Annotated in this window: 83 protein-coding genes and 2 tRNA genes; 35 read left to right on the forward strand and 50 right to left on the reverse strand. The window is 42.7% G+C overall.

The window, feature by feature from the left end:
* Nucleotides 1-487: 487 nt before the first annotated feature.
* Nucleotides 488-766: a peptidylprolyl isomerase PpiC gene (gene ppiC / locus ACS8FD_RS06520; RefSeq protein WP_439275033.1), complete on the reverse strand. Its 279-nt coding sequence runs from the start codon at nt 764-766 to the stop codon at nt 488-490.
* A gap of 562 nt (nt 767-1328) precedes the next feature.
* Here ppiC and ACS8FD_RS06525 point away from each other — a divergent pair.
* Nucleotides 1329-1856: a peroxiredoxin gene (locus ACS8FD_RS06525; RefSeq protein ID WP_439275034.1), complete on the forward strand. Its 528-nt coding sequence runs from the start codon at nt 1329-1331 to the stop codon at nt 1854-1856.
* A 148-nt stretch (nt 1857-2004) separates the two neighbouring features.
* On the opposite strand, the gene rluF is transcribed toward ACS8FD_RS06525, so the two are convergent.
* The 6 genes from rluF to ACS8FD_RS06555 form a co-directional block, all read right to left on the reverse strand.
* Complete coding sequence (gene rluF, locus ACS8FD_RS06530; RefSeq protein ID WP_439275035.1) at nt 2005-2994, reverse strand: 23S rRNA pseudouridine(2604) synthase RluF; 990 nt, start codon at nt 2992-2994, stop codon at nt 2005-2007.
* Between the two features lie 241 nt (nt 2995-3235).
* Nucleotides 3236-3949 (reverse strand): DarT1-associated NADAR antitoxin family protein, encoded by a 714-nt coding sequence (locus ACS8FD_RS06535; RefSeq protein WP_439275036.1) that lies wholly within the window; start codon nt 3947-3949, stop codon nt 3236-3238.
* A 190-nt stretch (nt 3950-4139) separates the two neighbouring features.
* Entirely contained in the window at nt 4140-4901 is a 762-nt protein-coding gene (locus ACS8FD_RS06540; protein WP_201559224.1) for an SDR family oxidoreductase, read from the reverse strand.
* A gap of 33 nt (nt 4902-4934) precedes the next feature.
* Nucleotides 4935-5738, reverse strand: a complete 804-nt coding sequence (locus ACS8FD_RS06545) for an SDR family NAD(P)-dependent oxidoreductase (protein WP_439275037.1) — start codon at nt 5736-5738, stop codon at nt 4935-4937.
* 3 nt (nt 5739-5741) lie between these two features.
* Nucleotides 5742-6764, reverse strand: a complete 1023-nt coding sequence (locus ACS8FD_RS06550; protein WP_439275038.1) for an NADP-dependent oxidoreductase — start codon at nt 6762-6764, stop codon at nt 5742-5744.
* A 43-nt stretch (nt 6765-6807) separates the two neighbouring features.
* Nucleotides 6808-8613, reverse strand: a complete 1806-nt coding sequence (locus ACS8FD_RS06555; RefSeq protein ID WP_439275039.1) for an acyl-CoA dehydrogenase — start codon at nt 8611-8613, stop codon at nt 6808-6810.
* A 168-nt stretch (nt 8614-8781) separates the two neighbouring features.
* On the opposite strand from ACS8FD_RS06555, the gene ACS8FD_RS06560 reads away from it, so the two are divergent.
* On the forward strand, nt 8782-9780 hold the full coding sequence (locus ACS8FD_RS06560) for a GlxA family transcriptional regulator (RefSeq protein WP_439275040.1): 999 nt from the start codon (nt 8782-8784) through the stop codon (nt 9778-9780).
* A 112-nt stretch (nt 9781-9892) separates the two neighbouring features.
* Here the strand turns inward: ACS8FD_RS06560 and ACS8FD_RS06565 are convergent, their stop codons facing one another.
* The 7 genes from ACS8FD_RS06565 to cobT all read right to left on the reverse strand — a co-directional run bounded on the left by ACS8FD_RS06565 (nt 9893) and on the right by cobT (nt 15829).
* Nucleotides 9893-10750, reverse strand: a complete 858-nt coding sequence (locus tag ACS8FD_RS06565; RefSeq protein WP_439275041.1) for a universal stress protein — start codon at nt 10748-10750, stop codon at nt 9893-9895.
* Between the two features lie 118 nt (nt 10751-10868).
* Entirely contained in the window at nt 10869-11441 is a 573-nt protein-coding gene (locus ACS8FD_RS06570; protein WP_439275042.1) for a GNAT family N-acetyltransferase, read from the reverse strand.
* Nucleotides 11442-11473: 32 nt separating this feature from the next.
* A complete protein-coding gene (locus ACS8FD_RS06575; protein ID WP_439275043.1) occupies nt 11474-11860 on the reverse strand; it encodes a tautomerase family protein in 387 nt (128 codons plus the stop codon).
* A 118-nt stretch (nt 11861-11978) separates the two neighbouring features.
* Complete coding sequence (locus ACS8FD_RS06580; protein WP_439275044.1) at nt 11979-13130, reverse strand: acyl-CoA dehydrogenase family protein; 1152 nt, start codon at nt 13128-13130, stop codon at nt 11979-11981.
* 179 nt (nt 13131-13309) lie between these two features.
* Nucleotides 13310-13858, reverse strand: a complete 549-nt coding sequence (locus ACS8FD_RS06585) for a histidine phosphatase family protein (protein ID WP_439275104.1) — start codon at nt 13856-13858, stop codon at nt 13310-13312.
* 43 nt (nt 13859-13901) lie between these two features.
* A complete protein-coding gene (gene cobS / locus ACS8FD_RS06590; protein WP_439275045.1) occupies nt 13902-14768 on the reverse strand; it encodes an adenosylcobinamide-GDP ribazoletransferase in 867 nt (288 codons plus the stop codon).
* Nucleotides 14768-15829 (reverse strand): nicotinate-nucleotide--dimethylbenzimidazole phosphoribosyltransferase, encoded by a 1062-nt coding sequence (gene cobT, locus ACS8FD_RS06595; RefSeq protein ID WP_439275046.1) that lies wholly within the window; start codon nt 15827-15829, stop codon nt 14768-14770. The genes cobS and cobT overlap by 1 nt, the downstream gene beginning before the upstream one ends.
* Before the next feature lie 114 nt (nt 15830-15943).
* Between cobT and ACS8FD_RS06600 the strand changes: the two genes are divergently transcribed.
* Entirely contained in the window at nt 15944-17134 is a 1191-nt protein-coding gene (locus ACS8FD_RS06600; RefSeq protein WP_439275047.1) for a glycerate kinase, read from the forward strand.
* Nucleotides 17135-17249: 115 nt separating this feature from the next.
* Here ACS8FD_RS06600 and ACS8FD_RS06605 read toward each other — a convergent pair whose 3' ends face one another.
* From ACS8FD_RS06605 to surE, 7 genes are all read right to left on the reverse strand, one after another.
* The gene (locus ACS8FD_RS06605; protein ID WP_439275048.1) at nt 17250-18782 is read right to left on the reverse strand and encodes an acetyl-CoA hydrolase/transferase family protein; all 1533 of its coding nucleotides are present in this window, start codon (nt 18780-18782) and stop codon (nt 17250-17252) included.
* Nucleotides 18783-18902: 120 nt separating this feature from the next.
* Nucleotides 18903-19343 carry a tetratricopeptide repeat protein gene (locus ACS8FD_RS06610; RefSeq protein WP_439275049.1) on the reverse strand — a complete coding sequence of 147 codons (441 nt, stop codon included), beginning with the start codon at nt 19341-19343 and terminating at the stop codon, nt 18903-18905.
* 151 nt (nt 19344-19494) lie between these two features.
* Complete coding sequence (locus tag ACS8FD_RS06615; RefSeq protein ID WP_439275105.1) at nt 19495-19833, reverse strand: RidA family protein; 339 nt, start codon at nt 19831-19833, stop codon at nt 19495-19497.
* Between the two features lie 81 nt (nt 19834-19914).
* A complete protein-coding gene (locus ACS8FD_RS06620; protein ID WP_439275050.1) occupies nt 19915-21177 on the reverse strand; it encodes an NAD(P)/FAD-dependent oxidoreductase in 1263 nt (420 codons plus the stop codon).
* Nucleotides 21178-21487: 310 nt separating this feature from the next.
* Nucleotides 21488-23677 (reverse strand): ATP-dependent helicase, encoded by a 2190-nt coding sequence (locus ACS8FD_RS06625; protein ID WP_439275051.1) that lies wholly within the window; start codon nt 23675-23677, stop codon nt 21488-21490.
* A 185-nt stretch (nt 23678-23862) separates the two neighbouring features.
* Nucleotides 23863-24663 carry a peptidoglycan DD-metalloendopeptidase family protein gene (locus ACS8FD_RS06630; RefSeq protein ID WP_439275052.1) on the reverse strand — a complete coding sequence of 267 codons (801 nt, stop codon included), beginning with the start codon at nt 24661-24663 and terminating at the stop codon, nt 23863-23865.
* 159 nt (nt 24664-24822) lie between these two features.
* Nucleotides 24823-25707, reverse strand: a complete 885-nt coding sequence (gene surE, locus ACS8FD_RS06635; protein ID WP_439275053.1) for a 5'/3'-nucleotidase SurE — start codon at nt 25705-25707, stop codon at nt 24823-24825.
* 479 nt (nt 25708-26186) lie between these two features.
* On the opposite strand from surE, the gene ACS8FD_RS06640 reads away from it, so the two are divergent.
* A complete protein-coding gene (locus ACS8FD_RS06640; protein WP_439275054.1) occupies nt 26187-26621 on the forward strand; it encodes an MCR_0457 family protein in 435 nt (144 codons plus the stop codon).
* 596 nt (nt 26622-27217) lie between these two features.
* Complete coding sequence (locus ACS8FD_RS06645) at nt 27218-28384, forward strand: D-alanyl-D-alanine carboxypeptidase family protein (protein WP_439275055.1); 1167 nt, start codon at nt 27218-27220, stop codon at nt 28382-28384.
* A gap of 96 nt (nt 28385-28480) precedes the next feature.
* Here the strand turns inward: ACS8FD_RS06645 and ACS8FD_RS06650 are convergent, their stop codons facing one another.
* The 12 genes from ACS8FD_RS06650 to ACS8FD_RS06705 all read right to left on the reverse strand — a co-directional run bounded on the left by ACS8FD_RS06650 (nt 28481) and on the right by ACS8FD_RS06705 (nt 44459).
* On the reverse strand, nt 28481-30439 hold the full coding sequence (locus ACS8FD_RS06650; RefSeq protein WP_439275056.1) for a sensor histidine kinase: 1959 nt from the start codon (nt 30437-30439) through the stop codon (nt 28481-28483).
* 170 nt (nt 30440-30609) lie between these two features.
* Complete coding sequence (gene der, locus ACS8FD_RS06655) at nt 30610-32052, reverse strand: ribosome biogenesis GTPase Der (RefSeq protein WP_439275057.1); 1443 nt, start codon at nt 32050-32052, stop codon at nt 30610-30612.
* Nucleotides 32053-32384: 332 nt separating this feature from the next.
* On the reverse strand, nt 32385-33590 hold the full coding sequence (bamB, locus tag ACS8FD_RS06660) for an outer membrane protein assembly factor BamB (RefSeq protein ID WP_439275058.1): 1206 nt from the start codon (nt 33588-33590) through the stop codon (nt 32385-32387).
* A gap of 152 nt (nt 33591-33742) precedes the next feature.
* Nucleotides 33743-34591 (reverse strand): YfgM family protein, encoded by an 849-nt coding sequence (locus tag ACS8FD_RS06665; protein ID WP_439275059.1) that lies wholly within the window; start codon nt 34589-34591, stop codon nt 33743-33745.
* Between the two features lie 71 nt (nt 34592-34662).
* On the reverse strand, nt 34663-35964 hold the full coding sequence (gene hisS / locus ACS8FD_RS06670; protein WP_439275060.1) for a histidine--tRNA ligase: 1302 nt from the start codon (nt 35962-35964) through the stop codon (nt 34663-34665).
* 107 nt (nt 35965-36071) lie between these two features.
* Nucleotides 36072-37187 (reverse strand): flavodoxin-dependent (E)-4-hydroxy-3-methylbut-2-enyl-diphosphate synthase, encoded by a 1116-nt coding sequence (gene ispG / locus ACS8FD_RS06675; protein WP_439275061.1) that lies wholly within the window; start codon nt 37185-37187, stop codon nt 36072-36074.
* A gap of 58 nt (nt 37188-37245) precedes the next feature.
* The gene (locus tag ACS8FD_RS06680) at nt 37246-38064 is read right to left on the reverse strand and encodes a helix-turn-helix domain-containing protein (RefSeq protein ID WP_439275062.1); all 819 of its coding nucleotides are present in this window, start codon (nt 38062-38064) and stop codon (nt 37246-37248) included.
* Entirely contained in the window at nt 38055-39014 is a 960-nt protein-coding gene (gene pilW / locus ACS8FD_RS06685) for a type IV pilus biogenesis/stability protein PilW (protein ID WP_439275063.1), read from the reverse strand. Before pilW ends, ACS8FD_RS06680 begins: the two co-directional genes overlap by 10 nt.
* Before the next feature lie 234 nt (nt 39015-39248).
* Nucleotides 39249-40487 (reverse strand): dual-specificity RNA methyltransferase RlmN, encoded by a 1239-nt coding sequence (gene rlmN / locus ACS8FD_RS06690; RefSeq protein ID WP_439275064.1) that lies wholly within the window; start codon nt 40485-40487, stop codon nt 39249-39251.
* Nucleotides 40488-40930: 443 nt separating this feature from the next.
* Nucleotides 40931-41362: a nucleoside-diphosphate kinase gene (gene ndk, locus ACS8FD_RS06695; RefSeq protein ID WP_439243951.1), complete on the reverse strand. Its 432-nt coding sequence runs from the start codon at nt 41360-41362 to the stop codon at nt 40931-40933.
* Between the two features lie 354 nt (nt 41363-41716).
* Nucleotides 41717-43006, reverse strand: coding sequence for an adenylosuccinate synthase (locus ACS8FD_RS06700; RefSeq protein ID WP_439275065.1), 1290 nt, complete (start codon nt 43004-43006; stop codon nt 41717-41719).
* Between the two features lie 145 nt (nt 43007-43151).
* Nucleotides 43152-44459: an ATP phosphoribosyltransferase regulatory subunit gene (locus ACS8FD_RS06705; RefSeq protein WP_439275066.1), complete on the reverse strand. Its 1308-nt coding sequence runs from the start codon at nt 44457-44459 to the stop codon at nt 43152-43154.
* 579 nt (nt 44460-45038) lie between these two features.
* Here ACS8FD_RS06705 and ACS8FD_RS06710 point away from each other — a divergent pair.
* The gene (locus tag ACS8FD_RS06710; RefSeq protein ID WP_439275067.1) at nt 45039-45428 is read left to right on the forward strand and encodes a DUF2237 family protein; all 390 of its coding nucleotides are present in this window, start codon (nt 45039-45041) and stop codon (nt 45426-45428) included.
* 154 nt (nt 45429-45582) lie between these two features.
* Nucleotides 45583-46794, forward strand: a complete 1212-nt coding sequence (gene corA / locus ACS8FD_RS06715; protein WP_439275068.1) for a magnesium/cobalt transporter CorA — start codon at nt 45583-45585, stop codon at nt 46792-46794.
* Nucleotides 46795-46946: 152 nt separating this feature from the next.
* Here the strand turns inward: corA and ACS8FD_RS06720 are convergent, their stop codons facing one another.
* Nucleotides 46947-47447, reverse strand: coding sequence for a phosphate-starvation-inducible PsiE family protein (locus ACS8FD_RS06720; protein WP_439275106.1), 501 nt, complete (start codon nt 47445-47447; stop codon nt 46947-46949).
* Between the two features lie 143 nt (nt 47448-47590).
* Nucleotides 47591-48517, reverse strand: coding sequence for a bifunctional methylenetetrahydrofolate dehydrogenase/methenyltetrahydrofolate cyclohydrolase FolD (gene folD / locus ACS8FD_RS06725; protein ID WP_439275069.1), 927 nt, complete (start codon nt 48515-48517; stop codon nt 47591-47593).
* A 430-nt stretch (nt 48518-48947) separates the two neighbouring features.
* Between folD and ACS8FD_RS06730 the strand changes: the two genes are divergently transcribed.
* The 5 genes from ACS8FD_RS06730 (at nt 48948) to ACS8FD_RS06750 (ending at nt 52850) form a co-directional block, all read left to right on the forward strand.
* Nucleotides 48948-50597, forward strand: a complete 1650-nt coding sequence (locus ACS8FD_RS06730; RefSeq protein WP_439275107.1) for a sodium:solute symporter family protein — start codon at nt 48948-48950, stop codon at nt 50595-50597.
* 134 nt (nt 50598-50731) lie between these two features.
* Entirely contained in the window at nt 50732-50866 is a 135-nt protein-coding gene (locus ACS8FD_RS06735) for a putative transporter small subunit (RefSeq protein ID WP_213017893.1), read from the forward strand.
* A gap of 137 nt (nt 50867-51003) precedes the next feature.
* Nucleotides 51004-51077, forward strand: a tRNA-Cys gene (locus ACS8FD_RS06740).
* A gap of 161 nt (nt 51078-51238) precedes the next feature.
* Nucleotides 51239-51325 (forward strand) — tRNA-Leu (locus ACS8FD_RS06745).
* A gap of 163 nt (nt 51326-51488) precedes the next feature.
* Entirely contained in the window at nt 51489-52850 is a 1362-nt protein-coding gene (locus tag ACS8FD_RS06750) for a tyrosine-type recombinase/integrase (protein ID WP_439275070.1), read from the forward strand.
* Nucleotides 52851-53052: 202 nt separating this feature from the next.
* Here ACS8FD_RS06750 and ACS8FD_RS06755 read toward each other — a convergent pair whose 3' ends face one another.
* The 6 genes from ACS8FD_RS06755 to ACS8FD_RS06780 form a co-directional block, all read right to left on the reverse strand.
* A complete protein-coding gene (locus ACS8FD_RS06755) occupies nt 53053-56250 on the reverse strand; it encodes a type III restriction-modification system endonuclease (RefSeq protein WP_439275071.1) in 3198 nt (1065 codons plus the stop codon).
* Between the two features lie 10 nt (nt 56251-56260).
* Nucleotides 56261-58222: a site-specific DNA-methyltransferase gene (locus ACS8FD_RS06760; protein WP_439275072.1), complete on the reverse strand. Its 1962-nt coding sequence runs from the start codon at nt 58220-58222 to the stop codon at nt 56261-56263.
* A gap of 8 nt (nt 58223-58230) precedes the next feature.
* Nucleotides 58231-60093 carry a site-specific DNA-methyltransferase gene (locus tag ACS8FD_RS06765; RefSeq protein WP_439275073.1) on the reverse strand — a complete coding sequence of 621 codons (1863 nt, stop codon included), beginning with the start codon at nt 60091-60093 and terminating at the stop codon, nt 58231-58233.
* A 105-nt stretch (nt 60094-60198) separates the two neighbouring features.
* Nucleotides 60199-61113, reverse strand: coding sequence for a DUF4391 domain-containing protein (locus ACS8FD_RS06770; RefSeq protein WP_439275074.1), 915 nt, complete (start codon nt 61111-61113; stop codon nt 60199-60201).
* Nucleotides 61113-64409 (reverse strand): helicase-related protein, encoded by a 3297-nt coding sequence (locus ACS8FD_RS06775; protein ID WP_439275075.1) that lies wholly within the window; start codon nt 64407-64409, stop codon nt 61113-61115. The genes ACS8FD_RS06770 and ACS8FD_RS06775 overlap by 1 nt, the downstream gene beginning before the upstream one ends.
* A gap of 101 nt (nt 64410-64510) precedes the next feature.
* A complete protein-coding gene (locus ACS8FD_RS06780; RefSeq protein WP_439275076.1) occupies nt 64511-65590 on the reverse strand; it encodes a hypothetical protein in 1080 nt (359 codons plus the stop codon).
* A gap of 111 nt (nt 65591-65701) precedes the next feature.
* On the opposite strand from ACS8FD_RS06780, the gene ACS8FD_RS06785 reads away from it, so the two are divergent.
* The 5 genes from ACS8FD_RS06785 (at nt 65702) to ACS8FD_RS06805 (ending at nt 70369) form a co-directional block, all read left to right on the forward strand.
* On the forward strand, nt 65702-66589 hold the full coding sequence (locus ACS8FD_RS06785; protein WP_439275077.1) for a competence protein CoiA family protein: 888 nt from the start codon (nt 65702-65704) through the stop codon (nt 66587-66589).
* 45 nt (nt 66590-66634) lie between these two features.
* Nucleotides 66635-67165: a Holliday junction resolvase-like protein gene (locus ACS8FD_RS06790; protein ID WP_439275078.1), complete on the forward strand. Its 531-nt coding sequence runs from the start codon at nt 66635-66637 to the stop codon at nt 67163-67165.
* Between the two features lie 71 nt (nt 67166-67236).
* Nucleotides 67237-68439, forward strand: coding sequence for an AAA family ATPase (locus ACS8FD_RS06795; RefSeq protein ID WP_439275079.1), 1203 nt, complete (start codon nt 67237-67239; stop codon nt 68437-68439).
* A gap of 11 nt (nt 68440-68450) precedes the next feature.
* Nucleotides 68451-68972 carry a hypothetical protein gene (locus ACS8FD_RS06800; protein WP_439275080.1) on the forward strand — a complete coding sequence of 174 codons (522 nt, stop codon included), beginning with the start codon at nt 68451-68453 and terminating at the stop codon, nt 68970-68972.
* 179 nt (nt 68973-69151) lie between these two features.
* Nucleotides 69152-70369, forward strand: a complete 1218-nt coding sequence (locus tag ACS8FD_RS06805) for a hypothetical protein (protein WP_439275081.1) — start codon at nt 69152-69154, stop codon at nt 70367-70369.
* Between the two features lie 88 nt (nt 70370-70457).
* Here the strand turns inward: ACS8FD_RS06805 and ACS8FD_RS06810 are convergent, their stop codons facing one another.
* From ACS8FD_RS06810 to ACS8FD_RS06830, 5 genes are all read right to left on the reverse strand, one after another.
* Complete coding sequence (locus ACS8FD_RS06810; protein ID WP_439275082.1) at nt 70458-70706, reverse strand: helix-turn-helix transcriptional regulator; 249 nt, start codon at nt 70704-70706, stop codon at nt 70458-70460.
* A 152-nt stretch (nt 70707-70858) separates the two neighbouring features.
* Nucleotides 70859-71770, reverse strand: coding sequence for a recombination directionality factor (locus ACS8FD_RS06815; protein ID WP_439275083.1), 912 nt, complete (start codon nt 71768-71770; stop codon nt 70859-70861).
* A gap of 127 nt (nt 71771-71897) precedes the next feature.
* Nucleotides 71898-73010, reverse strand: coding sequence for a YqaJ viral recombinase family nuclease (locus tag ACS8FD_RS06820; RefSeq protein ID WP_439275084.1), 1113 nt, complete (start codon nt 73008-73010; stop codon nt 71898-71900).
* A 96-nt stretch (nt 73011-73106) separates the two neighbouring features.
* Complete coding sequence (locus ACS8FD_RS06825) at nt 73107-74099, reverse strand: DUF932 domain-containing protein (RefSeq protein WP_439275085.1); 993 nt, start codon at nt 74097-74099, stop codon at nt 73107-73109.
* A 270-nt stretch (nt 74100-74369) separates the two neighbouring features.
* Nucleotides 74370-75284 carry a YagK/YfjJ domain-containing protein gene (locus tag ACS8FD_RS06830; RefSeq protein ID WP_439275086.1) on the reverse strand — a complete coding sequence of 305 codons (915 nt, stop codon included), beginning with the start codon at nt 75282-75284 and terminating at the stop codon, nt 74370-74372.
* A gap of 702 nt (nt 75285-75986) precedes the next feature.
* Here ACS8FD_RS06830 and ACS8FD_RS06835 point away from each other — a divergent pair.
* The 7 genes from ACS8FD_RS06835 to ACS8FD_RS06865 all read left to right on the forward strand — a co-directional run bounded on the left by ACS8FD_RS06835 (nt 75987) and on the right by ACS8FD_RS06865 (nt 83988).
* Nucleotides 75987-77381 carry a hypothetical protein gene (locus tag ACS8FD_RS06835; protein ID WP_439275087.1) on the forward strand — a complete coding sequence of 465 codons (1395 nt, stop codon included), beginning with the start codon at nt 75987-75989 and terminating at the stop codon, nt 77379-77381.
* 703 nt (nt 77382-78084) lie between these two features.
* On the forward strand, nt 78085-79026 hold the full coding sequence (gene otsB, locus ACS8FD_RS06840; protein WP_439275088.1) for a trehalose-phosphatase: 942 nt from the start codon (nt 78085-78087) through the stop codon (nt 79024-79026).
* A 1-nt stretch (nt 79027) separates the two neighbouring features.
* On the forward strand, nt 79028-80659 hold the full coding sequence (locus ACS8FD_RS06845; RefSeq protein WP_439275089.1) for an alpha,alpha-trehalose-phosphate synthase (UDP-forming): 1632 nt from the start codon (nt 79028-79030) through the stop codon (nt 80657-80659).
* A 16-nt stretch (nt 80660-80675) separates the two neighbouring features.
* Nucleotides 80676-81776 (forward strand): acyl-CoA dehydrogenase, encoded by a 1101-nt coding sequence (locus tag ACS8FD_RS06850; RefSeq protein WP_439275090.1) that lies wholly within the window; start codon nt 80676-80678, stop codon nt 81774-81776.
* Complete coding sequence (locus tag ACS8FD_RS06855) at nt 81773-82600, forward strand: PIG-L deacetylase family protein (protein WP_439275108.1); 828 nt, start codon at nt 81773-81775, stop codon at nt 82598-82600. The genes ACS8FD_RS06850 and ACS8FD_RS06855 overlap by 4 nt, the downstream gene beginning before the upstream one ends.
* Nucleotides 82593-83270, forward strand: a complete 678-nt coding sequence (locus ACS8FD_RS06860; protein WP_439275109.1) for a class I SAM-dependent DNA methyltransferase — start codon at nt 82593-82595, stop codon at nt 83268-83270. The genes ACS8FD_RS06855 and ACS8FD_RS06860 overlap by 8 nt, the downstream gene beginning before the upstream one ends.
* Nucleotides 83271-83313: 43 nt before the next feature.
* Entirely contained in the window at nt 83314-83988 is a 675-nt protein-coding gene (locus tag ACS8FD_RS06865; protein ID WP_439275110.1) for a glycosyltransferase family 2 protein, read from the forward strand.
* Between the two features lie 181 nt (nt 83989-84169).
* Here ACS8FD_RS06865 and ACS8FD_RS06870 read toward each other — a convergent pair whose 3' ends face one another.
* Complete coding sequence (locus ACS8FD_RS06870; RefSeq protein WP_439275091.1) at nt 84170-84517, reverse strand: hypothetical protein; 348 nt, start codon at nt 84515-84517, stop codon at nt 84170-84172.
* 264 nt (nt 84518-84781) lie between these two features.
* Nucleotides 84782-86005 carry an LD-carboxypeptidase gene (locus tag ACS8FD_RS06875; protein WP_439275092.1) on the reverse strand — a complete coding sequence of 408 codons (1224 nt, stop codon included), beginning with the start codon at nt 86003-86005 and terminating at the stop codon, nt 84782-84784.
* A 163-nt stretch (nt 86006-86168) separates the two neighbouring features.
* Here ACS8FD_RS06875 and ACS8FD_RS06880 point away from each other — a divergent pair, with 163 nt between their 5' ends.
* Nucleotides 86169-86657 (forward strand): YkvA family protein, encoded by a 489-nt coding sequence (locus ACS8FD_RS06880; protein WP_439275093.1) that lies wholly within the window; start codon nt 86169-86171, stop codon nt 86655-86657.
* A 119-nt stretch (nt 86658-86776) separates the two neighbouring features.
* On the opposite strand, the gene ACS8FD_RS06885 is transcribed toward ACS8FD_RS06880, so the two are convergent.
* Nucleotides 86777-87079, reverse strand: a complete 303-nt coding sequence (locus ACS8FD_RS06885) for a hypothetical protein (RefSeq protein ID WP_439275094.1) — start codon at nt 87077-87079, stop codon at nt 86777-86779.
* A gap of 86 nt (nt 87080-87165) precedes the next feature.
* Nucleotides 87166-87723 carry a hypothetical protein gene (locus ACS8FD_RS06890; protein ID WP_439275111.1) on the reverse strand — a complete coding sequence of 186 codons (558 nt, stop codon included), beginning with the start codon at nt 87721-87723 and terminating at the stop codon, nt 87166-87168.
* A 201-nt stretch (nt 87724-87924) separates the two neighbouring features.
* Here ACS8FD_RS06890 and dnaQ point away from each other — a divergent pair, with 201 nt between their 5' ends.
* From dnaQ to ACS8FD_RS06940, 10 genes are all read left to right on the forward strand, one after another.
* On the forward strand, nt 87925-89646 hold the full coding sequence (gene dnaQ, locus ACS8FD_RS06895; RefSeq protein ID WP_439275095.1) for a DNA polymerase III subunit epsilon: 1722 nt from the start codon (nt 87925-87927) through the stop codon (nt 89644-89646).
* An 85-nt stretch (nt 89647-89731) separates the two neighbouring features.
* Nucleotides 89732-91414 (forward strand): hypothetical protein, encoded by a 1683-nt coding sequence (locus tag ACS8FD_RS06900; RefSeq protein WP_439275096.1) that lies wholly within the window; start codon nt 89732-89734, stop codon nt 91412-91414.
* A 45-nt stretch (nt 91415-91459) separates the two neighbouring features.
* A complete protein-coding gene (nudC, locus tag ACS8FD_RS06905; RefSeq protein ID WP_439275097.1) occupies nt 91460-92482 on the forward strand; it encodes an NAD(+) diphosphatase in 1023 nt (340 codons plus the stop codon).
* 68 nt (nt 92483-92550) lie between these two features.
* Nucleotides 92551-93423 (forward strand): RnfABCDGE type electron transport complex subunit B, encoded by an 873-nt coding sequence (locus tag ACS8FD_RS06910; RefSeq protein ID WP_439275098.1) that lies wholly within the window; start codon nt 92551-92553, stop codon nt 93421-93423.
* A 42-nt stretch (nt 93424-93465) separates the two neighbouring features.
* The gene (gene nth / locus ACS8FD_RS06915; protein ID WP_439275099.1) at nt 93466-94161 is read left to right on the forward strand and encodes an endonuclease III; all 696 of its coding nucleotides are present in this window, start codon (nt 93466-93468) and stop codon (nt 94159-94161) included.
* Nucleotides 94162-94408: 247 nt separating this feature from the next.
* Complete coding sequence (gene metK, locus ACS8FD_RS06920) at nt 94409-95575, forward strand: methionine adenosyltransferase (RefSeq protein WP_439275100.1); 1167 nt, start codon at nt 94409-94411, stop codon at nt 95573-95575.
* A gap of 94 nt (nt 95576-95669) precedes the next feature.
* On the forward strand, nt 95670-96041 hold the full coding sequence (locus tag ACS8FD_RS06925; protein WP_439275101.1) for a DUF3144 domain-containing protein: 372 nt from the start codon (nt 95670-95672) through the stop codon (nt 96039-96041).
* A 283-nt stretch (nt 96042-96324) separates the two neighbouring features.
* Nucleotides 96325-96660: a hypothetical protein gene (locus ACS8FD_RS06930; RefSeq protein WP_439275102.1), complete on the forward strand. Its 336-nt coding sequence runs from the start codon at nt 96325-96327 to the stop codon at nt 96658-96660.
* Nucleotides 96661-96755: 95 nt separating this feature from the next.
* Complete coding sequence (locus ACS8FD_RS06935; RefSeq protein WP_439275103.1) at nt 96756-97277, forward strand: helix-turn-helix domain-containing protein; 522 nt, start codon at nt 96756-96758, stop codon at nt 97275-97277.
* 41 nt (nt 97278-97318) lie between these two features.
* A partial coding sequence (locus tag ACS8FD_RS06940) for an IS3 family transposase (protein ID WP_439275112.1) occupies nt 97319-97477 on the forward strand: 159 nt, incomplete at its 3' end.

The raw sequence follows: 97477 nt of genomic DNA on the forward strand, positions 1-97477 counted from the left end.
AGCTCGTAATTTTAAGTCAATGCTTTATCTGGCGTGTACTATCGTTCATTGTAAGATGAATTGAAGACACGCCCTAGAAAGTTATTTTCTTGAAATGGAGATCGAAAGAGCTCTAGCGACTACTATATTGATCAAGATACCGTTTTTTTGAACAACTACATGTTGGTATTTTTCTGTAAGAAATACTACAGCATGATATAGATAAGCAAGTACACTGTATCTGTGTTAATAATAACGAATCTCCTAAACTTAAGGTCGAAAGTTCAAACCTCTTATCCCGCTCCAAATATGGCTCGATCAGAGCAAAAAGCCTCACTTCCCATATAAAGAGTAGTGAGGCTTTTTTTTGTCCAATTTTCAAGGGTTGTTTGCTAGGACTGTAGCGATTATATTCGAATGAAAGCCAGACAAATTAATTGTCTGACTTTTTTGTTGGCATCATCTTTTAAAAAAATTAAAGAGTCTATGCGGCTATAAACTCTAACGCTTACGTTCTGTAAAGCACTTTAACCACATGCCAGCCAAATTTAGTTTTCACCAAATGCGGGGTAAAGAGTTCACTGTTGAAACAGATTTTATCAAAAGCTGGTACCATTTGACCTTGTTTAAACTCACCTAAGCTACCGCCCTTTTTGCCTGATGGGCAGGTTGAATGTTTCTTAGCCAACACATCAAACTGAGCACCTTTTTTAAGTTTGGCGATAAGATCCTCCGCCAGCTCTTTGTCTTTTACTAAAATGTGTAATGCACTAGCGGTACGAGCCATAATGTAAACCTTTTATAAAGTGAGCTATGCTGAAGAAACCGTAGAGATAAACTTTTTAAACTAAGCATATTAATCACAGTTTACCATGACTAAGAAATAAAACAGCTCAAGCGACAACTTAGAGTGGCTGAAGAGGATTACGAGATCCTAAATGAGGAGAGATAAAGCGAAGCACTGCTTCCCCCGACGCAAGAGGAGAGCTATGCTCGAGTGAGGCGACGGCGTACTTTGCTAAGCATAGTTAAAAGTATCAAAGAAGAGTATGGTATTAAATGCCATCGCCACTACATCTAAACAAATGAATGTTGGCTGTACTTGGTAGGCTGCGTAATTAAAATCTCTCAATTTAGGTCTACAGGATTGGTGGCAGGGGTCAGTAACTAGATACTATCTGTGGATCGCCGCCTCTAATATCGATATCAGGGGCTTGGTAATGCTCCTTTAAACAGTGGTATCTTATACAAGATAGGCTTAAAGATTTGCTTATGGGTTGCTATAACTATTATCATATCAATGCTTAATTTTGAAAACAAAAACACAATAACCTAAATCGGAGTAAATAATGATTACCCATGTACCTGATGTGACTTTCAAAACTCGTGTTCGTGATGAAGCTATTGGCGGAGACAACCCATTCATCTGGTATAACCTAACCACAGATGAGTTATTTGCTAATAAAAAAGTGGTTGTGTTCTCACTCCCTGGTGCTTTTACGCCAACTTGTTCTACCAGCCACCTCCCTCGTTATGAAGAGCTATATAATGAGTTTAAAGCGTTAGGCGTAGATGAAATCGTTTGCGTTTCTGTCAACGACGCCTTCGTCATGTACCAATGGGGTCTCAAGCAAAACCGTGAAAACGTTTTCTTGCTGCCTGATGGCAATGGTGAGTTCACCCGTAAAATGGGCATGCTGGTTGATAAGAGTAATCTTGGCTTTGGTATGCGCTCATGGCGTTATTCGATGTATGTCGACAATAAAGCCATCAAAAAGGTATTTAAAGAACCTGATTTTGGCGACAACTGCCCAATAGACCCCTTTGAAGTCTCAGATGCCGACACTATGTTAGAGTATTTGCAAAATAATGCTTAACCGTATTGACTCTTGACTGCTATCACTAAGCATTGATAGCTGCTCAAATACTTAAAAAGCCTCACTACTCATTTACGAGTGGTGAGGCTTTTTTTGGATATTTACTTAAATCCTTTATTTCTAAATGAGCTGAATATCATGCAACACCCTATCGTTTAGAGGAACGCTTAGACCCTCTACCCTTTGCAGGGTGCTTACCATTCGCAGTAGGCTTGCCATTACCACCAGAGCTCTTACCACGTCCGGAAGGACGTCCACCTTTAGTACCCGCTGGGTTTTTAGCGCCATTCTTGGAGTGTTTATTATTCCCTTTTGCGCCCTGAGATTTTGAAGACGCTTTTGACTTTGAGGAAGTATTATTGCCAGATTTCTTTCGGCGATTATTAGTAGACTTCTTGGGTGCATTACTATCTTGCGAAGAAGAGTCTTCTATGGACTTAAGCAAAACGGACATCTCTTTTTGAGTCAAGTCTCGCCAGTCTCCAATGGCAAGACCCTTAAGGTTCACATTCATAATCCGTGTACGCTCAAGCTTGACGACTTCATAGCCAAAATGCTCACACATACGGCGAATTTGACGATTCAGACCTTGCACTAAGGTAATGTTAAATACGGTGGGCGCCACCTTAGTCACTGGGCATTTTTTGGTCATTTGCCCCAAAATAGGCACACCACCTGCCATACCCTCAATAAAACTTTCGGTTATCGGCTTATTCACCGTCACTAAATACTCTTTCTCATGGTTATTGCCGGCACGTAATACCTTATTGACCAAGTCGCCATTACTGGTCAAAAAAATCAAACCTTGAGAATCTTTATCCAAACGGCCAATCGGAAAAATACGTACGCTATGTCTCACAAAATCGACAATGTTACTTTTCTCAGATTTTTCTGTTGTACTTACAATACCGACTGGCTTATTGAGTACAATAAATACAAAATCATCAGCGTCTTGCGGCTCAATGAGCTGTCCGTTAACCTTTACCGTATCTCCAGCAACCACTTGATCACCGACTTGCGCACGCCTGCCATTGACGTATACGTTTCCTTGTTCGATAAAGCGGTCAGCGTCGCGCCGAGAGCAGATACCACTTTCTCTAATGTATTTATTTAACCGAGTCGAGGACGCATTGTACATAAAGCACCGTTTTAGCTAATTAAACGCCCTTTCTTACTAGAAAAGAGCTTAAATTGAATGGATTAGTAGTGATGAGATGACTGACATTATATAGGAAATTCAGTATCGATTTTAAGAGAGATGGTCAGGAACAAGCGTATTCAAAACACTATTAATCGAGATGATGTCGAAGAGCTTCTCAATAAGGTTCAAAGCTCAAAACTTATACCAATTGCCAGTAGATATAGCGTTAATTCAACTATTAGAACCAACCCTCTTCTAACAGTTGCTCCGTATTACTCACTTTAAACCCATCACATAAATCATAAAACGCTATTGGGTCTTCCACATTATCGAGTAAATCTCGTTTATTTAGTGCCATAAATAATGCTAGCGCATAAGCTGAGCTGTGAATAGATTTTTTAGGATTAAAGGTAATATCGGTGACCGCTTGATACTGCATCACCTCGCTATGTAGCTGAGTGTTTTGCTTGAGGGCATTGATGTATAGCCAATCATAAAACATGGTCAACGGCTCTAAATTCCACTCCATACCAAAATCATTGTAACCTATAAGCTTGCCTGAGCGGTGCAAGCGCTCGTCTTTTTTAGCTTGTCTTGGTGGCGCATCGAGTAAGTCAGTAAAGGGGCCGCCCTGCTCAAAAACTTTACTCGCCTGAAAGATATTCTCTACACTATATTGGCCGCCACTATGCTCATCAGTGAGCTGTAAACTGAGTGGGCTAAGTAAAAAACTGAGCTTATTGCCCGATTTACTTGATAGCTCAAGCACCTGATTAAAACCGTACTTTTTACGGATGACTTGATGCAGATCGTTGATAGATTTTTTCTTTTGTCTACTAGCAAATCCCACATGCCGCTCAAAACGAACCATATCCGTCTTTACTAAGTTGTCACTATTGACTCTCGGCATGAACACGGGTCTTTGCTCTACAGCGTTTTGATTTTGTTCCATAGTGTATAGTCTTCAGTTCATCATAATGATGAACATTATACCAAGAGTTGAGGAATTGAAAGCCGTTTTAGTTTAAATACAATTGTGAATGATAAAATGTGAGCAATAAAAAAGGACAAAATATTGATTATTCTGTCCTTTTCTTTGATAACTAATCTACTTGAAACTTTAAAGTATAAAAAGCATAAAGTTAAGTCAGCATACCACCATCGACAAGTACGCAAGCGCCAGTGGTATAGCTTGAAGCGTCTGATACTAGATACAGTACGGTACCTGCCATCTCATCAGGGTCGGCGACGCGGCCTAGCGGAATCGCATGTAGTGCCATGTTTAATACTTTATCATTTGACGTCAGTGCTGAGGCAAACTTAGTATCAGTGAGACCTGGTAATAAAGCGTTCACACGGATATTGAGCGGACCGCATTCTTTAGCAAAAGATTTAGTCATGCTAATCACCGCCGCTTTAGTGATGGAATAAATTCCTTGTTTGTCACCAGCGACAATACCGTTGACCGAAGCGGTATTCAAAATAACGCCACCACCCTGCTCTTTCATCATCTTACCGGCAGCAATAGACATAAAGAAATAACCGCGAATATTGACATCGACAGTCTTTTCAAAAGCGCCTAAATCAGTATCTAAGATATGACCGTAATAAGGGTTGGCGGCCGCGTTATTGACTAAGATATCGATTTGACCAAATTCGCTTTTGATGTGTTCAAAAATAGCGTCGATCTGATCCATCTCGCCGACGTGACAGGCATAAGCGCTGGCTTTGTCACCGTTCTCTACAATACTGTCAGCAACTGCTTGGCAAGCATCAATCTTACGGCTTGACACGATAACGTGCGCTCCGCGTGACGCCAGCAAGCGTGCAATAGATTCACCAATGCCGCGACTAGCGCCGGTGACTAAGGCAATCTTCCCTGTTAAATCAAATAAATCTTTCATTATGTTTCCTTTATATTATTAAATATCTAATGATTAAGCTAACATACCACCATCTAAAGTAAAGGCGTGACCATTCATAAAGCTGCTCTCATCGCTAGCAAGCCAAGCAATAGCGCCTGATACTTCTTCCACTTTACCTAGGCGGCGCAGCGGACTGGCTTTGATGGTTGCTTGCTGAGCACGCTCGTCCATTTTTGCCATGGTGTTCTGTACCATAGGCGTATCGATAAAGCTTGGACAGACGGCATTGAAGCGAATATTGACCCGGGCATACTCGTGAGCGGCTGACTTAGTGAGTCCCATAACGCCATGCTTAGCAGCGCTATAAGCAGATAGTAACGGTGCAGAGCGCAAACCTGCAATAGAAGCCACATTAATGACATGACCGCCGCCATTAGGCGCTAGGCAAGTCACTGCCGCTCGCATACAGTGCCAAACGCCCTTGAGATTGACCGCGATATTTTTATCAAAATCGTCATCGCTCAGCTCATGCATCGGTTTGGGCGCATGGTCGATACCGGCATTATTAATGACCACATCAAGGCCGCCAAGCTCTGCCATCGCGAACTTAAATAGCGCGCGAACATCATCGCCATCGGTGACATCGACTCGTCTAAAAGTAATGCTATGATTGGCCTCTAGCGCTTCTTTGTAGACACTATTGCCAAGCTCTTCGTTCCTATCGCCAATGACCACTTTTGCGCCGCGACTGGCTAACAACTTAGCACTAGCCGCGCCAATACCTGAGGCGCCGCCGGTGATAAGAATGCGTTTGCCCTCGACATTAGAGGCAGGTAAGTTGCTTAGCGTGTTTGCTGCAAGTCCGTTTGTCGTCATGAGTTATTCCTTTACTTGTAGTATAAGTTTGCCAAAGTTTTCACCTTTAAACAGCATCATTAAAGTCTCAGGGAAAGTTTCGATACCTTTGACGATATGATCTTTTACCGTGATATCTCCTGCTTGTATCCAGCCGGCGATATCCTTCATCGCTACTGGATACTCTTTGATATTATCAAAAACCACGATGCCTTCCATCCGCGCGCGATTGACTAATAGCGATAGATAGTTAGCAGGGCCTTTGACCGCCGTTGTATTGTTATACTGACTAATCGCACCGCAAATCACAATACGCGCATGGACATTAATCTGAGTTAAGACATCATCTAAAATCTCACCGCCGACATTGTCAAAGTAAACATCGACGCCGTCTGGACAAGCTTGCTTAAGCGCTTTTTTGACGTTCTCGTTTTTGTAATCGACTGCCGCATCGAAGCCTAACTCGTCAATCAAAAATTGACATTTCTCAGGGCCACCCGCGATGCCAACGACGCGGCAGCCTTTGATTTTGGCGATTTGACCGACTAGACCGCCGACTGCACCTGCCGCTCCTGAGACTACAACGGTCTCGCCGGCTTTAGGCTCGCCAGTCTTTAGCAGACCAAAATAACCCGTCATCCCTGGCATACCGAGTACGCCAAGATAATAAGGCAGCGGCGCTAGATTTGGATCGACTTGATACAGACCTTTGCCATCGCTGACTGCATAGGACTGTACACCGTTATGACCACAGACAAAGTCGCCAACCTTGAACTTGTCATGCTTACTCTCGATGACTTCACCGACCGTCCCAGCGCGCATCACATCGCCGACTTGCACCGGTTCGATGTAGGATTTAGCATCATTGAGCCAGCCGCGCATCGCTGGATCGATAGAGATATAATTAATTCTGATCAAAATCTCGCCATCGCTAATGCTAGGTACTTCGGTCTCGGTATAGTCCCAAGTATCGCGGCTAGGTTTGCCTGTCGGTCGCTCTTTGAGTCGCCACTGCTTATTGGTCTGTTTATTTTCAGCTGTCATCATTTATTCCTTTAAATTAATTTTGGGTGAAAGGTATTCAGCGAGTCTAAAACCACTCGGCCTGCATATCGGTACAGACTGAGTTGTCGTTATTTAATAATTGAATATCGCGCTGGATAGTGGGTAGTTCCCAGTCGATAAAGTATTTGGCCGCTTGAATTTTGCCCTGATAAAAGTTTTGCTTATCGCTCGCTTGTTCCTGAGCCAGTAGCTGCTCGGCTGTGCTTGCTTGGCGAATCCACATCCAGCTGACCACGATTGAGGCAAAAATATTCATTAAGGCTTGCGCATTGCCAGTCAAAATCAGCGCTTTTTGGGTCGGTAATATCTTGCTCAAATGCACGAGCACTTCATGTAGATGCTCAGTGTAAGGCATCAGCTTACCGGCAAGCGTGGCGGATTCAGGCGTGGTGATACTTTGTAAGTCGCTAGTAATCTCGCGCTTTAGAATTTGCATGCCTAAGCCTTTATTTTGCCAAATCTTACGAAATGACAAATCGAGCGCCTGTACGCCATTTGTGCCTTCGTGAATAGGGTTAAGACGATTGTCACGCCAAAACTGCTCGGCATGATACTCGCGCGTATAACCCGCGCCGCCTAACACTTGAATACCTAAATCATTAGCCTTCGGACCATACTCTGAAGGCCAAGCTTTGATCACTGGCGTTAATAAATCTAATAATTCTGATAGCTCGTTCTGTAACGTGTCATCATCACTCGTATTAATACGGTCGATTAGGTTAGAACCGTATAAACACAAAGCCATAGCACCTTCGGTATAAGCTTTTTGCGCGAGCAGCATACGCTTGACATCGCCATGATTAATAATAGCAGTAGCATCATGCTCAGGCTTATTATTCGGGGCAATGCGGCCTTGGAGTCTGTCTTTAGCATAATCAAGCGAGTACTGATAGCCGCGATAACCGATCATCGCCGCGCCAAAGCCCACACCGATACGCGCCTCGTTCATCATCTTAAACATATAACGCAGGCCGAAATGCGGCTCGCCCACTAAATAGCCGTAACACTCGCCTTTATCACCGAAGCTCAGTGCGGTAGACGTAGTACCGCGATAGCCAAGCTTGTGCAGCAATCCTGTCAAATGCACATCGTTACGCTCGCCTATTGAGCCGTCCTCTTTTAGACGATACTTTGGCACGACAAATAGCGAGATACCTTTAACGCCGCCGGGTCCTCCCGGAATCTTGGCGAGTACTAAATGCACAATATTATCAGACAGCTCATGATCACCGCCTGAGATGTAGATTTTGCTACCTTTAATGCGATATGAGCCGTCTTCTTGCTCGGTCGCAGTTGTTTTAATATCCGCTAATGATGAGCCGGCGTGCGGTTCAGTCAGTGCCATAGTACCGGTGAATTCGCCCGTCAGCATACGCGGCATAAAGGCGTCTTTGACTTCCTCACTCGCGAAATGCGAGATGACATTGATGGCTGCTGTCGTCAAAAAAGGATAAGCCGTGGTTGAAGGATTAGCCGCCATAAAATAGCCAGCTACTGCGGTCATTACCGTCTCAGGCAGCTGCATGCCGCCATCTTCAAAGGAGTAACGACCGGCAATAAAGCCAGAGTCTCGAAAAGCATCAAAGGCGACTTTGACATCGTCAATCATGCTGACGGTTTTGCCATCGAACTGCGGCTCATCTTTATCCGCTAGGTGGTTATGCGGTAAAAACAAATCTGTCGCTATCTTGTCTGCAGTGTCTAGCACTGCATCAAAGGTTTCGCGGTTGTGCTCAGAAAACTTAGTATGTTCAGTTAAACGCTCAACATCTAAGACATCGTAGAGCTGAAAAGGTAGTTCGTATTCGTTAATCAAAGTATCTGCCGCCATAATATTCCCTCTTTACTAAAGCTTATAAATGAGTATTAGAGTAATCATAAGCTAAATTTTAGCTTTACCGTATTGTCATTTATGACATAATTAAGGTGAAAAACGACACTGCTATTAATAGTGCATTAAGAGAACACGAAGAATAATAGTCTTTAAGGAGAGTCGCCCATGTCACAAAAACAGCCCTATGAAGTGATTATTCTCGGATTTGATGGGGTGCTCGGTAGCGTGCTTTCAGGAGCGCTGGACTTATTTTCTTTTACTGGCGTCAGTTGGCAGCGTTTTTTGGATTTAGAAGTAAAGCCAAGGTTTAAGGTGCAAATTGCGAGCCTTGGCGGCGTCGATATCACCGCCAGCAATCGGCTGGTCATTCAAGCGCATTGCGACATTAGTACAGTAAGCGAGTGTGATTTACTACTCATCCCAACCATTGGCGATTCGATAGATAAGGTGCTTAAACAAAACTCAAAGCTGCTACCGCATTTACAGCGTTTGGCCGCAACCGAGGCCGATATCGCAAGCAACTGTAGCGGCGCTTTTTTTCTAGCTGAGGCAGGACTACTTAATGGCAAAACCGCGACTACACATTGGGGCTACGCCGATAAATTTAAAAGTGATTACCCTTTAGTTGATCTGCAAGACAATCAGTTCGTCACCCAATCAGGGAATATATTTTGTGCAGCAGGTGGCAGCGCTTTTTATGATTTAGCGCTACTGCTTATTGAGCGTTACTGCGGACGCGAGGTCTCAACGCAAGTGGCAAAGACCCAGATTATCGATAGTAAAAGGGGCAGTCAAAACAGCTATACCAATGTAACCCTGCATAAACCGCATGGCGATACCTTAGTCAAACAAGTGCAAGAGTATATCGAAAACAACTTCGATCAACCGCTGCAAGTCAGTGACTTGGCCACTATTGTCAATGTGACACCGCGTACGCTAAATAGACGCTTTCAAACCAGTATCGACATGCGCCCCATTGAGTATATCCAAGCGGTGAGAATTGAGCAGGCCAAAAGGCTGCTTGAATCGCAGACAGTTACTATCAAGTCGCTTGCTTATCAGGTCGGCTATAGTGACCTCTCTTCGTTTACTCGCTTGTTTAAGCGAGCGACTGAACTGACGCCAAAGGAATATCGCGATAAATTTTCGCGGCTAGCGATTTGACTGCAAAGCTGTGCAGTAGCTTAGCTAAAGTAAATCTTCACTGAACACAACCTGTTATAGCCTGGGTTAAAAACTCAGCCTACGCTTCAAGCACCCTTAAAATTACTCAATATTAACGCACCAAAATCACTGGTGAGACCGTGCTCGCTAAAATCTCAGTCGTCGTACTACCTAGAAACATCTGCTGCCATTTTGAGTGACCATAAGCACCAATCACCATAATATCGATATGATTTTCTAGCTGAAAATTAAGGAGGCCATTGACCGCATCCCCTTGCGGTAGATGGTGGCAGTCAATATTATAGCCTGCATTTAGTAAGTCTGCGGCTGCCGCGGATAAACTATTTTTGGAAGTGCTATCATGATTACCCACCATCACTAAGTGGCCTTGTAGCTTTTTTAGTACTTCGCTTTTAGCGATGCGTTTGATGACTTTGATAGCGGTTTTACTCGCATCAAAAGCAATCATATAAGAAGTGGGATCCTGAAACGGCTCTGAGCAAATCAGAATGGGTACGCTGGAGGCGCGAGCGACGGTTTCGATTTGACTACCGATATTGATGCGGCTGTTTTTGTGGTCTTCACCGCGACGTCCCATCACGATAGCGCGGTTCATATCGCTGAAATGCTCGATAGCAGGCAATAACTTGCTATGACGCTGATAGATGTCAACGGCGACATCGAAGTGGCTATTGATATAGCTTTTTGCGTCCTGTACTAATGCGTCGCTATAATTATTAGCAACCTTGGCTCGGCGTTCATCTATCTCCGATAACTCTTGTAATAGAATCTGACGACTGTCTACGCCAATGGTTCCTGAGAGATCACGCCTGACTGAGGCAGGCACTTCGATCGTATTCAGTAAAGCAACCGGCAGGCTCAGCCGATTGGCATACCATGCCGCATAACCACAGATGGACTCGGTCACTGTCGATCCATCGATACAAGCTAAAATATGTTGAGTCGCCATAATTCATCCTTAAATGCGCTAGACGCAATATTGTAGTATCGGTACTCATATTTATAGCAGATTATTGGCCCGCATTGACAGTTTTTATAAAGTTTATTGCAAATTTTTATCGACTACTCTATGGCTGTTGCCAGTCTTTTTTGCTCATTTTATAGAGTACGTGCGTGGCAAACGGATGATTGGCATTTAACATAGGGTGGTCAAAGTCTTTATTGATATTACTCATACCCAAACGTTGCATCAGACGTTGTGAAGGTTTGTTACTTACTGCGGTAAAAGCCACCACTTCCTTAAGCTGCAAAACTTCAAAAGCGAATTTAAGTGCTGCCTGTGCTGCCTCTAGTGCATAGCCGTTACGCCAGTAGTCTTTATGCAAGCGCCAACCAATCTCAACATTAGGGGCAAACGGCATATCCTGATGTACTTGGTTTAGACCCACCATACCAATAAAATTATCATCAGCATCCTCTTTAAGACTGACTGCCCAAAAGCCCCAACCGTTATCCTCAATCAGCTGCTGACATTTATTAGCAATGATATCGCTTGTGTGTTTAGAGAGTACCTTAGGAAAATACTGCATGACTTCAGGATCAGCATTCATCTCCGCAAAAATGGAAAAATCACTAGGCTGCCATTGTCTTAATATTAGACGCTTGGTTTCTAATTTAGAGAGAGCAGGATGTCTTATCATGATTTAAATAGCTTTTAGAATGTAAAACAGCATCAAACGTTAATCCTATAACTCAAATCACCCGCCTCATCGCCAGTTATTCCGCGAAAGCCCCAACAATGCGCAGGCTGCTCTTTGATAGTGATTTCGATATCTATAGGTTTAATACCAATCTTAGCGTCAATTTGTTGAAATAAGGTTTTAATTAACGCTTTTTGCGTCGCCATCGTCCGCCCTGCCATCATATTAATTTCTATAACTGTATAAGCCGCTGACCTATCGCTAGGATAATAAAAATCCTCAGCATTCAAAGGAATAAAGCGCTGTACTTTTTTGCCCTCTGGTAATCCTAATACCGACTGCATACAGCTATGAATCACCTCGGAGAGCTGAGCTTTGATAGGGTTGAGGTTTTCATTGATACCATATATAACGATCATAATATATTTTACTCACTATAAAACTTGAGTGTAGCAAAAAACCTTTGTCAAAACGAAAAAAGACTCCCATAAGTGAAGTCTTTTTTCGTACCGATTTTTATAGTAAAAATATACTCATCTACATAAAACGCGAAGCCAGCTCTTTCATAATCTCATTGGTACCGCCGTAGATTTTTTGCACGCGCGCATCAGCATAGAGTCTAGCGATAGGATACTCCATCATATAGCCATAACCGCCAAATAGCTGCACGCACTCATCCATCACGATACATTGCTTTTCGGTGACCCAATATTTGATTAAAGCGGCATGCTGAACCGTAAGCTCTTTTTTTAGCAGTGCCTCGATTGCAGCATCGCATAATGCGCTTGAGGCAATATAATGCGTGTTACATTCAGCAAGTTTAAAGCGAGTATTTTGGAAGCTCCAAACCGGCTTACCAAAAGCGGTACGCTCTTTGGTGTAGTCAATGGTCAAATCTAGCGCTAGCTTCATCGCGCCGACGCCAGCTAAAGCGACAATCAGCCGCTCTTGCGGCAACTCTTGCATCAGCTGCATAAAGCCCATACCCTCAACTGTACCCAAAAGATTAGCTTGCGGCACGCGCATATTATTGAAAAACAGCTCTGAGGTATCCTGTGACGCCATGCCAAGTTTTTTGAGTTTTTTACCGCGTTCAAACCCCGGCGCATTATCGGTTTCGACCACGATTAACGACACACCTTTTGCGCCTTGCTCTCTATCGGTCTTACAAGCGACAATAATCAAATTACCTAATTGACCATTAGTAATAAAGGTTTTAGAACCATTGATAACATAATCATCGCCGTCTTTTACCGCATAGGTTTTGATGTTTTGCAGATCTGAGCCAGTGCCCGGCTCGGTCATGGCGATGGCACCAATCATCTCACCGCTTGCCATCTTAGGTAGCCAATTTTGCTTTTGCTCTTCGGTGCCGTGGTGCAAGATATAAGGCGCGACAATACCAGAATGCAAAAAGCCGCCAAAGCCAGCTTGATTGGCCTCGGACTGCGCATAGATAAGCGCTGCTTCATGACGGAAGTCGCCACCTGCCCCGCCATACTCTTCTGGCATAGAAGCACATAAAAACCCCATCTCGCCGGCCTCTAACCAAGCTTCTCGATCGAGCATACCATCATCACGCCACTTCTCATCATGCTGCTCCCAATTTCTAAAAAGCTTATAGGCGCTCTCATAGAGCATATCGATTTCTTCATTCATCCAGGTGGGTTTAAAGCTGGGGATTGTCATTGATTCATCCTTGATAGTGGTTTGCTAACGGTTTAAGAGGGAGTGCGTTCAGTTTATCACCCGCTCTTTACTTAAAAATAGCTTCTTTGGTTCGGCTAAAAATAAAGCAGACAAATATAGTTGCAAAAATAGCTTTGTTAAGCAACGCCTATCTATATAACCTCAAGGTCACATTAATTTCAATGAAACTCTAGAATACTAAGCTCATTATAATCAACGGGCGCTGCCCAGTCACTTGCCAACTTAGGTACAGGTTGGTGGTCGGCTAGCATCTTAACCGCATTAATCCAGCCTGCATGACCAATAGCCAAGACAACTTTTTCTTGATTCACTTGCAACTGCAACCACTCTTCTACTCGAACAAATAACTGGGTTAAGCTTTCGCCTGTCTCAAAGTTGTACTCAGCAAAATTATTGCACCAGTCGTCAATCTTTGCTTTGCCAATGTGCGGCCAAGCTTGCCCATCCCATTTGCCAAAATCTAGCTCAGATAGTTTATCAGACTGACGTATCTCAAAGCCTCGCTGCGCTAATATTTCGCCTACTTTTAGCGAACGCTGAAGCGTGCTGACCCAAATCACTTTAGCCAGCTTGTGTTTACGGGCAAAACCCTGAATCTGATTAGCCAGACGTTTGAGCTTACGCGGATCAACGGCGATATCAGTCTGCCCCAAACAAATGCCATCGGCGGCAATAGGTTTAGGATGACGCCATATGTAGAGTGTCATCAAAAAAAGAGTTCCATTGTTATAAATTTAACAAATTAACGCATCAAAAAGGGAGAGTCGCTGCGAGTCCTGCATAAATTGCCACTTCGCTTAGTTGCTGAGTCGCGCCAAGCCCATCACCGGTATAGCCTTGGAGGCGACGACGCAATAATCGGCGCATATAGTCGGTCGCTATGAATGCTAGCGCCAATGCCAACACTCCTTGTCCAATACTAATTTGACTCATCGCATTTGGAAATATTACCCACACTATAGCGAGTGCTAAAAACACCCAACCGCTCGCAAATAGCGCTTGCATCAGAGTCAACTGCTGCGCCATCGGTTTGGCCTTAGCATGTTCGATCTCGCCGCCGTAAGGAAGTAAAGCTATTAAGCTGATACAGAGCAAACGTGAAGCACTATGCGCGATAATCAAAGCTGTGATGGCGACAGCGATAGGCATGGAAGCCAGTAAGGTAATTTTGATTAACAGCGCTGAAACTAAGCCTAAAACGCCATAAGTACCTAAACGTGAGTCCTTCATAATGGTCAAAGTGCGCTCGCGAGTCAGGCCGCCACCGAGTCCATCACAAGTATCGGCAAGCCCATCTTCGTGAAACGCGCCCGTCAGCCGAATGCCAAAAACGCTGCTGATAACCGCGCCAACTAATGGGTTAAAAACGAGACTAACTAGCCAAAACACTAACGCGCATAACAGCCCTACCAGTAGGCCCACCGCCGGAAAATGACGACTGCTTTGGTGCAGCCACTCAGGTTGATACTGTTTAAATGTCGGCACTGGCAAGCGCGTTAAAAACTGAATCGCGACTAAAAGTAGTGTCCATTCATGATTGATACGCTGCCAAACGGATACCTTTTTATTGATAGTTTCTGGCATTTTAGTAGCCTTTGCTAGTTTAGATTCGGACATTAGAGACTCTTTTCACTGCTGTTTTTTTCACTAATCCCAGCATCGCTAAAGCTTGCCATCTCATCAATAATAGCGCAGGCCGATTGCAGTATAGGATAAGCGAGTGCCGCCCCGCTACCCTCGCCTAAGCGCATTTGCATATCGAGCAGTGGCTCGGCATTGAGCAGCTTTAAAAGTTGTGCGTGACCTGGTTCGACCGAATGATGGGCGAATACGGCGTATTGAACCACCCCGGGTGCTAAACGCTCTGCGACCAGTAAAGCTACACTCGCAATAAAGCCATCAATTAATAATATTCGTCTATCGCTAGCCGCTTGTATCAAAGCCCCTGCCATCATCGCAATCTCTAATCCGCCAAGTGCCGCGAGCGCTGCAAAAGGTGACTTAGCCGCGCTATGAAACAGCAAAGCTTGGCTGAGTATCTTTTCTTTATGCCCAAGACCTGCATCATCAAGTCCTGTACCGCGTCCGATACAATCCGCTATCGGCAAATCACCTAGACGCGCGAGCAATAAACTGGCCGCCGAAGTATTGCCGATGCCCATCTCGCCTACAATCAATAGATTACCTGTTAATGCTCTAGCTACCGCCATACCATTATTGAGAGCGAGCAAACACTCCTCTTCAGTCATCGCAGGCTCAGTCAACGCATCACGACTGCCTTGACGGACTTTATATTGGCTCAATAGCTCCGGGTGCGACTCAAAATCAGTTGCTACGCCGGCATCAACGACTTTTAGCTCGATATCGTGCTGACGCGCTAAGACATTAATCGCCGCGCCACCAGTTAAAAAGTTATGCACCATTTGCGCAGTCACCGCACTAGGAAACGCAGAGGTTCCATGCTTAGTTAGACCATGATCGGCCGCGAACACTCGAATCTGCGGCTGCTTGATTTTCGGCTGAGTACTGCTGTGTATCAGACCTAGTTGCAAGCCAAGCGACTCTAAGCGACCAAGTGCACCTATTGGCTTAGTCTTAAGATCAATGATTTGTTGCAGCTGTTGCTGTAAGTCATTATTTTTTATACTGGGTATAGTTGGCGCGATAAAAGAAGTCAAAATAGTGTCCTGCAACTGAGAAAACTTTAAAAAAAGTAGGGTAAGTTAACTAAACCGCTATGGTAGCAGATACACTATTATTAATGTCTTAAATCACCCGCTTAGAGGTCAGTTATGAATATCTTAATTGCGCCCGACTCTTTTAAACAAAGTCTTGATGCTATAGAGGTTTGCCGCGCTATTGAATCTGGGTTTAGGCAAGTATTCACAGATGCCACTTATACCCTACTGCCTATGGCCGACGGCGGCGAAGGTACTGCTGCAGCTCTGTCCTGCGCACTCGAGGGGCGCTGGATAACGGCAAACGTTCACGATCCGTTAATGCGACCTATTACCGCTAAATATCTACTGCTAGCGGATAACACTGCGGTGATAGAAATCGCGCAAGCTTGCGGTTTAGCCTTGTTAACGAGTACAGAGCAAAACCCTTTGATGACGAGTAGCTATGGCGTAGGCGAGCTTATCTTAGATGCCTTGGATAACGGTGCAGAGCGTTTTATTATTGGTTTAGGCGGTAGCGCAACCAATGACGCTGGGCTTGGTATGCTCATGGCTTTAGGCATAACTTTCTACGATAAAAACAATGAACTATTGACTCAAGGCGGCGCGCAATTAGCCAATCTGCAGCGTATAGATACCTCCACCTTGCATGCAAAAATTAAAGAAATACTGCCGCGAGTGAAAACCCCTTTTGCAGTCGCCTGTGATGTCACCAACCCTCTGTGCGGCATCAATGGCGCTAGTGCCGTCTTCGGTCCACAAAAAGGAGCGACTAGCGCGCAAGTCGATATATTAGATAAAGCATTAGCGCATTTTGCTCATATTTATGCTCAGCAACACAGGCAAGACGATAATAAGGACTATCAAAAAGTAGCAGGTGCAGGCGCAGCAGGTGGACTAGGATTTGCATTTTTGGCTTTTCTTGATGCCAATTTGCAATCCGGCTTTGATATTGTTGCTGAGGCTACGCGTTTATCAGCGCATATCGCTGAGGCTGATTTAGTCATTACTGGAGAAGGTAAACTAGACGCTCAGACGATGATGGGTAAAGTCGCTCATGGCGTTGGATTGATGGCAAAAGCACAAAACAAACCTGCTATCGCCGTTTGCGGCGCGGTTGACAAAGACTATTATCAGCAAAGCACTAATAACAACTCTGCTATAGACGATCTGTTTGCTGTGGTGTTGCCTAGCATTCAACAGCTTGCGCCTATCGATGAGGTGTTAAATAGTGCTTATCTTAATATTGAAACTACTGCTCTAAACCTTGCCGCAGCACTGCGCTTAGGTAGGAGAATAAACTAGAGCGCTGCTAACACACTCTTTTTATAACCTTCAAAAAACCTCTTTTATAAAAATACCCCTTAGCTAAATAATAACTAAGGGGTACATTTTACTAAGCGTTTTAATATTATAAAGCCTACTTAATACGCATGTCGCCAGTCTCGACAAAACGCTGATGCCAAGACAAAGACTCTTCAAGAATATGCGGCGTTTGCATACCGGCGTTTTCAGAAGCAGAGGCACGATCGAAGTAATCTTGCAGCATAGGACGATAGTCTGGATGCGCGCAGTTATCGATAATTGCTTGTGCACGCTGACGCGGAGCTAAGCCGCGTAGATCCGCTAGTCCTTGCTCAGTGACAATTACCATAACGTCATGCTCAGTGTGATCATGATGCGAGACCATCGGCGTGATGCAAGAGATAGCGCCGTCTTTCGCCGTTGACGGGCTGACAAAGAACGAAGTGTAAGCGTTACGAGCAAAATCACCAGAACCGCCTAGGCCGTTCATCATGCTCGTACCCATAACGTGAGTCGAGTTGACGTTGCCGTACAGATCGCACTCAATCATCGCATTGATCGCTAGCACACCCAAACGACGCGAGACCTCAGGATGGTTAGTAATCTCCTGTGGACGTAACACGATGCGCGCGCGCAGCTCTTCAATATTGGCATTGAAAGTCTCTAGTGCCACAGGACTCAGTGATAACGCTGTCGCAGAAGCCATGGTCATTTTGCCAGACATAATCAGATCAAGCATACCGTCTTGTAGTACTTCGGTGTAGCCAGTCAAATTCTCAAACGGACTGTTTTCTAGCCCTGCTAACACTGCATTGGCGACATTACCGACGCCAGATTGGATCGGTAGTAAATTCTTAGGCATGCGGCCTTTTTTGACTTCATCATGGAAAAAGTCAATGATGTGGCTAGCGATTTTGTTTGATTTTTCATCCGGATCGGCGAACTTACTATTACGATCTGGCGAGTCAGTTAACACCACAGCGACCACTTTATCTAAATCGCAATGCAAGTACGGTACACCGATACGGCCACCCGGAGTGACTAGTGGAATCGGCTTACGATTGGGCGGCATACCGATATCATTAAACACATCGTGCATGCCCTCAAGCATCAAACTTTGCTGAGCGTTAACCTCTAAAATGATCTTATCCGCATTTTCAAGCCACGCATTACTGGTACCAATCGAGGTCGATGGAATCAAGCGGCCATCGGGCAAGATACCAGCCACTTCTACAACCGCCATGTGCATATCGCCATAAAAGCCTATGGTGCTTTGCTGCGCGACGTGTGATAAGTGCATGTCAAAGTATAAGGCTTTCCCAGCATTGATATGCTTGCGTAAGGCCGGCTCTGATTGATACGGAGTACGCCATTTGATGCCGTTAGCCTCTGCTAATACGCCGTCACACTCAGTGGCGGTAGAGGCGCCGGTTAATAAACCAATTTGAAAGTCTTCGCCGCGAGCGTGGGCCGCTTCCATGTGCTTGGCAAGGGCAGCTGGAATCGCTTTCGGATAGCCTGCCCCTGTAAACCCGCTCATACCAACATTCATATCGTTTTTGATAAAGCGAGCTGCTTCCTCAGCCGACATAATTTTTTTATTTAGCCCTTCGTGCAGTACGCGACCTTCATGATTTATTGAACTCATATTATTTTCCTTTAACTTCCTTATTAAATTAAACTCTTAATACAGTAATAAGAGCGTGTAAAAACGACGCCGTAAGTGCAGCGTCCGTTTAGTATTGAACAACTAAGCCTCTGTTAAATATTAATCTTTCTCAGCTAATAATGTGGCTAGTAGCTCATCGATTTCAACTTTAAAGGCTTTATCCTCGCTTTTGTTCGCGGCGATTTTAGCATTTTGTAGATTTTCGATAGCCTTATCGGTTTGATTTAACTCAACTTGCAACACTGCCATCGAAAAAGCTATCGAAGCTAAGTGATCTTTTGCATTGATAGCTTTTGCTTTGCCTAGGGCTTTATCATAAATAATAAGCGCTGCATCGAGATCTTCGGTAAAATCCGCTAATGTCTCCCACTGCTCGGGATGATCTTTATCAGTGTTTTCATTGTCGACACAGATCGCTTTTAGATCAGCATAAAACCCGTCAAAGGCCGCTTGATCGCCTATCCGGTCTGCTTCTAATAGCTCCTCGGCTAACAGATAAATAGCCTTATAAATCTTCGTATTGATTTTAGTATTATTCATCAGCAGTGCTCTTAACTCTTTTGAAATCAGGATGGATGGCTTAGGGGTAGATGGCTTAAAGGTGGATAGCAATGTAGCAGACGCTTAAATCATCTTTTACTAAAAAAAGACATGATAGTCTATACCATGCCTTTTTAATTTAGACCGCTCCCTACTCTGCCGCGATAGCGATCATCTCAACGAGTAATTCAGGACGCGCAAGAGCAGACTCACCGCAAGCACGGGCTGGCGGCTGCACCCCTTCAAACCATTGATCATAAACCTCATTCATCGCCGCAAAGTCTGACATGCTCTTTACCCAAACCGTCATTGAGAGCAGCTTGGATTTGTCGCTACCGACTTCATTGAGCAAGCTCTCAATCTTCTCTAGGCAAGTGAGGGTTTGCGCTTTGATGTCGTCTTTCGCATTACCGACTTGACCACATAGATAAATGGTCTGATTGTGAATGACCGTTCTGCTCATACGTTGGGTGCTATGGAGCTTCTTAATCATGATTTATCCTTAATTCATTAGTTGATTAAAATACGAATCATCAACAGTGCTAACTAGATGGCGGCTAAAAATATAGTGTTATTTTTTTGCGAAACGCTGAGCATTAAAAGGCTCGACATCGACAGTCAATGGCTTGTCATGGATCAGCTCTTCAACTAGGCGACCGGTGATAGGTCCTAAGGTAAAACCTTGATGACTGTGACCGAATGCAAACCACAACTTATCATGCTTGTCCGCAGGTCCGATGACAGGTTTCATATCTGGCATGCAAGGACGCGAGCCCGCCCATGCTTCACTTTCTACTGCGTCTTCTAAAGGTAGAATTTTGCGAGCCAGCTTGAGTACGGTCTTTAACTGTCCAAAGTTTTTCGGTGCATTCATCGTCGTCATCTCAGCGCCCGTTGTGATACGGATGCCTTGCTGCATTGGCCCCATAACAAAGCCCTTGTCCATATCGAACATACTGTGATGAATGGTATTTTTTTCATGGAGTTTGAAATGCTGATGATAGCCGCGCATCGGGAATAATGGCAGATTATAGCCAAGTGGTTTGATTAACTCATTAGACCAGGGACCCGCAGCAATGACCAAATTATCGCTATAATAAGTGTCTGTATCGGTAACGACTTTCCAGCCCTGAGCCTCATTACTGTTATCAGGCTGAATCTCAGTGACATTACTCTCAAGTATCGAGCCATTCATCTGCTCAAAGCTCTTAGCGTAAGCTTTGACTAGAAAGCTTGGGTTAGAAACCTGCCAAGAGTTTAACCAATGAATAGCGCCGACAAAACCGTCAAAATTGGCATTTGGCTCCAGTGCTTTTAATTCTTCTAGGCTTAGCACCTTATGCTCAACGCCTTGCGCGCGGTCAACTTCAGCAGTGTCTGCAGCGGTCTTTAGTGTCTCTTTTGAGCGATGCAATTGTAGCCAACCATCACGAGTGATGAGCTCGTCAGCACCTGATGCCTCGATCATCTTTTGATGCTCACTAGTACAATGTGCAATCAACGTCTGCCACTCACTCTCTATCTGCTTGACTGAAGCAGGTGACGAGTACTTCCAGTACTGTAATAGCGCTTGATGATAGCGCAGGATAGCCGGAACTCGGTAGCGTATATCAGTGCCTTGATTCGGCAATACTCGAAACATCTCCGTAATCTGACGCGGAAAAGGATGGGTATGGATGGCTTCGCGTTGAATAAGCCCAGCATTACCATAAGAGGTCTCAAGGCCCGGCAGCTTTCTGTCGAGCATTAGCACTTTAGAATTATTCTTTTGTAGATGCCAAGCAATTGAGGTGCCGACCATGCCCGCACCAATAACAATAACGTCATAACGCATAACATACCCTTCAAATAGTAAAAACTATACCTTAGTAGGAGTTTTAAGATAAATAAGACAGAAAATTTAAAGTGGTTATGGTAACGCATTATAGAGAATATTAAAGCATTTATTAACAATAAATTTTTTGATAAATTACTTTTAGTTATGTATTCCTTAGACTCTAATAACTTAAAGGTATTACAGCTACTATTATGACTATATTTCGGTATTTTCAGCATTATCAGCCGTGAGGTTGTGTTGTTATAGTTGTATTGCTATAAAAGATAGAGCTGAGCTCATAGAGCATCGTATAGACAACACCATCCTACTACCACCAAACCGAGTCCTCACTCGCCAGCGTTTCTAATAGTTTCTTCGAGCGCCTAATCTCCACTTTATCCGCGGGCAGCTCCGCGATAAACCTTGAGGGTTTATCAAAGTAGCCTGAATAGCTAGCAAAATAATCAGGCGCTGTTAGATACAGCTTGTTTTTAGCGCGGCTACAGGCCACATAAAATAGCTTACGCTCTTCTTCTAACTCCTCAAAATCATCCAATGAGCGATGATGCGGGGTCATGCCATCGACGAGTGAATTAACAAAGACTATCGGCCATTCAAGCCCTTTAGCACTATGAATAGTTGAGATAGTTACCTTATCCGTATCATCGTCTTCAGGCTTATCAGCCGTAGCAACAGAATCGTTAGGCGGATCAAGTGCTAAGTTTTCTAGGAAGTCATCGAGACTATTATGCTCATTAGCTAGGTTTTTTAGCACGCGAAAATCTTCACTGCGCTCGCGCCAATTCTCCTCAACTGTCTTCAGAATAGGAATATAAAATTCCAAAATTAACTCGATAACCGTCTCAACCGACTCCGCTTGTTGCGCTTTGCTCAGAGCTACATATAAAGGCTCAAGCTGCGGACTTTTTTTACTAAATTTTGGTAACAGCAGTGGCTCAAATGAGTTGTCATCGCCATTGATAGCTTGCGTTAAGCGCGTAGCAGTGACTGCTCCTACTCCTTTAAACAAGGTCAATATGCGGTGCCAAGCAATGGTGTCATTGGGGTTATAAAGGATTTTGATAAAGGCGAGGACGTCTTTGACATGGCGACGCTCGACAAATTTGATACCGCCGACGACGATAAACGGAATACGGCGCTCCATAAACTCGAGCTGCACATAGTTTGACTGAAAAGAGGTGCGGCACAGTACCGCACAATCGCTATAATCATAATCTGCTTTGTGCGCGGCGATTTTATCCGCGATATATCTTGCCTCTTTTGTCTCATCACTAGCGCGGCTAAAGACAGGCTTATCACCGGTTATGGTAGCGTTCGAATACAGCTGCTTTTGATAGCCCAAGGTGATTTGCGCAGATAGCGCATTGACATAGTCGAGCACAGCTGGGGTACTACGATAATTTTGCTCAAGCTTAATCAGCTTAGCTTCAGGGTAAGTCTCCCCGAAGAGTAGGATATTCTCATAATTTGCGCCGCGAAAGGCGTAGATGCTTTGGTTGTCATCACCGACGACCATCAGCGATACCGAGGCCGGAGCGCAAATCAGATCGATCAGCTGCTTTTGGGGAATGTTGGTATCTTGATACTCATCGACCATGACGTAGCGATAATTCTCTTGTAGCAGCGCTCGGAATTTATCATTGGTTTTTAGATGACGTACGACTTGACTGATAATATCATCAAAATCATATAAGTGATTAGCGCGTTTATATTCATGAAAATCGATAGCCAATTGCTCGATGATAGGAATATGGATAGCGATATCAGGATAGTTATCTTCAATTAGCTTAGAGATGGGAATACGTCTATTTCTAGAAGTTGAAAACAGATTTTGTAGGGTACGTTTACGCGGAAAGGCTTGTTTCTTAGTTTGCGCTGGGTACTTTTTTTCTTTATAAATTAGATCTATGGCGTCCTCGGCGTCGCCGGTATCCAAGATAGTAAAACGCGGGTTGATACCGAGCAGACCTGAATACTGGCGCAGCAGCCTATTGCAAAATGAATGAAAAGTGCCGCTTGTGATGTCGTTAAGCGCTTTGCTAGTCGGCGCTATGTAAGTAGACAAAGTATCTTCTGCTAACTTCTCGTCTGACGCGCTATTGGTCAGCAAGGTTTTGGCGCGGCTTTTGATCTCGTTGGCTGCTTTGCGGGTAAAAGTCAGTAGCAGGATTTGCTTAGGCGGCACGCCGTTTTCTAATAAATAACTGGTACGATAAGTGAGGGTTTTTGTCTTGCCAGAGCCGGCTCCAGCGATCACTAGTACTTTACCTTGAATAGTCGTTGCCGCCAAAAGCTGATTGGGGTTGAGCTCGCTGGCATAATCAACTTTCAAACCTAAATCAGCCCGCAAACGCTTCTTTAGCTCTTTATCATCAGCGTCAATCAGATTGGCTTCTAGCTTTTTTATCGCTTGCTGTAGCTGCTCGAGTTTGGGCTTGATATCAGCGAAGTTTTGCGGATAGTTATAAGATTCGGTATTAAAGACAGTGGTTTGCATAATCGGCAATAACCTTTGGCTTGGTAGTTTTTACTCTACAACTTGGCTTTATAATTTAGCTCTAAGCTATAGCGCATTCGATATAAAAAGCTGATCATCAATATTATCAATGACCAGCTCTAAAACCAATAAATAGCAATAATAAATAGAAACATTCAACAAAAGCAATCAAAACCACGCTTATGCTAACGCCCTAATACCGCGCGCGGGTCGATAGGATTACCATTGAGACGGACTTGAAACTCTAAGCCGACTTGATTGGTCTGCCCGCTGCTCCCCATCGTTGCTATACGTTGACCACTTTGAACTTGCTCGCCCTCACGCACTAGCAGCTGACTGTTATGAGCATAAGCGGTAATGTAATTATCGGTATGGCGAATCATAATCAAGTTGCCGTATTCTGCTAGCCCATTACCGGAATAGAGCACGGTACCACTTTGGCTTGCTAGTACCGGATCCCCTTCTTGACCCGCGAACCACATGCCCATATTACCGCCTGCCGCATCAAAATTACGAATGACTTGGTTTTGGCTAGGATACTGATAGCCTGAGGTAGAAGTGGCTGTGTTCTCATAAGCCGGCACTACAGAAGGCGCAGGTGTTGGCGCAGTATTAGGGTTGTACGTTGGACGAGGGCTGACAGGCTGACGGTTATTTGCGTTATAAGAATTATTGGCCGCTTGATTACCTTGCCAGAGCTTGAGCCATTGACCACTATAAATGGTGTATTTACTATCTAGATTATTGATTGCGCCAATTTGACGATAATTTAAACGATAACGCTCTGCAATTTGGCTAACGGTATCGCCGCGTTTGACCAGATGATAATTAGGTACGCCTTGGCTATTGGTAACAATAGTGGGACCGGCAGCATTGCCACTTTGGTAAGTAGGTTTGGTCGCGCAACCTGTCATAGCAAGCGTCGCTACGCTCAATGAGCTGATAAGAGCGGTGGTTAGTGTTGACTTACGAGTAAGCTTTTTCATATAAATTCCCTATAGTTCATGTACGCCATGCTCTTCATGGACAGGCTGTAAATTAATGATTACACTGGCAGCTAAACTAACAAATGCTGATGGTCATTGATATTTATGGTTACTGATATTTGTTGTGATGGTTAATAATACACAAGTGCGGCAAAGCTTTTATAGTGCTAATGCCGATAATCTTTCTAAGCTCGTAAGCGGTGTATGGTGCAATCTGACCGGTGACAAACTAACAAAACGATCTGCCAGCGCCTGAGCATCGGTAACATGACTGGTAATGTCGTGATTATTGTGACGCTGATTCACTGCGGTTGATCGGGCTAAGCTAGCCTCTGTTTTTGGGGTGGTTTCGCTTGACGCAGTCTCTAGCGGCGAATGCGTCGACTTACGCAAGCACAGCCAATATGCATCGCGACCTCGTGGATCGACGATATGATGTACCGGTTTGGCAATTTGGCTATGGGTCAAACAAGTCAGCTTACGCCCTTGAATATCACTGGCGTTTTTAACCTCAGGAATATTGACGTTTAGCACATGATAAGGCAGTTCTTTGAGCGCAGTTAGGATATCAGTTTCAGTGATGAGCTTGACGATCTCTGCAGCTGCTATAGTATAGTGGCTTGCTTCATCATCGAGACTACCCCTATTAGCCTTGCTAGCGCCGCCTGCCAGTGATGTAGCAATAGCAGGCACGCCGAAAATCTGAGCCGTTAGCGCTGCGCCAAAGGTGCCAGAAAACAAAACGTCTTGACCAAGATTAGCCCCAGAATTTATCCCAGTAATGACGCAGTCGAAGCTAACATCGCAGTAGAGCTCATGCAGCGCTAAGTATACACAGTCTGCCGGCGTACCATTAACAGCGATAAATCCTAAAGCGGTATTTTGAGTATACAAAGGTTGTGAGATACGTAAGGCACTAGCAGAGCCACTTTGCTCAGTGTCAGGCGCGACTACGTGCACCTCTCCGATAGCGGAGAGCGCACGATATAACGCTAATAACCCTGGAGCATGTACCCCGTCATCATTACTAATTAAAAACTTCATATTGGCTGAACATACCTAATAGAGTTTGGTGAGTCATAACTTGCACTATTTATTTTTATAAAATAAAGCTATCCTTGCTGCATAAGACCAATAGTTGAATAAAGCAGAGAGTCAAAAAATCAAGCTATTATAATATAAAATGACAAACTAAGGCTTTATCCTTAAGATGTCAAATAGATTGAGCTAGTAAATTTTCAGATATGACAAGTCACGATTTTTAACTGTTATAACAGCTATAATGATTGTCGCTATTCTTAGGTGTATTGATTGAATAAATCTCGATCACAAGCGCGTAAGATAACAATAATAAGCTATCGGTTAATGTTAGGGTAACGTATTTAAATATACTACGGCTATGTTGCTATAAAATGCCTTTAGCTCACAATACATCTACAGATCGATTCATATTTTATGTGACATTTTATGCTTTTACTATTACCATGATACCACTCAATAATGTTAAGCGAGCGTGATACCGGATGACTAATAAATTGATATTCTCTACTTTTTTTGTTGCCAAAAAAGTGGCTTCTAAAGTTGGCATTGCCAGTCTTATCATGTCCGCTGCGATGTTGTCTCAAGTTAGCCAAGCAGCAGATAATGTAGCCACTACTATTCCTCTTGATATGTCTGGCATGAGTATTACTAAGCATGAAATTGCGGTCATGCAAGTCCTATCAGAGATCTGCCCCTCGATGCTCAATGGCAAGCAAAAACAGCGTTTTTATAAGTCTTATAATGTACAGCTACAAGAGCTGATGCCCACATTAGAAGACCCTAAAGCGGCTATTCAATACCTGTCTACTCAGCAAGATTATCGTCAAATCTTACAAGGTATTCGCAGTTGGACGATGGGTTTCTCAAAAAGTGAAAATAAGGCGCTTTGTCAAGACTTAGCCGATGCTCCTTACTAATGGCTTTGAGGCTCAATGACTCTAACACAATATTTCTAAGATAAACCTCATTTTGGGCTAGTGATTATTTATATTTTTAGCACCCTTATTAGTGATTGCCAAATTGACGAGTACGAAACGAAGCTTGCTAGCGCTACCCTCAATCTCTTGAGCCGCGCTGCAAGCTTTTTTTATTTTGTAGCGGACTGATCTACTTTAGACGATACACAATAGACAAAATTTTATTTTTAGCTCAATAGAATATCGATAGTGCTTTGGCCTCAGCGATTAAACCTTATAAATTTAATCAATACTGCTATCTGCTATTGCTGCTTATAGATTTTTAGATTATTCTTGCTAGCGTCAGTCGTTATCACTGCTATCACTACGGTAATTATGGAGCTATGATAGCCCTGACAAGACTTTTTTAGGACTCCCTAACAATAAGTCAATCCTCTTTGCTTTATCGACCTTATTATGCTGAATTTGTGTGTTTTATACGCATTTTATCTTTATGATAAGGGTTCATTTACGGTCTATTAAAAACGGCCTGCAGAAGGTTGTGCTGTTTTGCTAACGATAGATACTTTTGGTTTTATGATGTGGTGTAACAACTTATGACAGTTAAGCGTGTAAAACAACAGCTTGTACAATTAGTAATCGGTGTTAGTGTTTCGCTTGGGGCAGTAGCCGCCAATGCCGCTATCCAACCACCGACAATGGACAATACAGCCTATGTATTGATGGATTACAATACTGGCGAGATACTGGCACAAAAAAACGCCAACCAGCCATTGCCACCCGCTTCATTGACCAAAATGATGACCAGTTACATCATCGAGCAACGTCTGGCTTCAGGCGACTTGAGCGAAGATGAACAAGTGCTTATGAGCCAGAATGCTTGGTGCCGCGGCAGTAGCAGCCAGTCTTGTATGTACGTACCGGTGAATCAAAAAGCCAGCGTTATCGATATGCTACGCGGAATCATCATCCAATCAGGTAACGATGCTTCAAAAGCTATGGCAGAGCACATCGCTGGTAGTGAAGCTTCGTTTGCGATTTTGATGAATGAGCAAGCGCAAAAATTAGGTATGGAAAATACCAACTTTGTGAACTCTACTGGTATGCCAGATGAAGGTCACGAAGCTTCTGCTTTGGACTTAGCTAAGCTTGCTCGCGCTATCATAAAGAACAGCGGTGATTACTATAGTATATACGCTGAAAAAGAGTTTACCTATAATGGCATCACTCAAGGCAACCGTAACGCTCTCCTAGCTACAGACTCCACTGTCGATGGTCTAAAAACCGGTCATACTGATGCTGCAGGTTACTGTTTAGTCGCATCAAGCAATCGTGACGGTATGCGTCTAATCTCGGTAATTATGGGTACAGAAAGCCAACAGGCCCGTGCTGACCAGTCGCGTGAGTTACTCAATTGGGGTTATGGTCACTTTACTACCGTCACCAAAGCCCCTGCTGGCCAATTTGTCAGCAAGATACCTGTTTGGTTCGGTGAAGCGGAAGAAGTCGAATTGGCTATCAGTGATAACCTGAAAATACTAACGACTAAGACGCAAAAGAATAAGATCACTACGGTGGTTGATATTCCAGAGAGTCTAGAAGCGCCTATCACCAAAGGTCAGGAAGTCGGTAAAATGATGGCAGTCATTGAAGGAAAAGCCGTGGCTTCGGTTCCTATCATCGCTACTAATGATGTAGAACAATCGGGCTTCTTTAGTCGTATGTGGCAGCATGTGGTACGCTGGGCGCAGAACTTATTCTAGTCGATAACCGCTGATTGTAATAAAGCATTCGAATACGATAGACGCTATACTGTTATTTTTTAAAGACTTGTATTTATAATACTTGGTTTTTATGAATCAGTATCTAGCGTCTTTTTTAATCAGCTGATAAAGCGCTTTACTGTCTTCAGTAGCGGGGTAACAGAAGTCTACCCCCGCAGCTTTCAATGAGTATTCGAAATTATCTAAAATGTCTTGCTTGTGCGGCGGATACCAGTAAATGATCAATACCCGATAGTAATTTTCCTCAGCACGAATCAGCCGCGCCATCTGTATAGCTTTTTCTGGCAGCACCTCTTGAGCAATCATCACCATATCGACTTTAGTCTTTTTAAGCTTTTGTATCACTGATAGTTCATGCTGCTCGCCACTGATTTCTGTACCAAAGCCGCGCAGCTGCTCGGCTAACACACCCATCTCCTCATTATAATAATAAAGGATGTTTAATCCTGCTAATGGTTTTTGCGAATATCGCGACTGACTTTGATAAGCGCTTTGTATAGGGAGAATGACCGTAAATTGACTGCCCACTTTTGGCTCACTCGTGACGTCAATAAACCCTCCAAGCAGCTGAACCATCTGTGTGAGCACCGGTAAACCCACCCCTACGCCCTCGTAGCGCCGAGTACGACTAGGATCAACCTGAAAAAATGGCGTGAAAATATCTTCTAGATACCTGTTGTCAATGCCAATACCAGTATCTTTAACTTTAATCTCCCAGCGAACACTAGTATTAAAATGCGTTAACTGCGACTCAACACTGACCTCTCCACTGTCAGTAAATTTAATAGCGTTTTCAAGCAAAGCTGATACTATCTGCTTAATTTTATTGGCATCGCCCTCAAGCTTATAATCGATGTGATGAATACGACTGGTAAGCTCAAGTCCTTTTTGTTTTGCCGCTTCCTCAAACTCAGAAAATAAATCTGATAGCAGCTGCAAGGGATTAAACTCACTAATATGGATAATCATCTGACCTTTTTCTATCTTATTGAGCTGGATAATTTGCTCAATCGTCGCTTCCAAATGTTGACTGCCTTTGTGAATAATTGATAAAGTATCTTTTTGCTCTGCACTAGCGTACTGGCTCTCTAATAGCTGTAAACCACCCGTGATAGCATTCAGCGAGGTTTTGAGTTCATGCGTAATCATACTCTGAAAATTATTGCGCTGAGTATTGAGAGACAGATCTTTATTATGTAACTGTTGCTCAAAAGCTGCTAAAGAATCAAGTTTATTTTTCAGCTCTTTTGAGCGATTAAATAAACTTACTAACGCCAGCCTAATATCTCTAGTTTCTTTAAAACTCAAACGTTGCTGGATCACTGGTAGCTGCTCAACGTCCGGGTTACTGACAACGATTTGACACACCTTTGCCAGCTCCGTTACGCCATCAGCGACCCAAGTTAAACGGCGCAGTAATAACAACAAACCAATAATCGTCGCTCCAATAATAATAAATAATAGCCAAGCGTTTTGATACAACCATTCCATTCGTAACTTATGAATATCTAAAGTGATATTAAGGTAGCCGATCAAGACATCCTGCGCCCCTAGAGTATTATTATCTTCAACGCCTGTATTTTCTACTTCACCGTCAGTATTTTCATTACTATTTGTGGCTGAGGGAACATAGTAGCTGCTCGTACTCAGATAGCGACTGGTAATCGGCTCATTAAAGCTAATACTATCGGCAAACCAAGCGTTATACCAATCACGATTTTGCTGCTCGATATCGGTTTTATCAAGCGCTAATATAGGTGAGTCAGAAGAGTAAAACACTATACTGCTCAACGCAGGATCTTCGGCTAGCAAGATATCAACTTGCTGTGCCACTAAGCTTGCGCCATCTACTGTCGAAGCACTATTCACGAGTAGCTCTGATAGCTGCTGCACTTGCAGACGTTGCTGCTTATAATGTTGCACAAAGCCATAATAGAAGAACAAAAAGCACATCACAATAAAAATCAGCAAGACGGCCTGAAAAACCGCGCGCCGAATAAGAAAAGAAACAGTCGCTGATGAGGGATTACTCATATTACTCACTTGAGTTAAAGAGCTTAGAGGTCTAGTCGCTGACGATACAGCGCTTAGTTATGAATCTGTTATAACGCTCTATCATAAAATAAAAAGGCAAGGAATACGAATTACTCCTTGCCTTAACGAACGCTCTTTATTTATCAACAAGCTTGCATCATTAGCAATGATTAACGCTTGTTATTATTTCTTTTATCGCTTTTTTTGTCGCGTGAGGTGTACTTATGTGCGCGATTACGCTCTCGCTGTTTGAGCTGCTGGGCTTTGGCTTTGGTAGGAGTGTCGCTCTTATTCGCATAAGGATTTTCGTTCAGCTTAAAGACGACGTTCAATGGGGTGCCTTCAAGCTTGAATACTTGGCGAAACTGGTTTTCTAAATAGCGCTGATAGCTCTTAGGTAATGAGCCGGTTTGATTACCGTGAATCACAATTACCGGCGGATTATGTCCACCTATATGAGCATAACGCAGCTTAATACGGCGACCTGAAACGGTAGGCGGCGGATTAGCGGCAACAGCATCTTGCAGTATTTGTGTTAAGCGGTTGGTGGACACCTCAAACATAGAAGATTTATAGGCTTTTAGGATAGAGGGATAAAGATTACCAACACCAGTACCATGCAGAGCTGATATCAGATGCACTTTAACATAAGGAATAAAGCTGAAGCGGCGATCCATCTCAATCTTAATATAGTCTTTTTGCTCAACACTCAAACCATCCCACTTATTAATCGCTACGACCAACGCGCGTCCAGCATCAAGGGCATAACCAATCATATGCAGATCTTGATCGACGATGCCTTCTTGCGCATCAATGACAATCACCGTCACGTTTGAATCTTCGATAGCTTGTAGAGTTTTAATAACTGAGAACTTCTCTACTTTTTCATCGATCCTGCCGCGGCGACGCACGCCAGCAGTATCGATAAGTACATAGTTTTTGCCATCGCGCTCATAAGGGATATAAATACTATCTCGCGTAGTACCTGGCATATCATAGACCACTACTCTATCCTCACCGAGCAGTCTATTGACTAGCGTTGATTTACCGACATTAGGACGACCAATAATCGCCAGCTTAAGACCATCTGGCTCTTGTAGAGTTTCTTGCTCTGGCATGTCAGCGGTAATCACCTCTAACAAATTACCAACTCCGCGTCCATGACTGGCAGCCATAGGGAATGGCTCCCCTAAGCCTAAAGCATAAAATTCTGCCGGCGCAGAATCATGCACGCCATCGACTTTATTTGCAACGACGTAGACAGGCTTACCTAAGGTATGTAAAAACTTACCAATCTCAGCGTCAGCGCCAATCATGCCAGCTCTAGCATCAACGACAAAGACGATGATATCAGCCTCATGAATAGCCGTATGCGACTGCTCAGACATATAGTCATCGATATTACCACTGCCGTCATCAGCCTCCCCAATACCGCCGGTATCTACTACGATAAAAGCTTTGTCTTCATACACCGCATCACCGTATTGACGATCACGAGTGAGTCCTGACAAGTCAGCGACCAAGGCTTGGCGACTTTTAGTGAACTGGTTAAATAAGGTAGATTTACCTACGTTTGGGCGACCGATTAAAGCCACTACAGGCTTGATGCTCATGGGTTACTCTCGATAATAGTCAGTAGTAGATAATAACAGCAGCCATAGACTACCCACTATCTTAGACTTAAATAAATGATGATAATAAATAATATACAATAACTAGGTTAAAAATAACCCCAACGACTCTAGTGCACTCCGCAAACCACTCAATACTTGCTGTCATGATTCCGCTGCAGTCCATCAACAGGGCGCAAGAGTACGTTAAATCGCGTCTTTAAACAAGCTTTAATAAAAAGCACTAAACGCTGAACAAGCAGCGTTTATAGAGTACAAGGTTTTTATGGCTTAGCTTATATTAGCTCATAGCAACGGCACTAGTCAGCAAAGACTTATCTTGGCAGCTGCCATATCGCCACTTGACCCGTTTTACTTTGAGTCATTAAGCGCGTGCCATCCACTTGTAAGCTACTTAGCGCGCCTTTAGTCTCAACCCGGCTTACGATAGATCCTGTCGCTGGGTCAAACAAATGGACAATACCATCCAAGTCGCCGACAGCAATATAATCACCAATCATTACAGGATTGGTAAGCTTACGATAGGCAAGCTCCTCGCTCTCCCACAATACCTCACCGGTGCGACGATCATAGGCTACTACTTTGCCCTCTAAGCTCGTCGCAATAACTTGCTGGCTGTTGACCGCAAGCGACTTGAGGCTAGCAAGCTCTTTGACAAACATAACTTCTCTAGAAGCCAAATCGATAGCTAATAACTGCCCACTATAGCTGATCGCAAATAGCTGATCATTATCGATGACAGGTTGACCATCGACATCGCTCATACGCTCCACTTCACTACTACCGGTACCGATACCGATACGGCGCGACCATTTTGGCAAGCCATTATCCAGAGTGATCGCATGCAGACGACCATCAGCGGTAGCGAGCAAAGCAGTTTTATCATCTAATAAAGTTGGCTCAGCAGCACCGCGAACGCTAATGGTAGGAAGTCTAGTCGCAAACTGCCAAACCGATTGACCGCTCTGTAGCGATAAACCGTGCAGAAAACCATCGTTCGCCGATAAGATAACGCGGTTATTGGTAATCAGTGCAGGCGCCAATACCGATCCTGACAGCTGCTTCTGCCAGCGTTTCGCACCAGTGACACTATCGACCGCGATAATCTGGCCACCACGAGTACTGACAACGGCGGTTTGACTAAAGGCATCTAAAGCGACCCCGCCCGTAATCTCTTCACCAACGTTAAACGACCATAAGCGCTGACCGTTACTATTATAGCCTGTTAGATCACCACCACGCCCTGCAACGACCATCTGACCATTTTCATAGCCAACCTGTAAATCCAGCGGATCTTTTTTGCTGGCGTTTTTGCCTGCATCAACACTGAATACCGGCTGCAAGACACTGATCGGCTGCGCAATTTGCACTAGCTTGACAGGATCATTGACCACTGGCTTTATACCGCGATTACAGCCCACAGCAGCGGTAGCCATCAAAGCCACTACTGCCACTTGCATAGCAGTCTTTTTTAGGGTATTGCTTTTTATAGTCTGGCTTGCACGAACAGATCGGGTCATTGTATTCTCACTACAAAAAATTAACGGTCAATAAGAAGCTGTAGCTAAAGATAATATCAGTCTTTATTGCACAGCCACTACTATAATTAGGGTTAAAAATAAACTTTTTAAACGTCTAAAGCGCAGTTAATATGACTTATTTACTGCACTTATTATTCAGGCTTGTTACTGTTATTGCTGTTGTTACTCTCATTACTGCTATTAACTTCGTTATTAGCACTGTCATTGTCAGTCATCACAGCATTATCTACCGTCAATTCTTGCGGTACAGCTGGCTGCTGGATAAGACTATCTTGAGCTTCGATGGGCTCAGGGTAGATACCTAAGCTCTCCATTTTTAGCGCCAGTACCGCACGCGTCTCATTACGCTCACTGATCAGACTCCAGGCATTATTATAAGCTTTAATAGCCGCTTCTTTATCATTTTTCGCTTGATAAATATCACCTAGTAGCTCTTGTTGGCTCGCTTCAAAGGAGATTGGCACATCGCTTTTAGCTTCAGATAATGCCCCTTCTAGCTCATCAGCCGCTAATAATACTTGCGCGTAACGCAGACGCGTGATGGCTTTTAGGCCAGCGTCATCCAAATCAATAGCTAACGCTTGCTTAAGGCTGGCTGTCGCGCCTGCAAAATCGTCATTATCCATCTGCATCCGCGCTTTCATCATCAGTGCTTGCCAAGCGTACACTGAATCACCATGAGCACCAACTAAGCTATCAATATCACTATTGAGCTGATCCCGGCTTTCGCTCAGCGCCGCTAGGGCGTCGTCTTCTAAGTCTGGATTTTGCGCTGCTAAGCTAACTTGCTCATTTAACAGCTGAATATCAGCATACTGATCGGCGGCTACGGTATCCACACGGGCATGGTTATTTTGCCAATAAGTCCAACCAAAATAGCCAGCCAACGCTAACAATATAATAGTGACAATATTGCCGCCATGCTGTTTTAGCGCTTGCATCGAATTGTCTGAGTTTGGCGAACTAGGATTCAAAGCCATGGGTATTTACCTGATGAAATTTATAATGAGTATTATATTGAAAGTGTTTTTTATAAATGTCTGAGTTAAAACTACTGGCCCAAAAAGTGGGCACTATCAGCCAACCAATCTTGAGGAACGCTTTTTTGCTCACCATTACGCATATCTTTAATACTAATCGTTTGCTGATCGAGCTCTTGCTGCGCGATAATCACTGTTAGCGCGGCACCTGACTTATCCGCTTTTTTCATCTGCGATTTTAGACTTGTGGCGCTAGCCATTTTTACACGCAGATCTGAGCGCGTATAGCGCAGGTTTTGGGCATAAGCGATACCGGCACTATACACCTCAGGATGCGCTACGACAAAGACATCACAAGCAGAATCTTCTGCAAAAGGCGCCACCGCTTCTATCAATAACAATAAGCGCTCAAGACCCATGGCAAAACCAACAGCAGGTTCAGACTTTACAGGCTTACTATCTTGATTATCGCCTTTGTTATCCATTGATTTTAATTGACCGATCAAACCATCGTAGCGGCCGCCGGCACAAACCGTAGCTTGGCTGCCAAGTTTGTCAGTGACCCACTCAAAGACTGTCTTGTTATAATAATCAAGACCACGTACTAGATGCGGGTTAATCTCAAAATCGATGCCAAGCTCAGTCAAATATGTCTGTACTTGTTCAAAGTGCGCCACACTTTCCGCACCTAAAAAGTCAGCGAGCTTCGGCGCATCGGCTAATATCTCTTGTGTACTCGCCTCTTTACTATCTAAGATGCGTAGCGGATTAGTCGTTAAACGGCGCTTACTGTCTTCATCAAGCTGCTCTTGTTTATCGGTCAAATAACGGACCAGCGCATCGCGATAAGCATGACGCTCATCACTCTCGCCTAGGCTATTGAGCTCTAAGCGCATCTCGTCTTTGAGGCCAAGCTCTTGCCACATAAGGTCAGTCATGGCAATCAGCTCAGCATCAGCATCTGGCAATGCACTACCGAAGCTCTCGACTCCAAGCTGATGGAACTGACGATAACGACCTTTCTGCGGACGCTCATAGCGAAACATCGGACCGATATACCAAAGTTTAGGGGTATCGCCGCGCAGTAAATTATGCTCGATAACCGCACGCACCGCCCCAGCAGTGCCTTCAGGGCGCAAAGTCAAAGGCGTTGGTGGCTCTGACTTATCAGCAAAACTGTACATCTCTTTTTCGACAATATCGGTTGCACCGCCGATAGCGCGAGCAAAAAGATCCGTCTGCTCAACGATAGGTAAACGGATATTCTCGTAGCCATAACGGCTCAGCACGTTTTGTAGAACGGCTTCTAGGTGTAACCACTTTGCCGACTGCTGTGGCAAGATATCATTGAACCCTTTAATAGCTTTAATCATGGTGCGGTTATACCCTTAAACTTTAATACGATTGTTTTTATTTTTAAATAGATGATGCCAATAATTTTAATTAGTAGCTATTTCATCAATTACTGTTTTATCAGTAACTAGCCGACACGAATAATTTCATTTTCGCGTGACTTAGCGAGCTCTGCAGCGTGGGCGCGTACCATACCTTCGATTTCGTCCACTAAGTTATTAGTGTCAATGAGGTGGCTCTTGTCACCCATTCGGTAGACCAAGGACTTAGGAGCGGCACCAACGATACCGATATCAGCTTCTTTGGCTTCACCTGGACCATTTACTTTGCAGCCGATCACCGATAAGTTCATTGGTTCGCGAATATCTTCTAGACGTGACTCTAATGCCGTCATCACCTTAATAACATCGAACTCTTGACGCGAGCAGCTCGGGCAAGCGATGAAATTCACGCCATTGGAGCGAATATTTAGTGATTTTAGAATATCAAAGCCAATTTTGATCTCCTCCTCTGGCTCAGCAGCCAAAGAGATACGAATAGTATCGCCAATACCATCGAGTAACAATCCGCCCAAAGCAATAGCTGACTTGACCGCACCAGTACGATAGACGCCAGCTTCTGTCACCCCTAAATGTAGCGGATTATCTATCTGCGCCGATATCAAACGATAGGCATCCATCGTCAAAAACACATTGCTGGCTTTGACTGAGACTTTATATTGATCAAAATTGAGACGCTCAAGAATATCGATATGACGCATGGCAGACTCGAGCATCGCCTCGCCGGTTGGCTCCGTGTACTTGCGCTGAATGTCTTTTTCTAAGGAGCCGGCATTGACGCCAATGCGAATCGGAATATTATGATGCTTAGCACAAGCCACAACTTCACGTACCTTAGCATCACTACCGATATTTCCTGGGTTGATACGCAAGCAGTCAGCACCAGCTTCAGCCACGGCCAGCGCAATCTTATGATCAAAATGCACATCAGCAATCAGCGGTACGTTGACCTGTTTACGAATCTCACCAAAGGCTTTAACCGTATCCATCGTTGGGGTAGAAACGCGCATCATATCCGCGCCCGCCTCTACGCAGCGCTCAATTTGCGCTACTGTAGCTGCCACATCGCAAGTATCAGTATTGGTCATACTCTGCACACTGATCGGTGCATCGCCGCCAATGGCTACGCTACCGACATGTATTTTTTTGGTAGGTCGGCGATTAATAGGCGTTGACGTTGACATACAAAATCCTTTACTTAAATTAGATAGAACAAACTTCTAAATATCAGAGGCAATACGCTTATGGCGCAAGCTCAAATATAGCGCGATTGCCGGTCGCGTACTGCTCAAGGGCAACCGCTTGTTGATCAAGCACTAAGCTGGCGTTATCGACATCGTCGATCTGAATACTAAACGGCGGCATCCCTATCAAAGTATAATTACCTCTGGTCTGCTCACCATTCATCAGACTATTGCCTGAAGCATCGGTGATATTGACATCGACGGCATCGGTCAGCTTAACTTCTAACGTGGCATTGCTTTGGCTATCACCGCCTAGATTCAGCGCTGAGCCTGAGGCGCCAACGCCCTCGTCCTCAGTCACTATCGCAGCGCCCTGAGCCTGCTCTGTAGCCGTAATATCATCAATCACAGGCGCAGCTGTTTCGCCATCGCGGCTGGCGTTACTCACCATACGAAATAAAAAGAAAGCCAAAACAATGAGTACAATAACCCCGATTATCAATAACGGGTTGAGACGAATGCGGCTGCTAGTATCGCGCTGCAGCGTTCCCATCGGCTGCAGTAACGATTCAGCGTTAGTAGCTGAGCGGTCTTTTAGCTCATTAGGATAAGCCGCATCGAAGGCGCTAGCGATCGTATTAGGATCTAAACGCAGATATTTGGCATAGTTAATCGCAAAGCCGCGCGCAAAGGCGACTTGTGGCAACTCAGAGAAATTCTCGTTTTCAAGCGCTTGCAAATGACGTTTTAAAATAAACAGCTCAGCCGCAGCCGTTTCTAAGCTTATTTGCTGAGTGTTGCGAGCTTGTTGCAGCATGGCACCAAATGAGTTTTGCGCATTGAGTTGGGTATTTAGTGATGGTTCGGTCATTGCCATGGTGCCTCTGGATTGTTGAGCCAAGTCTTAAGTTGTTTTGCTTCATCACTTAACGGATAAGCGGATAATAATTGACGCGATAACTGTTGACGCTGGTTGTTATCACCTTGCGCTTTGGCCAATTTGACCCCTTGCAATAGCAGACGCGGACTGACGCCCTGCCCTTGTACCAATATTAGCGTCTCATTATACAAGCGCTGAGCTTGTTGAACGCGGTTTTGGGCTAATAATAAATCAACCAACTCAATATGAGCAACTAAGCTGTTGCGGTTGCCATCTAACGCTCGCAGAAATGCTTTTGCCGCGGCAGCACTATTGTTGAGCTGTAGATAAGTGCGCCCTAAGTTCTCAAGAGCGCTAATACGGCCTTCATAACCTAAGGCGGCGCCTGCAATTTCAAACTGCTGAGCCGCCTCACTATAGCGCTTCATCTGTGAGAGATAAACCCCGTAATTATTACGGGCTTGTTCAAAATCTGCGTCAAGCGCGATCGCTTTTTTGAAGTATTCATCCGCCTTCTCAAGATTAAGACGGCTGCCTTCTTGTTGTAATAAAACGCCCATCATATCATAGGCTGGCGCGTATCGGCTATTGGCAGCAAAAGCTTTTTCGAGTTGGCGCTGGGCGGCATCTAGCTCGTTTTTACGGATATATTGGGCAGCAAGTGAGGTACGAACGCGAGCAATCTCTTGTTTATCAAGGTTTTTGTTATTACTTGTTGGCGCTGAGTCTTGATAACGGGTACTGCCTGACAAATCCGGAGAGGTTGTGCTTTGACAGCCTGCTAATAGCAGAGCGGACAAGCTAGCCATCGCCACTCGGCCCTTAATTAGCTTAGGTAATTGATTTAGCTTAGACAACTTAGTTAGAGAGGTTAGCGGATTATGCGATATATAGGGTTTGATAGTCATAGACAAACGCCTTGATTTACTAATATTATCATCACTCATAGCACCTAAATCCTTGGTCTTACTAGCATCATCATTAGTACCTTGTTATTTTAATAGATTGTTACTTTAAAAATAAGTACTAAGGTATCGAATCTATAAGACTTTATACCGATAAAACCCATTAGTCTACCTTTTATCTACCTTAACGGCTTAATAATCATTCACGCTATTTGTTAAGGTTTATTGCTCTGTTATTGCCCTATCACTGTACTTAAGCTTTATCTGGGGCTTTGTCTAAGCCTTAGCATCGTGCTTAAAGCGGCTGTCTTTAATAGTAACGGCTTGCGCGCTTCTGTCTTTGATGCTTTGCTGCCACTTCTCTGAGCGGCGCGTACGGTCAGCGACCTGCCCAACTAGCTGGCCGCAAGCGGCATCGATATCGTCACCGCGGGTTTGGCGAATCGTACACACAAAACCCGCTTGGCTGAGAATGTCACTAAAAGCATGAATACGGTTATTGCTCGACTTACCATAATCGGCGTGCGGAAACGGATTAAAGGGTATTAAGTTAATTTTACTTGGTAAATCCCCTAATAGGGCTACTAGCTGGCGAGCATGCACATCGCTATCATTGACGCCATCTAGCATCACATACTCAATAGTGACGTGTTTTTTGTGGCGCGGATTGGCGTCGAACACATAGTTGCGAGCAGCGGCCATCAACTCTGCTAGCGGATACTTCTTATTGATAGGTACTAGCTCATTACGTAGCTCATCATTAGGCGCATGTAAAGAAATAGCTAAAGCGACATCGATATCCTGCGCCAGCTGATACATTTTAGGTACTACCCCAGAAGTCGATAGCGTCACCCGGCGCTTCGACAAACCATAAGCATGATCGCTGAGCATCAGCTGCATAGCGCTGACAACCGGCTTATAATTGAGTAACGGCTCACCCATGCCCATCATTACCACGTTGGTGACTTTATTCTCCCAAAGGCTAGGATCAACATGCTCTAAGCTGTCATTTTCATCGCTCATATAAGAAGCGTTAGCGACCCACAGCTGACCCAAGATCTCAGCGGCAGTTAAGTCGCGCTCAAATCCTTGCTTACCAGTACTACAAAAGCTGCAATCAAGCGCGCAGCCCACTTGTGAGGAGATACACAAAGTCTTACGTCCATCGACTTTACTATCATCAGCGGGTATCAACACCGTCTCAACAAGTGAGCCACCGGTGACTTCAAACACCCATTTACGGGTGCCATCATCGCTGTATTGACGATGAATAACTTTGGGCGCAGTCACACAGGCATGCTGGGCTAACTTCTCTCGCAGCGACTTACTCAGATTAGTCATCTGCTCAAAATCAGTGACGCCGTGTTGGTATATCCACTTAATCACTTGGGTGGCGCGAAAAGGCTTCTCACCGATACTTTTAAAATAATCGGCAAGCTGATCTTGCGACAGCCCTAATAAGTTGGTCTTACTCTGAGTGTCAGCTGACGGCGTGGAAGTTTGTACCATGGACATAATAAATACCTTTCTGCCTGAGCTAAAAAGCTCGTGCAATATTGTGGAGCATAAGCAATCCGTTATGAGCGCTATTATATCAGCTCTAGTTTTACTTGGTCACTGATAATGAGTGCTGATAAGGGATTGCTAACGCTGTGAACCCTAGACGGTTACCTAAGCCCTTTAGTAGTTAGGGTGATATAGTAGTTAGGCTTATAATAATCGTGTAACTACAATGAATATTAGGGTGATTACAGGTTATTTCAACGTTCAATTTCTAAACGCTAAAATGAGTAACTGATAGTAGAAACGGCCTACACCCCATAGAGTATAAGCCGTTTTGCGTTAATAATAATCAAGCTATTGAGATCTGGTTTTGAGTCTTTGACTACTAGTCTCCCAACAGCAAAGATTAATAGCAATGCTTATATACTGATAAATACTAAACCATTTGGGTAGTATTAACGAGTACGAGCACAAACTTCGTTATCATTGAAGAAGTAGCTGATTTCACGCTCAGCGGATTCCGCAGAATCTGAACCATGAACAGCATTTTCATCAATACTGCTAGCAAAATCTGCACGGATAGTGCCTTCAGCCGCTTCTTTAGGGTTAGTAGCACCCATGATTTCGCGATGCTTAGCGATAGCATTTTCGCCTTCTAGTACCGATACTAATACTGGACCTGAGGTCATGAATGACTTTAGGTCGTTGTAGAATGGACGCTCAGCGTGCTCAGCGTAAAAGCCGCCTGCTTTTTCGTCATCAAGTTGCATCATTTTAGCGGCAACGATTTTTAGACCAGCTTGCTCAAAGCGATCATAGATAGCGCCGATATGATTGCCAGCGACTGCGTCAGGTTTGATAATAGATAGAGTACGTTCGTTAGCCATGAAAAGCTCCTATAAAATGGATTAAGTTAGCCGTAAAAATAAATGGGTAAGTTATCTGTGATCATCACACTAAATCAGCTAAATAAACCGATGGACTGATGCGTTATCAATGCGAGCGCACTGTCCTCAGTGGAAGATTGCTGCCTATTATAATGATTAACACTATAAATGATAGGGTTAATTTATGATTGTGTCTTACTAAACCGTAAATATCTTTAGTTATTGTCATTCAGTGATTATGACTAGGGCGTGTTGAACTCCCTATCAGCTATAGACAGGTTTTAAATACAAAAATCCCAATGTCTAGTATGATTTAGACATTGGGACTTCGTTATCTATTTGGCTTTTTATAGCTTAAGCATCATACGGATCACGTAGGACAATCGTCTCTTCGCGGTCAGGGCCGGTTGAGATGATATCGACTGGGCAATTGATAAGCTGCTCGATGCGTTTGATATATATCTTGGCATTCTCTGGTAGATCGTCATAGTTAGTGATACCTACGGTCGACTCGCTCCAGCCTTGTAAAGTTTCATATTTAGGCGTGACCGACTCATAGAATTCGGCATCATGGGCGCCTGCACATTCAGTCTCAGGCAAGTTATAGCCAACACCGATCAGTAGCTCTTCTAAACCATCTAAAACGTCAAGCTTGGTCAAGCAAATGCCTGACAGCGAGTTCAGTACTACCGCACGGCGCAGCGCCTCGGCATCGAACCAACCACAGCGGCGCGCGCGGCCTGTTGTCGCACCAAACTCATGACCAACTTTAGCCAAATGCGCACCAACGTCATCGAATAGCTCCGTTGGGAATGGTCCGCTACCGACACGCGTGGTATAGGCTTTGGTAATACCTAACACATAGTCCAAATATAACGGACCGATACCTGTACCCGTAGACACACCGCCTGCAGTCACACTTGAGCTGGTCACAAACGGATAAGTGCCGTGATCAATATCAAGTAGCGTACCTTGCGCGCCCTCGAACATTAAATTTTTGCCCGCTAGGCGCAGCTGGTTCAGATCTTCGGTCACATCAGTAACCATGCCTCTGATCTCGTCGCGCCACTGTTGACAGAGCTGATAGGTTTCATCAAAATCAATAGCATCGACTTTATAGTACTGAGTCAACTGGAAGTTATGATATTCGATGAGGTTACGTAGTTTTTCTTCTAAATCATCGCGGAACAAGTCAGCAAGCTTAATCGCTCGGCGTGCGACTTTGTCCTCGTAAGCAGGACCGATGCCGCGGCCAGTAGTACCGATTTTACCAGAGCCGCGTTTGGCTTCACGTGCTTGATCAAGCGCCACATGATACGGCATGATAAGCGGACAATTCGGTGAGATACGTAGGCGCTCGCGTACTGGCACATCGTTATCCTCAAGCTCCTTCATCTCTTTGAGCAGAGCGTCAGGAGCCAAGACCACACCGTTACCGATGAAGCAAGTGACATCATCACGCAAAATACCTGAAGGAATGAGATGCAGGACAGTAGTTTTGCCATCGACGACTAGCGTATGCCCTGCATTGTGACCGCCTTGAAAACGCGCCACTGCTGAGGCTTTTTCGGTAAGCAAATCGACGATTTTGCCCTTACCTTCATCGCCCCATTGGCTTCCTAAAACTACGACATTCTTACCCATGATAGATCCTTACAGTAATGTATTTGAGTAGGTTATAAACAACTATTAAATTAAAAAGCTAAGCTTAACATTAGACTTAGCTATGGATTGAATCAGATATTGAGTTAAAGATTAGGGCGCATTGCCCTACTACTATGTAGTGGTACTATATATTAGTTAATTGCCAGTGCTCGTCGGCTAAGCTTAAACGATGAGTGACATCCGCTGGATAGTCGTCTTTGCTCAAAGGCACTATTACCCGGTACCCTTGCTGACGATATTTTTCGACTTGCTGCTGTAACGCTTGCTGGCGCGCACTATCGGCCTCAATCATATCAGCATAATCGACCATCACTACCGCTGGCGCTTCAAGCTCAATATGCGCCAATAATCGACTGACATCCATACTGAAACCAGTCGCGGCTCGTGGGGCTTGAGCCTCCGTCAGTTGACTATCCCGACTTTGCATACCATCGAAGCGACCGCCGCGCACTAGTGGCTGGGTCTCACTATTGATATAGCCGTTGAAGACAATACCCGTATGGTAATGATAGCCTGATAGCTCGGTGACATCGATACTCACTTCACAGTGCCATTGCTGCTGCAGATGAGCGGTCAAGCGCTGTAATTCGTCGACTGCTTGCGCGATTTCGTGGTCTTGCTTAGCAGTAGCAGATAGCTTCGCCAGCAACCCGGTCATATCATGACCAAAACGCGCCAACGCATAAAAATCGTTCCCCATCGGCAAGGCTTTACTTATCCTTTTAAGCTCTGGTAGGTTTTTATTAGCATACAGCGTCATCAGCTGATCGGTATCACTAGCAGACAACTGTGCCAGATCAGCTAAGCGTTTGAATATTGCTACGTGACCTAAGTCGATATGGAGACTCGCTTTTAGCTTCAAGCCATTGACCATAGTAAATAATACATCTACTAGCTCAATGTCGGCCTTTAGATCATCACAGCCAAATATCTCAGCACCCAATTGCAGCGGTGTGCGTGAACCAAATAATCCTGAAGGCAGCGTATGAATCACATGGCCAACATAACAATAACGCGCGATACCCTTGCCATGATGCGCGTCAATACGCAGAATCTGCGGCGTGATATCAGCGCGTAGGCCCATCAATCGGCCCGTCAGCTGATCGATAATCTTGAACGTTTGACGCTTAAGATCTTCTGAAGCCTCACTCAATAATGACTCGGTATATTCGATCAAAGGAGGACTGACTGGCTGATAACCATGAGTAATCAGCTGCTGGATAAGTTTATAACGCAAGACCTCCTGCTTTTGGGCAGCAGAAAATAGCACATCGCCAACACCATCAGGTAGCAGCCAATTATTAGCCACTTCGGCGGCATGATTACTCAAGTAAGAAAGGCCATTAGTAGCCCCTGTAGGTGTCGTGTGGGTACTCTGCTGAATCGCCGAAGAGGAGTGAGCAAAGCTAGTAGAATCAGAACTGACAGACACAATGAATCCTTGTTTGGCTTATCACGCAAACGCGATACGATAAGTTTATGAGCGGTTTGTATTTTTAGCACGCACTATCACTGACCCAATTCTATAAAGCAACTAGGTCATCTCAATACCAAATCATTTTCAGTTTAGGTTATTTAAAATCTAGATCGTTATGTATTAGACCGATTTAAGTATAGTCGTTTTAATTATGATAATGAATAGACAAGAATGATAAAAGCTATCGCTGTGCTCTTCAAATATTTGACATACTATATAAGACATATAACATAAAGTGTTTGAACACACTCATGCGAAATGCTCACAGCACTTGAGGATTTAGTTTAGCATAGCCGTTAAGATTCGACTAGTCACAATTTTTTTGAATAACTCGCGATTACTTCCGATTATTCATCGTTTTTTAACTGCTATAAACAGAAGTCTTTGAGAAGAGTGACGGATACCCGTCGTGTGCTACTAACGCAGTAAGGCTGCGATAATCAAACGCTAATAATAGAGTAGTTTTTGGCTTATTGATTCATCCCTACGCCCTAGACCCGTGTTACACTAACTCATATTTTTTTTGGAATTTTTATGTCCACAGATTATCATCCAAACCCTGACATCAATCAAACCAATGTGCTCGGCACCGCGCTTGCTAGCTGCTGCTTTGATCCTATCACGGGTTATTACCGTAACGGCTTTTGTCATACTGGCAACCAAGACGTTGGCCAACATACTGTCTGCGCCAAAATGACCAGTGAATTTTTGAACTTTTCGTCTAGCCGTGGTAATGATCTGATCACCCCTTTACCTGAGTATAATTTTGCAGGTCTAAAGCCTGGTGACTATTGGTGTATTTGTGCGCTGCGCTGGGTCGAAGCCTTAGATTTCGACATAGCGCCGCCTATCAAGCTTGAAGCTTGCCATGAGAGCTTACTGACGCTCGTCGATATTGAGACGTTAAAGCGTTATGCTTTATAGTTAGATATTTGATAGGTGGTATGCGACATCTCGTTATCTTGTAAAGCAAGCATTGTCTGAGATGCGGCAAGTCTTATGCTATAAAGATACCTTTAGTTAGATAGATAGAGGTTTTAATCTAAAGACTTAATTTTAACGACTAAGAAGAACGTTTATGCACCGTGATGATGAGACGTCAGTCCAGACGATACGTATCACCCCTGATTCTAATATCGAACGTATCTACTCTGACAGCGTTGAGGCGCCGCTAAACTTAGTCGATTACGATAGCTATATTTACGGTGATGCGGACGCGACGGCAGAAGATACGCTTGAGACCATGACCGTCTATGACCCGGACTCAGAGCGCTATGAAGATATCGTCGTCTCAAGCGAGGCTGAAGTAGTCAACTGCTACTCCTACTCGCGTAAGACCGGTAAGCAAATCAGCCAGTTGGCCCTCAGCGATGTTAGCAAAGCCTTGACCAATAATAACCAGTTTATCTGGCTGGGACTTTATGAGCCAAGCTTACAGACCATCGCCGAAGTACAAAATGCTTTTGATCTACATGAGCTGGCTATAGAAGACGCTTTTGCTGATAATCAACGTGCCAAAGTCGAAGCCTATAATAACGATACGATATTTTTGGTCGTTCGAACTGCCAAGCTCGAAGACAATTATATTCGCTATGGCACGACCGCCATATTTATGGGTAAAAACTATCTAATCACTATCCGTACTGGCCCCTCAAACGCCTATGCACCGATACGTGAGCATTGTCATCTACGCCCCGAAAAACTAAGAATGGGGCCTATCTTTATCTTGCATGCTGTCCTTGATTTTATTGTCGATAACTATCTGCCCATCACCGATAGACTCGGCAGCTACTTACGCGAGCAAGAGCGCAATATCTTTACCTATGAGTTTAATAAAGACACCCTAAAAAACCTGTATGAAATTAAGTCACAACTGGTACACATGCGCGCGGTAATCTTGCCGGTACAAGATATCTGTAATTTCTTTATCAATCATCAAAAAAGTGACTTAGTACCCGCCTTCCCTAATGCCGCTAAGCCTTATTTTCGTGATATAAACGACCATCTACTGCGCTCATTAGATGCGGTTAACGGTCTCAATGAGATGCTAAGCTTAGCTATGGATACTTATATGGCTATGGTCAATATGGGACAGAATGAGGTGGTACGTAAGCTTGCTGCTTGGGCAGGTATACTCGCTGTACCGACTGCTGTAGCGGGCCTTTATGGTATGAACTTTGATTTTATGCCTGAGCTGCATTGGCAATACTCGTATTTTGTTATTCTGTTTTTGATTGCTGCGGCTTGTAGCTACTTATACTATAAGTTTAAAAAAGTGAAATGGCTCTAATTAACCCTAACTCAATGATAAGTGAAACATCCTGAACTAAATCTAAGCTAAAAAAAAGAGCTCATCAACGAGCTCTTTTTGATATGTATTGAAAGCTTAATATATATTTGAAGCTATTTCAGCCAAAAGAACCTGACTCATAACTAAGCTTACTACCGACGTTTTCTGATGTTAAAGCTTGGCAGATGATGTTCAGTATTGGGACTTTGATGATCGTCATAGTAGTCTTCAGGTCGACCGAACATTTTTGCCGTCCAAGTCAGAATTACAATTGAGAGGCTCAATATCATTACCGCCACCGAAATAGTCGCTAGCAGCCAGAGATGATAATACTCTGATACCGCCTGCACATCGACGACTAAATGCCGTGATAAAGCGGTAATGGCGATAAATATCAAAAACTGCACGGGCAAACGGTGGGTCTTAAAATAAATACCGATCATCGCTAAAAGCTCAAGATAAATGAACAGTAATAAAATATCCTTTAAGTCTGCTGAGCCTTTTTGGAAAATATAAAAAAACTCTTTGCCCGCCGTCCACACCACCACTAAGCTGATAAAAAACAAAATCACATAATGGCAAATATCGACGAAGTCGCGACCAAGGTATTGTAAACGCTCATAAATACTGACGTCGGTTTTGGAGTGTTGCACCCTGTCAATACTGCTCGTCTCAAAGCTATCTTGCTTGACGTTATTATCCCTTTTAACTTCATCTATACTAGCTGCATTGGAGCTAGTCTCATTAATATTCGCTTCGCTTGTAGGCTTTGATGACTTATCTGGTAACGTTGTCATCAGCCTGTCGCACCAGTTGTTAGCTCAGCATCTAGTCCGGCTGACTTTTCTGCGGCCTCAACCGTTTGGCGAATCAAGGTATTGATAGTCATCGGTCCGACCCCGCCTGGTACTGGCGTATAAGCACTAGCAATACTAGCCACACCGCTCATTTCAATATCACCAACGCCGCCGTTATCAGTAGGGTGGAAGCCCGCATCAACCACTACCGCGCCGGGTTTAATCCACTCGGCTTTAATGAGCTCAGGTACGCCGACAGCACCAACAACGATATCCGCGCGCTCGACATGAGCTTGCAAATCTTCGGTTCTTGAATGGCAGATCGTCACGGTGCAGTTGGCATTTAACAGCATCATCGCCATGGGCTTACCTAAGATCGGACTACGCCCGACCACCACCGCCTGCTTACCCGATAGCTCGATATCGTAGTGCGCTAGCAGATGCATGATGCCCTGCGGTGTACAAGAGCCGTAAGCTGACTCGCCCATACTCATACGACCAAAACCTAAGCAAGTCACGCCATCGACATCTTTTTTCAAGTCGATTTGCTCAAAGCACGCGCGCTCATCGATATGATCAGGCACAGGGTGCTGTAATAAAATGCCATGCACATCTGGATTATTATTGAGCTCATCAATTTTAGATTTGAGCTGCTCGGTGGTAGTTTCGGAGGGCAGCTCGACCTTGATAGAGTCCATACCCACGCGCTTGCAGGCATTTCCTTTCATACGCACATAAGTCGCGGAAGCAGGATCGGCACCGACCAATATCGTCGCAAGGCTTGGGGTACGTCCCGTCTTATCTTTAAGCGTAGCCACGCGCAGGCTCAGTGAGTGCTCTATTTGTTTAGCGAGCGCTTTGCCATCTAACAGCGTAGCGGATTTTTGCTCAGTTGATGGTTCAATAGTGTTTGACGCACTTGACATGATAACTCCAAAATTTTGACGATGAACAAAAAAGGAAATCCGTATAATTCACGCGTGATATTGTACCTTTGTTACCGGCAAAAACCTACCCACTTACGTCCATTAAAACACTCTTCCTAAGCTTCGTTAATACCTTTATCGAAGTTTATCACCTCCTTTTTAACACCCCTCTGCTTATTATTTATAACCCTTGTATTAGGATCTACCTTAAAGTCTTTATTAGAGATTATTGGGCATTTATTGATCAGCCCTGCTAAAAGCTAACTGGGCGGTCAATAGATTTGAGGTTACATCTGTGTTAGGTTATTGACACAAAAATCAAATACTAATGGTCTACTCCTTTGGTATTTATCTTTTTTACGTTTATATTTATGTCATGTTATGTCATGAACTATAAGTATAGTGAGGTGCAAATTTGCAAAACGAGTCACTGTTTCAATTTTCGGCGCTAACCGTTATTTTACTGTTAGTCGCTTTTTATGGGGGTACTTACTTACTCTCTTTACTGATCAAAAAAGACAAAGAATCGACCAGTGGTTTTATGGTCGCAGGACACGGTGTTGGCTTCGGTATGGGTGCCGCTAGTATGACCGCCACTTGGATTTGGGCGGCCTCGTTCTATGCAGCGGCTACTTCCGGTTATAAATATGGTGTATCAGGTCCGATTCATTACGGCTTTTGGGGCGCATTGATGATTTTATTCATCTACCCATTCGGTATGCGCTTTCGCGAATTGGCCCCTAACGGTCACACTTTAGGCGAGCTTATTCACGCCCGCCACGGCTCATCAAGCCAATTGATTTTAGCCATATCTAATCTTATGGGCAGCTTAATTAGCTTGATGGTCAACTTCACAGCCGCAGGCGCCCTAGTATCAGTATTATCACCCTTATCCTTTCAGACTGGTGTACTTATCGCTGGTATCGGCGTCCTGAGCTATACGCTGACTTCAGGCTTTCGAGCGTCAGTCTTTACCGATTTTGCTCAGCTTGTGGCTTTGATGGCTATCGGGGTAGTGATTATTCCGGCCGTGCTGTTCTCCATGGGCGGTCCTACGGTCATGGTAGAAGGATTATCCAATCTAACCCTTGAGCAGCAAGATTTCTTTTCATCAGAAGCCTTTTTACAGCAAGGTGCGCCTTTCTTTGTCGCGGTATTAGCGTACGCAATTGGTAATCAAACGATTACCCAAAGGCTGTTTGCCATTGATCAAGACAAAATTAAAGCTACCTTTGTCACCGCCACTGTCGGTTACGCAGGCATCGTCATTGGTCTAGGTATGATAGGTCTAATGGCCTTGACTATCGGTATTGAGCCGCTAAATGGTGATATGAATAATCTGATTCCACAAATGGTCAGCACTTATTTACATCCAATATTTATTGCGTTGTTCTTTATTCTAGTTATCGGTTCGTTATCTTCAACGGCAGATTCTGATTTGTCCGCACTATCGACGATTATGATGGCGGACGTCTACGGCAAAAACATCGCTAAAAAAGGCAATGTCAAACCCAAAACGATGATGCTTGTGGGCCGTGGTACGATGATCGTCGCCACCGCTGCTGGTCTGATATTTGCCAGCTTTAAGCTCGACATCTTAGTGATGCTAGTATTCGTCGGCGCGCTATGGGGCGCAGTGGTATTCCCGGTTATCGCTAGTGTGTTTTGGAACCGAGTCACCAATGTCGCGTTTACCTCTGCGGTCATTGTTGCCTTAATATTCTTCTGTATCGCCCGTTTTGAGTTGATCCCTATTACAGGCGTAACGGCGCTATTCTTTGAAGCGATGGCGAGCGTTGGCGCTGCTGTGGTTATCGGACTTATGGTCTTTGGTTTCTTAGGCCGCAAAGCAGGTATGGGCGCCGCGGTAGTGACGCTGATCTTGATGTTGATATTTGCCACGGGTTTCTTGCGCGATTATATGGTATTAGTCGCCTCTTTAACCGCTTATGGCGTCAGTACGATTGTCTGTACTATTGTGAGTCTTATGGGCAATGAGCGCTTCGATTTTGATTTGATCAAAAAACGCGTTGGCGACTATGACAAAAAAGCTAAGGTAACTCCTACTCCCAAGCGTTAGGATAAGGTGGGTTGACACGGATGAAAGTCAGCCAACCTTTCGCTAAATACAGTAGTGAGCCTATAGCCGCTGATAAGTACTTACTTAGCGGCTATTGCTCAGACCCTATTAAATAGCCATAAAAAGGAGACAACATGGATAACACTTTTATTTACGGCCTATATATTTTGATTTGGCCTGCTATTACTTTAGCAGTGCTAGTATTGATTTGCACTGCCACCTATCGCGATATCAAGCGAGCCAAACGCGATAATAAAGATATCGTTTAATAACTTTTATTAAAACAAGTTAACTGCTTGTATTAGCTCTATTAATTAGTATTCGCAGGAGTGCGACGACAAATAAGCAAAATTTAGCCAAAAAATAGCTTGTATTTTGAATTAATTTTGCTAATATAGTGACCCTTGGCTGGGTAGCACAGTGGTTATGCAGCGGATTGCAAATCCGTAGACGCCGGTTCGATTCCGACCCCAGCCTCCAATTATATCGCTCAACTATTCAAGATTTTATTGATAGTGGTATTTATAGAAATTAGCTCAATTTTGACTTGCATTATTGAGATAACGGCTTATAATAGCGAGCACTTATCTAGTAACTAGATGGTCTATCAGCTAGTTTACGCTTAAGATAAAACAAGTTTTGCCCGGGTGGTGAAATTGGTAGACACAAGGGATTTAAAATCCCTCGCTAGAAATAGCGTGCCGGTTCAAGTCCGGCTCCGGGTACCATTATATAGTTCTATGCTATCTCATAGAGTAGACAAAGCCCCTGATATCAGGGGCTTTGCTGTATCTGACGTCTTATACTGTCCTGTCTTATCTAGCCCAATCCGTGCATATAATGTACACTGTGATGTACACTGGTTTCTAAATGTACATTGAGGGTGTCGTCATGGAAGAGCGCAAACCTATTAGCTCCGATCGGAGTATTAGTAGCCACAAAGCTGCTGACAAAGAATACCTAGTGACTGTCAGACATCATCCAATGCTTTACCTTATGGTCAGACCAAATGGCACTAAGTCTTGGATCTATCGTTATAAGTCCCCTACCTTATCTAAAAATAAACGCATCTCACTGGGTGTGTATCCAAGTGTGTCGTTTGCACGTGCCCGTGAGATATGGCGTGACTATGAAGAACTGCTTAGCCGTAATATCGATCCTAAAGATCATCGTGAAGAAGAACAGAAAACACTATTAAGCAATACTAACAATAGTTTTAGTCATTTTGCTTGGGAGTATTTTGATAGCTTGGATCAAACTCAAAAGAGTAATACGCTTATTCGTAAAAGAGGTCGGCTTGAGCTGATCTGCTCATACATAGGTGATGAGCCAATCAGTGAGATCAGCTCGCCTAGAATGCTTGAGGTACTGTTAGACATTCAAGCTAACTCATTAAACAAAGCTGGCAAGCCCACAGATAAGGCTGAGCGCTGCGCAGGTATCGCCAGTGACGTATTTGTTTATGCGGGTGCTCGTGGCTTCTGTACGAGCAATCCTGCGGCGTTAATTAAAAGCCAATTAGCTAAGTCAAGCTATGGTCATCGCCCTGCCATCACTAAGCCCAAACAGCTTGCTAAGTTACTGCGTGACATAGAGACGATAGAAGGTGATCTAAACACGATAAACTCGCTTAGGCTATTGGCGTTACTGTTCGTGCGTAATGGTGATTTAAGACGTATGCGTTGGGCTGATATTGATCTAGATGCTGGCAGGTGGACACTAAAGCCACTCAAAGGACAAGGTAAGGTAAACATGGTTAAAGACATGGTGATTCCCCTACCTCGTCAAGCAGTGGCTATTTTGCGTGAGCAGCATAAAATTAACGGTCATACTCCATATGTGTTTTTCAGTCAGACGGCAAAAAAGCATCAGATCATCTCTGATGCGACGGCAAATAAGCGTTTAAAAGATTTGGGCTATAAAGACATACATTGTGCTCACGGTTTTAGAGCCACAGCGAAGACCATTTTACAAGAGCAATTAAAGTATCCGCTTGTGCTTGTTGAGATGGCATTGGGTCATACGACTAAAGATCCTAATGGCACGGCATATGGTCGGTTTGAGTATATTGATGATCGGGCGCAGATGATGCAGAAGTGGGCGGATTATTTAAACGCTTTAAGAGAAGGTAAGGATACCGCTAAGTTTAGAGCTGATACTAAAGATACAGCTAACCCTACTGCCCAGCTGCAAGCGTTAATCGCAGAATTGGGAGAGGATCAGGTGTTAGCCATGTTGAAGAATAAGGCTTAAGCACCCCACCCGATTTTTAAATAAATTGAGAGATATAATATTAGCTAAAAAGGCTTTAGACCGATACAGAAAATCAGTCAGGCAGCTTAACTCTATTTATTAGATGTCTTAGGTTTGCGAAGGGTGCCTAATATTTATAGATATATTCGAGCATATAAAAAATCGAAGACCATGTTAATCATGATCTGCGATTGTCATTTAATTAACTAAAGTGTGTGGAGAAAGTATTATAGTTATCAGCTTTCACGAATTTAGCTGGGTTTTCTAAATCTAAACCATTGCTATCTTTGCTCAAAGCCTTGAAGTGCTCTATACCACAATCAATCTTGGCCTTCTCAGCTGCTCTCAAATCATCAGAAAAAATGCTTGATTTGGTTTCAACCACAAAGTATAGCTGCTCACCCATCTCATCATCTTTATCAATCAGTACAGCCCAGTCAGGGTTATAACTGCCTAATGGCGTATCAATCTTAAACCAAGCAGGTAGTTTAGTATAAAGCTTAACTTCTGCTGATTGCTCAAGCTTCTCAGCAAACTCAAACTCAGTATTAGAGTCACAAACGATGTAATCATAAACTGACTTGTGTGCTTCAACCATATTTTTTAGATAACCTGTTAGCTCTTCTTCTTGAAACAGCTCTTGAGCATAATAATTATCATCACCAATGCGCTGGTACGAGATACCATCAACAATCGCTAAACGCATTTGTTTGCGAATGACTTCCGCACATTGTTGAATAAATAGCTGTGGGTTTTTCTTAAATGCTTCGAGCTTATCACCCAAACCAAGTAGTATATGAATTATCGTTGAACGTGTTAGATTCGTTTGAGACTCTAAGTAGGTTACAATATCAGGGAGCTTAAAGCTTACCTCTAGCACACCTTGTTTGTCTTGGACTTTATTACCCTCTAAATCCAAATCAGAAACGAGAAGTCCGGATTCAGCAATTTCAACTCTTCGTTTTTTTGACTCATACTTAACACTAGAAACAACAACAGAGGCTCTGATCTCTTTGATACACTTCTCTACAAGCTCGCTAACGCTGAAATTCACTCTATAGGTGGTTTTATACTTGATACGATCCCAAAGGGCCTTAAAATCATCACCTAATACGACTTGCTTACCCTCTTTCTCCTTGAGCTTAGCAGTCTTTTTCTCCTCATGTTTCTTGATACTTAACCCTCTTGCAACTTTAGTTAAGGTAGCAAGAATAGCTTCAGCATGCTCTTTTGCACTTTCTGGTAGAACAACTGTATTATCAGCTAAATCGATTTTTAGAGAATCTTGAATTTTGCCTTTATTATTTATATAGCCATGACTTTCAAGGTGCTGATAAATCTCTTCTGATTTTTTTGCTCCAAGAAATTCTTTATCATTATGCTCATCGGATATTACGATATTGGCAAACTGATGTTTTTCTACCACACCAAACTTAATTCCTTCTTCTTCTTCAATTTCTTTCTGGAACTTAGCTACAAACTGATCATAAGATTCGTTTACCATAACTGTTAGTGTGTTTACTTCAAAACCGTAAGGCACTCGCTCACCTGACTGATCTACAGCTAAACGCAAACCACGACCAACTTCTTGGCGTTTTTTCGTTTCAGACTTGGTCTCATTTAAAGTACATATTTGGAATACGTTTGGATTATCCCATCCTTCTTTTAGAGCAGAATGACTAAAAATAAACCGTAGCTTCTCATCCATTGAGAGCAACTTTTCTTTATCTTTCATAATGAGGTTATAAGCTGACTCATCAGCAATAGTTTTACCACCTTCACCTTTTGCTGAAAGCTTAGATTCTGCAAACAACGGATTTCCTAGGGCGTCTTTCTTTCTATCTTGGGCAAAGTAACCATCATGAACAGAGCTTGCCAATTCCTTGAGAGCTTGTTCATTGATAATTGACTTTCCAGCATCATCCTTATCCCATACTGAAGGGTATAAAACACGATACTTTGGTTTTTTAAGCTGTTTTATAAACTCTTCTTCAAACCAACTGGCAAACTTACCTTGTACAGGCACACCATCTTTAGTGTACCCACGGTAATTGGCTACTTTATCAATAAAGAACAGACTAAGAACTTTAATTCCTTTTTGACTAAGAACTTTAGAGTGATCCATTGGATCAACTCCAGTGGTAATTTTTCGATAGAATTTCAGTTCTTTTTCAAGATGCTCTTCTACTGTCTTCGATACTTGCAGTCGCTTGTAAGTGTCTTGATCAACTTCACCAATAGCCTGATTGAGTTCTATGATGTCATCACGACTCGTAAAATCAACATACTCGCTGCCTTCCTCGCAATAAATATCATTGATCACATAGCCTTCATAAAGATCTCGGCCACCAGAGGCTTCGAATAAGTCGGTACCTTGTTTTACTGTAATAGATTTACGAGGCTGTAACTTACCTGTTTTGGTCTGAGCATCGATTTCAATTTTTGCAGTAATTGGTGACTTCTTGTTATCAACGCTAAGAAGCTTGATATAGGCTTGATTATGGTTATCTTTAATTTCTAATGAAGCAACCTCAATTTGTTTCACCAATTTACGCTCAAAAGCATCTCTTGAATCAAGCTTATAGAGTTTATTAAAATCTTCATTTAAGGTAGCTGAATAGCGAAATGTACATAACGGATTTAAGCTAGCAATCGCTTTTTTACGTTTGGCTGTAGAAGTTACGGACTGAGGTTCATCAATAATTACTATTGGGTTTGTCGCTTGAATAAATTCGATGGGCTTCATGCCATTGAGTCGATCATCTGTACGGTGAATGAGGTTGGCTTTAGTCTCTTTTTCAGGGTCAGTAAATGACTTACTGAAAGCATCAATATTGATTACCATGATTTGAATATAGTCATTAGTAGCGAAATTCCTTACCTGATCTCGCTTTGATGAGTCATATACAAAGTAATCATACTGAATATTTTTATATTCTTTTCTGAAATGCTCTTCTGTAATTTGAAGAGACTTATAGACACCTTCCTTAATGGCCACCGAAGGAACAACAATAATAAACTTACTCAAGCCATAACGTTCATATAGCTCAAATACGCTACGCAGGTAAACGTAAGTCTTACCTGTGCCTGTCTCCATATCAATAGTAAAGTCAAGGCTAGGAAGCGCTTGTTTGGTTGTTTCTGTTTGCGGGAGCCCGTTCAACAGTTGAACATTGCGAGTATTCTCATACAGCTCTTCTGGTAGCAGACTAAGCGCATTAGCTACACCAATGTCATTATTCTTCGAAAATAGACCTAACTGTTCATTACTGAGAGCACTGCTTGCAACAGAAAAATTTGATTGAAAGGTTTCTTGGCCTTCAAATACACCTACAACGGCGCTAACCGCATCTTTTTGGTGAGAAAGGTCAGGATTAAACTTTATTTTCATTTCAGACATGACTTATCCTTTAGATGCTTTTAACATCGTCAATACCAGCTTGTTTTAAGATCTGGATGGCGTTAGTTTTCACATTACTGTCTGCAAAGCCTGCGTCTTTAAATACAACCTGAGTTGTTTCTGGATCTAACTCAGCTTTGAGCTTAGCAATACCTTCGACTACTTCACTTGTAATGCCATCATCTAAACACACAATCAATGCGCCAGCACCAACAACAAAGACTTGCTTACCATTTACAATTTCAGTCTCTACTGGAACTGTGAGCTCAATACCATATTTGAGCAAAATCTCATAGAGCACATCTTCGTTTGAGCGGTCCGCTTTAATTGATTCGGTTGCTTCTCTTAGAACTTGCTCTAGGTTGTCGAAGTCTGCATCCCACGGCTTAATGTTTGTTTCATCAAGCTTGAGCACTCTGAAACCTTTCTGATCATCAGATAATCTATCACTATATAAAGAGTTCACTCTCTTTAATCTTTCTTTTGTTATTTCGCTTATTAAATATTTACTGCCAATAGAGTCGCAGAATCTAATTACCTCTGTGTTTTCTTTACTACTTAAATCTATAGGCTCTGGGAGCTGTACAGAAATATATTTTAACTTTCTTTGTTTACTCGCATTCAAGTAAGCGACTGCTTGTGCGGTCGTTCCCGACCCTGCAAAAAAATCAAGAACGATACTCTCTTCATCAGGTAACGTGCCAATTTGAATACATCTTGAAATAGTTCCTACTGGCTTTGGTCTTGAAAAAACCTCCTTATTAAAGCCTAACTCGATAAATTGCTCACTTCCACGCTCACTATTAACATCTTTATGAGTCCAAGCTGACGTTGGTGTCACAGGGGGTCGACCATCTAGATAGTCTTTTTCCATGATGCCCCATATTTTTCTAGTAGGCATAAATTTCGGAAAGACATCACTTAATCGCTCAGAAGCTGTATCAAATCCCCAACGCCAACGACCATCACTACCATCATCTTTCTGTGGAAATATCTCGATTAGGTTGGTATTTTCGATTCTGCGCTTAGAAACTTCAAGGTGATTACTCTTTGGATCATGATAAAAATAATAAAACATATCTGGTCGATCTTCTCTTTTATCTGAGTCACCTGTCTTTCTAAGATCCATCTCACGGTACTTTTTACCAAAACCATCAGTTTTATTATATCTTTTAGTTATATGCTCTTCTGCTTCAAACCCGTATGTTCTTGCTTCTGCAATATTTTTAGACATAACTAAAATGTATTCATTAGCAGTAGCAATAAACTTATCGTCAGAACGACCTTTAGGGTTATTAATATTTGAAATCAATCCGAGCATATTCTGCTCACCAAAGATCTCATTTACTATAGATAGCAAATTGCCAACTTCATTATGATCAATAGAAATAAAAATAACTCCATCATCAGAAAGCAGGTTTCTTGCAAGTCTTAATCGAGGGTACATCATATTAAGCCAGTCTGAATGGTAGCGTCCTGAAGTGTCAGAATTTGTACTCAACTTATTGCCTTGACCATCAACTTGATTCGTCTGTTCAAGGTAGTTCTGTATGTTATCTCTAAAATTATCCTTATATACAAAATCCTTACCTGTGTTATAAGGAGGGTCGATATAAATCATCTTAACTTTTTTATGATAAGACTTTTGTAGTAGCTTGAGCACTTCAAGGTTATCGCCTTCAATAAATAAGTTTTCTGTCGTGCCCCAGTTTACACTTTCTTCCTTACTAGGACGGAGTGTACCTGTCGAAGGCGTTTGAGCGATTTGACGCGCCTTGATTTTGCCATTCCAAGTAAAGTTATAGCGTTCTTCTGAATCATCAACTTCTGCTCCTAAGACTGCTTTAAGAGTCTCAAAATCAATTTTGTTTTCAGAAAAAACATCAGGAAAAAGCTGCTTAAGCTGTTCAATGTTTTGCTGTGTAATGTCTAAGCTTTTTGCTTCTAGGCTATCGCCAGTAATTTTTTCCATTTCGCTTCCTATATACTTTTAACATCGTCAATACCAGCTTGTTTTAAGATCTGGATGGCATTTGTTTTTACATTACTGTCTGCAAAACCTGCGTCTTTAAATACAACCTGAGTTGTTTCTGGATCTAGCTTATCTTTAAGCTTAGCAATACCTTCAACGACCTCACTTGTGATGCCATCGTCTAAGCATACAATCAATGCACCTGCTCCAACCACAAAGACCTCTTTACCATTTACAATTTCAGTCTCTACTTGAACTGTGAGTTCAATGCCGTATTTAAGTAAAATCTCATAAAGTACATCTTCGCTTGAGCGATCTGATTTTATGGATTCTGTCGCTTGTTGAAGAACTTGCTCTAAGTTATCAAAATTAGCGTCCCACGGTTTAATATTTGTTTCATCGAGCTGAAATACCTTGAAGCCATAACTTTCTTTCATATTAAGCTTTGCTTCAGCCCTTTTAATACGTTCGATGGCAAATGTTGATATTTTTTTGAATCCAGACTTAAATGCTTTAGAGTCAACAGGGTACTCCTCTGGTAACTGACAAAGAATGTATTTTCGCGCTTTATTATCCTCCATATTTTGTCTGTATATAGCTTCTGCTAAAGTTGCTGACCCTGCAAAAAAATCTAAAGCTAAGTCGCCATCGTTTAATCCAAGCTGAACGAATCTCTGTAACATCTTTACAGGTTTTGGGGTTTCGAAAAATACATTCCCATCAAATAAACTAGCTAAATCTTTAGAAGCAGTACTGTTACTCCCAACATCATTAAGCAATGTTGAGGCGGAAACCCCGTTTCGTATATCTTTTAAAAACTTCTTATCCATTGGACGACCGTCACCCTTTTTTCCCCAATATATAGAACCGTCTTTTATTTTATCTAACATTTGATCTTCTGGTACAATCCACATTCTACCTTCAGGTGGCATATGCTTCTGCTCTGTTATAGGATTAACAATTTCGTAGATCAAGCTAGGGGTAGCTCTACCACCTTTAGCAGCTGCGGTTAGATTGTCTGGAGCCCATCGGCCTCGAGGGTCATTATCAGGATTTTTATACTTCTTGTCTTTCTCAATATCCCGAGGTAGTAAGTTCAGATTAACCTCGCTTTGGTTTTTTGCATAAACTAAAATATATTCATGCACACCTCCAATAACTACATTGTTTGGAGCAGTTTTTTTAATCCACACAAAAGGTTCGATGAAGTTCTCTTCACCAAATATTTCATCACAAATAGATTTTACGTTAGAGTATTCACTATCATCAATGGATATAAATATCACTCCATCATCTTTCAACAAGTTTCTCGCAAGCTTTAAACGGGGGTACATCATAGATAGCCAATTTGAATGATAACGCCCTGATGTATCAGAGTTTGTACTTAACTTATTGCCACTAAGGTCAGCTTGACCTGATATCTCTAAATAATTTTTAATATTATCTTGAAAGTTATCCTTATATATAAAATCTCTTCCAGTATTATAAGGAGGATCGATATAAATCATCTTCACTTTTTTATGATAAGACTTTTGTAGTAGCTTGAGCACTTCAAGGTTATCGCCCTCAATAAATAGGTTTTCTGTCTTGTCCCAGTTTACGCTTTCTTCTTTGCTAGGCCGTAGTGTGCCTATTGAAGGAGTTTGGGCAATCTGACGTGCCTTAGTCTTGCCATTCCAAGTAAAGTTATAGCGCTCTTCTTCTGGGCTTATAACCTCACCACCACTTTCAATTAACTGTGCTGTCAGTGCATGGACATCAATTTTATTTTCAGAAAAAACATCTGGAAAAAGCTGCCTAAGCTGTTCAATGTTTTGCTGTGTAATGTCTAAGCTTTTCGCTTCTGGGCTATTGCCAGTAATTTTTTCCATTTCACTCATTTCTGTATATACCCTTTAGGCCTGTTTATTAGTCTATAGTTACACTGCCACTGTGCTAGTAGAGATAACTAAGCTTGTATTCTTAGGTGACTCACCCTACTGTAATTCATTTTTGATAGTAGCAATTTCTTGCTTTGCCTTTTTTGCCTCTACGTTAAGACGCAACTTAATATTCATTTGCGTTTCTTTTTTTAACTTATTTCTGATACTAGCTAGTTCTGTTTCCAACCCTTCTAATTTTTGGAGTAAAGCTGTTTTATCTTCGTTACTCTTCTCAGAAAAATCCGAGCTAGTTGATGTGCCAATTTTTTCACTACCTACTTGTGCTTCAGGCTTATAGTTTCTTTGAGATATGGAAGAGTTCTTTGATTCGTAATTTCCAGAAATCCTACTGGCCTTTAACCCTATAATCATTGAGATAAGATCTTGATAGAGCTCAAAATGATTAAGACTTGAGACGTTCACCAAAGAAAAGTCATTAAGAAAATCGTTTTCGTTAGCACTTAGTTTTTCTGGATGCAACCAGTCGCTGTTATAAATATGCTCAATGACCAGCTTGGTTTTATCAGCTTGGTTAATCCGCTTGTCAGCCAAGCTAATTGCTAACTCATCCTGCAGCTCAACCAACAGAACGAGCGGATAAGGAATTAAAGTATGCAGTAGCTTGGTTATATTTGTGAGTCTGTCTTTGTGCTTCTTACCAGCTTTTAGCACAACACGTATTACCGCTACTTCTAGGTATTCAACTGTCTCAGTCACATATATAGAAATATTAACTGTGTCTGGCTTCAGAGTATTGCGCCATTCTATAGATTGAATAAGGTCAGTGACTAATTTCTTATCATGACTACTAAGCTCATTGTTATCTATGAGCATTTTTTTAGTGATGCGCGTACCAAGGAATGTAGACTCAGGAAGCTTTAAGTGGTCACATACCTTGTCTATCAAGCTGCCACAAACTTGAGAATGATCATTTTCTTCAGAAACAGCTCGAAAATTTATATATTCCATTACAAGACAACCATATAACTGATCACTTCAAAGTCATTCACGTTTTGAGTGCTAGATGCTGACAAGACTGTTCCGCCTCTGTTAAACAAGCTCACAGCACCAATCTCTTCACTTTTACCAGCAATATTTGCCACTGCTTTCGATAAAAGATTTTGATAATGTTTCATCTGTTTACCATTTTTAGTTCTGTTAGCAAATTCTTGATAAGCTGTACTGGACTGGCTAACCTCGGTTAGCTCTGACCCTAGCTTTTTACATAGATCAAGAATATTCTTGGACTGAGTAAACGAGAGTAAAACCTCTTCTTCATCAGAGACATAAACAAGATAGTAAGGTGCGAGAGAATAGCTATCTTCGACTTGTACTTTACCCTTGATATCTTTTAGACAGAAAATAACACCTGGTTCAACCTCATCCTGCAATCCTGCAAACTGGCTTGATTCTGATTCAAATGCTTCTTTAGATATAATCACAGGAGCGAACAAACCAATTGGAGTTTGCTCTAGCAAGCTAGTATTATCTTGCTCATTATTACTAATAAAGCCTGTTAAATCCATTCTAAAGTCATTGAGAGTGAGGTCTGTGATAGATACACCACCAGATATTTCCTCAAGGTCTACGACGGCATTTTGAAGCTGTTCAAGCTGCTTTCTGCGATACTCAAGATCATTCATTCCTTTATTTATTTTTGGATCTTGCTCAATTATATTTTCTTCACCTGTTGCTGAAATATCAAGTAAGACCATTCGACCACTAACTCTAGCTTCAAGATTAATATACTCATCTAATTCCATGTTTGGCCAAAAGTTAACCAGCTGAATGACATCATTGGTTGAACCCAAACGATCAATACGTCCAAAGCGCTGAATGATACGAACTGGATTCCAATGAATATCATAGTTGATGAGATAATCGCAATCCTGAAGGTTCTGGCCTTCTGAAATGCAATCAGTAGCAATTAAAATATCAATCTCTTCTTTAAACTCAGGGAATACTTTGTCACGTTCTTTCGATTTAGGTGAGAAGTGAGTAAGAAGGCTGTTCAGGTCTGTTTTGAACTTCTTACCATCAGTTCCACGTAAAGTCGTCTCTGTACGTTGTCCTGTAATGATTGCTGAATGGAGACCTAGCTCTTGCTCAGCCCATGGAGAAATATTTTTATACAGGTATTCCGCTGTATCAGCAAATGCCGTAAAAATTATTACTTTTTTATTATTTCCGTTTATTGGGTTTTTACATTTATCAGAATAGTTACTTTTTAGCATTGTTAGCTTCGCATCTCGTGCTGCATCTATACTTTTAGATACACGTAAGATTTCTTGAATAAAAATACTATCCGCTTCTAGATCTTGAGTAAATCTAATTAAATCTACATCCTGAATTCGAACCTTTGTTTTATTTCCAATTAGGTATGGGGCTAACTCTGGAGATTCAAATTCGAGGTCGTCAATTTCTTCAATTGATGGAGCCATAAACTCTTCTGTCTGCTCACTCATCAGATTAGAGTCAAAATGATCTATTTTTTCTAGCAACACATTCACTTGAGTGAGTAATTTTTCTAACGTTAGTGTGAATGAGTGAATGGAGCTTTCCATACGCTTCAATAAGTTAATGCGGATAAGATGAATTAAGCTTTCTTCACGATCAATCTGCTTAAATACACTTTTTCCGCCTTTAACTTCTTGGTCATACCTTCGAGCATATTCAGCTTTTTTATCTACTCTGACGTACTTTATTGGTGAGTAGAACGCTAATGAGAGCCTACGGATATTTTTATTTACCTCTTCTAAAGGTGGGAACTGATTCTTTAGGTCTATTGAAGCCTTCAAGTTGATCGGTAGCAGACGTGTAGGGAAATTCCCCATGTCTGAGGTGCCATAATACTTTTCAATATGTTTGCGAGAACGAGCAATAGTATAAATATCAAGCAACTTAAAATAATCAAAGTTCATTGAATCAAGCAAATCTTTTGAAGTACGCTCATCAGGATCTTGTTCTGCCCATTTTGAAAACCTTGTTTGCGCTTGCCTTAGTGTTCCTTCAATACTGCTAATGCCATGATCTAGCAAAGCATGGTCATTTGCTTCAGTAATGAAAGCCACTTGGTTTTTCATATCATTCAAACGGTTATTTACTGGTGTGGCAGAAAGCATCAGCACTTTAGTTTTTACGCCAGCTTGAATGATATCCTCAAGTAACCTTTGATAGCGATTACGCCCATCTTTTTTAGGATTATTATTTCTAAAGTTATGAGACTCATCAATTACAACGAGGTCATAATTACCCCAGTTAATAGTTTCAAGATTTATATCTCCTGAATAACCACTGGTACGACTCATGTCCGTATGATTTAGCACATCATAATTGAAACGGTCACTTGCAAGTAAGTTACGCTTATCGTTCTGTGTATAGATTAGCCAGTTATCACGCAACTTTTTTGGACAGAGCACTAAGACCTTATCATTACGAAGCTCGTAGTACTTAATTACAGCAAGTGCCTCGAATGTTTTACCTAAGCCTACACTATCAGCGATAATACATCCGTTGAAGTGTTCCAGCTTATTGATTGCACCTAAAACGCCATCCTTTTGAAACTTATAGAGCTTATTCCAGACGATAGTATCTTTAAAACCTGTTTTGACTTTTAAAATCTTATCTTCTTGCAGCTCACCAATAAAGCCTTTAAAGATGCTATATAGAGTAATGAAGTAAATAAACTGTGGTGTTTGATCAGAAGTGAGTTTTGCTAATTCTGCTTGATAAAGCTCTTTAGCTTCTTTGACTTGCGCTTTGCTACCCCAAACTCGATTAAAAAAAGAAAGCAATTCTTTGGCTTGATCAGCGTTTGCAAGGGTTATCATATCAAAACCCTTAGATTCAGTTAGACCCAAACCTTGACCGTTAAATTGTGCCCCGTTGATAGCAACCGATTCAGACATTGAATCAACATGTATGACATGTTGATGAACTGCACCAACCTGTTGAACCAGTCGAACTGAAACTTTTTTCTCTAACCAACTTGCAAACTCTTGAGCTACTGCCTTTTGTTTTAGCTGATTACGAAACTTATTTTCTAGCGCTGTACCATTTAGCGCACCAAATGGAGACTCATTATCTGATGAGCTTAAATAATCAAACCCTTTAGCTTGAGAGAATAGCAGTCGAGCTGAATCAACTTTATCAAGTGATTCTTTTAAATGTTCGTATGCGTATATAGAGAAGAGGCCTGTCATTACTGCAAGCTTGTCATTATCTCGAATTGAGCTAATAAGAGTATCAGATACTTTTTCTACCACGTTATCTATTAGCATACCAATTAGTTACCCTTTTATCTTAATCAAAATTCTATCCATATTAACAGCCTCTTAGTTTTTCACCAATGTATCGCCTTTACTTCTTAGTTTTCATTCTTTATATCTACTAAATAATCCGGCACCCCCAAAAAACACCCCTTCATCGTCATCCGATCAAAACTATATACATGAGCATGGGGAGCTTCCTTACAGCGCCCCACTAGCGGTGGCCTTTGATCAGGCTTACCTTGCGCCAGTATGATTGTTCCTGAGCAGATAGGACAAGTTGCGGTAAACTCTGTCACTCTAGCGACGTTCAGCCTGTTTTTGTCTCTGTACATTTCGATATCAGCATTATCAACATTTACGTTGGCAAAAAACATAGGCGCTTTAATCACACGATGATAAGGCAGCAAGTATAACGGCATGAAAAAGTAGCGCCAGCTGATATAAGCAAAAGGTATCATTGCACTAAACAAAATAGCTTGCCATAAGCTGACAGTAGGCAGATCATCCAGTAGTAAGAGCACTAAAAAGGCGTATATCGCTATCAAAACATCGAACACGAATACTGCCATCAGTAGTAGCATAAGAAAGATTCCTTTCACGCTAAGTATTTTAAGCTCACCTTGATTAAAAAACAGCTTGGTAAATAATGATGGTTTAACATCGGATGTGGCTTTACGTTCGTACGTAATAGTACTTAAGTCCTCAGCCTCTTCAATATCGCCATCAGCTTCAACGGTAGTCAACTTATCTATCTGCTCTTGCTCTGACCGTTTACTTTCGATAGTTTGAATATCCATCCATAGCAAAGTCTTATTTTTCGAACCACCCCCTGATGCCGATGTAACAATTATTGGCTCATACCCTAGATTGATAAACGCCTTTTTACAGTCTGGTTGATCATTAATAAACGCTTTTAAAGTCGCCTTTAACTTTATCGTTTTAACCGCATTTTTGGCGGTTTGACTGTCTATACTTTTTTCATCAATATTTTTTGCTTTGGCATAAATTTGCTGCCTTGATAGCTTTTCAGGCTCAAACCCATCGTCCGAATACTCAATTTTTCTAAGCTGTTCACTGACAATAGTTTTTAAATACGTATTCCAAAGCGTATCACGGGGATAGTTTAACAACTGATTATGCAATTCATTGAATACCTCTAAATGATTGTTTTTCATAGAAATCTACCGTTTAAACCCCTGTTAACACCCCTATAGCAGCCTGTTTTAAAGCCAAATTTCATCGCATAGTTACTTCACTCCTAACTAACTAACAAGAGGATGGTAACTATGTCTATGTCAATCGCTGTTAATGAGCAAAAGCAGATCGTCAATGTTAAGCAAGTCGAGCGAGGGCTGGCTTGTATGTGTTTTTGCTTTGAATGTGGTGAGCCCGTTGTGGCTCGTAAAGGTGAGAAAAATGAGCATCATTTCTCACACCTTAGCAATAAAGAAAGCTGTACGATTCACCCTGAAAGTATCCTACACAAGTTTGCCAAGCAAGTCATTATGGATGAAAATTATTTAACGCTACCAGCATTACCTGACGAACGAAACGATGATGACAAGACTTGGCAGTTTGATCATTTGGTCACAGAACAAGCTATTGGCTCTATACGACCTGATCTAGTAGCGACTATCGATGACGAAATAATGTTTATCGAGGTGGCAGTAACATCATTTATCGATGCGGATAAATCTGCATTTATTAAGCAGCTTGGTATCAAGACAATAGAGATCGACTTGCGTGAGATTATTAAACAAGATATGGAGCTGCCAAGCAATGAAGCGAAAGATTATATTTTGGACTGTGTGAGTAATAAACAATGGGTATTCCCTAAACCAAGTACTACAACAGCGTCTACTCTATCAGTTGAACCTACTGATAACTGTCAAAAGACCACTGAAGAAGATAGCAATGAAAGCTTTGATAAGGGGTATAGCACTTATCGCTTTACGATCAAGCACAGCTGGGTAGATGTGAGGGTATTTAATTCAGGCATGGTGTCAGTGAAATGTGTGACCTATAACCACGATGTCATCGAAATACTAAAGCAGTGGCGTAACGAAGGCGGCGGTAAGTACAATAAAAAATACAAGTCATGGAATTACTTTAGGCCCTTTTCAGACACCGTCTTGAAACGACTGCAAGAAATGGATATGACACCAAAACAATAGCCAGATGCCTAGCCACGTTTATTATACTTTACTTAGGAACCGATTATGAACAATACTATTCTACTACTCACCATTCTTGTTGCTTTCGTTTTGCTGGTACTTGCCGTCCAAAAAATCTTAGCGCAAAACAAAACTATTTTACAAAGCGAGCGTGATATCGCCAATATTCAAACCGCGATAACCCAGCAACAAGCTGATTTTGAAGTTGAGCTTGCTCAAAAAATTAAGGACGCTAAAAAGCGCTCTAATAACATGCAGCGTAATGTACTAAAAGGTCAAATCGGTGAACAATTCACTCCCTTTATCGCTGATTTTCCTTACAATCCATCTGATTGCCGCTTCTTAGGAGAACCAATTGATTATATGATTTTTCAAAATCTTCATGCATGCTCAGAAGGGTTGGCTGATGTAGAAGATGTACAGATCATTATTGCTGAGGTAAAAACAGGTAATGCTAGATTAAATGTGCGTCAGAGAATTATTAAGCAAGCGATCGAAAATGGTCAAGTCAGTTTCAAGGAGCTTCGAATCAAGCATTGCGAGGACACTGAAAATATTACCATCTTGACAAGCTAAACTATACTACGTGATCATTATTATGCTATCGTAGCCTATAAACCACAAAATATTGTTAAAAACGGCTAACTATGATTACCTATATTCGTTTCGATAATTTCTACTCTTACCCAGGATCAACTGAAGTATCGTTTACGCTGGGTAAGCAACCAACTGAGTCTAACTATGACTTTTACATCGATACCGCGCATGACCAGTATCGGCTCAATAAGGTCACAGCGATCTTAGGTGCGAATGGCTCTGGTAAGACACAGCTGCTAAAAGCAATATCGTTCTTGCGCTGGTTTATCTGCGGCTCTACCAGCAGCCTTGATTCAGAAGGCAATATCCCGTATAGCCCCTTTGCTATGAGCAAAGACAAGGAATCTGAATTTGAGATGAGCTTTTTACTCAAAAATGCTGATGGTGTTTATGAGGAGTATCGCTACGAGTTAACGCTTAGCCAAAGCCGCGTGATCAATGAAGCCCTATATAAAAAAACCAGTCGCTTATTTAGCTACGTTTTTAGCCGTCACTATGATGGTGATGAGATGGTTTATAAGCATCGCGGTTTTGTCATTCCATCGCTTGCAGATGACGTGAAAAAAAACGCCTCCTTAATCAGTTATGCCAATTTGCTTGATGAACCACTAGCAGAAGCAATCATTGAGATGTTTGAAGGCTATAAAACCAATGTCGTCTCAATGGGTAGGCTTGGCAGTCTTAGCCAGTCTATACCTGAGATGACTGAGTTGTTTGCTAAGGATGATGGCTTAAAACAAACCGCTGAAAAGCTACTTTGTCAGTTTGATACGGGCATCGATGAGATTAATATAAAAAGCGTAATGATGGTCAACGAAGGAAAGCAGCAAGAAGTACTGCTGCCCTTTGGTGTTCATAAAGTCGGTGATGACTCATTTGAGCTTATGATTTATGAAGAGTCTAATGGCACACAATCTGCTTATAGCTTGCTTGGCCTAATACTACCTGTACTTAAACATGGTGGCGTAGCTATTATCGATGAGCTTGATAACGACTTACACCCCCTACTTTTACCTGCCATTTTTGATTTATTTCGCTCATCGCATCATAACCCTCATAACGCTCAGCTTATTTTTAGTTGCCATACGCCTGAAGTATTTAACTTATTGAATAAGCATCAAATATACTTGGTTGAAAAGTATGAGCAGGCTTCAGAAGCTTGGCGGCTTGATGAGATGGAAGGGGTTCGTAACGATGACAATCTGTATGCTAAGTATATGGCTGGCGCGTTTGACGCGATACCAAATCTATAAGGGGCTAGATTATGGCAAAGCGCAAACCTACTAGGTCAGTCAACAAAACCACCTTGCTGGTTATGGGCGAAGGTGAGCATGACAAAGCATTTTTGAGTCATATGAAAGGTATTTATCATGAAAGGTGCTCTGGCAGTAAAATCACTTTGGATTTTTCAAGTGGTGGCTCACCGCACGATATCATTAAAGACACTGTTAAAAAGAGCCGTCATGTTGGTTACGACCAAAAGTTCATCTTGATGGATAGCGATGTTCCCGTTAATCAACAAGATATTAAAGCCGCTAAAGATTCAGGTATTACAATTTTATATTCAAAGCCGTTATGCTTAGAAGGCATGTTGCTAAGCGTACTAGGTCAAAACATTCCCCATACTGCACAAAAATGTAAAAGTGCATTACACCCGCAATTGTCTGATAATCCTGCTCTGCCAAAAAGCTATGAGCCTTTATTTGCAAAACCTGTACTCGATCAAAGCATTCATGCCACGATTAAACAATTGCGTGTATTGTTAGGCAAAACACAAAAAAAATAACCGCTTCATCTTCGTGTAAAGCGGTTGTGATGCTCAATTGTATTGATCCTGCTTCACTCTTTTCATGAGTCTAGCTATTTCTTTAATACTTACCCTACATAATTTAGCCAACTTAAGTTAATATTGAAGTTAATAACAAAAAAACTCTCCATTGTTTAAACTTAGTATAGGTCGTTATTATGGGATTAGCTAAATATATGGAAGATAACCTAGAGCGGCTATACTCTAGTTTAGAAGACACACGACAACAAGTGAGTTCGATCAACAAAGACAGTGTTGATAAGGACTGGGAATTCATTAAAAATCGATTAGAGAAAGAGTTAGCGCTAGTGATTCAGCAATATGACGAGGTGCTTAAAATTGTCACCAACCCTCAGTTTGATGACTTCACTGAACTCTACGAAGAAAATCTTGCTCTAGATAAGAAGTTACAGACTGCGCATAAACAAAATGACCATCTTAATAAATGTTTAGCGCACACCAACTGTACAGTCAGTTTTATGCATAAAGACATGTCCAACATTCAGCTTTCATTGAGAAATACAGAGAAGAGCCTAACTAGAGCTCAAAGAAACCTAGATAAATCAGAGCAGATAATCAAAGACCTTAAAAGTGAGATGTCACCAATAAAAGACAAGCTGAATACACAGGTTCAAAATTGTAATAACTTGCGGACACGTAACGAACACTTAGCCTCAGAGATAGAGATTAAGAGTAATAAAATTGCAACGCTTGAGCTATTAATAGACTCTCCTGAGTATTCTACAGAAATATTAAGCATTAAAGACGATGAAGTAAACCATCTAAAGAATGACCTTTATACACTTCACGATTGGTGCGAGCTATTAGAAGCAGAATTAGGCGTAACAAGACCTAGTTCTACAGCTCTTCCAACTAAATCAACCTCTATAAACAGTAAGAATAGAAACCACAAGTCAAAATCGCTCTCGTCATTCTTAGCCTTATCTCATGAGAATGAAAAGTTAAAGGCCGAACTAGTCTGGGTTAAACAAACTGTTCTTAACCAAGAAAACTGTATTGCTGAAAAAGAGGAACACATACGTAAGTTTAAAAATGAGGCTGTAGACAGCGTTATAAAAGTTAATGATCTAAGAGATATTAACTCAACACTCAGAAAAAAAATTGAATCTCTTCAGACGGATACGCTTGGTTATAAGAGAGAAGTCAAAAAAACTACTAGCAATAAAAAAATTACAACTAAAAAGTATGAACCACCGAAAAGAACAACTCCCCCTCCTAGGAGACGCCACACACCTATTAACAGGAAAGACTCTTCTTATAAAACAACAAGAACATTGGTTAATAATGATAACTTAGGTCAGAAAGACTCATATCAACAATTCTCTGACTATCTCAACAAATATAAAAAAAAGTAGTTATAAGCCTTAGTGCAGTATTTAACTGATGGAATACTATGTTTGTCAAGATGTAGCCACCTTGCATTGCAAGGTGGCTAATTATTATTTAGCATCTGGACTCAATCTTTTCATTAATCCACTCTGCAATCTCACTCGCAACCCATACTACCCTTACTTTCGTAAGCTGTACTTTTTTAGGAAACGTTGGATCGTAACGATCAGATTCCTCATTGATCATCTCATAAATGGTCGAACGGCTAAGCCCGGTATAATGACCGACATCCTTAATACTCAATAGCTGTGGTATATGATTGCACTGCTCGATTACTGGTTGTGCTGCATTTAAATTATCCATGATTATCTCCTTATAAGTGAATGAGAGCGTGTCCTCTCATATACTTAGCGAGTCCTATATTTTTTTACGGCATCCTATAGCGTCCTGCTTTTGCTTAGCCCATAAAAAAAGGAGCTGAATGATTCAGCTCCTTTTTATGCTATGGCTTTCACTTAGCTCACCGCTGTCACGCTTTGTTGTAGCCCTTGCTTTATGCCTGTCACGTCATGCATGGGCAAAGGCTTTAATGAGTTGTCTTGTTGATCCTCGGCTCTTTGATCATCACCGTCGCGACTATCAAACGCCTCAACTTCAAAAGCCTCCTCACTATCGATCTCAAAGCATGAATCGACGTAGCCTTGCTTGGCAGTCTGCTCTAAAGCCGCTTGATCAAAGCCATGTTCGATCAGCTCATGATTAATCGCTTGCGCATCTGATACCGCCTCCTTAAGCGTTACCCCATCACGTAGTGTCAGATCCACAAAGTAGATGGGCGTACGATAGCTTTGTGTCGTGCTTTTACCACGTAGGGTGAGTTGCAGTGGTAAACACGACAGCTTATTACCAGATACCGCAGCAAAGTAGCTTAAACGAGCGGCAAGCGTACGAATGCTATTAAAGCCAGTGGTGCGAAAGACAAAGGTGCCAAGCTCATCGTCTTCACTTAAATTGACATACAGACGACCATAAGGTTTACAGGCTCCGCCTTGAGCTAAGGGACAGCGATCAGGCGATGGACAAGGCAGCTGCTCCACACCGTTGTTGGTTCGACGTTGGCACTGTTCACCATCGCCTACGCACAGCGGTCTGCCTGTTTGCCGATCGAACAGTGTGTACTCCGCTCGAAGGTTGAGCTCAGGATCGTTAAACAGCATACGTACGGGTATTTGCCTGAGCTTCTCGGTTTTACTTTTACGAAGCTTCTCGTCTAGGGGATGATTGATCCAGCCGTCTTTATTCTGCACTTGGCTGGTAATAGTGAATTGATCGTCTTTAGCTGGCAGACGCTTACCGTCCTTAACGATGACACGTCCAATGCTAATGCGACCAAGTACAGGCGGGGTTATGGTTAGACCTTTAATCATAGTGGTATTCCTTGTGTTTAATAGAATGAGTGAAGCAAATAAAAAGCCCACCTGTGAGGGTGGGCGTTTATGCGCTTTATTTGATTCGTTTGTGGGTTGTTAATGTATCGGTTGATGAGATACATGCTTAATCACTTAGCACGACGAAGCGACGACTGCCTTGCTTGGTTTTACTAAACTGAGTGAGTAGCTCAGGATGCGCTTTGAGAACTGCTTTACTATCGATACCAACACTGTCTTTAGAGCGCTTCCATGAGATCGCGCCTTGGTTAAATACAGCCACTTCGTTGTCTTTGATCAGCGTTTGCAGCTGATGCTTGACTTGGTCATGGCGCTGCTCTAGATCAGCTATTGAGTCACGATAGCCAAGCAATTTATCGAACAGCTTGTTAGCGCCTTTATCCTCTCGTAGATCGACCTTGCTCGATGGCTTAGGCATTGGATAAAGTAGCTTAAGCGCTTTAGCAGCCGACTCGCTATGATCAGGCGTTGGCGGGGTGTCCGTTTCTACATACTGCCAGAACAGACGCTCTTGCTCGATGATAGATTTAATTAAGTGCTCATCACGCTCAACCTTATAGATCTTCGCTTCGTGTCCGCATAGCAGCACACAGATATGAGCGGCTTGTTTGCCTGTAACCGCTAGCTGATGCTGCACTTGGCACGTGACGTATAGCGGTACGCCATTTCGCCATAACTCAGCGCCATGCTCTCCAGCGGTTTTGCATTCAAGTATTTGCACTTCCTCGCTACCTGTCACTGCATAATCAAGATTGGCTAGCATAAAGGCTTTGTCAGGCTCAGGGTGTTGCAAGATAGCATTGACCCGCCGTACCTTATTGCTTGTCTTTTCTTGGTAGTACTTAGCCACCATCGGTTCTAAAGTATTGCCCCAATACAGTGGCGCATAACCGTCGATGCTCTCATCTAAGTCTGAGCTTGCGCGTCCCGTCTTAATCAGCCATAGCTCTAGCATGGAAAGGTACGGATGAATACCGCAAGCAGCGGCGGCATCACTACTGCCGACCCCTTGACGGCGAACCTCAAGCCACTTGTCATGGCTTAAGTCTTTAGTATTAACTAGGCGCTTAGGGGTTAACGGCGTATTAGACTCAGTAGTAGAGGGATCGATCCGCTTATTCTTATCTTTAACTTTGTCAGTTACAGGCGCTTTTACCTTAGCGCTTAAACGCTTAGCGCGTCTGACTGGTGTGCTGGTGTTTAGTGCGATCATGTTCATAGTGAACTCCTTCGATAAATTGATTGAAATGAAATAAAAGGCATAAAAAAACCACGCGCTTAGGCGTGGTCTAATTATTAAGCGTACCAATAGACTTTAGGCAATGAGGCTAAAGGCCTCCTCTAAGCTTTTGTCTTTGAGCTTAGCCCCTGCGCCAAACCAAGCGGAATCAAGCCTATGATCCGTCGACATCGCTCTACGCTCATGATCCACGTACTCTGTCATAGCAGACAAGAGGCCATAAGCGGTATCACGTGCTGAATCGAGATCCGCTCCGCGACCTTGACCGTTAAACATACTCATCACTTGATTCATGGCGCGAGCATTAGGCACCGCGTCCTTTTCTTTCTTAGCGCTATTGAACAGAATGATGTCGTTATCTTGATCATTGAAAACACGGTTGAGATAGTTCGCTGCTTCTGCCTGAGTAACACGGCGCTGGGTTAATTGCTTCATCTCATACATGTGCTCGTTCCACTGCTTGACTGAGACGCCTAGCTGCTGCTTGACGCGATCAGCATCAAAGGAGGTAGAATGCGGTACTTTGACCACACCGCCACTACCATCAGCGAGACTTACCGCTAAGGTGTTATTACACACCACACGGATATTGGTAAACTGCGCTGTGGTTGCCAGAGTGCCATCACAAGCCGTTGCTAAGAGCAGGTAGCCATTACTCACATCACCGCCTTTTAAAGTCATAGACTGACCAGTACGAGCCAATGCCCACATCTTACGACCACCCTTTAAGATACCAGCGGTCTCAAGCTCAAAGTGCGATTGCTCTGTTAAGTCGCGGTAGAACTCTAAGATCTCACGCGGTTGTACTTCTTGGTAGCGTTGACTGACTACGCTAAGTGGCTCAAGCGTATCAGAGCGGTACAACACCTTGTTGCTGTCAAAAGGCATGATCAGGCTTTGACCTTTCTCATTATTTGCCATGTAGCTGACATCGGACGATTCAATACGCCAGTCCATACCGGCCTCACGTGCCCAGACCTCGATTGGCTGGTTCTTAGGAAGCTGATTACCAAGGCCATGCCAAGGGGTGTCGCCAACGTACGCCATGTTTTCGATTAAATGTGCCATAAGAGTATTTCCTGTGTTTAGTAAGTTAGGGGTTAAATAAATGGGTTAAATACGGTAAAGACTTCTAGATAGTCCTTACAAAGGAAGATGAGAAGCAGCCAACTTGCGACAGGTAAGCGACTGATAATACAGATAGACTACTGTCGTAAAGACTCCTTAAATTTAGGGCATAAAAAAGGCCTGCACGAGGCAGACCTTTATAGGGGTGTTATATAATCCACTTACAAAGCGTAAGCGGTGGTATCTCATGATAGTAGTATGTATCTGAAATTAGTTTGCTATGGGCGGTAAACCTCGACGCTTAGCCGTTCTGTAAATGCCATGACCGAAGGTATGCATGTTAGGTAACCATACCTTTAGTTGCTGATCTATCTTATCAGGTTTGGTTAAGTATAATGCCGTACGCACTGCATTCTCGACTTGCTGCGGATTATCACGATGAATCATACCAATGCCTAATTTGCCATTTTTTTCAAACCTTCGCTTAGTCTCAGCATCATGAGAGTTATAGTAAGCTCCCATATCCTCAGTAATGCTTCGCCATTTCTCACCAACCTCTTTAGCTAAGTACCAGTCATTCTTTCGCTTCGATCCATCATACATAAGCAGTAAATGACAGTGTAGTCCACCTTCGATACCTCCCTGTTCTAAAGCCCAAGCATTGCCCTGCAAGTGCTCAAAGCACGTTTTCTTGTTGCTAATAAGCTCTCTGAGCTTACACATGTGATCATTGAAGTCCTCGATCGTCACTAAGTGGTTAGTCTCTTGTGCGTATTTTAAATCGATACGAACGAATAGAAGCCTGGCGTAGTGGTTAATCATGTTGCGAGTGTAGCAATTGAGATTCGATCTATTTTGAGATTCCTGATAACGCCACGCGTTATCTTCTATATTAATATCATGCTGATAACATAACAGCGTTTTAATAAACTGTTGAGTCTTATCGTGATCCCAAACCACGTCTGATGGATATAAATCGCCGACAATGGCATTAGTACTGTAGATAAATGAGTTAATGGTTTTTGAGTAATTTAAATCAAGGTCAATGCTGTTCATGAAGGGATGATAAAGAGCGTTTAAGCCTTTTCTAACGTTATCGAAATAGATAGGCTGAAATATGATGCCCCGTACAAGTCTGTCGATATCGTTAATAAGTTGCGCTTGGTTGATAAGTGAATGTGTCATTTTTATGCTCCATTAATTAAGGTTTGGTGTACATAACCATCAATGGAGTGTGTTATTTATTACTGATAATTATTTGATGTTAGTTAATAATATAAATAACCTACTAAGCAGATTGTGTTATAGCGCAGTCTGCTTTTTTACGTTGTGGTGTTTGGGTGCGAGTGAAGCGAAAGATTATGAAAATGCATTAAGAATGGAGTTAGCTTAAAATGAAGTACAGTCAATTAAAAACAGATAGTTATAGATAGCGTTAGACTAGTAAAGAGAGTTGGCCAAGCACACTTCCATTTGTAGTAGAAGAATTTTGTATGTGTCCACTCATTATCGGTAAGGTTAGACTAGTGCTAGAAGTTGATAACCATTGATCAGTTCCGTGGAGTATCGCCTAAAAGGCATTCGATAAATCGAATTCCTAGTATTGTCAAAATTGACAATACTAGGAATTCCATAAGCCCTCTAAGTTTTTAACTATTGTGTAAGAAATACTAATAATAAGTCGAGATTAGTTATAAAAAATAATTTAGAACACTATAATGTACTATTGTATTGTTCTAAATATCTGTATTTAGCATCTAAACTCGTGTACCATCAAGTATCAACGGTAATTTTATCTACGTTTTTATTACGGTTATAGGACGTTTTTATGCTTCTATTTCACGTTTTTTTTATGCTACTTAAGCCTTATTTATCGAGTCTATTGCAATGAGTAATCATACTGATATCGTCGAAGAATTGTACGGAAGTAGATATAAAGGCAATTTGCTTTGGGAGAATGTAGTCAAGAAGCTTACGGTGAGACAGGCATATGTCTTTTATTATTCTCTTACTTATCATGGTAAAAATGAGGTAGCTACGGCCCTCGGTATATTCGATCTACCAGACAAAACCGAAGTTCATAGGTCTTTAATGGATGCTCTTCAAAAGGAGAATAAGCCTAGCGAAGTTGCTAGAATAATTGCTGATAACGCACATAAGATCCTCATTAATGATAACGATTTGTTATGGGTCAAGAATGAGCTTCGAGCTGCGTTGTGGCTTAGCTATTTTATTACTAAAACGGAAAACGGAGATTATCGTCTACTTTTGGATCTTCTACGATCTACATCTGCGACTGAGTTTACAGAGCGTTTGATCAAGGTTATAGATATCCATGGATGTAGTCGAAAGGGTGATAGATCTTTAATGATCAGAGGAAAATTTGATCGAAATGTTCAGTACTTGGAGCTTACTCATTCAGTTACTATCAACAACTATAGAGGCGACTACGTTTCGAACCGTATTGATGATTATAAATTAAACTGGCTAGATAAATTGCCTGAAGATGAGATTGACCTTATTCTTGAAAGATTTATTGAAGAAAAAGTACTATCACTTTATGGTACATTTGTTCCAATAATCAGAAAAGATAAAGTCGAGTTAATAAAAGCGTCTTTAGATATACAAGGGTTTATTTATAGATATCATAAGAACAACGAATTGTCACAACCTTATTCGACTTACTCTTCCGGCTTCACAACCGACTCACCTGAGGTCGAAAATGAAAATATCAAAAGTAATAGTAAGAAAAAGAAAAGGTTGGCAGTTCTTTCTTCTGAAGAAATTATCGATTTATTAAAGAAGGCTTATAGCTCACGCGAATACAGAAAAAAAGGGAAGAACTCTAAATGCAGTAACACTTTCAAATTAAATAAAGAGTCAAACGCTATACTATTAGTATTGTCTGATAAACTAAATGCTACACCTAAGAAGGCTGTTGAAGCACTTATCAAAAGTGCTAACTTGAAAGATAGGCATGAATTATTGAAAATCAGTAAGCATATTAGTGGAAGAAGATCTACTAAAAAAGAGCTTACCAAACCTGAAGATACTATCGAAGCTGCTGCACTAGAAGAAACGGATAAATTCGACAAATCAAAAGAGCTAGAAGGAAAAATCATAAGCGAAGACGACAGTCTTAACCCACTACAGCGGATGCAGCAAATGCTCAAGAAGAATAATAATAATCAAATGAATTGGGAGACTAAGAGTAGTCAGCTTACTTCGGATAAACATAAATACAATAAACACTTGAGTCAGACTAGAAAGCTTAATAAATGAAATTAAAATCCTATGTACACTAATATGTACACCACATGTATAATAAAAATTTATTTGCAATAAAATCAACAACTTAATAAGTTACACCTGTTCCGGCTCCGGGTACCATTATAGTAGTAGAAAAAACCGCAAATCATGACGATTTGCGGTTTTTTTGTGGGTGATAATACGGTCCTGTTCTGTCTATATCAATCCGTGTTCATTGAGTACACTGCCAAGTACCCTGAGTTTGAAGTGTACTTATGGAGCTCTAAGTTATGGAAAAAAGCGATCAGTTCGGACCGAAATATAAACAGTCACAAGCCTGCAAATAAAAAACTCTTCTATACTTAAAAGCTGTCTTCTGCTTATGCTAAAGGCAGCTTTTTTATCCCCAACACTTTTAGGTGTAGCCTGATGGCTTGTCTAGCTGCGCACCTATAGAAAACTCTCGTTCTTTATTATCTGTCATTCATTACTTAACCCGACGGCCTTGGCTTCAATGCCTTGCCTCCAACGATAATGCTTTAATTATTTTAAATAATATATTCACACTATAAACATAACCTTTAAAATCAGTAGGTTATAAATTACAGAAACTATAAACAACTAATTATCATCACTAACGGAGAACGGATGTGTTTATGGCAAACTTGTCATTCAAGCGAGTTAATAAAGCAGTCTAAACCAAAGCATAGCTCTTCACTACATTAAGGAAAAAGCGGTGACTTCAGCAAGAAGCGTTAGGACGGATTCATGCCCTAAATACCTCCAGCCAGAACATTTTGCTGATTATTTATCCGTTCGCCAAAACTACGCTTTGTTCTTGGATTTAGATGGCACGTTGGCAGACTTCACCTTAGATCCCAAAGACAGTGTCATCCCTCAGTCAACGATAAAGCTTTTACAACAGATACAAAGCTGCGACGTTAAAATCGCTATCGTCACCGGACGTAGCCTTGCTGAAGCTAAGCAAATGCTATCCCCTCTAAAATTACCGATTGCCGCTACTCACGGACTAGAAATAGCTAGTCATAGCAGTGCTAATAATTCCAGTGACATTAGCGTTGTCGAGGAAAGTGTAACTGATGTCAATATTACCTGCGTCAATAGCACCGAGCTTGCTGCGATAAAACGAGTTATCGTCCAATCTAGCTATCCTTATAAGGATCTGAGTATAGAAAATAAACCTTATTCTGTCGCGCTGCATTTTCGCAGAGCTCCTGCTTTGGCAGATGTCGCTTATAACATTATGACAAACGCCTTAAAAAACTATCCCAGTTGGGTATTGAAACCTGGTAAATATGTGTGGGAGATAGTACCAAAAGGAGCTAATAAAGGGGCTGCGATTGTCACATTGTTAAAAAGAATGAGCGCTAACGATGGTCTTTGTCCTATTTTTATCGGCGATGATAGTACTGATGAAGCAGGTTTTATCGCTGTACAAGATATATATACCTCAACAGGAAAAGATCGCAAAGTAGTCAGAGGTCTAGGTATTAAAGTGGGTAGTGGAACGAGCTGTGCCCATTATCGCGTTAATAATATCTATGAGGTCACCGTTTTACTCAGCAGCTTTTTAAGGTTTTGCCAAACTTACCATACTCTATCGCTTGAGCGAGTAGGTGTTGACGCTTCACTAACAAAGACAGTGGGAGGTCAGTGATATGAGCCGCTTAATTGTCTTATCTAACCGTGTAAAAATGCCTGACAACCAACCTATGGCGGGAGGGCTTGCGGTAGCACTGCAAGATATTTTACAAGGAAACTCAGTGATTTGGATGGGCTGGAATGGGGACATTACTAAGAGCCGCAATGACGGTACTGACAATGAGTTCAGCAATAGCAAAAATACAGCTTTAGCAAATGCTGGGTCGTCACCTACCGACACCTCTTTGACTTATATGACCACAGCTTTCACTAGCGAGCAATATCGGCAATTCTACTGCGGATTTGCCAATAACGTGCTGTGGTTATTACTCCATGAGCGGCCCGAACTAATAAGCCAAGCTGCTGATGACTATGCAGGCTACCAAGCGGTAAACCAAATTTTCGCTCGTAAAATCAAACAAGTGATTGAGCCTGATGATGTGATTTGGGTGCATGACTATCACTTTTTGAGTGTAGCCTACCATTGCCGAAGTCTCGGTATCACCAATCGTATCGGCTTTTTTTTACACATTCCATTTGCTCCCCTATCGTTTTGGGCACAGCTTGATCAAAGCGCTGAGCTGGTCCACCACCTTGCTCATTATGACATGCTTGGTACTCAAACTGAGCACGATAAGGACAACTGTCTAGCGGTTTTACAGCATTATTTAAAACAGCGCTTATTATCACCTGATTCTTTAGCCCACGTGCCTAAAAATATTTTATCTGCACGGGATGACTTTCTTAACGACTATAGATCCACTGTCAGCGAACTGCTGATCCAGCTAGCGATAAGACCTGAGCATTCGTTAATAGTTAATGCCTACCCCATCGGCGTCAATGTCACAAAGATACAGCAACAGATCAAGCATTTGTGGTCGCCTTCATTATCAGCTGTCAAACCTAATAATAAATCGCTTGTAAAACCTGCAACTCAGCAGATTATCGCGGTGGATAGGATTGATTATTCAAAAGGACTATTGAAGCGTTTTTCGGCGTATCGCTCGTTTTTACAGCAATACCCCAATTATCAAAACCAGCTACAACTAACACAAATTGCCTGTCCTAGCCGCTTAGACCTGCCCGCTTATCAGCATCTCTACGACAAAGTTAGAATAGCTATTGGTGAGGCCAATCAGCAATTTTCAGCTAGCCTTGGTAAGAAGAATAGCTTCGAGCATGATGCTCACAGAACTAATCAAGTGATGACTGACTGGCAGGCGATTGATTATAGTGAAAAGGTACTAGAACACAAGGCTTTGATGACGCGATTTTTGCAAAGTGATGTTGGCTGGGTCAACTCACTCAAAGACGGGATGAACTTAGTGGCTAAAGAGTATGTTGCAGCGCAAAATCCTGATAATCCGGGAGTGTTATTGCTCTCACGTTATGCAGGAGCCGCTGAGCAGATGCAAGATGCGGTTATTATCGATCCGCTACAACCTACAAGTATCATTCAAGGATTAAGGTTAGCTTTGACAATGCCACTAGGCGAGCGACAATTTCGCTATCAAAAACTACTGCAAGGGCTACAGCAAGATGATTTGCAAGCTTGGCAACAAGGGTTTTTAGATGACTTATACGGTGGTAACAGACGTCAACCAGATAATTTGCAAGCTACTGAAGCCAAACTATCTGAATCACAATGATAACTAGGAGACTTTCATGCTGCTACTAGAGACAAAAAATCCTGTATTGTTAGCGATTAAAAATAGTATAGAAAATATCATACTCGCTGATACTCAAGCTATAAACGCTTTCAGTTTAAGCGATGAGTTACGTCATGAAATCTTAAGCACCTTAGTCACTTATAGCGATAAAATTCCGCATCCAGCAAGTCATGCTTCTAATAAAAATAATAACCTATCAAACACTTTAATTCGTTGGCAGATTTTGGCATACGTGGCAGGAATTGACTTAACGATTGCCAAATGGTTCGAATCGCATTTAGACGCTTTAAGTATCTTACATGAAACAGGCTACGAGCAAGCACCTGAAGGGTTATGGGCAGTGTGGGCAGCAGAAGGTCATCCCGATCCTATACGTTATAAGCAAGGCAAAGTTAATGGTACAAAAGCATGGTGCTCTGGTGCTAATAGTGTCGATAACGGCCTACTCACTTACCGCAATGAGCAAGCTCAGTCCTGTTTACTGATCATAAATATGCATCAACAAGGTATTAGTATTGATAACAGCGCTTGGCAAGCGGTAGGCATGCAGGCGACTGACACGGCTACTATCCAATTTAATGAAGTAACCGCTAATAAAGTTGGTACAGCAAATGACTATTTAGATCGTGTGGGTTTTTGGCATGGCGCCGCTGGCGTTGCAGCTTGTTGGTATGGGGCAAGCGCCAAACTAGCGAGCTACTTAATAACGGCTTATCAGCAAAAGCCAAACGCTTACAAAGCGATGTATTTAGGACAAATCAGCACCGCTTTGGCAGTCACTCAGCAGTATTTTTATTATGTTGCCAGCCTAATGAATACTCAGCCACAGGATAATCATGAGCTGGCTATTCGTCAGTTAAGAGCGAACGCCGAACAACTAGCGCGGCAAGTCATAGAAATCACAGGACAGGCTTTGGGTGCAGCGCCATTTTGTAGTCATGCTCATTTTGCAAGATTAGCAGCAGATCTACCCGTCTTTATTCGCCAAAGTCACGGCGCTTTTGACTGGCAACAGATTGGCGAGTTGGCTAGTGAGTCCACTCCTCCCTTAGCTCAAAACCCTTTGATTAAGCAGGAAAGCTTATGGCGACTATGACTTTGAATAATGATAAGACTTTAGAGGACAATAGTAAAAACGACACTCATCCTATTGTTGGTGACCGTATCATTAAAGGGGAAGGTACCAGTCAGGACGCTTGGCAGAATTGGGCGGGGCTACAAAATATGTCGCGGCTAGACGTTACTACCCGCTTCCCTTCAGAGCAGCGAGTGTGCATCTTTGCGCCGCATCCTGATGATGAAATCCTTGGCTGCGGTGGTCTACTACTACAACTAGCCGCCAAAGGTAATGCCATTATGCTGATTCATGTGACCAACGGTACACAAAGCCATCCCAACTCGCAGATTTATTCTCCAGAAAAGCTCAATACCATCCGCCCACAAGAGAGTCTAGAAGCGCTGAAGGTGCTGGGCATAGATCATCAGGTCGCGATTATTAACCTAGATTTAACTGATGGCGAGGTGTTCGCTCAGCAGGCCCAGTTCCATGAAAAACTAGCTAGCTTTATTCAGCCTAATGATATTTTAGTGACGCCTTTCGTACATGACGGTCATCCTGATCACGAAGCTACGGGGCAAGTAGTGGCCGCATTTGCTAAGCAACAGCAATTAACTTGTTATCAGGTATTAATTTGGGCTTGGCATTGGGCTGAGCCCGCCGATAATCGTATTCCTTGGAGACGTGCGGTTAGAGTGGACTTGAGCGCTGAGCAATTACAACGCAAAACCGCAGCGATTGCCTGTTTTAAGAGTCAAATCGAGAGTGATAAGAGTACCGGTAATCCGCCTATTTTATCCGCGCAAACTATCGCTAGAGTTAGCCAACCATGGGAAGTTTACTTATATGAATCAAATGCATAAAGCCACTTTGTTAATCGATACTGAGCATCAGACTGCTGCTTATTCAGAGACTTATTTTGATGCTCTGTATAATGACAATAGCGACCCTTGGCAGTATCAAACGCGCTGGTATGAGAAGCGCAAGCGCGATATATGTTTAGCCATATTGCCGCAAGCTAACTATGTTAACGCCATTGAACTAGGCTGTGGCAATGGGGTGTTCAGTGAATTGCTGGCTGAACGTTGCCTAAGTCTCTTGAGTATTGATGGTAATCAAAAAGCGGTGGAACTGGCCAAACAGCGTTTAGCTAATGACTCATCTATCAAAGTCATACAAGGAGTGATTCCTCAGGCTTTAGCAGACGGCTTAACCGATAATAATCAGACTTATGATTTAATCGTTATCAGTGAAATTTTATATTATTTACCTCTAACCGATATTGATAGAGTGATCACTTGGATTAAGCAAAGCCTTGCTACAGGTGGCACCTTACTATGTTGTCATTGGCGCTATAATATTGACGGCTTTGAGATGACAGGGGAAACGGTACACTACCGTCTACAGCAGGCGTTCAATAAAGAGAATAAACTGGCTTTTACCCATCAAAGTCAGATAGTAGACAGTGATTTTTTACTAGACGTTTGGCAACGCTCGGCGCAAACCATCGCCATGCAAGAAGAGCTTATATAATGAGATATAACAAAGCATGATAGCTAACAAAACCGTCGATGATATAACAATTGGGATTGTCATTCCGGCTCATAATGAAGCGTCGACTATTATGGATTGTCTGACGTCAGTTCAATGCGCTATCGAGCAATTACCCTCTTCTGTTATCGCCTATCCGCTGGTAGTGCTGGATAGTTGTACTGACGAGACACTTAGTTTGGTCAAAAGCGCCAAGGTTGAATATTTGACTTGTGATTACCGCTGCGTGGGACGGGTACGAGACCTAGGGCTTTGTCATGCTATTGCAAATGGTGCGAATTGGCTCGCTTGTACCGATGCGGACTCAATAGTAGCTGTAGATTGGCTCACGCAGCAAATGGCACACCTTAAGCAGCAGCCAACTGAGATGATTTGCGGCGTAGTCAGTATCGATAATTGGGCGCATTTAAGCCGTCAGACACAACAAGCTTATAAGGCTCATTATCGAGATATAATGGGTCATCGTCACATTCATGGGGCAAATCTCAGTTTTCGTAGTGAAGCATACCTCGCCGTTGGCGGCTTTACGCCTTTAGCTTGCCATGAAGATGTCGATCTGGTGAAGAAATTCGAAAACCAAGGCTATCCTATCACTTGGAGTAACAAGGTGCGAGTAACCACTAGCAGCCGCTTGCAAGCTCGGGTAAAAGAGGGGTTTGCAGCATTTTTGGCGAATTTAGAAGAGCCTCATTTAAAGTAGCCTCAGCTGATGCTGATTACCCTTAAGCTTAAGAACAATGATGCAGGGCTAACAGCCTGTGTTTGTAAAACAAGCGAAAGCAATGATAGCTTCGCTTGTTTTTATTTAGACCATAGTAGTTGATGGATAAATGACGATTTAATATGAGCCATATTTATCACAGTTATATATTATCCACCGTTTATTGCAATCCATCTGCCGCTGTTTTATCTAGGTTTGAGTTGTTCTCATTAACGTAGACTGTATCGTCGATCTCTTCCTCATTTTCTGTACTAGAATAGTATGATGACCCTCCTGCATCGTCTGTATCCTCGGCATCATTAATATTACCTTCAGTAACGTTTTCCGTTTGCCCCGCTATCATTTCACTAGAGTCTTCATTCACAGGCGTTACTTCGCTAGACTCTATCTCATTAGTATCAGTGCTTTCTTCTGTCTCAGTACTACAAGCACTTAAAGCAAGAACGCTTGCTAATAAGGCCATCTTTAGCTTATTTTGAAATAATTGCTCCAATAGTAATTTTTTCATAGTGACACCCTCTTCCTAGGCGAAATAAAATATTAATAATATTAATCAATTCAAGATTAAATTGATTCTACTTTTAATTTTAGTAATAAATACCTTAACTAGTAGTAGGGTTTTGTTTGCTTTCATTAACGGTTTGCTAATGTTTTGGCTCTACAAATAACAGACTTATATATCTGCCTCAAAAAACACTAAAGTTATTGGACATGAAATGATTTGCAAGGTTTTACCAGTTAAAGAGCTAATACGCTACCTAGATACTAGGATTTAAGCCCATAAGCCCTCAACATGAAGAGCACTGGCTTCAATAGTTGGATAATCTGAAAATCTGAGCTGATAGCCGCCGCTATTATTTGGCTGGATCTCACACGTCGTTCCTAACGGAAAGCTCGCTTTTTGCGCGATATGCCCAAAGCGCATACCACTGTATATCGGCAACCCTGTCAATTTGTGCAACTGACGAACGACAGTAGCCACATCATAACGCTTATCGTAGCTATCCTCGCCAGCTCCAGAAAACGCGCCGAACACAATAGCTTGTTGGTTTTTGAACACGCCCGCTAGATACAGCTCATATAGCATGCGCTCGATGCGATAAGTCTGCTCGCCCACATCTTCTAAGAATACGATGCCGCCATCGATACGCGGTAGATACTCGCTTCCTGTCAGTGCCGATACCACGCTCAGATTACCGCCCCAGATCGTGCCTGTTGTTGAGCGGCTATCATTAGTTGCCAAAACAGCTGGCAGCTTTGGACTAGTAAGCTCAGCATTATCGACTTCAATAGTGAGCTTAGGATTGGTTAAAGCTTCTACAAACTGCTGACAGCTGATCCGATCCGGCGTAGTTTTACCAAACTCGCTATAGAGCATAGGCCCAGCTAAGGAGCTCATATTGCCTTTGGCGAGCAGCGCACATTGAATAGCGGTGACGTCGCTGAATCCGGTTAAGATAGTGCCGCGCTCCTGCATAAGACGACCTAGCGTCGCCCAATCCACCATCGGCAATAGACGAGAGGCGCCATAACCACCGCGCACCCCAAGCAATAATTTTGGTGCGCTAATCGCGCCCGTCGCTATATTTTGCAAGTCGCTGGCTCTCTGGGAATCGGTGCCAGCGAAGCGTAGATACTGACGGCTGACGATCTCAGGGTTTTGTACTTGCAAACCAGCACAAGCCACACGCTGCAAAGCCAGCTGGTTACGAGCATCACGACTACCGACGTTGGAGCTTGCAAACAACCGCGTTTCAATAGTTGGTTTAATGCACTCAACTCTCTGAGCTACCTGCCCAAATAGCGACTCAGACCCGGATAACGCAGTCGGTAACTCATCTTTAGTGAGCGCGCTAAGGCTATCAACCGTCAATAACCCATCATTTGCCACAGCATTAGGCATACTTTGGCTCGCTAACAAACTGGCACTTACCCCTACGCCCATATGATGCAAAAACTGCCGGCGGTTGAGCTTAGATACTATTTTTTTAGTCATCACTATCCTGCAAACTGTAAACAGACTTAATAAAACGATACATAATACCCTATCTAGTTATTTGGCGCTCAAGCTTACCCTTGCTATAGTAACTATCAGCTACTAGTCATTAATTAGTAAGAATAATGACAACCGACAACCAATAAAAATAAGGATTTTATTTATGAGTGATAAAAATAAAGAAAAAGATGACAAAGGGCTACTAGAGAGTATTAAGCTGATTGTCAGTAAAGAAGATAAAATAAAGGACCAAGTCGAAAGCGATCGCGGACTTGAGCGTTATGCCAAAGATCTACTGCTGCTAATGAGCTTAGTCAAAGACTATTATCAGGGAAACTATCGCAATATTCCTTACAGAACTATTTCAGCGGCCGTGATTGGTCTTCTTTATGTCCTAAACCCTATTGATCTTATCCCCGATTTTATCCCTTTTATCGGTCATATCGATGACGCTTTAGTGTTAAAGTTTTGTTTAAAGCGGATGGAAAAGGATTTATTAAAGTATAAAGAATGGAAAGATGAGCAGTCAGCGTCTAATGATAGAAACACTGATCAAGACAATAAAAAAGACAAATACGCTAAAACAAAAGACAATAAAACGGATAAGAAATCAGCTGATAAAGATAAAGATACTGACGATAGTTCAAAGTAACAAGCTCACTCACTTTCGACCCTTTTATCTTATCTATCTCTGAAAAATAAAACCACGGTCAACAAGGCAATCTCATTGGCCGTGGTTTCGTTCGCCTTTTCTTATTACCCTGATAGCAGTCAATCAGGCACATCATAGCTAGACTTTTCTGGATTAAGTCCAAAGGAGAATACAAAAGTCGCAACGAGGCTATTAACGATAATAAAGGGCAAATCAATATGAATATGACCCAGCATGTAGCGGCCAATCAACCAAGATATGATTAGCATAATAATAAAAAACCCACCCATATACCCTAAGATAGCAGGATGCTTTAGATTGTAAGGCTGCTCTGGTGCTTCTTTATCTAAGACTTTGTTGCGAATCGCCCAACCTGCAGCATATGAAAGACCACCTAACACTACATAACTCAAAAAATTCATAATATCTGACTCAATCATTTAATTATTAGAAGTTTTCATTTGCGCTACAGCCAATATCAGCACTGGCACTATTACTGGCACAGGGTTTAAATGCTTTCGTTGACATTGTCGATGGCAATATTGGCATGCGGATTAGCTAAAATGTCGGTATTGACCTCATCGCACTCTACGCGATAGATGGTATTAGCGCCGCGATAAATATAGGACAAATACTCACTATCGAGCAAGGGATCAATATTGGCGTAAGCAGCTTTAACATGTGCCAACACCAATACTCTATCAGGGCGAGCGATAACCGCATCGACATTATCAGGATCAATTGAGAAGAACTTTGGAATCTCCTCGTTATCCACGACTTCCAATACTTCAGGATCGTCCCAAACTCGCCCGCTACTAGCAGGCTCTTTCATTTGCATAACCCACTTGCCAGCCTGTTCACTGACTTTTATTTGTGCTGGCTCATCAAAGCTTACGGTATAGCATCCTGCAAATATAGAAACATCTGGCTGAGATACTGTGGACTCAACGCTGGTAGCTTCAGGGTTAGTAACACTACAGCCTGCTAGCCACAATACGCTACAGGCGGTTATACTAGCGAGCAAGGTCATAAAGGGTTTGCCAATAACATCTGCGCCTTTGGCCATCGTCAAGTCTTCCTACGTTAAGGTTTCAGATTGGGATTTAAAGATTATCGCTATCATTTTAACAGAAAATTTGAGCGCTGCTTTTTAGATCTGTGATGATAGTGTTTTGTGTCTCCCAGTCGCCTTATCGGTTATAGTTTTGCTATAATCAAACTCTCTATTTTAGCTCCTACTTTATTACTCCTTTACCGCCGAGTTTTTATGTCAGATAATCGTTCCACCACCCAGACTACTTCTACGCAGACGAGGTCGCTAAATAAAGCGGATCCCTTAGCCGCCAAAGATAATACCACTATCGCTTACACCGATGGTGCTTGTAAAGGTAATCCGGGCGCTGGTGGCTGGGGCGCACATCTTATCTTTAGTGATGGACAAACGAAAGATCTATACGGCGGCGAAGACGCCACTACCAATAATCGTATGGAGCTGATGGGAGCTATACAAGCCTTGCAGCACAGCGCAAACGATGTCACCTTAGAGATATGGACCGACTCAAGTTATGTCAAAAACGGTATCACCGACTGGATTGACGGCTGGAAAAAGCGCGACTGGAAAACCGCAGGCAAAAAACCAGTGGCAAATAAAGATTTATGGCAACAGCTTGACGCGCTGCGCCAAGATCGTACGGTAGAATGGCACTGGGTAAAAGGTCACGCTGGACATGCGGGTAATGAAAAAGCCGATGAGCTTGCCAATCTTGGCGTCACAGCTAGTAGCGCACATAATATTGCTAACTCATCTGTCGGTAGCATAGTAGATAACCCTGATGATAGTCGTAAAAAAAAAGCCGCTATTAACGAGCCAGTACTCAGTGAGAACGATTGGTTGAATTTTGATCCTTTAGGGCTTGATGACTTTGAAGACATTGATAATGATGATTTTGATAATATAGATAATATCGACGACAGCACTGACAAGCTAGAAGCTGAGGTGGACTATAATCCAGACCACGCTACTGCAGTCCAATCGACTAGCCAGCCTTATCAGGCCGCCGATACTCATTTAGATGCCAATTCAAATACTACTTTAAATAGCAAAAATACTGAAGATAATGCAAGTATCTTGCCCTCTATTACGACTGATACTACGAGTACAGATATGACTGCCGAAAACGATTTACAGCACTCTGATACGCAAGCGGCCGATTTGCCAGCATTCGATGGCGATACGAGCCGAGCCAACCCTAATTTTAAGCCGCTGCTGCCCGAGCCTACACACCGCGGTGAGAGCAATCGTCAACTGATCATGGATACTGAGACAACCGGACTTGATGCGCTAAAAGGCGATCGCATCATCGAGGTGGGTATCGTTGAGTTGGTCGGCCGCAAATTCACCGGCGAAAAACTCCATGTCTATATCAACCCGCAGCGCGGTATGGATGAGGAGGTAATACGTATTCATGGTATCTCTGAGGCCTTCTTACAAGATAAGCCTACCTTCGATAAAGTCGCCCAAAAGCTTTATGATTTTATGGATGGCGCAGAAATTATCGCTCATAATGCCTCGTTCGATATGAACTTTTTGACTATGGAGTTTAATAAAGTCGGTCTATCGGACTTTGCAGAGCGGGTACAAGTCACTGACTCGCTGCTGATGGCAAAGCAGCAGTATCCAGGACAAAAAAATACGCTTGATGCCTTAGTGCGTCGCTTAGATGTCGGTAAACAAGACCGTACTTTTCACGGCGCTTTACTAGATTCGGAGATTTTGGCGGAAGTCTATCTGGCTATGACCGGCGGTCAGGTGTCATTAGCGATTGAGGAAGATAGTGTTAGCGAAGGTGGCCAGACAGCTCATGCTACCTTTGCCAATTTAGCGACGCTATTACTCGACTCCAGCCAAGATGACAAGGCAAATCGCGATTGGTTTATGAATTTGGCTGAAGACTATCCGGTAATGAATGATAGCTTAGCGAATTGGTAAGCTGTGCCAAGAAGTACTATGGAATTTGAACACTATACGCTATCATTCGTTTATGGCTATTAATTATAATTGATAAGGGAACACTATGAGTCAGTCTGAGCAAACCACTTTGAGCGCTCCTATGCTTAGTATCACCAACTTTGACTTACCTTCTTTGCACTTATTGCATGATGAGATCATAGTTACCCTAAAAAATGCTGAAATCCATTTAAGCGACTTTAATGACAATCAAATGCAAGCGCCTCTATTGCTCGACTCAGTAGAAGTTTTGACACAGTTATCGCGTATTTTTGAGCTGATATCGCTTAAAGGCGGTCAAGTATTAAGTCTAGCTATCGCACAAGGCCTGCAACAGCTGCATGACAGTCAAGATAATACTAATATCGCATTGATTATGGATCTCTCAGAGGCCATTATGACCTTAGATCGTTATGTCGAATTTGTGCTATTGACTGAGACGGTAGAGCCAAGCTTATTATTACCTATCATTCACAAGCTACAAGCTTATGGCGATGAAACGCCTATTGATATCGATTATTTTGCCGACTTTGGTCGTAGCAGTGTAATTATCGCTAACCCCGAAGACAATTTTCAATCCTTAGATACGCTCGGGCTTGATAGCCATCTATTAACCAACATCTATCGTAATGGTCTTGGCGTTTTATTGACGAATACAGATGGAAATATCTCGACTAGTGAAGACAAAAAGCTCAAAGCAATGAGTGCCGCCTGTGCTTATATCGCCGGCCATAGTAGCAGCTTATTTTGGCAAGCCGCTGCAGCAGCGATAGTCGACATCGAAGCCCTGCTTCCTTTATCCTTGAGCCAAAAACACACCCTGATCTACTTAGAGCAGCAGTTTAATAGCTACCTGCCAGTGATGGATATTCGTTTTGCAGACCTAGTTAGCTTTGCTTGTAGTCGCGATAATGATCAAGCGCAAAAGCTGCGTGAGCAGTACGCAAACAACCAGCTTGAGTCATCACAGCGCGAACAGATGAAACGCTTTTTGTTTGGTCCCAACCGTGCCATCACTGACATCTCAAATGAGCTGATCCAAGAAAAAATAAACCTGATCAAGGAGCAAGTGGATAGTTATGCACGTGGCAACACCGTCACCGCTACCCCTATTCAACCGGCTGACATTGCTACTAAAATAGCTGAGCTGCGCTCTAGTCTGAGCCTATTGGGTTTAAGCGATACTGCAGCCCTACTCACGAGTGCAGCTAACGCGGTCGCCACATGGGACAACCCAAAACCTAAAGATTTTGACGAGCTGCTACTAGCGCTGATGGCTGCCGAAAATGCTTCAATTGCGATGGCAAAAATGCATACGCCTGGCGTGATTAACTTATCGCTGAATAATCAACAAATCTCTTTGCATCAGCTTGATACTGCCTATGATGCTTTAGTACAAGAGAGCCGTAGTAATATCATAAAAGCCGAGCACGCCATTACTACCTATATAACCGCAGATGATGCGCAGCTATCTATGCTAGAAGAGATTCCAGAGATGATTCGGCAAGTGGCGGGAGCGCTACGCTTCTTAGAATTACCCGCTTTGGCAAATATGTTTAGTCAATTGGCAAGCTTCACCCAAACCTTTCTATCAAGCTCGCAGCCTCTCAGCGAGCAAACCCTCAGTCACATGGCTGATGTGCTCATGTCCGTGGACTATCGCTTAGATGGTTTTGAGAGCAATCGACCGGTAAATAAGCGCTCGCTGGATGTCGGTCAACATAGCTTAAGCCAACTACTGGCCGCCTAGTCGCTTAAATACTGTGGACGGATGTGAATGAGTACTGCTTTTATAATGGAAAAAGATACTGTCTTATGTCGCCAGACACCTACAGGTTGGCAACCTTTATCTATCGACCTAACGGCTGAGTCAGATCGCGTACAGCCCCCTTATCAGTTAGGCCGTGTTGAGCTATTAGAGAGCTTAGCGCCTAGCCATTGGCAGCAAAGTGGACATGGGCAAAAAGAAAATAGCGATGACGGTATAAACGCCAAGGCCACGAGTCTCACAGCGAATAATGCCCCGGCTGCGTATGCTATAAGCTATCACTATGCGAAAAACAATCAACTTACGCTGCCGTTCATCCGTGATAATATCGACTCAATGACAACGCTCCTGTTACCCTCAGAAAGCTCAATAAAAGTACCGCAAACTGACGTTCAGGGAGATAGAGCTGGTGACACTGACGTTATAAACGCTTTTATCTCTTATCGGCAGCTGCTCCTCCAACTTCCAGTAGCGCTTGCCGATCAGCTCAGTCAAGCCATGCAGCTATTGCGCTGGCAAGCGGATACCCAGTTTTGTAGTCGCTGTAGTGCGGCGGTCAGCGCAGCGGAATCTGGCGATCGGGCAATGGTGTGCAGCGTTTGCCACTTGCGCCAGTATCCACGGGTACAGCCATGTGTGATTACAGCTATTACTCGCCCGAACCCGCAAACGGGTGAGACACAAATATTATTAGCTCATCATCACCGCTATGGTCAAACCAGTCTGCCTTTACAGTATGGCTTGATTGCAGGGTTTGTAGAAGCTGGTGAGAGCTTAGAGCATGCAGTAGTGCGAGAAGTGTTTGAAGAGGTAGGCATTCGTTTATCAGAGATTCGCTATGTCAGCAGTCAACCTTGGCCGTTTCCCTCCAACTTAATGCTCGGCTTTCGGGCGAGTTATGACAGTGGCGAGTTAGTATTACAAGAAGATGAGCTGTCGCATGCGGACTTTTTTGATTTATCAAAGCTGCCAAAGATACCCTTTAAAGGCAGCATCGCTTATGAGTTAATCGCCCAAATCGCTCGTGAGCAAGGCGTTACGCTTTCTTAAAAGTCTATTCTAACTGCTAGTCAATACCTTTATTATTTATTATATGCCCGCTTTAAGGCCAGTATTCCATGTCCGATAACCATAATCACCCCTTACCGACTCGCTTAGCTGATCTGCCGCTATTGTTCGACTCTCAAGCGTTAGAGTCGCTGCCAAGGGCAACACAAACTAAGATCGCCCAGATCGATGCTTGCTTACCACAGACCCAATGCGGGCTTTGTGACCATCCTGATGGCTGCTTGCCTTATGCAACAGCGATCGCTGTCGATGGCGAACCTTACAATAAATGCGTACCTGGTGGACAACCGGTCACCGATGCTATTGCCCAAATCCTTGTGGATAGCGATCATGATCGCCTTAGTAGTATGGATAGTGGCGATACACCCGTGATTGCCGAGCCCTCCAAGTGGCCGATAGATGCTGTTACTCAGCGCCCAACCGAAGTGCGCGCTATTATCCGCGAGGACGACTGTATCGGCTGCACTAAGTGTATCCCTGCCTGTCCGGTCGATGCCATCGTCGGTACGGGTAAGCATATGCATACGATTTTTACCGATCTTTGCACTGGCTGCGAGCTATGCCTTGCGCCCTGTCCGGTAGATTGCATCGATCTGGTAACGGTGCATCGTGAGCTGACAGCTAGCGCGCGCGAACAGGAACAAGACGATCTGCGGCAGCGTTATCACACTCATCTAATGCGAGTCACCAAGCAGCTCGCCGATAGTAGTAATGCCAAACCAGTCGTCAGTATGGTCGAGGCCAAGCTCAATAACGCCGCGAGTCAGTCTCTCGAGATTAGCGAACAGCAGGCTAAAAACACTATTGCTGCAGCAAAACTGCGTAGCAAAATTAAAAAGCTAGAAAAACAGTTAAGCGTGCGTCCTAATGCCAACAAGCAAAGCGAACTTATCGCGTTACAAGAAGAGCTGGCCGCGTTATAACGAGACACGCTATAAAAAGTAATAAAACTAAGACGTCATTCTATGAGTAAAACCGTTAAACATAAAACTGCTGACACGCCGCCATCGAGACTGATGCCAAAGCGCAATGTGCGGCCGTTCTTTGAAAAGCTTGCGGCAACGATCGAAGAGCCCGTTACTGAGCTGCACTTTGACAGTAACTTTGAGCTGCTTATTGCCGTTATCCTCTCCGCGCAAGCGACTGACGTCAGCGTTAATATTGCCACTGATCAGCTTTATCCTGTCGCTAATACACCCGAAGCCATTTACGCCTTGGGTGAGGAAGGACTCAAACCCTATATCCAAAACATTGGTCTCTATAATTCAAAAGCCAAAAACGTGATAAAGACTTGTCGCGACTTGATCGATAAGTTTGACAGCCAAGTACCTGATAATCGTAAAGACCTTGAGTCATTAGCAGGCGTGGGCCGCAAGACCGCTAATGTAGTGCTCAATACGGCATTTGGGCAGCCAACCATGGCAGTCGATACCCATATCTTTCGGGTCGGTAATCGTACTGGCCTTGCGACGGGTAAAAACGTCTTATTCGTTGAGCAAAAGCTAGTCGCACGTATTCCAGAGGATCTACTGCTCGATGCGCATCATTATCTAATCTTACATGGGCGCTATACTTGTCAGGCGCGCACACCGAAGTGCGGCGCTTGTCCGGTTTATGAGGAATGTATGTTTAAGGATAAAGCTAAATTTTTAGAATTGTAATCTCACAAATTGAGTTAATGCTATGCAAACCCTGACCGCACTACTCTTTGATAATTTTGAAACCTTAGACCTATTTGGTCCTATTCAAATGTTTGGGAGTTTCACTAAGTCATAAAGACACCCTAGAGTTTTACGTTAAATCACGGTAAGATATGGTAATTTTTTTGACCTATTTTTTCTATTTTTATAACATTTAATAAATAATGACTAGTTTTTATAACAGTCCCTGCCATTAAGCGATCCCATTATGCGTGAATATAGTTTATTTACCTCAGAGTCTGTCAGCGAAGGCCATCCTGATAAAATGGCAGACCAAATCTCTGATGCCCTACTCGACGCCATTTTGCGTGAAGATCTGCATGCCCGAGTCGCTTGTGAGACTTTAGTCAAAACAGGCGCTGTCGTATTAGCTGGTGAAATCTCTACCACCGCTAACATCGATATCGAACGTATTGTTCGTGATACTGTCAATGGTATCGGCTATCATCATTCGGACTTAGGTTTTGATGGCGAGACTTGCGCGGTAATTAATATGATTGGTAAGCAGTCACCTGAGATTGCCCAAGGCGTCGATCGTAGCAGCCCAGAGGAGCAAGGCGCTGGCGATCAAGGTTTAATGTTCGGTTATGCCAGTAACGAGACTGACGTGTTGATGCCCGCTCCTATTGAATATGCTCATCGCTTGATGCAGCGTCAGTCTGAGCTGCGCCGTGCAGGCGATCTGCCTTGGCTGCGCCCTGATGCCAAAGCACAAGTGACACTCAATTATGATGGTAATCGTCCAGTGGCTATCGATGCGGTAGTACTATCCTCCCAGCATGATCCTAGTATCTCGCAAGCGGACTTGCAAGAGGCTATCATGGAGAACATCATCAAGCATGTACTACCAGCCGATCTTTTGCATAAAGGTACGCGCTATCATATCAACCCAACCGGTAAGTTTGTGATTGGCGGCCCTGTCGGTGACGCGGGTCTAACTGGCCGTAAAATCATCGTCGACACTTATGGCGGTATGGCGCGTCATGGCGGTGGTGCTTTTAGTGGTAAAGACCCCTCTAAGGTTGATCGTAGTGCCGCTTATGCGGTGCGTTATGTGGCCAAAAACATCGTTGCGGCTGGTATTGCCGATCGCTGCGAAGTGCAGGTGAGCTACGCTATTGGAGTGGCCGAGCCGACTTCTATCTCTATCAACACCTTTGGCACCAACAAAATCGATAATGACGAGATTATTCGCCTGATTCGTAAGCATTTTGACTTACGTCCTTATGGTATTACGCGTATGCTCAACTTACTGCAGCCTATGTATCAGCAAACCGCAACCTTTGGCCACTTTGGTCGTCCTGGGTCTGAGACTGCATTTACTTGGGAAAAAACAGATAAAGCTGAAATCCTCAAAGCCGATGCCGGTTTGTAGTCTTTAGTGAAAAGAGTTATTGCTAACTATATAACTAAAATTTAGACTATTTAAATAAAATACTATTTAACCCCTTTACTGAACGGAGTCTTTTATGTCTGACGCCAATATACCAAACGATACTGTAAATACAGACAACACTGAAAATAATGTCGAAATTACTCCTGAGATGCAGTCTTTTTATCAACGCGCTGATGAGATCATTGGCGTTGCTAATAGCCAATTAGGCGAAAAAGCGCACTCAGGCCAAGTCGGTGCTTCATTACTTTATGCCGCCGCCCGTTATAGCGCTTCGGTCGCCTCTATTGGCTTTGTAAAAGGTGAAGATTTTGCCAAAGAAAAAGACGATATCGTGGAGTTTTATGTCAAACAGTATCGCCAAATGCTCAGCGATAATCTAACTGACTATGCGCAAAACTTCGATAACTATGTGCAGCTCAATAAGAACGATAGAACAGGTGAATAAACAAGGCAATAGCGTTCGCTTATCTTTGTCATCATATTAAAGCCCTATACTACTTATTTTTAATGGATAAAACCCTAAGCTTAATTATAAGCTTAGGGTTTTTTTATATAGTCATGAACTATACCTCTAAGACACGTCATAGTCTTAGCTTTTAGTCGACTATAACAACTTAGTGGCTGACTTGTGATAAATAAGCTACTATGAATTTAAGCAATGTTGTTAACAGAGATGACTATATCGATTACAGGATGTAATCCAATTATACTGATAAGGAGATATCATCATGGACCTTGTACTTAAATCATGGCGACTAGGCGCTTTATTGTTAGGGTTGTCAGCCACCATAGCCTTAACCGGCTGTAATAACATTCAAAGTGTCAATACCCCTGACGATACTGCTATTCCTACGGTAGAATACGACAAGCGGATATCTAGTGACAACCCTTTTACTAAATGCCCACCCTATAACCCTGAGCAAACCATGTGTACCATGCAATACGATCCGGTTTGTGTCAAAATAAAAACGAATTCAGGAGTTAACTATCGTACCGCGGGCAATGCTTGCTCAGCATGTGGCACAACAACCGCAATTGGTTACATCAAAGGACAATGCTCATAACCTACAGCTTGTGAGTGCTTACTCGCTATAACTCATAAAAAAGCCCTAGCTTGAACCGACCCCCATAAGTTGGACACAACTTATGGGGTATTTTTATGCATTACGACCTAGACTTTAAGCTGCAAGTCATCGCATACTATGAACAAGGACATAGTAGTCGAGCCACAAGCAAGAAGTTTACTGTAAATCCAAAGTTTGTTCTTAAATGGGTGAAGCAGTATCAAAGCGGTGGTATAAACGCTATAAGACCAAAGACAACTAAAGCCACGTACAGTAGTGAGTTTAAACTTAACGTACTAACCACCATGCTTGAAGAAGGTTTGAGTCAATCTGAGGTGGCACTGAAGTTTAACATCAGCTCACCGGCGCTTATTAGTCATTGGCACAAAGCATATCGAAAGCACGGCATGTTTGGACTAACTCCCAAACCTAAAGGTAGAACCGCCATGAGTAAACCATTTATCACAGACAAGCCAGATGATGAAAAGACAGCAGCAGAGCTTAAGCGTGAAAACGCATATCTACGTGCGGAGAACGCCTACCTAAAAAAGCTGGATGCCTTGCTCAAACAGAAGAAGAAACAAGCTTTGAAAAAGCAAGGCTCATCGAAGGACTAAGAGAGCGCTGTTGTTTATCTGACTTACTTAAAGCCGCTGGTATGCCCAAAAGCGTCTTTTACTATCATAGAGTAAGGCTTGAGCGTGGTGACCAATACACTGAATTAAAACAGCGTATTGCTCAGCTGTATCATCAGCACAAAGGTAGGTACGGCTATCGCAGAATAACGGTAGCGCTAAAGCAGTTAGGCAGTCATTAC

The organism is Psychrobacter sp. 1U2 (assembly GCF_051847575.1).

What these genes read in the sequence shown, in the direction of transcription:
- ppiC (WP_439275033.1), bottom strand. Translation starts at nt 766, where the DNA reads ATGGCTCGTACCGCTAGTGCATTACACATTTTAGTAAAAGACAAAGAG.
- ACS8FD_RS06525 (WP_439275034.1), top strand. Translation starts at nt 1,329, where the DNA reads ATGATTACCCATGTACCTGATGTGACTTTCAAAACTCGTGTTCGTGAT.
- rluF (WP_439275035.1), bottom strand. Translation starts at nt 2,994, where the DNA reads ATGTACAATGCGTCCTCGACTCGGTTAAATAAATACATTAGAGAAAGT.
- ACS8FD_RS06535 (WP_439275036.1), bottom strand. Translation starts at nt 3,949, where the DNA reads ATGGAACAAAATCAAAACGCTGTAGAGCAAAGACCCGTGTTCATGCCG.
- ACS8FD_RS06540 (WP_201559224.1), bottom strand. Translation starts at nt 4,901, where the DNA reads ATGAAAGATTTATTTGATTTAACAGGGAAGATTGCCTTAGTCACCGGC.
- ACS8FD_RS06545 (WP_439275037.1), bottom strand. Translation starts at nt 5,738, where the DNA reads ATGACGACAAACGGACTTGCAGCAAACACGCTAAGCAACTTACCTGCC.
- ACS8FD_RS06550 (WP_439275038.1), bottom strand. Translation starts at nt 6,764, where the DNA reads ATGATGACAGCTGAAAATAAACAGACCAATAAGCAGTGGCGACTCAAA.
- ACS8FD_RS06555 (WP_439275039.1), bottom strand. Translation starts at nt 8,613, where the DNA reads ATGGCGGCAGATACTTTGATTAACGAATACGAACTACCTTTTCAGCTC.
- ACS8FD_RS06560 (WP_439275040.1), top strand. Translation starts at nt 8,782, where the DNA reads ATGTCACAAAAACAGCCCTATGAAGTGATTATTCTCGGATTTGATGGG.
- ACS8FD_RS06565 (WP_439275041.1), bottom strand. Translation starts at nt 10,750, where the DNA reads ATGGCGACTCAACATATTTTAGCTTGTATCGATGGATCGACAGTGACC.
- ACS8FD_RS06570 (WP_439275042.1), bottom strand. Translation starts at nt 11,441, where the DNA reads ATGATAAGACATCCTGCTCTCTCTAAATTAGAAACCAAGCGTCTAATA.
- ACS8FD_RS06575 (WP_439275043.1), bottom strand. Translation starts at nt 11,860, where the DNA reads ATGATCGTTATATATGGTATCAATGAAAACCTCAACCCTATCAAAGCT.
- ACS8FD_RS06580 (WP_439275044.1), bottom strand. Translation starts at nt 13,130, where the DNA reads ATGACAATCCCCAGCTTTAAACCCACCTGGATGAATGAAGAAATCGAT.
- ACS8FD_RS06585 (WP_439275104.1), bottom strand. Translation starts at nt 13,858, where the DNA reads ATGACACTCTACATATGGCGTCATCCTAAACCTATTGCCGCCGATGGC.
- cobS (WP_439275045.1), bottom strand. Translation starts at nt 14,768, where the DNA reads ATGTCCGAATCTAAACTAGCAAAGGCTACTAAAATGCCAGAAACTATC.
- ACS8FD_RS06600 (WP_439275047.1), top strand. Translation starts at nt 15,944, where the DNA reads ATGAATATCTTAATTGCGCCCGACTCTTTTAAACAAAGTCTTGATGCT.
- ACS8FD_RS06605 (WP_439275048.1), bottom strand. Translation starts at nt 18,782, where the DNA reads ATGAGTTCAATAAATCATGAAGGTCGCGTACTGCACGAAGGGCTAAAT.
- ACS8FD_RS06610 (WP_439275049.1), bottom strand. Translation starts at nt 19,343, where the DNA reads ATGAATAATACTAAAATCAATACGAAGATTTATAAGGCTATTTATCTG.
- ACS8FD_RS06620 (WP_439275050.1), bottom strand. Translation starts at nt 21,177, where the DNA reads ATGCGTTATGACGTTATTGTTATTGGTGCGGGCATGGTCGGCACCTCA.
- ACS8FD_RS06625 (WP_439275051.1), bottom strand. Translation starts at nt 23,677, where the DNA reads ATGCAAACCACTGTCTTTAATACCGAATCTTATAACTATCCGCAAAAC.
- ACS8FD_RS06630 (WP_439275052.1), bottom strand. Translation starts at nt 24,663, where the DNA reads ATGAAAAAGCTTACTCGTAAGTCAACACTAACCACCGCTCTTATCAGC.
- surE (WP_439275053.1), bottom strand. Translation starts at nt 25,707, where the DNA reads ATGAAGTTTTTAATTAGTAATGATGACGGGGTACATGCTCCAGGGTTA.
- ACS8FD_RS06640 (WP_439275054.1), top strand. Translation starts at nt 26,187, where the DNA reads ATGACTAATAAATTGATATTCTCTACTTTTTTTGTTGCCAAAAAAGTG.
- ACS8FD_RS06645 (WP_439275055.1), top strand. Translation starts at nt 27,218, where the DNA reads ATGACAGTTAAGCGTGTAAAACAACAGCTTGTACAATTAGTAATCGGT.
- ACS8FD_RS06650 (WP_439275056.1), bottom strand. Translation starts at nt 30,439, where the DNA reads ATGAGTAATCCCTCATCAGCGACTGTTTCTTTTCTTATTCGGCGCGCG.
- der (WP_439275057.1), bottom strand. Translation starts at nt 32,052, where the DNA reads ATGAGCATCAAGCCTGTAGTGGCTTTAATCGGTCGCCCAAACGTAGGT.
- bamB (WP_439275058.1), bottom strand. Translation starts at nt 33,590, where the DNA reads ATGACCCGATCTGTTCGTGCAAGCCAGACTATAAAAAGCAATACCCTA.
- ACS8FD_RS06665 (WP_439275059.1), bottom strand. Translation starts at nt 34,591, where the DNA reads ATGGCTTTGAATCCTAGTTCGCCAAACTCAGACAATTCGATGCAAGCG.
- hisS (WP_439275060.1), bottom strand. Translation starts at nt 35,964, where the DNA reads ATGATTAAAGCTATTAAAGGGTTCAATGATATCTTGCCACAGCAGTCG.
- ispG (WP_439275061.1), bottom strand. Translation starts at nt 37,187, where the DNA reads ATGTCAACGTCAACGCCTATTAATCGCCGACCTACCAAAAAAATACAT.
- ACS8FD_RS06680 (WP_439275062.1), bottom strand. Translation starts at nt 38,064, where the DNA reads ATGGCAATGACCGAACCATCACTAAATACCCAACTCAATGCGCAAAAC.
- pilW (WP_439275063.1), bottom strand. Translation starts at nt 39,014, where the DNA reads ATGAGTGATGATAATATTAGTAAATCAAGGCGTTTGTCTATGACTATC.
- rlmN (WP_439275064.1), bottom strand. Translation starts at nt 40,487, where the DNA reads ATGTCCATGGTACAAACTTCCACGCCGTCAGCTGACACTCAGAGTAAG.
- ndk (WP_439243951.1), bottom strand. Translation starts at nt 41,362, where the DNA reads ATGGCTAACGAACGTACTCTATCTATTATCAAACCTGACGCAGTCGCT.
- ACS8FD_RS06700 (WP_439275065.1), bottom strand. Translation starts at nt 43,006, where the DNA reads ATGGGTAAGAATGTCGTAGTTTTAGGAAGCCAATGGGGCGATGAAGGT.
- ACS8FD_RS06710 (WP_439275067.1), top strand. Translation starts at nt 45,039, where the DNA reads ATGTCCACAGATTATCATCCAAACCCTGACATCAATCAAACCAATGTG.
- corA (WP_439275068.1), top strand. Translation starts at nt 45,583, where the DNA reads ATGCACCGTGATGATGAGACGTCAGTCCAGACGATACGTATCACCCCT.
- folD (WP_439275069.1), bottom strand. Translation starts at nt 48,517, where the DNA reads ATGTCAAGTGCGTCAAACACTATTGAACCATCAACTGAGCAAAAATCC.
- ACS8FD_RS06735 (WP_213017893.1), top strand. Translation starts at nt 50,732, where the DNA reads ATGGATAACACTTTTATTTACGGCCTATATATTTTGATTTGGCCTGCT.
- ACS8FD_RS06750 (WP_439275070.1), top strand. Translation starts at nt 51,489, where the DNA reads ATGGAAGAGCGCAAACCTATTAGCTCCGATCGGAGTATTAGTAGCCAC.
- ACS8FD_RS06755 (WP_439275071.1), bottom strand. Translation starts at nt 56,250, where the DNA reads ATGTCTGAAATGAAAATAAAGTTTAATCCTGACCTTTCTCACCAAAAA.
- ACS8FD_RS06760 (WP_439275072.1), bottom strand. Translation starts at nt 58,222, where the DNA reads ATGGAAAAAATTACTGGCGATAGCCTAGAAGCAAAAAGCTTAGACATT.
- ACS8FD_RS06765 (WP_439275073.1), bottom strand. Translation starts at nt 60,093, where the DNA reads ATGGAAAAAATTACTGGCAATAGCCCAGAAGCGAAAAGCTTAGACATT.
- ACS8FD_RS06770 (WP_439275074.1), bottom strand. Translation starts at nt 61,113, where the DNA reads ATGGAATATATAAATTTTCGAGCTGTTTCTGAAGAAAATGATCATTCT.
- ACS8FD_RS06780 (WP_439275076.1), bottom strand. Translation starts at nt 65,590, where the DNA reads ATGAAAAACAATCATTTAGAGGTATTCAATGAATTGCATAATCAGTTG.
- ACS8FD_RS06785 (WP_439275077.1), top strand. Translation starts at nt 65,702, where the DNA reads ATGTCTATGTCAATCGCTGTTAATGAGCAAAAGCAGATCGTCAATGTT.
- ACS8FD_RS06790 (WP_439275078.1), top strand. Translation starts at nt 66,635, where the DNA reads ATGAACAATACTATTCTACTACTCACCATTCTTGTTGCTTTCGTTTTG.
- ACS8FD_RS06795 (WP_439275079.1), top strand. Translation starts at nt 67,237, where the DNA reads ATGATTACCTATATTCGTTTCGATAATTTCTACTCTTACCCAGGATCA.
- ACS8FD_RS06800 (WP_439275080.1), top strand. Translation starts at nt 68,451, where the DNA reads ATGGCAAAGCGCAAACCTACTAGGTCAGTCAACAAAACCACCTTGCTG.
- ACS8FD_RS06805 (WP_439275081.1), top strand. Translation starts at nt 69,152, where the DNA reads ATGGGATTAGCTAAATATATGGAAGATAACCTAGAGCGGCTATACTCT.
- ACS8FD_RS06810 (WP_439275082.1), bottom strand. Translation starts at nt 70,706, where the DNA reads ATGGATAATTTAAATGCAGCACAACCAGTAATCGAGCAGTGCAATCAT.
- ACS8FD_RS06815 (WP_439275083.1), bottom strand. Translation starts at nt 71,770, where the DNA reads ATGATTAAAGGTCTAACCATAACCCCGCCTGTACTTGGTCGCATTAGC.
- ACS8FD_RS06820 (WP_439275084.1), bottom strand. Translation starts at nt 73,010, where the DNA reads ATGAACATGATCGCACTAAACACCAGCACACCAGTCAGACGCGCTAAG.
- ACS8FD_RS06825 (WP_439275085.1), bottom strand. Translation starts at nt 74,099, where the DNA reads ATGGCACATTTAATCGAAAACATGGCGTACGTTGGCGACACCCCTTGG.
- ACS8FD_RS06830 (WP_439275086.1), bottom strand. Translation starts at nt 75,284, where the DNA reads ATGACACATTCACTTATCAACCAAGCGCAACTTATTAACGATATCGAC.
- ACS8FD_RS06835 (WP_439275087.1), top strand. Translation starts at nt 75,987, where the DNA reads ATGAGTAATCATACTGATATCGTCGAAGAATTGTACGGAAGTAGATAT.
- ACS8FD_RS06845 (WP_439275089.1), top strand. Translation starts at nt 79,028, where the DNA reads ATGAGCCGCTTAATTGTCTTATCTAACCGTGTAAAAATGCCTGACAAC.
- ACS8FD_RS06850 (WP_439275090.1), top strand. Translation starts at nt 80,676, where the DNA reads ATGCTGCTACTAGAGACAAAAAATCCTGTATTGTTAGCGATTAAAAAT.
- ACS8FD_RS06855 (WP_439275108.1), top strand. Translation starts at nt 81,773, where the DNA reads ATGACTTTGAATAATGATAAGACTTTAGAGGACAATAGTAAAAACGAC.
- ACS8FD_RS06860 (WP_439275109.1), top strand. Translation starts at nt 82,593, where the DNA reads ATGCATAAAGCCACTTTGTTAATCGATACTGAGCATCAGACTGCTGCT.
- ACS8FD_RS06870 (WP_439275091.1), bottom strand. Translation starts at nt 84,517, where the DNA reads ATGAAAAAATTACTATTGGAGCAATTATTTCAAAATAAGCTAAAGATG.
- ACS8FD_RS06875 (WP_439275092.1), bottom strand. Translation starts at nt 86,005, where the DNA reads ATGACTAAAAAAATAGTATCTAAGCTCAACCGCCGGCAGTTTTTGCAT.
- ACS8FD_RS06880 (WP_439275093.1), top strand. Translation starts at nt 86,169, where the DNA reads ATGAGTGATAAAAATAAAGAAAAAGATGACAAAGGGCTACTAGAGAGT.
- ACS8FD_RS06885 (WP_439275094.1), bottom strand. Translation starts at nt 87,079, where the DNA reads ATGAATTTTTTGAGTTATGTAGTGTTAGGTGGTCTTTCATATGCTGCA.
- ACS8FD_RS06890 (WP_439275111.1), bottom strand. Translation starts at nt 87,723, where the DNA reads ATGGCCAAAGGCGCAGATGTTATTGGCAAACCCTTTATGACCTTGCTC.
- dnaQ (WP_439275095.1), top strand. Translation starts at nt 87,925, where the DNA reads ATGTCAGATAATCGTTCCACCACCCAGACTACTTCTACGCAGACGAGG.
- ACS8FD_RS06900 (WP_439275096.1), top strand. Translation starts at nt 89,732, where the DNA reads ATGAGTCAGTCTGAGCAAACCACTTTGAGCGCTCCTATGCTTAGTATC.
- nudC (WP_439275097.1), top strand. Translation starts at nt 91,460, where the DNA reads ATGGAAAAAGATACTGTCTTATGTCGCCAGACACCTACAGGTTGGCAA.
- ACS8FD_RS06910 (WP_439275098.1), top strand. Translation starts at nt 92,551, where the DNA reads ATGTCCGATAACCATAATCACCCCTTACCGACTCGCTTAGCTGATCTG.
- nth (WP_439275099.1), top strand. Translation starts at nt 93,466, where the DNA reads ATGAGTAAAACCGTTAAACATAAAACTGCTGACACGCCGCCATCGAGA.
- metK (WP_439275100.1), top strand. Translation starts at nt 94,409, where the DNA reads ATGCGTGAATATAGTTTATTTACCTCAGAGTCTGTCAGCGAAGGCCAT.
- ACS8FD_RS06925 (WP_439275101.1), top strand. Translation starts at nt 95,670, where the DNA reads ATGTCTGACGCCAATATACCAAACGATACTGTAAATACAGACAACACT.
- ACS8FD_RS06930 (WP_439275102.1), top strand. Translation starts at nt 96,325, where the DNA reads ATGGACCTTGTACTTAAATCATGGCGACTAGGCGCTTTATTGTTAGGG.
- ACS8FD_RS06935 (WP_439275103.1), top strand. Translation starts at nt 96,756, where the DNA reads ATGCATTACGACCTAGACTTTAAGCTGCAAGTCATCGCATACTATGAA.